Origin of the sequence: Sulfurospirillum arsenophilum NBRC 109478 (assembly GCF_000813345.1) — a bacterium.
In the GTDB taxonomy this organism is placed as follows: Bacteria; Campylobacterota; Campylobacteria; order Campylobacterales; family Sulfurospirillaceae; genus Sulfurospirillum; species Sulfurospirillum arsenophilum.
The window spans coordinates 573809-689151 of sequence record NZ_BBQF01000001.1; the positions used below are offsets into that span (position 1 = coordinate 573809).

A 115343-nucleotide genomic window follows, 5' to 3' on the forward strand; every position below is an offset into this window, starting at 1 on the left:
ACTTTATGGTCAAGGTGAGCATGGTGAGACAGTTCAAGTTATTGTTAAAAGCTTTAACGATGAAACAGTTGAAATTGATTTCAACCATCCTTTAGCAGGAAAAGATCTTTTATTTGCAATTAGCATTTTAGAAGTACGTGAAGCAACAGCCGATGAAATCTTAAACGGTTATGTCGGTGGTGGACATGGTGGTTGTGGATGTGGATCAGGTGGCAGTTGCCACACTACAGATGACGATGAACATGAATGTTGCGGTGGACATGATCACGATCATGAACATGGCGAAGGTGGATGCTGCGGCGGCGAAAGTCACTCTCATGGTGGCGGATGTTGTGGATCACACTAATTATATAGCAAAATCAAGAGCCTCTATGGAGGCTCTTAAATCTGCCAATCTTCTCAAAAGTGTCACCATTAGTGCGCTTATTTTAGGTGAAAGTGGTGTAGGGAAGCAGACACTTGCTAAGCATATTGTTTCTGCCCCCATTGTCGATGCGAGTGCTTTCAATGAACTTTTAGCACTTATTGAAACCAATAGTAGTCTCATCGTCAAAAATTTTCATAAAATCACAAATTATAAAAAACTCAAAATTGCTTTAGATGTTCATAAAACACGCATTATTGCAACATCAAGCTTACCTATAGGTGAGCCTTTAATGGATGAGTTTTTCAGCCTCAAAATTGTGATTCCTCCTTTACGTGAACGTGAAGAAGATGTGGTTCCTTTGATGGAGAAATTCGCTCTTGAGGCATGCATGATGTTTGATGGAGAGTTTGGTGAAGCCCCTTGTTTAGAAGAGATTACTCCTGATCTTAGCAAAAACTGTTATTCATTAAGACGATCCGTTTACAATGCTTATTTAATGAATTCATTTGGGGAAGATGAAATTTTAGCAATGATGGAGCGATTTTTATCCCAACATATTGGCGGAAGAAACGACTATCGCGATCTTTTATACCTTTTTGACGTTCCCATGATTAAAAGTGGTTACGCTAAATTTGGCTCACAACTTGCCATTAGTGAAAAATTTGGACTCAATCGAAATACCCTGCGTAAAAAAATCAACGATTACAAAGATAGATTAAAAATAGACTAAATTTTTGCATGAGCGCATCGTGAAAAATGCTTACATGTAAAATACAAAAGGTTAATCAATGAACAATAGTATTTTTATATTTCCTGGACAAGGTAGCCAAAAAATTGGCATGGGAAAAGATTTTTATGATCACTCTTCTATTGCGAAAGAGATGATCGAAAAAGCAAGCCAAAGAGTAGGATTTGACTTTACAAATCTTTTATTTGAAGAGAATGATCGCCTTGATCAAACAGAATTTTCACAGCCTGCCATTTTATTGGTAAGCCTCATCGCATATCGTCTTTTTACAGAGCAGTGCAAAGTAGCACCTAGAGCGGTACTGGGTCATTCATTAGGCGAATTTTCTGCCCTTAGTGCAGCAGGTGCTATGGATTATTTAGATGCAGTTGAACTTGTACATCAACGTGGTCTTTTAATGAAGCAAGCGTGTGAAGGAATTAATGCAGGTATGATGGCGCTTCTTGGCTTGGATGATACAAGTGTTGAAGCGATTACATGTAAAGAGCGAGAGCTTGGTAAAAAAGTCTGGGCGGCGAATTACAATGGCGATGGACAGATTGTTATTGCTGGAAATAAAGATGATTTAGCATCTTTAGAACCACTTTTTAAAGATGCGGGTGCTAAAAAAGCGGTGCTTCTTCCAATGTCAGTCGCAAGCCACTGTCCACTTTTAAGCTCGGCTCAACCAAAACTTGAAGCCTACTTAGAAAAATGGCTCAAAGAGAGTTTTGCAATGCCTGTGATTTCAAACGTTACAGCAAGTGCGTATCAAAGTAAGGCAGAGGCAACTAAACTCTTGTCTGAGCAGTTGGTTTCACCTGTAAAATACAAACAATCCATTTTACATGTAGAATCTTCCGTAGACTGTTTTATTGAGTTTGGTGGATCTGTTCTCAAAGGTCTTAATAAACGAATTAGCCAAAAGCCAACGCATAGCATTACCGATATGAAAAGTTTAGAAGAAGTGCTTGCACTTCTGTAAAAGGAAAAATATGAAAATAGCAATTATGGGTGCAATGGTTGAAGAGATCACGCCACTTTTAGAGTTTTTCGGAAAATATGAAACAATTGAGCATGCAAAGAATCGTTACTATACAACATCGTATAAGGGAATGGATTTAGTCATTGCTTACAGCAAGATTGGTAAAGTCAATGCAAGCCTTACTGCTTCAACGCTCATTGAAAAATTTGGAGCGCAAAAGCTTCTGTTCTCAGGTGTTGCAGGTGCGCTCAATCCTTCACTTAAAGTAGGCGATCTGCTTGTTGCAACCAAACTCGCTCAACATGATTTAGATATCACAGCGTTTGGTCATCCACATGGTTATGTGCCAGAGGGTTCTGTTTATGTTGAAACAGACAAAGTACTCACGGCATTAGCTAAAAAAGTAGCATCTGCTCAAAAGATTCCATTGCTTGAGGGCATTATTGCCACAGGCGATCAGTTTATCTGCGATGGTGTTAAAAAAGAGTGGATTCACACGACATTTAATGCCGATGCCACTGAGATGGAGGGTGCTTCAGTCGCTGTTGTGTGTGACGCACTCAATGTTCCTTTTTGTGTGCTTCGCGCCATCAGTGATGCTGCTGATATGGACGCAGGATTTAGTTTTGATGAATTCTTAGTCAGTTCTGCAAAAGAGAGTGCTCAGTTTATTATTGCAATGTTGGACGAACTCAGTCATGATCGAAATTAGTAAACGCCTTTTACGCATCGCAGGACGAACCAATGCCCACTACAATCTCATAAACGAAGGCGACAAGATATTGCTAGGTCTTAGCGGGGGCAAAGACTCCCTAAGCCTTGCACATGTTTTAAAACACATGCAACGGGTTGCTCCATTTGATTTTGAATTTAAAGCGGTTACGATTGCGTATGGCATGGGTGAAGATCTTCAAACATTGCATAATCACTGTTTGGAACATGAAATTGATCACGAGATTGTGGATACGAAGATTTTTGATCTCGCGCAAGATAAAATTCGTGAAAATTCCTCTTTTTGTAGTTTCTTTTCGCGTATGAGGCGAGGGGCCCTTTACACCTATGCGCTTGAGCATGGTTATAGTAAACTTGCACTTGCTCATCACCTTGATGATGCTGTGGAGAGCTTTTTTATGAATTTTTCACACAATGGAGCACTTCGCTCAATGCCCCCCATCTACAAAGCACAAAATGGCTTACAGGTGATTCGTCCGCTTATTCATGTACGTGAGCGTCAACTACGCGATTGTGCAATGGATGCCAATATGCCAATTATTGGAGATGAGGCTTGTCCTGCAATGCGTTTTGACGTCAAAATGCCTGTTATGCGTGCTCGTACGAAAGAGATGCTTGTTAACATGGAAAAAGAGAACCCCGATCTTTTTATTTCACTCAAAAAAGCATTTGAGAATATTCAAACATCCAGCTTTAGCGATGCACGTTTTTTAGAGCAATAATATAACGGAATAGATCTGCTTCGAAAGAAGCAAGCTTCAGTGCATAGCGCAGCGTAGGCTGTTAGGTTTTGCCTAGCCATCGCGTAAAGGTTAAAACCCTTCCAATAAAATTTTCCATAGCACATCGATCTGTTCATCATCCAGTGCTATGGTACTTTGTTCTTCAAAAAGTTGTTTTACATGTAAAAGCTCAAACGTTTGATTCCATGCGCATGTTTTATGTGCGGGTAAAAAAGCTCGAATCAGTGTTAAATCCTCTAAAATTTCTTCTTCACAGTTAAAGCAGATAAAATCATCGTGTAATCTTCCCTCATAGGTTAAAAGCTTGATATACGCTTCAATAGCAATACGTTTAGGGTTTTGTTTTTGCCAGATGCTTGAGCACATTTCTAAAAGATCAAAATAGAAGCTATCAAGAGTGGCTATATCTTTAAGATGCGTGTAAAAGAGTCTGATGAATGGTTGCCAGATGAGCATACGCTCTCTATGGTTGTTCCAAGGCGTTCCAAGGTGCATGATGGAGCGAAGCTGTGGTATAGATGATTTAAGAGATGGAATCGCTTCAAAGTCGATTTTATAGCCTAAGTGGATCGTAGAATGGCGAGCACCATAAAATCTATAAACTGTTTTAATACTATTTTGCGTTAAAATGGTGACAATTAAATCTTCGTCTTTAACACGATTCAAATTGATGATGTATCCTTGCATAGGGAATTTTAGCATCTCTGTATTTTTTTATTCTTAAATTTTAAAATTAAGTAAACTAATTTATATTTTAAAATTTATTGACAATTAATTTAAATTACGATAAGAAAAGACTGCAAACCTCGAAAAACAGTGTTTAATTGAAAAATAAGCATTATTTATGTATTATCCCTCGCTTTTAGCTTAAAAATTTGTCAGATTTCGTCAGAATTTTGATGAAAATTCCACAAAAGGCTTGTGAAATGGATCTTATTACTGGATTTAAAGACAATTGCGGTTTTGGATTAATCGCAAACATTAAAAACATTCCAACCCATGAAAATGTTGAAGATGCTATCACGGCATTAGAGAGAATGATGCACAGAGGCGCTATTGCTGCAGATGGCAAAAGTGGCGATGGTAGTGGACTCCTTTTCTCCATGCCAGAAGACTTCATGAAAAAAGAAGCGCACAAATTAGGTGTGGATCTTCCAAAGCAATTTGCTGTTGCTATGATTTTCTTAAATACCGATGAACAAAAAAGAATTTTTGAAGAGACCTGTGAGCAAAACGATCTTAAAGTTCTTTTATACAGAGATGTTCCTGTTAAAACGAAAGCACTTGGGAAATTGGCTCTGGATTCTTTACCTCAAATCGTACAAGCTTTTGTAACGTCATCTTCTTTGGTTGCAACCAAACGTTTTGAAGCACTTTTATATCTTACTCGCAAAATGATTGAAAAAAGACTCTCAACTGAATCTGATTTTTATATTGCGTCTTTTTCAAGCAAGGTGATTTCGTATAAAGGTTTGGTGATGCCAACCTACATCAAAACCTTTTTCCCAGATTTGAGCGACAGTGATTTTAAAGCAACCTTTGCATTGTTTCACCAACGCTTTTCAACCAATACCTTACCAAAATGGAAATTGGCGCAACCGTTCCGTACATTAGCACACAATGGTGAAATTAACTCTATTTCAGCGAATCGTTTCTATACTCAAGTTAAAAGTGAATGTATCAAAAGTGGTATTTTTTCTGATGAAGAGCTTCAAAAACTCTATCCATTGACGACTAATGATGTCAGCGATAGTGCAAGTTTAGACAATATGTTTGAATTTATGCTGATTAATGGATTTGACTTTTTCAAAGCCGTTCGTTCACTTATCCCAGCTCCATGGCAAAATGCACCGCATATGGACTCAGAACTTAGAGCCTTTTATGAATTTTCAAGTATCAATTTTGAGCCATGGGATGGTCCAGCGGCTATCTCTTTAACCGATGGTCGCCATATTGCCTGTGTTTTGGATAGAAATGGGTTACGTCCTGCTAAATACATCATCACCAAAGATGATCGTATTATCATCTCATCTGAGTATGGTGTTTTAGACATTGAAGAAGATAACATCATTGAGCGTGGTCGTTTACAAAGTGGTCAAATGATCGGTCTTGATCTTAAATTTGGCAAGATCATGAAAAATGATGACATCAATGACTACCTTAAAAGCTCAAATACTTATACCGAATGGTTGAACAAAGGACTTGTTTATTTGCAAGAGTTTGTGGACATTCCTTTTTCCAAAACAACAGACTATGTGCGTGAAAACTTAGAACTTGAGCAACGTTACTTTAACATTACTCAAGAAGTGAAAAATATGGTCATTGAGCCGATGATGAAAGATGGTAAAGAGGGTGTTGGCTCTATGGGTGATGACACGCCTATGGCTGCGTTTAGTAAAGTACAACGCAATTTTAGCGACTATTTTAAACAAAAATTTGCACAAGTAACGAATCCTCCGATTGATCCGATTCGTGAAAAAGTGGTTATGAGTTTAAATACGAGCTTTGGCGAAATTCGCAATATTCTTGAAGAAAACCCAGGACATGCTGTACGTATTAAATCTATTTCACCGATTATGATGCAGGAGAAGTATGAAGTACTAGATTCGTTTGGTGATCCTAGTAAACCACGCTATAAAGATGAGTATAAAAATCGCTATTTTTCGACGCTCTTTGAAGATAACCTCAAAGGAAGCCTTGAAGATTTGGCATACGACATTGCTCAAGCGGTTAAAAATGATGGCATACGCATTATTTTCCTCGATGATCGTGGTATTACTGCAAAACTTAAACCAATGCCGATGATTATGGTCATTGGTCGAGTGAATCAAATATTGCTTGATGAGGGTGTTCGCTCACTCACTTCAATTGTTGCCATTTCGGGTGAAGCGATTGATACGCATTCGTGTGCATGTATGGTTGGATTTGGTGCCAGTGCTATTTATCCATACTTACTTTATGCAACCGTTTTAGACGAATGCAAAAAAAGCGAGATGGGCTCTTATGAGATCAAAACAAAACTTAAAAATGTCAATCATGCCCTTGGTCAAGGACTTTTAAAAGTTATGTCAAAAATGGGTATTGCAACGATTGCATCGTATCGCAATTCAGCACTCTTTGATGTTTTAGGTCTTGGTAAAGATGTCGTTCATGAGTGTTTTGATGGTGCTATTTCATTGATTCCAGGACTGGGTTATGAAGATGTTGAAGAGCGTTTAGGTCGTAATCATCATTTAGCCTATGAACTTAATATCACGAAAAAACTTTTTCCTCTTGAGATTGGTGGTTTTTACAAATACATTGATGGACAAGAGTACCATGATTATCATCCACATGCGATTCACGCGATCCATAAAGCAACGGTAACGGGAGATAAAAAAGATTTCCATGAGTTTACAAAGATGGTGAATCATCGTGGACTCAAGATGATCAGAGATTTCTTTGAGCTCAAATCCGATCGTGAGCCAATTGCATTAGAGAAAGTAGAATCTAAAGAAGCTATCTTTAAACGTTTTGCAACCGCAGCAATGAGTCTAGGTTCTATCTCTCCTGAAGCGCATGAGGCACTGGGTGAAGCCATGAATAAGATTGGTGGTATGAGTAACTCAGGTGAGGGTGGTGAATCACCAGAGCGTCTTAAAACCAATAAGAACTCACGCATTAAACAGATTGCATCGGGTCGTTTTGGTGTAACGCCTGAATACCTACGCAGTGCGACTGAGATACAGATCAAAGTAGCGCAAGGTGCAAAACCAGGTGAGGGTGGACAGCTTCCAGGTCATAAAGTTACACCACTGATTGCAAGTTTACGTTATACGATCCCAGGTGTTACACTGATTTCACCACCGCCTCATCACGATATTTACTCTATCGAGGATTTGGCTCAGCTCATTTTTGATATGAAACAGATTAACCCAGAGGCGATTATTACCGTTAAATTGGTTTCAACTGCAGGTGTTGGAACGATTGCAGCGGGTGTGGCTAAAGCGTATGCCGACAAGATCATCATCTCTGGTGGTGACGGTGGTACGGGTGCTGCACCTCTTACATCCATCAAATTTGCGGGAAATCCGTGGGAAATTGGTTTAAGTGAAGCACACAATGCCCTGAAAGCAAACCACTTAAGAGACAGTGTTCATCTTCAAACCGATGGTGGATTAAAAACGGGTCTGGATGTCATCAAAGCAGCCCTTTTGGGTGCCGAGAGTTACGCGTTTGGAACACTCTCTTTAACCATCATTGGGTGTAAAGTGCTTCGCGTTTGTCACTTAAATCGCTGTTCAGTGGGTGTGGCAACACAAGATGAGAAGCTGAGAGAGCATTTTGTAGGAACGGTGGATAAACTCATTAACTTCTTTACTCTCTTAGCGGAAGATGTGAGAGAAATTTTGGCGCACCTTGGTTACACGCATATGGAAGAGATTATTGGGCGAAGTGATCTTCTAAGCGTAATCGATGATGCGTTTGCGAAGAAGTTTGATTTTTCATCCGTCCTTATGCGACTAGAAGGTCCAGATACGCACAATGGTAAGTCAAATGATCCTTTTGATAAAAATGAGTTTGAAAAAGATATTTTAAAAGACATTTACAAAGTTATCGAAAATCCAGATGAAAAAATTGTCTTGCATAAAAATATTTGCAATACAAACCGAAGTTTTGGTACGCTCATTAGTGGTGAGATCGCAAAGTTCTATGGTAACAAGGGACTTAAGGATGATAGCATTGTCTTTAGACTCAATGGTGTTGCCGGACAATCGTTAGGTGCATTTTTAGCCAATGGTATCAACATTAACCTCAAAGGTACTGCGAATGACTATGTGGGTAAAGGAATGAATGGCGGTAAAATTGTCATTGCTCCAAAATACCAAGGCAGAGGTTATGCGTGTGCGGGAAATACATGTCTGTACGGTGCAACAGGTGGTAAGTTGTATGTCGCAGGTATTGTAGGAGAGCGTTTTTGTGTGAGAAACTCAGGTGCAACTTCTGTGGTTGAAGGAACAGGAGATCATGCATGTGAGTATATGACTGGCGGTGTTGTTGCAATTCTTGGAAATACAGGCGTTAACTTTGGCGCTGGTATGACGGGTGGTGTGGCATTTGTTTATGATGAGACACGTGATTTTATCGATAAACTCAACCAAGAGCTTGTCATTGCAGAACGCGTTGATACCGATGATATGGACGAAGCGCGTCACTTTTTGAAGAGACTTTTACGAACCCATATTAATGAGACAGCAAGTTTTAAAGCAACACAAATTTTAGAGAATTTCCGCCACGCGGTAAGAGATTTTTGGATGGTGCGACCTAAAGATATGACGAAGGTGCCACTCAATCCGGAGCAAGGAGACTAAGATGCAAAATTTTGTCAATGAAGAGAGATGTGAGCCTAGAAAACGCTCAACCGGTGATAGAGTTAAAGACTTTAAAGAGATATATGAAGTTTTGAGTAAAGAAGATGCATCTTTGCAAGCCGATCGCTGTATTCAATGTGGCGATCCTTTTTGCCATAGCAAATGTCCTTTGCACAACTACATTCCTTTTTGGTTAAAAGCGACCAGTGCGATGAAACGTGATCTTGCGTTTAATCTCTCGAATGAGACAAACCCCTATCCAGAGATTACAGGGCGGATTTGTCCACAAGATCGTCTTTGTGAGGGTGATTGTACGCTCAATGATGGACATGGTGCGATTACCATCGGTGCCATTGAGACCTTTATTTCCGAAGAGGGCTTTAAAAAAGGGTTGAAACCAAGTTTTCCAGGCATTACCACTAAGAAAAAAGTGGCAGTTATTGGTGCTGGCCCTGCTGGACTTGCCTGTGCGACCTATCTTTTAAGAGCAGGTATAGCGGTCAGTATGTACGACAAACAAAACAGAGCGGGTGGACTTTTAACGTATGGAATTCCTGGCTTTAAACTCGATAAAGACGTGGTTGCTCGTCGTGTTAGATGGCTTCAAGATGCGGGTATGGATTTGCATGCAAATACGCATGTGGGTAAAGAGATCAGTTTTGATGAGATTGCGCACAGCCATGACGCACTTTTCTTAGGCATTGGTGCGGAAAGTCCTCGTAAAGCCAACATTGCGAATGAAAATGCCAATGGCGTCTTTATGGCAATCGATTTTTTACGCTCAATTCAGAAAAAACTTTTCAATGAGAGCTACGATAAAAAATTTGAAGTCAAAGGCAAAAACGTTGTGGTCATCGGTGGTGGTGACACAGCAATGGACTGTTTAAGAACGTCTATTCGCGAAGGTGCTAAGAGTGTAACGTGTTTATACCGACGTGATAAATACAATATGCCAGGCTCCAAAAAAGAGTTTAAAAATGCGATTGAAGAGGGTGCGGAGTTTGTTTATAACGTTACTCCTAAAGAGATTTTGGTGAACTCAGAAGGACAAGCGATTGGGATTGATATGCACAAAACGATTTTGGGTGCTAAAGATGCAAACTGTCGTCAGTGTGTTGAGATCGTTAAAGGTGGCGATTTTAGAGTCGATGCCGATGTCATCATCTTCGCACTTGGCTTTACACCAGCTGTACCTACTTTCTTGGCCGAAAATGGCATAGAGGTTAATAAATCAGGTTGTATCGTCGTCAACCACGAATACCAAACAAGCAAATCAGGTGTTTATGCAGGAGGCGATTGTAAACGAGGTTCAGACCTTGTGGTAACCGCTGCTAAAGAGGGCAAAGAAGCCGCACTTAGCATCATAAAAAAATTGCTTGGATAATGGGCTGACGTGAGTTTTATAGAAGCCGCACTCAGGGCAAATCTTGAAGTATCGGATCTTTTACATGTAAAAGGGTTGAGTGCATCACAGCACCAATCCTTCGACATTGGAGCAGGAGGAGACCTTAGCTCTGGCATTGATCTTGAGGCTGAGCAAATTTTTATGAAACATCTTTTGCCTTTTGGCGAGATTATCTCCGAAGAGAGTGGGGTGATACAAAGCTCCAATACCTCTGCTCGCATTGTCCTTGACCCCATTGATGGCAGTGATAACCTCCTTTCACATCTTCCTTATTTTGGTACCTCCATTGCCTATTTTGAACACGATAAATGCACAAAAGCTATCATCACTAATTTAGCCAATGGTGATGTTTTTATAAAAGATGCAAACGGTTTACGCCAAGGAAAAATAGGAAAAAATACATTTAGTTTGGTTACATGTAATGCTTTTTCCAAGGTAGGAATCTTTGAGCGCTCTTACTGCTCAGTACGTGTTCATGATAAGCTTCAAAGTGCTTCTATTAAGTATCGCTCTCCGGGAGCATTTGCACTCTCCTTAGCCTATGCACACGATGTTTCGTTTGTGCTTTATGAGGGCGTTATGCGTACCTACGATGTTGAAGCAGGACTCTTTATGTGCGAGGATCTTTACACCTTGTATGAGGATGATATTTTCCTCGTAAGCAAAGATAAGGAAATTTTTGATAAAATAAAAAGTTTATTTATAAGCAATTAGCTTTAAAAGAGGATAAAAACCTATGCGATTTGCAGAAATTTTTTCTAAGATCCGAAAAACACAATCTACTCCAAATGAAGCTCCAAGCCACTGGGTTAAGTGCAGTGCGTGTCAATCTTTAATGTATTACAAAGAGATCGAACAACGTTTCAATGTCTGCCCTAAATGTGGTTTCCACATGCGGATTTCCGCAAAACAGCGCATTGAACAGCTCTGTGATGAGGGAAGTTTTGTTGAGTTTGATACCAACTTAATACCGATTGATCCCCTAAAATTTGTGGATAAAAAATCGTATAAAAAACGTATTGAAGAGGCACAAGAAAAAACAGGCAAAAACTCTTCAGTGGTCTGTGGTTCATGCACTATTGAGGGTGTGAATGCACAAATAGTCGTCTTTGACTTTGCCTTTATGGGTGGCAGTTTAGGCTCCGTTGAAGGTGAAAAAATTGTACGCGCAATCAATCGCGCTATGGCCAACAAAGAGGGTCTAATTATCGTAAGTGCTAGTGGTGGCGCTCGTATGCAAGAGAGTACATTCTCTTTACTTCAAATGTCTAAAACATCTGCATCGCTTGCCAAATTGGCTGAGGTTAAATTACCTTACATTTCGATTCTTACCGACCCAACAATGGGAGGGGTAAGTGCATCATTTGCCTTTTTGGGCGATATAATCATGGCAGAGCCTGGCGCACTTGTAGGATTTGCAGGTCAGAGGGTTATTAAGCAGACCATTGGAGCCGATTTACCAGAAGGGTTCCAAAAAGCGGAATTCTTGTTAGACCACGGTTTGATAGATATGATCGTAACACGTACTGACATGAAAAAGGTGGTGGCAGATTTGTTAAAGCTTTTAGGAGAGAATTGTAAAAATGATGCATTTGAGTTAAGACTCAAAGCATGAATATAAAGGTCTTTACGATCGAAAAAAGCAGCGATAAAGCACTGGATGCTATCGCTTCTGAATACACCAAAATGATCTCTCGCTTTGCAAAAGTTGAAGAGATCAAGATCTTTAATAAGCAGATTGCCTCAGCCCAAATGATAGGCGAGAAAGAGGCTAAAGCTTCCTACACGAAAGCATACGAACCTCATTTAAAAGGGTATAATGTAGCGTTAGACGTAGAGGGAGTAGAACTGAGTAGTGAGCAATTTAGCGCACTTTTTGACCAAGATGTGAATGTCAATTTTTTCATCGGTGGTGCTTTTGGGTTTGAAGAGGCTTTTTTAGGTCAAACTCAAAAGATTATAAGTTTAAGTAGATTAACATATGCGCACAAAATCGCGAAAGTGGTTTTATTTGAGCAGATTTATAGGGGATTGTGTATAAAAAACAACCATCCCTATCATAAATAGTTGATTATAATGCGGGTCAATTTCAGGTCAATTTTTTGTAAAGGAAACAAAGGATGAGAGAACACGAGCTAAAGCATTTCGAGGACATTCTTAAAGAGAGAAGAGTCCAAATCAAAAAAAATATCGAAGACTCAATGAGAGAAATCGAAGATCTTAAAGATACAGATGTCGGTGACGAGGCAGATCATGCTTCGGTCAGTACAGATCGTATGATTGAACAAGCCATTAGTGCACAGCAGATGAGAGAACTCAACGAGATAGAGTTTGCAATCAATAAAATCAGAAATGGCAGTTATGGCATTTGTGAAATGTGTGAAGAAGACATTGGTTTTCAACGTCTCAAAGTTAAGCCACATGCACGTTACTGCATTGTGTGCCGTGAGATCATTGAAAAATCAGCAAAAAATAAGTAGGTAGGACGCCATGGGAATCAAACGTTATTTTCTTGTAACACTAATTTATATGTTAGCCATTGGACTGTATGTTTATAGTTTTAATGGCGAGAGTTATACACTTGAATTGTTTGGTCTCTCATTGAGCCTTCCAATAGCATTTTGGATGGTTGTTCCTATATTGTTATTGGTCATTGCTTCTATCGGGCACTTGGTCTTTTATAATTTCAAAGATTTTTTATACAAAAGAGCCTTGAAAAAAGATATTGAACTTTTTCAAGAAGCTGCTAAAAATCGTATTTTAGGTGAAGAAGTCAATACCTCTTATAAAACGGATGGTTTTAAATTTGTGGGTAAAGTATTGCAGTGTATGCGTTTTGATGCTACATTGCCAACATCGTTTATTGAGGAAGAAGTTTCAAAAGCATGTGCCGTTGCGGTAAGTGTTGCGAATGGCAATTATGAAGATCTTAAAAAATATAAACTTGCTAAAACGAATCCTATGGTGATTCAAAACAGTATCAACCGTCTTAAAATCGAACCTCGCTTTGCATTAGAAGTCCTTAAAAACTGTAAAGAAATCGACAGTGAACTTTGCCGCAAAGCATACGATGCATTGATTGATTTTGCAAGTTTTAACGAAATTAAACGTTATGACTTCCCACAAGATAAACGTACTTTCCGTCGTATGATGGAGCGTTACTTGGATGCAGATGATAGTTTTGATATGGATATTAAATCGATTGAAGATATGCTAGAGCAGTTTAATGCTGATCGCGCAGATTATCTTGAATTGGCACGTGAAATTAAAATTAAATTGACTCCAGATGCGCTCATTGCACTGTTTGAAAAACTGTATAACTCAAAAGGTAATGTTGCAGCAGATGCGTACCTTTATGTATTGTATGATTTACAAATGATTGATAAAATTCGTGAGCTTATACTCAACTCTGATCCTGAAGACTTTGTGAAGTTTAAAACCATTATGTTCTTACGAGATCATGGAAAAAATATCGACATCGACAAATTTTTGCGCGTATGAATCACGAGATAGACTTTGAGCGAGGCATTCTAGCCCTCGCTCCCCTTGCAGGCTTTACCGATCTTCCTTTTCGTTCCGTTGTTAAGAAATTTGGTGCGGATGTCACTTTCTCTGAGATGATCAGTGCAAACGCTTTGCGTTACCGCTCTGAGAAAACCTTTAAGATGCTTACCAAATCCCCACTAGAAACGCCTTACATCGTTCAAATTGCAGGATCAGACCTAGACTCCATCAAAGAGGCTGTTTTGGTTCTCAATGACATTGAGGGCATTGATGGGATCGATCTTAACTGTGGTTGTCCTGTGCCAAAAATTATTTCACAAGAAGCTGGCTCATCACTCTTGCTCAACCTTCCTCATATGCAAAAGATCATTGAGACAATTAAAAAGCATTCTAATAAACGCTACACCAGCGCAAAAGTGCGTCTAGGCTTTACGACAAAGATTCCTGAGGAGATCGCCAAAGCGTGTGAAAGTGCAGGGGTTGATTTTATGAGTATGCATGGCCGAACGCGTGCAGGGGCTTATAAAGCGGAAGTCGATTACCATGCGATTGCAAGAGCGCGTGAGGCTGTAAGCATTCCTTTGATCGCTAATGGTGACATCACAAGCTATGAAAAAGCGTTACATGTAAAAGAGGTAACAGGCTGTAATAGCTTGATGATAGGACGAGGAGCTGTGGGTAATCCGTGGATTTTTTATCAGATCAAAAATGAGCTAGTACACGTTGAAAAAACAAAAATTTTAGAAATTGTTTTAGAACACTTCGATGCTATGGTAGATTTTTATGGAGAAAAAGGACACTCCATTTTTCGTAAACATCTACACACGTACTCAAAAGGTTTTCGTGAAGCGTCTGAGTTTCGAGATAAAATAAACCGTATCGAAGATGATGCACTGATGCGTGAAACGATTGCTACTTTTTTTGCTCAATAACCGTCGCTAAAGCCTTGCGCTTTGTGCTTCTCTTTTTTATAACTCCCTCGATACTTCTCTTTTTCTAGCAAATTAGCCTCTTTTAAGAGGCGTTTGTGTGTCTCTTCAATGTCTATTCCTTCTAGGTTCACAATGCTATTAGAAACTAAATTGGCATAATTTTGCAGTCCATTGGTATAGGTCGAATCGAGTCGTATAGGATCAACTTTTTGTAAGGTCTTAAGCCCTTTTTCGGCACGTTTCACAAATAAGCCAAAATCAAAATTTTCATTCTTAAGGGCACTGACACAACTTCCTAAAAAGCGCTCAAGTGCTCTGATGTATTTAACTCTTGCGTCTTTATCGTTTATGTTCATGGTAGACTCACGATATTAAGGTGGTGTAAAAGATTGCTGATAAGAATAAAGAAGGGTATAAAAATAAGGGATGTGAAAAAGACTAAGACAGTAACATCAAGTGGTTTACACTCATAGAGTGCCGCTAAATTCACATTGGTGACAGCAAGTGGGACAATGAGCTCAATGAAGACCAAGGTTGCAACCATAGGTTCCAAATCTAACAAGCCATAAAGGATAACACCTGCAATGAGTGGTGTCATACAAAATTTGATAAGGCTTACATGTAAAAGGAGTTTGTAGTTGATGCTACGAAGTTTGATATTGTAAAGATACATGCCAAATATGACAAGTTGAATAACCATTGTACAGTATGCGCCCATTTCCAAAGGCTTTTGCATTGCAGGATGGAGTTTAATATCAAAGATGTTCATCAAAAGTGCCAATGTTGCAAACCAGATCACAGGTAATTTTACAATGTTAAAGAGGGACTGTTTGATGCTAAAGTTGCCCCTAGAGTAGAAAAATACGCCAAGAGTATAAACGATGAAAACATTGGTAATGTTAATGAGGCTCATGTATAAGATTGATGCATCGCCAAAAAGAGCAATGCCTAAAGGAATACCAAGATTACCTGTATTGCCAATGATAACACAGATGGTGATGATAGATTTTTCTTTGATGTCCTCTTTAAAGAATACAAATGCAATTACTGAGCTTATAAGAACACAAATTAAAGAGATAGTTAAATACCAAAAAGGTGCTTGCAGAAGTGAGAAATCAATGGGTCTGCTAGAAAGGCCCCAAAAAGAGAGCATAGGTTGTAAAAAATAGATGGAGAGAAGGATCATCCCTTTTTCGTTCATCTCCTCTTTGAGCATCCTCTTTGCCATAAATCCAAGCAAAATAAAGGCGTAAATGGACAAGATGGAAATGGCGATGGTCATAAGGTCTTAACGCATCTCATCTATTGGAGTGTAATCAGCAGAAGCCTTGTTTTTATAGGTACTGAGTTTATTGTCTTGCAGTTTGAGATAGTCATCCAAACGTCTGCGATTGTCTTCAAAGACTTTTTCAAAATCGTTGTCATCTTTGACTTCACCGTTTTGAAATTTTTCCAAAAGAACATTGGAATTTCCTGTCATGACGAGGTATTTGATACTACCGTATTCAAAAAGAACGACGCTATTTTGGTTGTCAATCTGTTTTTTATGAAGCACATTGACTTCTTGAGAATTGCCGGTTTTTTGGTTAAAGAGCCATGATTTTCCACCGCCATTGGAAGCTGAAGAGGCTGGTCTGATGGTTTGGATACCTAAACGTTTTTTGATCCATAGCATCAAGGCAATGAGAAAAAGTAAAACAACAATGACAATGATGTAGCGTGTATCGATGAAATCAGCTGAAGATGTGGAAGCTGTTGGTACAGATGCTGTAGCTGCTTCTGAACTTTGTGTTGGTGCTTGCATAATGCTACTTCGTATGCGAAGTCCAAAACCATCGACTGTTTTAGAAGCAACGACACTTACTTTTTTATCGCTTTTGAGTACGACTTTTAGGGTGTTGTTTTTTTCTGGAATGATAGTCAGTTCTTGAATAATATTGGAATTAATACTCTTCTCAATCATCTTGTCGTAGCTAAGATCGTTAATGGTAAGCGTAATGGAATTTGCATCGCTTTTTTGAGAGATACCACCTTCGTGCGGGGCATCAAACGAGAGCATTACATCGACACGATCGCTTCTCTCATAGACATTGTAGGTTAATAGATTAGAAGCATTTACCCATGACCATAACACGAAGAGTGCAAAGAAAATTCTCATACGTTCTCTTTTTTAAAGTATTGGATGACCGTTTTGGAGTCTAAAATCTCGTTGATACGGATAGCAAGGTTTTTTTCATAGACCATGACTTCTCCTTTACCAAAGATTTTATTGTTGATGTAGAGTTCAACGCTCTCACCAGCAGGTTTTTCAAGGTCGATAACAGAGCCTTTCTCAAGCTTGAGAAGTTTTTGTATCGTGATATTGGTCGTGCCAAGTTCTGCCACAAAGTCAACACTAATGTCTAACAGATTTTCAAACCCTGAGAGAAGTTTGCGTGCGACATATTCTTGATCGACTGCGTCCAATGCCATTCCTTTAAAGATGAGTTAACCCATGTAAGCAAAAACTCTTCCAAACCTTGGTATATACGCCTTATTATAGTTTATTTTGTTTAAATTGTTTATTAAGCTAGATTTTAGTGCTATGATGTTTGGCATGACATTTGCATAGACCTAGGAAACGCAAAGGAGTGATGATGTTTAAATCGACACCAAAGCAGGTCATTTTCTACGAAAAAACGGGTTGCAGTGGCAATGCTCGGCAAAAAGAACTTCTGCGAAAACAGAGCATCAGCCTTGATGTCAGAAGTCTTTTAGATACCAAATGGACGAAAGCCACATTAGAAGCTTTTTTTGAAGGATTAACGCCAAAAGAGATGCTCAACCCTTTTGCCCCACAACTTAAAGAGGGCACATTTAAACTTGAAGATTACACCAAAGAGAGTCTCATCGAAAAAATGCTAGAACTACCCATTTTGATTCGTCGCCCACTTTTGCAAATAGGTGAAGTAAAGCTCTGTGGTTTCGACATCGCCAAGCTCAATTCTCTTTTACATGTAAAGATGCCAACCCCTGAAAATATCAACGCCTGTTTAAGTAGTGATGCATGCAACAATGCCTAGAGTATATTTGCAGGGAATTTGAAAAGGTCAAGGACTATCTGCACCATCCAAGTCCTGCCAAAGAGCTCATTATCAACAATCTTTTTGAAAATTTTATGCACTGTTTTTTAGAGTATCCGTTTGAAAAAAAGCGCTATCCGCACGAGTTTTTAGACGTTGCAAACCTTTACAATGCAGGCGATGTTGTCGTTCTTAAACGTTTTTCTGACATTGGTATGCGCTATCTTTTGCTCAGTGATTTTTACGACTACGTGAAACTCACTCATCTGTACCAAAAAGTTTAGTTTATTTTGTATTGACGATTCTATCTATCCACGCGACAATTTCATCGGTTGATGCTGATGGTGCTCCAATATGGTCGGTATTGGGTTCATAAAGTTTCGTATAGGGATGTTTTGGAAGCTCAGAGAACATACTCTGTTTGACTTTCAATAAGCCCGGATAATCATGTTGTGGTACAATAAATAAAACGGGGTTTTTAGGATTTAGTTTTTTGATCGCTTTTTCTTGATTCATCATACCTTCTGGGTCGAACCAACCAAGATAGATGCGAGGAGTTGTGACAATGGGATAGGTTCCTTTTGCATTTTCAAAATCAAACAAAGTTGTTTTTTCATCACCCTTACCTTTTTCAATGAGTGAGCGGGCTTCTTCTACATAATTCCCAAGTTTCTCTCTAAAGGTAGCATTACCAACATTTCCACCCGGTGCAATGGCAATAATGCCATCAGCTACAAGATAACCTCCCACACACAAAGCAAACAAGCCTCCTTGGCTATGCCCTGCGACAAAAAGTTTTTCTGCACCCTTGCTTCGCAGATCCTCAAGTGCTTTTTCGACTTCTTTCAATGCCATCGTAGCATCAACATCATAATCACGCTTTTTTGACCATGGCATTTCAAGATTGGCAATAAGATAGCCTTTTTCTTGAAGTAAACCAGCCATTTGCGCAACAAACTTTGTTGGAGATCCTCCTTTCCCATGCATGACCACGACGCCTATTTTAGATGACGGTATCTCTTGTGCTAGAAGTGAGGACATAGCTATGCTAACAATGAAAACGATGAGGTATTTTTTAAATAGAGAATTCATTGAGGTCTCCTTGAGGATAATATGAATTTAGTGTATATGTCATTATCTTAAAATCTGTTTTAAAAAGTTTAACCCATTTGGGCAATGCCAAAATAGGAAAGCAGGTAACTGATTATCAGTAAAAAAGGGATAAAAAGAATTGATGTAAAGAATATAAGGCTAGCGACATCCACGGGCTTGCAGTCATAAAGTGCGGCGATGTTCACGTTGGTAACGGCAAGTGGAACGATAAGCTCTAAGAAAATCACCGAAGCAACAAATGGCTCTAATGGAAGCACAAAAAAGAGCAACCACACCGTAATGATGGGCATTATGAAAAACTTCATAAAGTTTACATGTAAAAGCAGTTTGAAGTTGAGTTCACCCAGTTTCATGTTGTAAAGGTACATGCCAAAGATGATGAGTTGAAGCACGACGGTACAGTAGGCGCCCATTTCCAACGACTTAAAAAGTATGGGGTGAATCACTATGCCCATAAAATTAAGTGTCATCGCAAGCGCTGCAAACCAAATGACAGGCAGTTTAAAAATGTTCAAAAACGCCTGCTTCATGCTCGACGTGCCTGCGGAGTAGAAGAAAACACCTAGTGTGTAAGTCATAAGGGTGTTGGCAACACTTATCATGCTGGTATAGATGATGGACGCTTCCCCAAAGATAGCGATGCCAAGAGGTATGCCCAAATTTCCGGTGTTGTTAATTGCCGCAGATATGGTCATGATGGAGCGCTCTTTGAGATCTTCAAAAAACATTCTCGCAAAAATAAACCCCACAGCAATAGTCAAAAGTGAAAAAAGCACATAGTAAAAGGGCACTTGCAGTAGTTCTAAACTCATAGGTTTGGTGGAAAGTCCCCAAAAAGAGAAGATGGGGTGCAGAAAATAGACCGAGAGAATGACCATACCGCGTTCTGCTAACTCTTCTTGGAAGATTTTTTTGGCGATGTAGCCTAGTAAAATGAAGACATAAATGGCAAGAATTGAGAGTGCTATGTTCATAGTCAAGCTTTACATGTAAAGATTTTTAAAAGGTATTGTAACGCAAATTGAAGCAAACGGTTTAATTTTTAGGACACTTTTGCCCTTTAGTCGTAGCATGGTAGAATGAACGCAAAAGCGCTAAAAGCACGTGGCTTTCTGCCGAAGAAAACATAGCGTTAGCGTAGTGTTTGAAGCTTTACTTCAAATGCGTATAAAAACATAAAAGAAAGAGTCATGATGAAAGATTTTATAGCAAACATTCAAACCGCCATTATCGGAACACTGGATAAAAATAACCACCCTTTTAGTTCTTACGCACCTTACATTTACGATGCAAACCGTTTTTACGTTTACATCTCCGATATTGCAACACACGCCAAAAATATTCAAGTTAACCCCAAAGCTTCCCTCTTTTTCGTGGAAGATGAAAGTAAAACGGAAAATTTATTTGCGCGAAAACGTGTCAGTTTGCAATGCGATAGCCAAAAAATAGCACGAGTGGATGAGCGTTTTGAATCGGTACTAGCCTTATTTGCAAAAAAGTTTGATGCTAAAATGGTTGCAACGTTGAAAAAGATGACCGACTTTAACCTGTACGAGTTTAAAGTCAATTACGGTGAAGCAACCTTCGGGTTTGGCAAGGCATATTTTATCGGTGGGAAAAATATGGACGAGCTTGTAGATCGAACAGGCGATAATCCGCATCATGGAGTGAAGTGAAACGTTTTACATGTAAAAGAAAAAGTTAAAAATTTAGTCCTTTTCTTCTTTTATTATGGGATATTTTCAAAATTGATATAAAATTTGAGGCTAGACTCTTTAACTGATTGTTCCATTTCAAATAAATCTCTGTTTGTAAAATATCGATAGTAGGAATTTAATGACTCTTTATATTGATTAATTTCATCGTTGCAATATGTAAGAATTTTCCCATACGTTTCTTCTTTAATTACATTATTCAATTGATTAATTTTATCATGAGCTAAAGGAAGCTTTTCTTTAGTGAATGGTGCATAAAAAGAACTTGTAAAGACAAAAATTGAAAAGAGTATGGGAAAAATATTTTCAGTAAAATTTTTATAAAAAATAGTATGGAATAAAAATCCAAATATACCGATTATATTTTGAAATAAAAAAACAAGAGTTAACCATATAGTTATTATTACTGATTTAATTGACACATTTTTTTCAAAATATACTTCGTAAAATCCTCCCCAAGGGTATTTATAAAACCCATAGTCTTTATGGTTTTCATCTAATTCAACATAAAATGGAATATATCGTACAAAAAAGTATATTTGCATTAGCCAAAGAAAAATATATATCATAATAGGGTCAGATATTTTAAATTCTGATCCTAAGAGTGTTATTTTATCTAATTCAATTCCTGCGAAACTAATTAAAAAAACAATTATGCTTGAGATTAATAAATTTCTTCTTTGTCTAACAAATGCTTCATTCATGGTACAAGCCCTTTTGTAATTATTTATAGCTAAAAATAATATTAACAAAAAAGTGCTTTTAAATATTTAATTTTTTGAATGAAAAATAAGTTATGTTTTTTGTCCTTGCTGAAAAGCAAAGACGAAATTTTTTACATGTAAATCTGTCCACCACTCTCTTTAAAGTGTTCTGCTTATTCTTCCAACCCTTTTTCTAACGCAACCGCAACATCTTCCGCACCGATTTTAAAAAGGGGTTAGGGCTTGCCTTTTAACTTTTTGCTTACCAATCTAAAAAATAAAGGCTATTTTTGAAGATAAAACTCTTTACATGTAAAGACTAAACATACCGCACAGGCAGATAGTACGTACACTTAAAAAGTCCATCTTCACTTAAGAAATGGTTCTTTTCAAAGATCGTATACGAGGGAATCGTGATCGCTTCAAATCCGCTCTCTGGAAGCCACTCGTGGTAAACCCATTGGATGAGTTTGAGCATATCGTTGTATTGTCCCTCTACCTCAAACGTTGCACAAAGTCCATCGTACATTTCAAATAGAGGTAAGCTGGTATGTTTCAATTCTTTGCCATCAAAGGGTGCAATGCACGCTACGTAAGAACACTCATGAAGTGGCGTAATGATGGGGTTGTCATGGTAAATGGCGATCTGCTCGTACTGCTCTATCTCATTGGTATAGACCCAAGCCATCATCTTTTGCCATATCTGCACCGCATTATGGTTGTAGCCTTTTTGCCTGATATAGTAAACACTTTTGGGTTTGGTTCTGACTATTTTGGCTTCCAAATGTGAAAAGTCAGTATGGGTGAGCAAGGCATTGCACGTGCCACTTAAAATGGCATTGGAGTATGCTTTATATCCGCCATTGCGCCACAGTTTTGGCGTTTGATGAAAGCGCTCTTTAAACACCCGAATAAATGAAGTTTGAGAGCTGTATCCGCACATATTAGCGATTTGCGTGATGGTTGAGTATTTATTGGTGATGAGTAGATTAGACGCTTTTTGCAACCTAATAGAGCGAATGGTCTCGTAGATGTTGCTACCCGTCTGCTCTTTGAAAATGCGGTGAAAGTGAAATTTGCTCAACCCAAACTCAGTTGCCAACTCGTCAATATTGATCTGCGTTTCAATATGGTTATTGATGTAATTGAGAAGATCATTGGCTAATTTACTGTGCGTTAAATTGGTCTCTTTTCGTCGCATTCGCGCATCCTTATCCGTTACATGTAAGAATTTTAGCATAGTATGGCAATTTTACGAGCACAAATAGATAACTTTTAGAGCAACAATAGTGAAGAATTAATTTTGATTTACAGTTATGATGTCACCAATTCTAAATTATTAGGAGAATTTCATGCCAAAAAAAGACTTCTTGCTGGCTGTTTTCATTACGTTCGTTTGGGGGATTAATTTTTCCATTATCAAGTTAGGGCTCATCTCCTTAAATCCCTTTATGCTCTCAGGGCTTCGCTTTTTACTCTGTGCCATACCATTGATATTTTTTATCAAAAAGCCCAATGTATCAATGGTCTATATCGTAAGTTATGGGCTCATCTTTGGCGTTGGACTGTGGGGGATGGTCTCGTTGGGAATTTACTTTGGTATATCAGCTGGCGTTGCTTCTTTGGTATTGCAGTTAAGTGCCTTTTTTACAGTCATCTTAGGTGCTATTGTTTTGCATGAAAAAATCAAACTCCATAAAAAACTTGGCTTTGTAACTGCGCTTGCGGGGATTGCTTTTATCATCAGCATTACCGATGGTAGCGTTACTTACTTAGGACTTTCTTTGGTCCTTGTGGGTGCGCTCTCTTGGAGTGTTGCCAATATCATTGTCAAAAAAGCAGGAACTAAAGAGGTCTTTGCATTTTTAATTTATTCCAGCATCTTTTCGCCAATACCTCTGTTTTTGTTGGCATACCTCACACAAGGTGATGTTGTGTTTGTAAACTTTTTTGAAAATCTCGATGGCAGAGCCATCTTTTCCATTCTCTTTCAAGTTTATCCTACAACACTCATGGGATACTGGGTTTGGAATTCACTCCTGCACAAATACCCAGCATCAAGCGTAGCACCGCTATCGCTTTTGGTGCCTATATTTGGTTTACTTGGCTCTTACTTTGTGTTTAATGAGCCTATAGGAAGCTTAAAGATCATGGCCTGTATGTTAATTGTCTCAGGACTTGTTATCAATACATTTGGTGGTAATTTTCAGTTCAAAAGAGTGTTTGGAAAAGAAAGAGACATCGGGTGATATCTCTTTACATGTAAAGAAAAAGCTTTTATCGATTCGGTCTTAGTACTGCTTTGACAGTGGTAAAATCATTGTTAAGGTATTTCCCTAGTTGTGCTTCTACTTCCATAAAGGAGAGATTGGTGACCCATTCTGATTTACCGTTTTTTGCAAGGTGTATTGCTTTTTTAAATTGCTCTTTTGAGTAAACAAATGAGCCAAGGAATTGTTTTTGGTGTCGAATGAGTTCTGCAAAATTTACTTCAAACATCGGTGTGGCAAAGCCTAAGAAGACAGCTTTTCCACCTTTTTTGCTTAACTGGATTGCTAAAGCTCTTGTTTCTTGTGTGCCAACGGTATCAAAAACTATATCAAACTGACCATTGAGGTGTTGAGCACTTTTTGTGGCTCCCAAATGCTTTGCAGCATCAAGCCTAGACGCTGATAAATCACTCACTTCAATGACCTGACATTGTTCAGCATAAGCACATGCAACAAGTCCTAAACCTAAACTACCTGCACCAATGATGGCTATTGAATTTTCTCGTGATGCTTGAGAGATTTCCCATGCGTTAATCGAATTGGCGAAAGGCTCAATAAATGCTGACTGCTCCCATGTAAGCTCGTTTGGTAGTTCACATAATAATTCACGTGGAATAGCCACTTTTTGGGCAAATCCGCCATCACAATGAACACCAATAAGCGTCCATTTATCGCATAATTGAACATGATTGTCTCTACAGTAGATACATTTTCCACATCCTTGAAGTGGATAAATAGCAACACGCTTTCCTTCAGGAGTACGCCCTGTAATGCCATGTCCCATGATATGTGGCAAAGGGCGAATACCAGGATTATTAAACCCAAGATATTCGCTTCCTCCAATGCCTGCTACTTCAATGTCTATTAAGACTTCAGCATCAGAAAATGATGGAGTGTCTCTGTCCCTTAAAACCAATTTTCTTTTATCTTCAAGTATAAGAGCTTTCAAAATACAACCTTATAATATTTTGTCTTTACATGTATTATAACGTAGGAATAAGAAAGTTAAAAATTTAGCGCTGACCCCTTTTCCCTTGCTTCAGTTCCTTTATTGATGTTAACAACCCTTGACATTAATTAGATATCTAACTATAATGTCACTTATGAAAAATCAAAGACTAATAGCACTTTCAAGTAGGCTAGCTGAGAAAGCAAATAAATTTATCATTGCTGAACTCAGAAAATGTAAGCTTTCTGATATTGCACCAAGCCATGGCGACATATTCAACCTTTTGTTTGATGGTAATGCTTATGAAATGAGTGAAATAGCAAAAAAGATTCATAGAACAAAACCCACAGTAACCGTTTTAGTCGAAAAGCTTGAAAAAAGTGGCTACGTTCAACGCATCAAATCGGATGCAGATGCAAGGTTTACCCGTGTTTCATTGACTGAAAAAGGGTTCGAACTTAAGCCTATGTTTGAAATGATTTCGAGGGATTTAAATGAGCTTGCCTATAGGGGAGTTCAAGAGGAAGAGGCATTATTATTAGAAAAATTGCTTGAAAAAGCTATTGTTAATTTTGAGAAGCAAGAATAAATATTTGTTTATATAGTTAGATATCGAATTATTTAAAATTACATATATCAGGAGGTCTTTGCAATCGTCACATACTTGTTTTGAATTACCAACAAAAATAAAAAAAAATAAAAAGGAAAATACTATGAATAAATCAGGACAAAATTATAAAGCTATATCATGTGGCAATATCCAATCCCTTGGTCGTGTTGTACTTCACGATGCATTAGAGCTTACTGGCTCTGAAGTTTCTATCAATGAATTACCCGCAGGTGTGAGTGTTCCCTTCGTCCATACACACAAAAATAACGAAGAGGTCTATGTTGTTTTAAGTGGTAAAGGCTGGTTATATATTGATGGCGATGAGTTTGAAATTAAAGAGGGTGATGCATTTCGCATTGATCCTAAAGGAGAACGCTGTATCAAAGCGGACAATGCATCTTCTCTTCGCTTTATCTGTGTTCAAGGAAAAACAAACAGTCTTGAAGGGTTTACCCAAACGGATGGTGTTCCTTCTGAAGCTAAACCATCTTGGTTATAATTATAGATCATTTTGCCCTTGCGAGAACAAGGGCAAATTGTTTTACATGTAAATCTGTCCACCACTCTCTTTAAAGTGTTCGGCTTGCTCTTCCATGCCTTTTTCTAACGCAACGCTCACATCTTCAGCACCGATTTTAGCGGCGTAGTCACGGACATCTTGCGAGATTTTCATCGAGCAAAATTTTGGGCCGCACATAGAACAGAAGTGAGCGACTTTGGCACTCTCTACTGGCAAGGTTTTGTCGTGGTATTCACGGGCTCGATCTGGGTCGAAGCCGATGTTAAATTGGTCGTACCAGCGAAATTCAAAACGCGCTTTGCTCATGGCGTTGTCACGGATTTGCGCTCCCGGAAAACCTTTGGCGAGGTCGGCGGCGTGGGCGGCGATTTTATAGGCGATGATGCCTTCTTTGACATCTTCTCTATTTGGAAGACCCAAGTGTTCTTTTGGTGTAACGTAGCAGAGCATTGCTGTGCCGTACCAGCCGATTTGTGCTGCGCCGATGGCTGAGGTGATATGGTCGTACCCTGGAGCGATGTCGGTAACGAGGGGTCCAAGTGTATAGAAAGGCGCTTCAAAGCAGTCTTCTAACTCTTTGGTCATATTCTCTTTAATCATCTGCATCGGCACATGTCCGGGCCCTTCGATCATCACTTGCACATCGTGTTTCCACGCGATTTTGGTGAGTTCTCCCAAGGTTTCAAGCTCGGCAAATTGCGCTTCATCGTTGGCATCGTAGAGTGAGCCTGGGCGCAAGCCATCGCCCAAAGAAAAGGCAACATCGTAAGCTTTCATGATGTCACAGATCTCTTCAAAATGGGTGTATAAAAAACTCTCTTTATGATGGTGTAGACACCATTTCGCCATGATACTTCCACCACGAGAAACGATGCCAGTCAGTCGTTTTGCCGTCATAGGCACGTAAGCGAGGCGTACGCCTGCATGAATCGTGAAGTAGTCCACCCCTTGTTCGGCTTGCTCGATGAGCGTGTCACGGAACACTTCCCACGTAAGGTCTTCGGCGATGCCATTTACTTTTTCTAGCGCTTGGTAAATCGGCACTGTTCCGATAGGCACAGCAGAGTTACGAAGTATCCACTCTCTGGTTTCGTGGATGTTTTTACCTGTGGATAAATCCATCACGGTGTCGCCACCCCAACGGGTTGACCAAAGCATCTTTTCGACCTCTTCTTCGATAGATGAGGTGGTAGCGGAGTTGCCGATATTGGCATTAATCTTGACCATGAAATTACGCCCGATGATCATCGGCTCGGCTTCGGGGTGATTGACATTGAGTGGAAGGACGGCACGACCCGCTGCGATCTCTTGGCGGACAAATTCCGCGGTGTAAACATCGGGTAAGTTTGCCCCAAAATGCTCGCCTTTGTGTTGAGCGCCTAAAAGTTTGTTTTTGCGTGCCTCTTCAAGGTTACAGTTTTCACGAATAGCGACATACTCCATCTCTGGTGTGACGATACCTTGACGTGCGTAGTGCATTTGAGTGATATTTTTGCCCTTCATCGCGCGACGTGGTTTTTTGAGGTTGGGGAAGCGAAGGGCGTTTAGCTCTTGATCATCGTGGCGCTTGTGAAAATAGACAGAGTTAAAATCCTCTAATTGCTCGGTGTCATTTCGCTCTTCGATCCATTTCGCACGGAGTGGCTCTAAGCCTTTGTGGAGGTCGATCTTGACATTGGGATCGGTGTAAACGCCTGAAGTGTCGTACACATGAAGCGGTGGATTTTCCTCAAAGGTGCCATCGCGAAGCGAAGTAGCGCTTAACGTGATTTCACGCATTGGTACTTGAATGTCAGAACGTGAGCCTTGTATGTAAATTTTCTTGGAGCTTGGGAAGTTTTGAATGTAAGATGCATCTATTTTTTCAAGATTGTCAAGTACTTTACTCATGGGTTTATCTCCTTATTTCCTACGCTGGCATTACCCAGATCAGGTTCGTGAAGCCACATTAATGGACTTCTTGGGGTATTATCTCAGCCATACGATCGGCACCCCCACAGACAATGGTAAACAGTTAAAAGAAGTTGATTATACAGAACTAGGCAAAGAGGCGACTTAAGAAAAAAAGTTGGGTATAAAATGCAGAGAATTTGTTTAAGGGTTGTTTCTTTTGTTTACATGTAAAGCTTAACGTGCTATGACAAAGGTACTATTTTTGATGAGATAATGGTGTGAATCTTGTAGATCAATAGGAAAAGGAGCACACACATTGCCCATAAATTCGGGGACATTTAAATGGTAGGTGTTGTCTGGATATTTCTCTTCTAAAAGGACTTTGGCTGAGCCGATGATTTGATTGGCGATTTCTTTGAGCAGATCATCTAAGTCGTTTTCACAGAGGTTTTCTTCAAAGAGAAGGTTGAATGCAATGTCATCGAGTACTGCTTTTTCAAAGAAGAGATACCATGTGTGTTCCACGTCATTTTCAAGAAGTGAGATGGCGGAACCATAGAAATATTGCCCAAGAGTAGCTGTTTTTTGAGGAAGTTCACACAAAATTGTTTCACAAAAACTGTGTGTGGCTTCAATAACGGATTGTTTCATTCATATTCCCCTTAAATGTGCGCACATAGCACATTATATTTTAAACTATTTAAATTGTATATTAAAGGAAAAACAAAGAAGCGAAGTATTTTTTTAAAGGGAATTTTCTTTACATGTAACATTTTTTCATCACTCCTTGGCAATAATTTTTTTGAAAAACGCTACAATGACGCTTTATTTTTAGTAGAGTAAGGGAATTTTATGCACGCAAAAGGGCTTTCACGAGGTCTTAAAAATAGACACGTCCAACTTATTGCATTGGGCGGGGCTATTGGAACAGGCCTATTTTTAGGGGTTTCTACAACCGTACAGCTTACAGGTCCAGCAGTACTTTTAGGGTATGCGTTGGGTGGATTTATTGCATTTATGATTATGCGACAACTTGGTGAAATGGTTGTTGAAGAGCCAGTAGCAGGTTCATTTAGCCATTTTGCGAACAAATACTGGCACCCGTTTGCGGGCTTTGCCTCAGGCTGGAACTATTGGATTTTGTATGTTTTAGTCGGTATGGCAGAACTGACCGCCATTGGCACATTTGTGCATTTTTGGCTTCCAAATGTCCCAACATGGGCATCGGCGGCATTTTTCTTTGTCCTAGTTAACCTTGTCAATTTAGTAAATGTTCGCATTTACGGTGAATTTGAGTTTTGGTTTTCCATCATCAAAGTAGCGGCGATTGTTGCGATGATTGCTTTTGGTAGTTATTTGCTTGTGAGTGGAAATGGCGGCGAGAGTGCCCATTTTAGTAACCTTTGGGCGTTGGAAGGTGGATTTTTTCCACACGGTATCCAAGGCTTTTTGATGGCGATGGTTTTCATCATGTTCTCTTTTGGTGGACTTGAACTTATCGGTATTGCAGCAGCGGAGACGGACGATCCAAGTCATACGATCCCAAGAGCGACCAATCAAGTTATTTACCGAATTTTGATTTTTTACATTGGCGCACTGGCAGTTCTTCTTTCATTGATGCCGTGGATGAATATGACCAAAGACGTCACACCTTTTGTAATGGTTTTTAGCAGTTTGAATGAAAATTTTATCGCGCATGTGCTCAATGCCATCGTGCTTACAGCGGCACTTTCGGTCTATAATAGCGGTGTTTACTCCAATTCACGTATGCTTTTTGGTTTAGCATCACAAGGTAATGCACCTAAGATGTTGATGAGTTTGAACAGTAAAGGTGTGCCTGTCAATGCGGTGCTTTTCTCAGCACTTATTACGGGGCTTTGTGTTGTTTTAAACTACTTTATGCCCGAAGATGCGTTTAAATTTTTGATGGCGTTGGTTGTTTCTGCACTTGTGGTTAACTGGTTTATGATCAGTTTTGCGCATCTTAAATTTCGTTATGCGAAGATCAAAGAGGGTGTTGAGCCTAAATTTAAAGCATTTTGGTTCCCTGTTGGTAACATCATCTGCCTTCTTTTCTTTGTAATGATTTTGGTCATTATGCTTTTCATCGATGGCATTAACATCTCTGTTTATCTCATCCCAGCATGGATCGCACTCTTAGCCATTGGCTATAAATTTTCTCGATAATTATTTAGAGAACTCTTTACACGTCTTTAGGGCAAAGCTCTAAAGATTACGTTAATACTGGGTTTTCTTCGGCAGAAAGCCCAGCACCTTGGGTGCTCTTAAATCTTTACATGTAAAGACGACCTTTCTACAGTAACCATCTCTTTAAATCGTTTATTAAGAGGGGTTCGAGTAAAATCAAACCATACTTTATATATGAGATGAGTGTCCTATGATAAAAATTTACGGTGCTAGAGAAAATAATCTTAAAAATATCAACCTAGAAATTCCTAAAAACAAGCTCGTGGTCTTTACGGGTTTGAGTGGTAGTGGAAAAAGTACCTTGGCGTTTGATACGCTTTATGCGGAAGGACAACGTCGCTACATCGAGTCGCTCTCTTCGTATGCACGACAGTTTTTAGATCGTGTGGGAAAACCTGATGTCGATAAAATCGAAGGTTTAACACCAGCCATTGCTATCGACCAGAAGACAACGAGTAAAAACCCGCGCTCAACGGTGGGAACGATTACCGAAATTTATGATTATTTGCGTTTGCTTTACGCGCGTGTGGGGAAACAACACTGCCATCTTTGTGGCAAAGAGATCTCACAGATGTCGGTTGCTGACATCATCGAGCAGGTTTTGAAATTGCCTCCTGAAACGAAGCTTTCTATCTTAGCACCACTGGTGCGTGAGAAAAAGGGTAGTTTTGCCGACATGATCGAATCGCTTCGTCATAAAGGCTATGTGCGTGCTTTAGTGGATGGCGTTATGGTACGTTTGGATGAAGAGATAGAGCTTTCTAAAACCAAAAAACATACCATTAAAGTCATCATCGATCGTGTTGTTGTTCGTGAAGAGAACAAAGAACGCATCGCTACGGACATCGAAAAAGCACTTTTAGAGAGTTATGGCGAAGTCGAGCTTGACATCTCCAATGCTGACGAAGTAGGGCTTCCAACTTCTCATATTCACTACAGCGAGCATTTAGCCTGTTTTGATTGTAAGATCAGTTTTGAACCGCTTGAGCCACTCTCATTTTCGTTTAACTCTCCCAAAGGTGCATGTTCAACGTGCGATGGTTTGGGCATTCGCTATACGCTTGATCTTAAGAAAATCATCAATGAACACGTGAGCATCGAAGAGGGTGCCATTAAAATATTTTACGGGTTTAACAAAAGCTTTTATGCTAAATTCTTACAGGCTTTTTGTGAAGCTGCGGGCATTAATACCAAAATACCGTATGAAGAACTCGAAGAGTATCAACAAAAATCTATTCTGCACGGTGGCGTGGAAGAGGCGACTTTCTTTTGGAAAAAACATAAACTGACCCGAAAATGGGAAGGTGTCATCAAAATCGCTTACGATATGCTCAAAGATGAGAAAGAATTAGGCGATTATATGAGCGAGAAGACGTGCGACACGTGTGGTGGGTACCGTCTGAAACAAGAGAGTTTGACTGTACGTTTGGCAAAGAAAAACATCGCGGACATACTTGAACTTCCGATAGATCAGTGTTTGGCTTTTTTCCAAGACGAGAAAAATTTTGCGTCCATGAAATCACAACACAAGATGATCTCTGAGCCTATTTTAAAAGAGATTAAAGAGCGTCTCTTCTTCTTATTTGATGTAGGACTGGGTTACATCAGTCTTGGGCGTGATGCAAGAACCATCAGCGGTGGTGAGGCGCAGCGTATTCGTATCGCTTCGCAGATTGGTAGTGGTTTAACGGGAGTTATGTACGTCCTTGATGAGCCAAGCATCGGTTTGCATGAACGTGACACACTCAAACTCATTCGCACCCTTCGCAGTTTACAGAAAAAAGGCAACTCGGTTATTGTGGTAGAGCATGACAAAGAGACCATTAAAACAGCAGATTTTATTGTGGACATTGGACCTGGGGCTGGAAAATTTGGTGGGGAAGTTGTTTTCAAAGGTACCAATGAAGAGCTTTTAAAAAGCAATACCTTGACGGCGCAATACCTCAATGGCAGTAAAATTATTAATTATCGTGAAAATAGAAAACAAGACCGCTGGATAGAACTGAACAATGTGACCATCAACAATATCCAAAATCTTGATGTGAAAATTCCTCTGGGAAATTTAGTGGCGATTACAGGTGTGAGTGGCAGTGGTAAAAGTTCACTCATCCTTCAGACGTTGCTTCCTGTGGCGAAAGAGTATCTTAACCGTGCAAAAAAAGTGAACAAAGTTGCGGGCGTTGAGTGCATAGGACTCGATCAACTGGATAAAGTGATCTATCTGGATCAAAGTCCGATTGGTAGAACGCCACGTTCAAATCCGGCTACATACACAGGAGTCATGGATGAGATCAGAGCGCTGTTTGCTAAAACCAAAGAGGCTCAGATAAGAGGTTACAGTGTAGGCCGTTTCTCGTTTAACGTTAAAGGTGGACGTTGTGAGAAGTGCCAAGGTGATGGCGAAATTAAGATTGAGATGCATTTCTTGCCAGACATTATGGTCAAATGCGATAGCTGTAAGGGGCATCGCTACAATGCGCAAACTTTGGAGATCAAATACAAAGGCAAATCCATCTCCGATGTACTCAGCATGAGTGTCGATGAGGCTTTTGAGTTTTTCAAAGCTATTCCTAAAATTCATCAAAAAGTGCAAACATTGTCAGATGTCGGTTTAGGCTACATAACCTTGGGTCAAAATGCAGTGACACTGAGTGGTGGTGAAGCTCAACGTATTAAACTTGCCAAAGAGCTCAGCAAAAAAGATACAGGCAATACACTCTATGTTTTAGATGAGCCAACCACAGGTTTACACTTCGCTGATGTGGACAGACTGGTAAAAGTGTTACACCATCTCACAGATATGGGTAACAGTGTTTTGGTCATTGAGCACAACATGGACGTGATAAAGAATGCAGACTATATGATCGATATGGGACCTGAGGGTGGAAGCTATGGTGGTCGCATAATCGCGATGGGAACGCCATTTGAGGTTGCTCGCGACGCTGAAAAATCAGGTAGTTTTACAGGAAAATTTTTAGCAGAAGAATTGGAATCGGAAAAGAAGTAACACGAGGTGTTTCCTTTTGTAACGTTTTCGATACGAATAAATGTCACGGACCCTTTTACATGTAAACCTACATAATATAGACATAATTTTTAACTATAATCGACTCATCTAAAAATGAAAAGGATGTTTCTTGGAACAAGCAGCGAATGTTGTAAAAAAGAAAAACTGGATGAGCTATACGATTAAGAGTTTAGCTTTTTGGGTTATTGTTGGCATTGTCGCAGGTATTGCTCTTGGTATGGTTGATCCAAAATTAGCTATACAAGCAAAACCAGGTATTGACTGGTTTATTCAAATATTAAAATGGCTAGTAGGCCCGATTATCTTTTTAACGATTATCTCAGGTATCGTTGGTCTTGAGAGTTTAAAAGAAGTAGGTTCTATCGGTCTTAAAGCGTTTATTTATTTTGAGATTGTTAGTACCTTTGCCTTAGCAATTGGTGTACTTTTCGGTAACCTTTTGGGTGCTGGAAAGGGTATGAACCTCTCTGTTGAGTCATTGGACGCAAAAAGTGTGGCTAAATTTACAACCAATACAGGTGATGTAGGTTCTATCTGGTCTATCTTAAAAGGTGCCATTCCAAGTGATCCAATTTCACCATTTATCAATGGTCAAACACTTCAAGTACTAACAATGGCATTGGTTTTGGCAATTCTTATTTCTGCATTTGGTGGAAAACATAAAGCGTCTATTCTTAAACCTCTTGAAATTGCACAAAACTTTTTCTTTAAAATCTTAACAATTTTAATGTGGTTAAGCCCAATTGCATCCTTTAGTGCTATGGCATTTTTGATTGGTAAATTTGGTATTGCATCATTGGTCAATATGGCAAGTTTACTCGGCGTTATGTTTATCTCTGTTATAGCATTTGTTTTTGGTGTACTTGGTATCATCATGGCTATCTTTAAAATCAACATCTTTAAGTTTATGCGTTTTATTTACAAAGAGGTATTGATCGTATTTGCAACTTCTTCAAGCGAATCTGCATTGGCTCCTTTGATGCGTCGTCTAGAAGCAGCAGGTGTAAGCAGAGGTACAACAGGTCTTGTTATCCCTACAGGGTATTCATTTAACCTTGATTGTACGAATATCTATCTTTCACTCTCTATCATCTTCCTTTCTCAAGCATTCAATATTCCATTGACACTTGGCGAAGAGTTAAGCATTATTCTTATTTTGATGATTACATCAAAAGGTGCGGTTGGTGTTACAGGTTCAGGCTTTATCGTTCTTGCAGGAACACTTTCCGCTATGGGTGGAGCAATTCCAGTAGCAACTGTTTCTGTTCTTTTGGGTGTTGATAAGTTTATGAGCGAAATGAGAGCGGTTGGTAACTTATGTGGAAACGCAGTTGCGGCAGTTGTTGTTGGTGCATGGGATAAACAGATCGATATGGAAAAATTCAAATATTCATTAGACCATCCAGAAAGCGTTGCAGACGCGATTCCAGGTTAATAGAATTATATATCATGCCAATGAGGTGTTACAATTACCTCATTGGCTCTCCTTTTTTTAATGCTTCATCCCCCTTTTTGTTTAAAAAATCTCATTAAAATCCCCTTGGCTATGTCATAATAAATACATATATCATCAAACACTTTGCAAATACATCTAAGTTTACGTAGAGATTAAATACGCATTTATAGCACTTGGAATGGTTTTGAAGTATCTAAAGGGTCCCCGTTGAACAGAGTGAGTAAGAAAAAGGGAAGTAAGAAAGATTGGAAACATTACACCGTTAAAAGTTTGGCTTTTTGGGTTGTTGTCGCAATTATTTCAGGTGTCGTATTTGGTATGATTGATCCGCAAAATGCGATCAAAGCAAAACCAGGAATCGATTGGTTTATTCAAGTCCTTAAATGGCTTGTTGGTCCGATTATTTTCTTAACCATCATTACAGGTATTGTTGGGCTTGAGAGCCTCAAAGAGGTTGGTTCCATTGGTATAAAAGCGTTTATTTACTTTGAAGTTGTCAGTACCTTTGCTTTAGCCATAGGTGTTTTATTTGGCAATATCCTACGTCCCGGCGAGGGGATGAATCTTTCCGTTGAATCCTTAGATGCTTCGAGTGTTGAAAGCTTCACGCAAGTAAAGCAAGAGGTAGGTTCGGCGTGGACGATTCTTAAAAGTGCTATTCCGACAGATCCTATTTCTCCTTTTATTCACGGCGATACTCTTAAAGTTTTAGTCATGGCACTTGTACTTGCAATTTTGATTTCTGCATTTGGTGGAAAACATAAGTCAGCTATCTTAAAGCCATTAGAGAAAGCTCAAAACTTTTTCTTTAAAATTTTAACCTTGATTATGTGGTCAAGTCCGATTGCTAGCTTTAGTGCTATGGCATTTTTAATTGGTAAATTTGGCATCGCTTCACTCATTGGTATGGCAAATTTATTGGGTGTAATGCTCGTTTCCGTACTTGCCTTTACTTTTGGGGTATTGGGAATTATTTTATGGTTTTATAAAATTAATGTTTTCAAATTTATGCGTTTTATTTCCAAAGAGGTATTGATCGTCTTTGCAACCTCTTCAAGTGAAGCAGCGCTTGCTCCATTGATGAGAAGACTGGAATCTGCGGGTGTAAGTAGAGGGACAACAGGTTTGGTTATTCCTACAGGCTACTCGTTTAATCTTGGTTGTACCAATATCTATTTGGCTCTTTCGATTATCTTTCTTTCCCAAGCGTTCAATGTTCCTTTAACACTGAGTGAACAGATGAGCATTATTCTTATTTTGATGGTCACCTCAAAAGGCGCTGTTGGCGTTACTGGTTCAGGTATTATCATTCTTGCAGGAACTCTGTCTGCTATGGGTGGTGCCATTCCTGTTGCTACGGTTGCTGTACTCTTAGGTGTTGATAAATTTATGAGTGAGATGAGAGCGGTTGGTAACCTTTGTGGTAACGCGGTTGCTACGGTTTTCGTTGGTGTGTGGGATAAACAGATTGATATGAAAAAATTCAAACGCGCATTGGATCATCCAGAGAGCGTTGAAGATACCATTCCAGGTTAATAAAATCTAGGCTAATGAGAGAAGCCTCTCATTAGCTTTTTAACTAATCCGCGCTATAATCTTTATCAAATTGATAAAGAGAGATGAGATGCTAAAAGAGATAGCAGAGCGCATCAGAGCCCTTCTTCCACTTCCTCAAAGTCTTCTTCTGTACATTTTTTCACTCAATCTTTGTGTAAAAGAAAAATTGGATAACACCCTTTTATCAGCGTTGTTGAAAAACTCAAAGACTATAACCCATCCTTACATGTAAAGGCGATTTTGTGAAAACACTTACCATCATTGATACGTTTGGCTTTTTTTTTAGAAACTACTACGCTTTGCCACAACTGCGTAATTCCCAAGGTTTCCCTACAGGGCTTTTAACAGGCTTTGCCAATTTTATCTATGCTATTAAAAATGAGCATGATACCGACTATTTGATGTTCGCACTGGATAGTAAAGGTAAAAACTTTCGCCATACGATAGATCCAAACTACAAAGCCAACCGCCCCGAAGCACCTGAAGATCTTAAACGCCAATTACCTGTGGCCGTTTCGTGGATTGAGAAGATGGGCTTTAAGTTTTACAGTGAAGAGGGGTTTGAAGCGGATGATGTCATCGCATCAGCGGTGCGTTTTGCTAAAAGCCATGACATTAAAGTGCGCATTGTTACGCATGACAAAGATCTCTACCAGCTGATTGATGATGGTAGAGTGGTTATTTATGATCCGATGAAAAAGATGGAAATCGATACCGAAAAGTGTTTTGAAAAATTTGGCGTTTACCCGAATAAAATTAATGAGTATCTCTCCCTTGTAGGAGATGTCGCCGATAATATTCCTGGTGTTAAAGGCATCGGTCCAAAAGGAGCTAAAAAGCTTTTAGATGATTTTGGCACTGTTGAAAATGTCTATGCAAACTTAGAGCGTGTGTCCAATCCTCGTGTCCAAACGATGCTAGAAGAGGGACGCGAAAAAGCGTTTCTCAGTCACCAATTGGTCAAGCTGGATGATTCTTTAAATATTGCGGGCAACTTTGAGTCATTTCATTTTCCTTGCGACAATCCTCTTATCAATATCGCTGATGAATTAGAAAAATACGAGTTACGCCATATGCTCTCCCGTGTACGAAACGAAGCTTTACATGTAAAACCAAAAGAGACGCCAAACAACAGTTTTAAAGCGATTCTTGTGGATGATACCAAGATGCTTTTTAACATCATTGAAGGCATTGAAGAAGATGCCATTGTCGCGTTTGATACTGAGACTAACGCTTTGGATGCGTATAATGCCAAGATCGTAGGTTTCTCCTTTGCCATAAACGCAGAGGAAGCGTACTATGTACCAATCGCTCATCATTATTTGGGTGTGGGTGATCAAATCAGCCTTGTGGACGCAAAGCGTGCGCTTATTGAACTTTTTAAACATAAAATTGTAGGGCAAAATCTTAAATATGATCTTGCTGTGATTGAAAATAATTTTGACATAAAAGACGTAAATATTTATGCCGACACGATGCTCCTTGCATGGCTTCTTAATCCTGAAAACAATGTTGGTCTTGACACACTTGCTTTGCGCTTTTTTAATCACTCAATGGTGAAGTTTAAAGACGTAGTGCAAAAAGGTGAAAACTTCAGTACGGTGCCATTGGAAAAAGCATGTGAATATGCAAGTGAAGATGCATGGATGACGCTCAGGCTCTACTATAAACTGCATGAGATGCTCGATCCTCACTTGCTCGATCTTGCAAAAGAGGTGGAGTTTCCTTTCATTCGAACACTCATGAAAATGGAAAAAGAGGGCATTCAAATTGATGGTGCTTATTTTGAAACACTTTTAAAGCGTACCGATCTTGCTATTGAAGCGCTGAAAGCAGAGATATTTACGCTGTGTGATGCGACCTTTAATCTCAACTCAACACAACAACTAGGCAATGTGCTTTTTGAACAACTAGGACTGCCTACGGTTAAAAAGACGAAAACGGGTTACAGTACCGATGAAAATGTTTTGAATGAACTCTTAGATAAGCACCCAAGCATTGCCAAACTTTTGGAGTACAGAGAACTGTACAAGCTTCGTTCAACCTACATTGAGCCATTGCTTAAACTCTCAAAAGAGTCTCCTTTGGGACGCGTTCATACGTCGTTTATGCAAACGGGAACTTCAACAGGAAGACTGAGCTCAAAAGATCCAAATCTTCAAAATATTCCTGTAAAAACAGAGTTGGGACGCGAAGTGCGTGGTGGATTTGTTGCAAAAGAGGGGTATAAACTCATCGGCATCGACTACTCACAAATTGAGCTAAGACTTTTGGCACATTTTAGTGGTGATGAAGCGATGGTACATGCGTTTCAAGCTGGCAAAGATATCCATAAAGAGACAGCGCTGAAGCTTTTTGGCGAAGAGGAAGCGGCAGCCAAACGTGGTGTGGCTAAAAGCATTAACTTTGGTCTTCTTTATGGTATGGGACCCAAACGTTTGTCAGAAACGATTGGCATCACAACCAAAGAGGCAAAGAGTTATATAGAGAGCTATTTTGCAACGTTTCCAACCATTAAAAATTTTCTCACCTCAGTAGCAGAGAATGCTAAAAAAGAGGGCTTTGTTCAAACGTTACTGGGTAGAAAGCGTTTTTTTGACTTTGAACATGCCAATGGTATGCAATACGCTGGTTATCTTCGTGAAGCGGTCAATACCGTTTTTCAAGGCAGTGCTGCCGATCTTATCAAACTTTCGATGAATAAAATTATGGCAACGCTTGTGGACGATGAAGCAAAACTCTTACTTCAAATTCACGATGAACTTATCTTTGAAGTGAAAGAGGAGCGGGCAGAAACCTTTGCTGTGCAAGCACAAAAAGTAATGGAAGAGATTTATGCACTTAAAGTGCCACTTAAAGTATCGATTGCGATAGGCAATAATTGGGGAGAATTAAAATGATAGAGGTATTGCTATTGGCGTTTGCACTGAGTATGGATGCCTTTGCGGTTTCTATTGGACTTGGCGCTAAACAAAATGGGCATACCACTAAAGCCCTTGCCCTTAAATCTGGGCTCTTTTTTGGTATTTTTCAAGCCATAATGCCACTTATTGGCTACTTGGGTGGAAAAGGTGTTTTGGGGTTCGTCAGCAGTTATGCGTCGTATATTGCTTTTGGGCTTCTGCTTCTTATTGGTGCCAAGATGATCTATGAAGGGGTCAATGAGGGCGTTGAAGAGGAGATTGCGAAGATTACCAATAAGATTATGCTTACCCTTGCCATTGCCACGAGTATTGATGCTATGGCCGCGGGTTTTAGCTTGATGCTTTTGCCCCTTAATCCTTTTCTCGCCTGTGGTATCATCGGTTTGACAACATTTGTCATCAGTTTTATCGGTGTTTATGTTGGAAAATTGACAGGAACGTGGTTGGAGAGTAAAGCTGAGATTTTTGGCGGCGTGGTTTTGGTAGTGATAGGTTTTAGGATTTTATTTTTTTAGGAGAAGTTTGTCTTTAGTCAATCGCTAAAGACAAACGTGTATCGATTTAGAATTTGTAGTTTACGCCAACATAGTACTGAATAATTTTTTCAGCTTCAAGTTTGACATCGGCTCTATCTGTGCCATTATCGATTGAGAATGTATCCTTAACATCACTGATCATATAACGAACACCGATCTCTAACTCTGTATTTTTTGTAACTGAGTAAAGAAAACCAGCTTCTGGACCATAATTAAAGCCTTTTGGTTTATCAAGTTGGAGGTCTTTCGCAACATCAGTATCATATTTTGCTATGCTATAAGAAGCATTGACACCGATAAAAGGTGTCAATCCAGATTTATTTTTAAATAAGTAGTCATATCCTAAACCGAATGTATAGGATGATACGTCTTCTTTTTTGTTTTGATACGATACATTTCCGTAAATTCTACCAAAGTCAAAATATTTACCTACTTTGATACCTTCATAAGTACTATCAATAGTATCTTTATAAACACCTTCATCACTAATTCCTTTACTTGGCATATCAGAGTATCCAGATGTTTTAAGATGCATACTCATACCACCAAACTCTCCACCTACAAACCATTCGTTACCCGCTTCGGCTGCAATAAGCCCTGATAAACTTGCACACAGTAGTGATGCAACGATCAAACTTTTTTTCATAATTTTCCTTCTTGTATTTAAAGTGACCTGCAATTAAAGCATATTGATTAATTAAATACAAACAGTTATTACTAGTTGTATTTAAAAGAGTGCTAAAATAAGAATTTTTTTCTTCTGTGACGCATTCTGTGACGCGGAAGTACTACAATTAGTAGTATGAAATTCAAGCAACTAGCAAGAATAGATCAATCAGCAGGTTTAGCTGAACATAAATTGACATTAGGGAATATTATTTTGAAAACGGTTGAAAGTTTAGACGATGATTTTATTGAGAAGTTTCATCAGACTATTGGAAAAAATGTAAAAAAACTACGTGAACGCAAAGGGTATTCGCAGTTGGTTCTTTCTCAAACATTGGGGTACAAATCGGTTGGACTTATCTCGCAAGCTGAGATTTACCATAAGGGGCAACACTTTAATCTAGAGCATCTTTTGAAGATTGCTCATGTGTTAGAGTGTCACATTGAAGATTTTTTTCAAGAAAGTGTTGGCGAATAATTTTTAAGAATTTTCTCGCATATTTTATACTCAGGCATATGTTCGGCCACGCATTGCCAAAAGGCTTTTTGGTGGTGCTTATGGTCGATGTGTGAGAGTTCATGGATGACGATGTAGGTGATGCACTCTAAAGGCAGTTGTGCGAGGCTAAGGTTAAAGCTTAGCTCATTGGTATGCGAACAACTTCCCCAACGTTTTTTTGCCTTGCGAAAGCTAATTTTTGTAGGTTTCACACCCATTAAAAAACTCCACTCTTCAACAAGTCGTGTCACTAAAGGTATGGTTTTTTCTTTGTAAAAAGCTTCAGGTGATTGTTTTACATGTAATAAAATAGGTTCACCCAAATAAAGCACTTTTCCCTCTTCTTCAAAGAGAGAAGGCAGGGTTGTACGTGCTTTGGCAGCTCTCATTTTAGTGAAAATCCATTCAGCTTTTTGTAGGACTAAAGAGTGGATATACTCTTTGGGATAAGAGGGAGTTTTAACAATGACCCCTTTGATAGGGTCGATCTTAATGTAGAGATGTTTCAGGCGGCGGTTCATAATGATAGAGTAACAAAGCGTTTCGCCTTGATACTCTATAAAAGATGACATGGTTTAATTAAACCAGCTTTTTATTTTGTCAAAGACGCCTTCGTATTTCTCATCTTTGTGTTTTGTCTCTATGCCAAATTCTGCTTGGAGTTTTTCAAGTAACTCTTTTTGTTCTTTGGTGATTTTTTTAGGGTAACGAATCGAAATTTGAGCGATCATTCCACCTAGTTGATGGGTATGAACGTTTTTGACACCCTCTTTTTTGAAGATAAATTGCTGTTTATCTTTTGCACCCAGTGGGAGTTCAAGTTCAGTTTCACCACGAATGGTTGGAATTTTAATGGTTTCACCAAGCGCAACTTGCGTAAAAAATACCGGTACTTCAATGTAGATGTCATCATTATGGCGTACAAAGTGCTCATCTTCTTTGACGTGTACTAAGATATAAAGATCGCCTTTAGCGCCTCTTTCATCAATGTTTCCACGACCTGCAACACGAATGCGGTTGTTGTTGTCGATGCCTTCTGGAATATCGATGGTTACTTTGTCATCAACTTGGCTAAAGCCTTTGGCTTTACAGATTGGGCACGGATTGGTGACAACACTACCTTTACCGTTACACTCAGGGCACGTTTGTGAGAAAGTCATAAAGCCTTGGCGATAGAACACCTGACCTTTGCCTTTACACTCTTTACATGTTGCTTTTGATTTGTCTTTACTGCCTGTTCCATCGCAGATATCGCAAGGTTTTTTATAGGAGTAGCTAACCTCTTTTTTGGTGCCAAAAATGGCTTCGTTAAAGGCTAAGGTTACTTCGGCTTCTAAGTCTAGATTATATTTTCTATTTTGTTTTGAGCCGCCTCCGCCAAAACCACCACTGCTAAAGCCTCCACCAAAGACTGACTCGAAAATAGAGCCAAGATCGCCCATAATGTCTTCATAACGCATGTCGGAGAAGTGACTAAAGCCTTGAGAATCAAGCCCAGATTTACCATAACGATCGTATGTAGAGCGTTTTTGCTCATCACTTAAGACTTGATACGCTTCATTAATTGCTTTGAATTTTTCTTCAGCCTCTTTGTCGCCTTGGTTGCGATCAGGATGGTACTGTAGTGCTAATTTACGGTATGCTTTTTTAATCTCAGTAGCGTCTGCACTTCTGGTAATTTCTAATATTTCATAATATTCTAGATCCACGATTATTCTCTTTACATGTAAGATTTTGAAGATCAAGATTTTATCAAAATCTAGTTTAAAATTTGGTTGTTAAGGTACGTTAACAAACCGTTAAAAGGTCGTTAAGAGCAGAGGAGTAGTATTTCATCATAAAACTTTTAAGGAGTACACAATGAAAAAGACAATCTTAACGCTAGCAACTTTAGTTGCGCTTGGAACGACAAGCGCCTTCGCATTTGGTGGAGGTACCTGTCAAGGTATGCAACCCGATGGTATGGGAATGATGCAAGGTGGAGGAATGGGTGGTCAAGGTATGATGATGCACGGTAACAAAGGTGGCATGATGGGTATGCCTATGCTTCAACAACTCAACCTTACAGATGATCAACGTCATAAATTGGCTGTTTTGCAAAGTGAAATGAAGTTAGAAATGACAAAAATGCAAGATCCAAAGATGATGACAAAAATGCAAGATTTGATGACGGGTGAGAGCTTCAACAAAAAAGAATTTATTAAAATGCACAATGAAATGCATGAGAAGATGTTAGCACTTCAAGCAGATCATATGGAAAAAGTGTTTAATCTTTTAACCAAAGAGCAACGTGCTGAGCTGAAAACGCTTATGGCTCAAAAACCAATGAATAAACCCGCTACTGCAACACCTACAAGTAAATAAAAAGTTCAAATTTTACCCCTAAAGACCTCTTTGGAGGTCTTCTTTTTTTAAAAACAACTCAAATTCAGTATAATTATGAAAAACCTATAAGGTCATGGAATGATTAACGTTTTGATGATAGAAGATGATGCTGAATTTGCTGAAATCTTAAGTGAATATCTCGCGAAATACAATATCAAAATTACCAATTTTGAAGACCCTTATTTGGGACTGAGTGCAGGTGTTAAAAAATACGATCTTTTGATTTTAGATTTGACATTGCCTGGCATGGATGGTCTTGAAGTGTGCAAAGAGGTCGTGGCAAAGTATGATATTCCTATCATCATCTCCTCGGCTCGCAGTGACATTAGCGACAAAGTGATTGGTCTTCAAATCGGCGCAGATGATTACTTGCCAAAACCGTACGATCCTAAGGAAATGTACGCACGCATTCAAAGCTTGATTCGTCGTTATAAAAAAAGCTCATCTCTTGAAGAACAACAAGGTTCGAGTGTCTTTTCAGTAGACGAAAAACGCCATGAAATCTCTTTTAAAAATGAAGTGCTAGGGCTTACGCCTGCGGAGTATGAGATACTCTCTTACATGATTAAACAAAATGGTTTTTCCATCTCTCGTGAGCAACTCGTTTATAACTGCAAATCGCTGAAAGATAAAGGCTCTAAAAGTTTAGATGTCATTATTGGAAGGCTACGTTCTAAAATTAATGATGACTCCAAAAACCCCGAATACATCCACTCTGTTCGAGGGATTGGGTATAAGTTAGTCGGATGATTAAAAACTCGATTCTAAACAAGATCAGCGCGATCTTTTTTCTTTCGCTTTTTTTATTGGCGATGTTTTTTGCTCTTTTACTGGAGCATCAAAGTGATAAAAACTTAGAAAATATGAAACAACGCCAACTCCAATCGGTCAATTATCTTTTAGTCATGTACCGTAATAACGTACAACCGGGAGATATTGAAGAGTACTTTAATAATTTTGGACTCAAAAAAGTTGCAAGTAAACATCTACGTGATTCAGTCCTTGCAAATGGGGTTGTCATCTTTCAAAAACTCTCACCCATCAGCCGTTTCTCATCCATCGTTTACAATGATCGTTACTATCTTTTTATCGATAATTTTGAATCCAGTGTGCTTTTAGAGAGTCAAGACTATAAAAATTTTAACGAGAGTTTATGGGTTGTTTTTGTCATTGCTCTGTTTATTTTACTCTACATGTATGTCTCTATTTTTAAAAGTATTGCTCCCTTAAAGACGCTAAGCTCGCAGATACGAAAGTTTGCCTGTGGGGATTTAAGCATTGAGTGTAAAAGTGAATCCAACGATGAAATTGGCGAAGTGGCAAATGAGTTTGACCGTGCTGTTAAAAAAATAAGCGATTTGGTCAATGCCCGTCAACTCTTTTTGCGTACCATTATGCATGAGCTTAAAACACCTATTGGCAAAGGGCGAATTGTCGCAGAGATGTTAGAGGATGCAATCGCCAAAAAACGTCTCATTAGTGTTTTTGGAAGACTGGATATGCTGATCTCCGAGTTTTCAAAGATTGAGCAGATTACTTCCAAGCGTTATGAACTTACGCTTCATGAGTATTCACTTTTACATGTAATCGATCAAGCGGTTGATCTTCTGATGCTGGATGAGAAAAAATGTGAAGAACAAGTACATATCGAAGGTGATTTTGATTTTAAAGTGAGCGTTGATTTTGAACTTATGGCATTGGCCATCAAAAATCTCATGGACAATGCGATGAAGCATAGCCTGAATCATAATGTTTTTGTAAAAAGTAAAGATCAAACAGTGATTATTGCCAACGCAGGCGATCCTCTTAAAATGTCTATCGATGAGTATTTTCAGCCTTTCGTCTCAGGGTCAAAAGCGTGCGGTAGTGGTCTTGGGCTGGGACTTTATATTGTTAAAAACATCATCGCTCAACATGGCTTAGAAGTCGTGTATAGTTATGAAGAAGGATTCCATCAATTTAGTATCGATTTTTCCAAAGGGTGTGCCGTATGATGCGAGGATTAGAGAAGTTTAATAAACTGGTTGAGGCATTTGAGAAACTTCCTACTGTTGGTCGAAAGTCAGCTGTTCGGTTTGCGTACCATCTTGTGTTAAACGACACGTTTTCTGCTATGAAACTTGCCAATGCTATTGAGAGTGCGATTAAAAGTATTCGAAAGTGTGAACGTTGTGGGGCTTTAAGTGAGCATGAAATTTGCGATATTTGTCTGGATGAAAGACGTGATGTCCAAAAACTCTGTATCGTTGAGAGTGCAAAGGACATTTTTGTGCTTGAAGAGCATAAACTCTTTGATGGGCGTTATTTTGTTCTGGGTGATTTGGAAGAGGAAACGTTGAGCCAGTTAGAAACCATCGTACAAGAGGGTGTCAAAGAGATGATCTTTGCGCTTACTCCTTCTTTAGCCAGTGATGCTCTTATTTTATTTATTGAAGATAAGCTCAAAAACCATACACTTCATTTTACCAAGATCGCACAAGGTGTGCCGACAGGTGTTCATCTTGAAAATGTTGATATGCTCTCTTTATCCAAAGCCCTCGAATCGCGTACGAAGATTTAAAACTATTTTTTAGTCTGATTGAAAAAAAAGTAACAATTTTTACCTAATTCTTTGGCGCTGTACATCGCTTTATCGGCATATAAGATGAGCTCTTCGGCATTGAGGGAGTCATCGGGGTAAAAACTGATGCCAATACTGGCGGAGATGTAAAGATCAATCCCATGAATGACAATCACTTCACTCATCGCTTCTATTATTCTTTTTAAAATAAGTTCACATTCTTGCGGATTTTTAAGATCGGTCAAAAGAGCTACAAACTCATCACCACCTAAACGTGCGACAGTCTCATTTTTACGTAATAACGAAGCAATCCGTTTAGAAACGGCAATAAGCAATTCATCGCCAATGCTGTGCCCATAGGTGTCATTGATCTCTTTAAATCCATCCAGATCAATGTACAAAACAGCTAAATAAGTGTTGTAACGTTGTGCCTCAGCGATGGCTTGGCTCAACCTATCCCAAAGCAACATGCGATTTGGAAGTGAGGTAAGGACATCATGATGGGCAAGGTGTTCGAGCTCTTTTTCATGCTCTTTGATAATGGTAATGTCTGTAAAAAGCGCTACAAAATTTTGAATTTCACCTTCGCTGTCTTTGACTGCACTGATAGTCAGCATCTCAGCGTAAATACTGCCATCTTTGCGACGGTTCCAAATCTCACCTTGCCAATGGCCAAGGGTAAGAATACTCTCCCACATTTGTGCATAAAATACCGTCTCTTGCCTACCGGATTTCATAATGCGTGGATCGTGCCCAATGATCTCATCCAGAGAATACCCAGAGTTACGTACAAAAGCCTCATTGGCTTCTATGATGGTGCCATAAGGATCTGTGATAATAATTCCCTCTTTGGCGTGCGTAAAGACATTGGCTGCGAGTTGTAGTTTAGCGTCGCTTTTACTCTTTTCAATTGCAAGGGCAATAAACTGTACTTCATCTTCGACGAGCTTGATCTCTCTTGGTGTAAGCGGTTGCTCTTGCAAAGAGCAGATCATCAAAAGCCCCAAAGGTTTCCCAAAAGCGGAGACAATAGGGTTTGCAAAGCAATGTTGCCTATCTTTTAAATGGAGATCTTGTGTTTTTTCATGCCACCATGACTCTTCATCAAGCGTACTAAACAGTACAGGCTGAGCTGGTAGGTGAAGAAGATGTGCTAAAAAGTGTTTATCACCTTCGGAAGCATCGATGAGTGTGGTGCTAAGAAGTTGAAGCTCATTTGAAGTAGCTCCCAGTATGAGTTTATGGTTGGTTTCATCAAACAACAGCATGCTGCATCCAATGCGATGGTGATGAATTGACTCGATGTCTCCTGTCATTACATGTAAAATGGTCGAAAGGGGTGAAGTATTTGCAATCATCTGTAAAATTTGTTTATGGTGCTGTTCACATTGTTGAATGTATTTACGTTCATCAATGTCTGCAATAACACCGACAAGTCCTATCTCTTCGCCTTTGGCATCGTAAAATCGTTTCCCCGTTAATTGTCCCCAAAAGCTACTACCATCGGTTCTGCAATAGACACGCTCCAAATCCACCGAAGAAATTTTACTGCCCAAAAGCGATAGCATTTTTTGGCGTCCAATCTCTCTTTCTGAAGTGTGGATGAGCTCTACATATTCTTTGTTGATAAGCTCTTCCAGTGGGTACAAAAACATCTCAGCCATACGTTGATTTGCATGCGTAATATGACCTTCCATATTGACTAAAAAGATAGCAACACTGGACGTATCAAGAATTTGTTTAAAAAGAATCTCTTGTTTGGCAAGATTTTCATTGACCTCTAAGAGTTCGCGTTCTGCATTTTTACGATCGGTAATATCATGAATAATGGAGAAAAGAACTCTCTTCTCTTTAAGATTGATAGGCGTTGAAAAAACTTCAACATCGCGCACTTCACCATTGGCAAGCTGATGTTTAAAGTTAAAGTAATTACGCTCTTCTTTAAGGGCACGTTGGCGTTCTTCTCTCACCAGTTCAGCGGGAAGTGTGTTAATCGTTGAAATAGACATGTGGGTGAGTTGCTCTAAGGTGTACCCATAGTAGTGTGCGGCAGCTTCATTGGCATTGAGAATTTTTCCATTTTCAGGATCAAGCAGCAACATGATGGAACTACTTTTGTCAAAAAAACGGTACAGCGCATTGTAGGCACTATCGTCTGATGAAAATAATGTATGAAATAGCGTTGAAATTAGGTTCATAAAAACTCTCTGCTGGGGAAATGTCACATCTATAATAGTATTAGTTTAACATAAAATTGACAATTATAAAAACGTTTTTTCAAATTTTTAAAATATTATAAATAGGCTAAAAATAAGTATTTCTCTGATGCTTAAAAGAAGGGCATTTATCCCTTGTTTACTTCGGTTACCATTCGATCTAAAAGAGTCAAAAACGCTTTGTATTTGACTTCTATTATTCTAAAATTATCCAAGGAATCTATGTAAATTTAAAATTCATTTATACTTGCAAGCTATAATCTTTAGTAATACTACAATTGAGGAGTTATACGATGAAATGCCCTGTATGTGGAACAGTTGATCTGTTAATGAGTGAAAGATCGGGAATCGAGATAGATTACTGCCCGCAGTGTCGAGGTGTTTGGTTAGATCGTGGTGAGCTTGATAAAATCATTGAGCGCTCAAGTGCTCCCGTTGCGCCAAATCCAACGCAACAGTACTATGGAAAAGCTGAAAAATCACATCAGCAACAAGGTCATTACAAGAAAAAAGAGAGTTTTCTAGGTGAGCTTTTTGATTTTTAGAGAATAGAAAGGACGTTTACATGTAAACGTCCTTTCAAAATGTTAGAGAGCATATTTTTTACGAAGTTCTTTTTTATCAACTTTACCAACACTGGTTTTATCAATACTTTCAACAAATTTTATTTTGAGCAGCATTCCTTCTCTTGCCATAATTCCTTTTTTAATAAACTCTTTGGCATGAAGCAGTAGCTCTTTATCGGTTATCACCTTTTGCGGATCAATGACCACAAGTGCAAGCGGTCGCTCACCCCATCGGTCATCCTCTACACCAATAACTGCAACTTCATTGACATACGGATGTTGGTTGATGATGTCTTCAAGTTCGAGTGAAGAGACCCATTCACCACCTACTTTAATGATGTCTTTGACACGATCGGTAATTTTGATGTAGCCTTTTTCATCTACATTGGCCATATCCCCCGTATGGAGGTATCCACCATGCCAGAGTAGTTCAGAATTTTTCTGGTCTTTAAAATAGCCTTGGGTTAGCCACGGAGAGCGCACGACAATTTCCCCCGTACTGATACCATCTCTTGGAAGAGCTTGCATTTGCTCATCTACGACGAGCATTTCTACTAATCCCATTGGGCGACCGGTTTTAATGCGTATAGTGCTCTGTGCATCATCGTCTAGTTCTAACATCTCAGGAGTGAGTTGTGCCACACTTAAAATCGGGCAGGTTTCGCTCATTCCATATCCTGTGAACATATCGATGCCTCTTGAGAGAGCCTCTTTGCACATGGCTTTCGGAAGCGATGCTCCTCCGATCATCACTTTCCATCTTTTCAGATTGACTTCATTGATTTTAGGAGAGTTAAAGAGCATATGCATGATGGTTGGAACACAGTGTGAGAAGGTGACGTTTTCTTTATCAATGAGCTCTAAAAGAAGGTCTGGCATATAACGCCCTGGGTAAACTTGTTTGACACCTAACATGGTTGCCACATAAGGCAATCCCCACGCATGGACATGAAACATAGGCGTGATGGGCATATAGACATCGCCTTGGTGGAAACATCCTTGCTTTGGAGCACTTCCGAGTGTGGAGAGCGCACCAAGCGTATGAAGAACGAGTTGTCGATGGGTAAAGTAAACACCTTTGGGAAGACCTGTTGTTCCCGTGGTGTAAAAAGTCGTTGCACGCGTATTTTCACTAAAATCAGGAAAGTCAAAAAAGTCACTCTGTTTTGCAAGAAGCTCTTCGTATTCACCTTTTACATGTAAAGAGGTTGGCGGAATTTTTTCATCATCAGACAAAACGATAAAGCTCTCCACATCAAGCCTTCCTTTGATCTGTTCCAGTACGGGTAAAAAATCGGTATGCGCTAAGATGATATCATCTTCGGCATGGTCAATGGTGTAGAGAATCTGCTCAGGAGCAAGTCTTATGTTGATCGTATGAAGAACAGCGCCAATCATAGGAATGGCAAAATAGCACTCCAAGTAGCGATGCGAGTCATAATCCATCACCGCTACTGTATCGCCTTCTTTTACGCCCATGGAGCTTAGCATATTGGCAAGTCTGTGAACGCGCTTCTTAAACGTAGCATAGGTAAAACGCTTCTCGCTACGATAGACAATTTCTTGGTTTGGATCAAAAGAGATGGGGGCGTTTAGGATGTTTTTAATCAGTAGCTGATAGTCATGCGCGTAAGGGTTGTTTAGTGTTTTTTCAAGTTGCACTATCTCTCCTTTAGGAAGATTTAGAGTTCAAAGGCAGGACGCATCAAAGATTCGATGGTTTTAAAGTCGTAATATTTGGAGAAGAAAAGATTGAAGGCAAGTACACCTTGGTACAAAAGCATCTCTTTACCATCTTTACATGTAAGATGACAGCTTCGCGCCAGTTCTAAAAAAGGGGTTGGTTTGTTATAAATGACATCAAAAGCGTATTTTGACTCTTTAAAAATAGTTTTTAAAAGTGCTTTATCACACGGGTACTCTTCATCCTTTAATCCAGCGGAGGTGGTATTGATGATGAGGTCGTAAGGTACTGGCGTGAAAGTTTCCCATGTTTTACATGTAAAGCCTTTAGACTCAAAAAATGCCAATCTGGAGGCGGATCGATTTAAAATCGTTGTTTCGATGTCGTGCTCTTTTAAGATCACAGCAATCGCCTTAGCCGTTCCACCTGCTCCTAAAACAAGGGCATTTCGAATGTATCCAAAACTTTTAATGGCTTCAAAAAATCCCTCAGCATCGGTGTTGTAGCCAATGACACGAGACCCTTCTCGCACTAAAGTATTCACCGCACCAATCTCTTTAGCAATGCCACGTACTTCATCACACTGAGCAAATGCCGTCTCTTTATGAGGTACGGTAACATTGGCACCTGCGAGTCTCATCGCATGAAAAGTAGAAAGAAGTTTTTCAGGCTCTGTGATGGCTTTTCGAATGTAGCAGCCATCAAGTTTGAGTGCTTGCAGTACGGTATTGTGGAGACGAGGGGAAATGGAGTGTGCAACAGGGTAGCCAAAGATACTAAAGAGTAACATACTAAAGGCTACTCTTTCAGATCATCTAAAGAGCTGGTCATGGCTCCTAATTTATTGGTTACTTCGAGGTATTCAAGTTCGGGTTGGCTATCCGCAACAATGCCAGCACCTGCTTGGAAAATAATCTTTTCATCATCCAAGTACGCGGTACGAATCATAATACAACTGTCCATATTCCCATCAAATCCAAAATAACCCGCAGCACCACTGTAAAAGCTACGCTTTAAGCCTTCAAAATCACTGATAAGCTCCATCGCGCGTATCTTTGGGGTTCCTGTCATGGTTCCAGCAGTAAAAGTCGCTGCAAAAAGATCGAACATATCATGCTTGACATCGAGTGTTGCTTCTATGTCGCTGACCATGTGCATGACGTGCGAATAACGTTCAACACGCATCATCTCTTTAACTTTCACACTGCCTACTTTGGCGACACGTCCAAGGTCATTACGTCCAAGATCGATGAGCATCAAATGTTCAGCTCGCTCTTTTTCATCAGACAACATCTCTTTTTCGTACGCTTGGTCTTTCTCATAGGTTGAACCGCGTTTGCGTGTTCCTGCGATTGGACGAAGCAAGATATGCCCATCTTTAAGACCTACCATCACTTCAGGAGAACTGCCGATGATGGCAAACTGCGGATACGAGAGATAAAACATATAAGGTGATGGGTTTTTTTGGCGTAAAATGCGGTAAAAACTGAGGCGATCAATTTTCGTGTATTGGGTGAAACGATTTGACATCAAAATCTGAAAAACATCACCACTGCGAATCATCTCTTTAGACTTACTCACCATTTCAAAAAAGTGTTCTTTCGAAAAAGCAAAGTTTCCTTTAGTTTTATCGACATGAGCCGTTTGAATAGGAATATGAACATGTGGCTCTTTGAGTGTTGCCTCAATTTTATCCATTTGCTCTGCGATGCTTGGCACAAAGGTTGTTAAGATAAGTGTATTGGACTTATGCGAAAACGTACACACCAGTTTTGGTCGCATCAGATCAATGTCGGGGATGTTAATTTCATCTTTGAGTGGATCCATATGGGCGCTCAAGCGTGGCTCAAAAATCTTCACCGCATCATAACCGATGTAACCAATAAATCCGTCCACAAAGCCAACACCTAGCTCTTTTGCATGGTTTTGATAGAGTGATTTATCAAGCTCTGCATAGCGTTTTTTGAGGTAGGTAAAAGGATTTGTACCCAAGTCATGTGAAACGCCTGTTTCATCGATATGGACACTTGCATTGTTTTGGTGAATGACGCGCTCGCGTGCACCAATAAAGAGAAAGCTAAAGTTGCCATCATTGTTGTTGATGGCACTTTCAAACAAAAAGCAGAGCTCACCGTCAAAGTAGCTCTGCAATTTTGCAAAAATCGTAATGGGGGTGAGCTGATCGAAAAGAATTTTACGAGAGGTTAGCACCTTACTTCACCCTATAAATAAATGCATTTTTATTGACACTCGAACGGATAAGGCTAAGCGCATTCTCTGCTTCTGCTGAAGTTGCATAAGGTCCAATAAGCAGTTTGACTACTTTATTGCCATTGACCACAGTAGAGTATTGTTTACAATCAAATCCTTTAGATTTGATGTCACTCAACTGTTTAGCATCAGGAGCAGTTGCGACAGCACCTACTTGAACATAAATGCCAGGCGTTACGTTGCCACTTCCGGAAGAAGAGCTTGCACTTGGAGTCGACACTTCGGTACTACGAAGTAACGGTTGTGTTTTAGGTTCTTCTTTTACTTTGGCAGGAGCGGTCTCTTTCACTTTAGCCGGCGCAGCTTCTTTAATAGGTGCTGTCACGGGAGCTGTTGTCTCTTTCGCTTTTGAATCAGCACCTTTAGCATCTTCTTGTTTTTGTGCTTCTTTTTCTTTAAGGGTTTTGATCATATCTTCAAAACTCTCTTTTTTAGGGTTCTCTTCAATAATCGGCACTTGTTTAAAGAGTTGGTCATCTTTAGGAATTTGTGTCTCTTGCGTCGGTTCTGGCGGTAAAATTAACTTAGAAGTATCTTTTTCGCCTTTGTTTGCTACTTTCATGCTTGCGAGTGCGACTAAAAAGACAAGAATCAAAAAAGCAACTAAAATAAGGATACGCTTCATTTTAAGGGTTTTACCATCCCCTTTTTCTAACACAATATCGCTGAGTTCATTTCTATTTTCCATCGGTTCTCCTTAGAATGATGTTGTAACTACATATGCTTCGACCAAGAAGCGCCTCGCTCTTTTTGGTACAAGTCATAAGGCAATGCCAAAATGTTAAACTCTTTTGGAAGTTCCTGTGTTGGAAACATTCTCCATTCACGTGGAAGCTTCTGAGAAAGCTTAGCTGAGAGCATTTTAGCGATCTGATACCCCTCTTGTAAGGTAGTATGACCTTTATGAACATACAGATGTAGGTGACCTTCCGTTTTACTTTTATAAGCAGTAAAATTGATGAATCCCTCTTCTCTAAGCAAAAGTTGTGCCCTATGCCAAAATCGCTCGGTATTTCTTCCATTATAGTCAAAAACAATGTTTTCAACTTTATCAAAGCGGTTAATAAGCGAATGAGCAACGGTGATTTTCCCATCAAGATGATCTTTGATGATACTGTTGCTCAAAGGCTGATCAATACGCTCATATTTATCAAAAAAGACTCTCCCTCCAAAATCGATCTTTTGGACAATATTGTCACGTTTGATCCAATAGTGGTCGGTAATCATTTTGATGAGAGAGACGTCAATATTGTACATAATTTCCCTTAGTAGGTTGGTCTGTCATAGATAATAAAGTTGCTTGCCAATGCTTTCATCTCTGCTTTAATTTTTACATGTAAAGCTTCGTCGTTAATATTATCAAGAACATCTGCAATTTTGTTTGCGATGATTTCAAACTCTTTCTCTTTCATACCACGCGCTGTTAAGGCAGGTGAACCGATGCGCACACCACTGGTGACAAATGGACTTCTGGTCTCACCTGGAACGGTGTTTTTATTAACTGTAATACCCGCATGGCCAAGGGCTAGGTCAGCCTCTTTACCGCTAAATTCTTTGTTCAGGAAAGAGACAAGGACGAGATGGTTGTCCGTACCACCACTCACGATGTCATAACCTCTTTTAATCAGAACGTCTGCTAAAACTTTCGCATTGGCACGTACTTGTTTTGCGTAAGTTGTCCACTCTGGTTTCAAGTTTTCAGCAAAACCAACCGCTTTGGCTGCAATAACATGAACCAATGGTCCACCTTGAATACCAGGGAAGATAGCGCTATTAACTTTTTTAGCAATCTCTTCATCGTTGGTAAGGATGATACCACCACGAGGTCCTCGAAGTGTTTTATGCGTTGTTGATGTGACAACGTGGCAGTGTGGGAATGGACTTGGATGCTCACCTGCAGCCACAAGACCGGCGATGTGTGCGATGTCTGCAAAAAGGTATGCACCGACTTCATCTGCGATCTCTCTAAATTTAGCAAAATCAATCTCGCGTGGGTACGCACTTGCACCACACACAATCATTTTAGGTTTAACGATATGCGCAATCTCTCTTACTTTGTCATAATTAATGCGACCATCAAGTTCAACACCATAGAAGAAACTTGAATAGGTTTTACCTGAACTGCTCACTTTGGCACCGTGTGTTAAGTGACCACCATGGCTTAGATCCATACCTAAAATTTTGTCAAATGGGTTAAGAAGCGCTTGGTAAACACCTTGATTGGCTTGGCTACCTGAGTTTGGTTGAACATTGGCATACGTACAACCGAAAAGTTTACACACTCTGTCAATCGCAAGTTGTTCAACAGCATCTGCAAATTCACAACCACCGTAGTAGCGTTTTGCAGGATAACCCTCAGCGTATTTGTTGGTGAAAACACTGCCCATTGCTTCCATAACAGCAGGGTATGTGAAGTTTTCACTGGCGATCATCTCAAGATGGTCACATTGGCGGTGTAACTCTTTTTCAATTATGTCGTAAACAACAGGGTCAACGTTTTTTAAAATACTCATTTTTATTCCTCATCTTTTTGTGTTTGTTCATCATTGTCATTCAGCGGCTTCATTGCTGGGAAAAGAATGACATCTTTGATCGATAGCTCATTGGTTAAAAGCATCGTCAAACGATCAATTCCTAAACCTTGTCCTGCGGTTGGTGGTAAACCATACCCTAATGCTTGAACATAGTCTTCGTCCATTTCATGGGCTTCATCATCACCTGCATTTTTAGCCTGCAACTGTTTTGCAAATCTCTCATATTGATCCAAAGGATCATTAAGTTCATTAAATCCATTGGCGATCTCTCGCCCAGCAATGAAGAGTTCAAAACGCTCTGCAATGTTTGGATTGGCTTCACTTCTACGAGCGAGTGGGCTAATTTCAATTGGGTAATCAATAATAAACGTTGGATTAATCAGTTTTTCTTCCACAAAAAGATCAAAAAGTTCTTCGTAGAGTTTACCAAGACCAAGGTTGGCTTCAACGCTAAAACCTTTGTTTGTAATATACTTGATAATTTGAGCGCAATCATCTAAAATCTCATCTGGAACGTCGCCAATTTCACTGAGTGCTGCTCTAAAGGCAATTTTACGAAATGGTTTTGAAAAATCAATCTCTATTTCGCCATAAGGAAGCTTACGAGGAAGTTTAAGTTTTTTAAGCAACACGTCAAACATCTCTTCGGTTAAACGCATTAAATCATGGTAGTTATGGTACGCCCAGTAAAATTCAATCATCGTAAATTCAGGGTTATGAGTTTGATCCATACCTTCGTTTCTAAAGTTACGATTGATTTCAAAAACGGCTTCAAAACCACCTACAACAAGGCGCTTGAGGTAAAGTTCAGGTGCAATTCTAAGGTAACGATCCACACCTAAGGCATTGTGATGCGTGACAAATGGCTTGGCATTTGCACCACCTGCAATGGGATGCATCATCGGTGTTTCAACTTCTAAGAAGTCTCTCTCTTCAAAGAAGTGGCGAATTTCGCTAACGATTTTGCTTCTGATCTTAAATGTTTTGCGAACATCTGCGTTCATAATCATATCAAGGTAGCGTTTGCGGTATCTAAGCTCTTTATCTTGAAGGCCATGAAACTTCTCAGGAAGTGGCACAATCGATTTGGTTGCAACATCCAATTTTTTTACATGTAAAGAAAGCTCACCCGTTTTAGTGACGAAAGGAAACCCTGTTACACTGATGATATCACCGACTTCAACCAGCTTTTTGGCTTCATCAAACCACTCTTCACCAATCGACTCACGGCTAAAATAGATTTGTAATACACCTTGTTCATCTTCAACTTTGGCGAAGGCTGCTTTACCCATATGGCGTAAAAATTTGATACGTCCTACAACGGTATTGGTCTTGTGCTCATCGCGTTTGAGTTCACTCTCAATCACATACTCATAACACTCTAAAAACTCTTTGGTGCTGGTGTCTTTGATAACATTATGTCTGTAAGGGTTGCGACCAAGAGCTTGGAGCGCTTTTCCCTTCTCGATACGTTGTTGTTGGTATTGGTCTTGAAATATCAAATCTTTTCCTCTTTTCTAATGTTTACTTCTCTTTAGCACATTCTTCGCAAAGACCACGTAATTGCATCAAATGGCTGGTAATTTTAAAACGATTCGCTTGTGCGATTTCAAGTTGTAGTTGTTCGATTTTATCATTTTGAAATTCGATGATGAGACCGCAACTTTTACAGATCATATGGTCATGGTGAGGTTTGTTGGCAAGTTCAAATTTTTTACCTGCAACGCCAAACGAGATAGAAGTGACCATATGTGACTCTTCCAAAAGGTTGAGTGTACGATACACCGTAGCGATGCCAATGTTAAGTTCAGGGTAAGTACTTTTCAGAAAAATATAAAGATCTTCGGGTGTAAAATGATCATTTTTTTCGTACAGTGTTTTTAAAACAACTTCACGTTGCTTTGTAAATTTTAGGCTATTGTTTTTCAACAACTCTTTAAAGTTTGTGAGTAAAGAGTTGTATTCAAGATTTTCAAATGTACTCATTCTGACCTCTTTTAAGGGTTTGTTTTATCTTTAGGCTGAAGGCTTTCAAACATAGCGTTTGCATCAAGCTTAACAATGTAGTTGCCCGTTTCCAAAAAGAGTGGGAACATCATGCTATTCGCAACATAAGGTTCGATTTTTGATTTGATAAATGCAATGTTGCTCAGTGTGACTGCCAGCACGGCAAAAACCAAAAATATTTTCATGCTACCAACAACAAAACCAGCAAGTTTATCGATCATACTTAGACCACTTAGACTTAATGCTTGTGCAATCAGATAGCCCAAAAAGATACATGTAATCCAAACAACAATTAAAACCGCAATAAAACCAAAAAGATAAAGTGATGCTTGGTTACTAAATGCAAAAAAATGACCGCTAATCATTTTACCCGCTTCTGAGGCGTAGCGTGAAGCAAAGTAGATACCACCGATGATGCCTAAAAGTCCAAATACTTCTTTGACAAAGCCGTTAATAATGCCTTTAATACCTAAAATAAGAACTAAGGCTAAAGAGATAATATCAAACATGGAAACATTCGCCATTACTGTGCGCTCCTAAAACAATTTTTACCACTTCGCTTTGCTTCATACAACGCTTTGTCCGCTTTGTCTAAAAGATCTTCAGCACTCATCGAGTGTTTATGCGTACAAATGCCAGCACTGAGCGTTAAATGAATGTCATGGTTTTTGTAAAGTAATTTACTATCGCTTGTCTCTTTGATAATACGTGCTACAATTTTAGTCGCCTCATCGAATGAAGTGCGATTTAAAATAACCACGAACTCTTCGCCACCATATCGGTAGATGCGTGTTCCTCTACGAAGTGAGTTTTGAATAAGTTTCGATAAAAAGATAAGCGTTTTATCGCCTGCGATGTGACCAAAAGAGTCGTTGATTTGTTTAAAATCATCGGCATCAAACATGACAAGATGCATATCCATGTCTTTGTCTTTACCAAAACTCAGCACCTCTTCGAGGTCTTTGACCAAAACTCTTCGGTTGTGTGCTTTGGTTAAAGGATCGATATTGGATTCGCGCTCCAATCGTTCAACTTCGAGTTTAAGCTTTACAATCGTTTCATCGGCAGCTTGCAGTTCATGCAAGATTTTACCTTGAAAACTATCGAAGGCTTGCAGAACTTGTTTTGTGTCAACGCTTTCATAATCTTTTTTGATATTGTCAATATTGATTGCTGTTTCATCGGAGATAAATTTGAGGTTATCATTGGTTTTAACAAATGCTTCTAACCCTTTTTTCATCAAACCAAAGCATGTTTCGCTGACCATCTCTTCTTGTGAGGCATTGGAAAAAAGATAACTGTGCTTTTTTGAAATATCAATCATCTCAGCGTCACCGCTTTTTTGCATGGTTTCAACAAAGGTATCATGATAATATTTTGGATAAGGAGGAATGTTTAAATCTTTAAGTTTTGCAAAGGTTTCTTCTGCAATTTGAAAAACCATTTCTGCGATATGATTACCATTGTTCATGACCATAGGTGCCTTTTTACCCATTATTTTAGAGTTTTTTGTGCTTTAGTATAGCTTGAATAAGCTGTAATATTAGTAAAACTTCTTTTAAATTCCCAGATTGTTCAGGAGCTCTTGCGGTTGAGTTGAGTATCGAATGGCATCTTCTTTGGTAATGAGATTGGCTTTTAAGTTTTTCATCATGGCTTGTGTTTGGGTGATCATGCCTGTTTTTTGCTGATTGAGTTGCATTTGAGAGTAGAGTTGATGAATCTTGTTTTCCCGAATCAAGTTTGCAATCGCAGCATTATTAATCATAATTTCATGAATGGCAACCCTGCCTCCACCAATTTTGGGAAGTAAACTTTGCGAAATGACAGCATGCAATGACGTTGCCAACATATTACGCACTTGTACTTGTTCGGCACCTTCAAAGCTATCGACAATTCTGTTAATGGTTTGAACGGCAGAATTGGTATGAAGTGTTCCTAAAACCAAGTGACCCGTTTCAGCAGCCGTAATCGCTGTGCTAATCGTCTCTTGATCGCGCATCTCGCCAACTAAAATAATATCGGGATCTTGTCTCAGTGAAAACTTGAGTGCTCTGGAGAAACTTTTAGTATCTTCACCCACATTTCGATGGGAAAAGAGACATTTTTTATTGGTATGAATAAATTCCACTGGATCTTCAATGGTGATGATATGGCGATGTTCAAAAAGATTGATTTCATTTAAAAGTGCTGCAAGTGTTGTTGATTTACCACTTCCTGTGGGACCAGTGACTAAAATAAGCCCTTTTTCGCGATTGATAAGTTCTTTGAAGACAATAGGCGTATTAAGATCATCCAAAGAGGGAATATTAATAGGGATAATCCTAAAAGCAGCCGCGAGTTCGCTATTGATCGTGTAGTAGTAGTTAGCACGAAAACGACCAATATCGGGGAACATAATGGCAAAGTCGAGCTCTTTTTCCTCTTCAAGTTTCTTTTTTTGTTTATCCGAAATGAGGGTATAGCAGAGCTCTTCAATGACATTGCCACTTAGTTTTTCCATATCAAGAGGAACGAGTTTACCGTCGATTCTAATTTGAGGTTCACTCCGACCTACTAAGTGTAGATCGGACGCTTTATAGGCGACCACATTTTTTAACAATGCTTTAATGTTGAGTGAACTCATAATTTTCTCTCTTTAATGTGGGGCTTATTCGATGATTTTAGGAACGACAAAAAAGCCACTTTCACTTTGTGGCGCATGCTTTAATATAGTTTTAATAATTTCGTTATTCACACTAGGAATATCTTCACGAAAGGGTGTACCACCACTGAGTGTGGAACAGGTCGCCTCTTCGCCATCAAGATTAAGTTCATTAAGGTTTTCAACAAAAGAGACAATTTCACTCAGCTGGTTAATGACACCTTCTCTTTTCTCATCACTAATTTTTAAAGAAGAAAGTTTCTCTAATTTTTGGAGTAGTTCATTATCAATTTTCACTGTTTAAATCCTTAAATCTTTTTAAAAAATAATTATAGCAAATTCTCTTTGGGTGGATACTGAAATGGTATTAGACTTCTATTAGTCCCTTTTTATATTTCTTGTGATAAACTTTGTTACGTTTTTTTAAAATCGCTTATTAAGGATAGTGTTTGGGACTCAAAGAGAATATTAATGCGGTCAAAGAAGAGATTAGCACCGAAGAGCAGTTCCTTGAGGGAATGATCAAAAGTGAGCGTTTCTTTAAGCGTAATAAAAAATATATCATCGCAGCATTGGTGCTTCTCGCTTTTGGTGCTGGTGGATATGCTATCAATGATGTTATGGCTGGAGCGCGTTTGAAAACTTCAAATGCTGCCTATCAAGCACTTCTTAAAGATGCGAACAATACGTCTGCGCTTGAAACTCTCAAAGCGAAAAATCCAAAGTTGTACCAGATGTTTATCTTTGAAACAGCGCTGGCAAAGGGTGATGTTGAAGCACTCAAAAGTGTGTCACTTTCGAAAGAAAATCCTATTTTAGCAGATTTGGCAACGTATCAACTTTCACAACTTGATGCTAATGCAACACCAAAAGGAGAACTTCTCTCCGGTATGGTACTTCTGCAAGAAGGATATGAATTGCTCAAAGAGAAGAAAGTAGAAGAGGCGAGGTTGAAATTTGCTCAGATTGAAGCGAGTTCTCCACTTAAACAGATTGCAAAAAATCTAGAACACTATCAAGGTTTGAAATAATGAGATACACAAAAATTGTTTTTTCACTTTTAACTTTATTATTGGTTGTAAGCGGCTGTGGCACAAAACGTCAATACTTTGAACCAGAATCCGTTTCGGGTAAATTAAGTTATGATGGTTCTCTTCCTGGAACCATTGTTGACGCAGTAAGAGATGGTGCAACACTGTCAAATGGACAAGTCATTACTAAAAAAGGGCTTTCTAATGTTGTCTTGCCAGAAAAGTTTGTTTACCTTACGGAAGATAAAGGCAGATACGTTGCTGCTTCAAAATGCGGTGCTTTACAAATTGTAGATGCGAATAAAAAAGTGCTTTTTAGCAAAGAGTGTAGTGTTTCTGTCGCTTCTGCAGCACTTAAAGGAAATCTCCTTGCACTTGTTCTAGGTTCAAATGAACTTGTTTTGATTGACATTAATAATGATGGTAAAGAGTTGATGCATCTTAAACAAGATAATGTTTATGTTTTAGATTCTCGTATTGCTGCTCCTTATTTTTTAGGTGATTTAATTGTTTTCCCAACATTGGATGGTAAATTGGTAATTGTCGATGAACAAAGTAAACAGCCAATTCGTGACGTTGTCGTTAGTAATGAGAAATTTTTTGGCAACATCATCTTCCTTCAAGTTTTAGGCGATCGTTTGGTGGCTGCAACAAAAAGTAAAGTTGTTTCTATCAGTCCAAAATCTATCAATTTCTTAGAGACAGAAGTTAAAGATGTTATCGTTCTTGAAAATCGTATTTTTGTCTTTACGAAAGATGGTCGTGTGATTCTTGCAAATGCAGATCTTAAAACACTGAAAGAACGTAAATTTCCTTTTGCAACCTTTGCTGGAACCATTTACGGTGATTTTGTTTATATGATTGAAAAAGGTGGTTATGTGATCGCGACCGATTTAGATCTCGTTTCAACCAATGTCTATAAACTCCCTGATGAAATTGAGAGTCACGTCTTTACAACAGGTGATACACTTTACTATAAAAATCACTTCTTCAAGCTCAATCGTAAACAATAGGAATTGGGTTGTGTTGTCATCATGAAAGAGATGTTAGAGCGCATTTGTCGCAAACAGGTCGTTTTTACATCTCTGGACGTGGTGGATCCCAAAGTGCTCCATACTCGCAAAAAGCTCGCTATTTTTAGCGGGGTTGATCGAAAATCCTTTTATCATCTTATTTTTCGTATCGAGCAAAAGAGTCGATTTTTACGTAAACACGTGGATGAGATTTTTGAACTTTGCAAGACATTAGAGTTACATGTAAAACATAATTACAAGCATAAACATCTGCTTTTAAGCGCACCTTTATGCTCTAAAGCTGCACTACTTCTTCAAGAAAATGGTTGGAAGGTTTACGATGATCTTATGTGATATAGGGAATTCCAATGCTGATTTTTACCAAGATGGTAAAGTATGGACTCTTTCGCACAAGCAGTTTAAAGAGTTTTCTACGAAAGAAAAAGTCTATTATATTTGCGTGAATGATACTATTAAGAGCACACTTCAAAACAGACATAATTTTATTGATTTAGAGCCTTATTTTGAATTTGACACCATTTATCAAGGGATGGGCATTGATCGTATTGCTGCATGTTGTACCATTGAAGATGGTATGATCGTTGATGCAGGGAGTGCCATTACCATTGATATTATGTCTGGTGGTATGCATCTAGGAGGGTTTATTTTGCCTGGTTTGATTGCTTATGAGAAGTGTTATGCTTCGATTTCACCACGATTAAACCTACAAATTAATCCTAGCGTTGCACTCGATGCCTTACCTCAAAAAACAAGCGATGCTATTTCGTATGGTGTGGTTAAGTCGATTGTAATGCTTTTGGAAGTTACATGTAAAGATAAACGGATCTTCTTTTTGGGTGGAGATGGAAAATTTTTCTCTAAATTTTTTAGTAATGCGATTTTTGATCGAACGCTTATTTTTAGAGGAATGCTTAAAACGATTAAAGAAGCACAGTTAGAATAGTAGAAATTTCTGCCTCATCAGAGGCAAGCTTTAGCGCCACAGCAGCTAAGCGTAGGTTTTTTGGTTTTGCCTAAAAACCGTGATCAAAAATAGTAAAGGGATGAAAATGTTAACAGTGGCATTGCCAAAAGGCAGAATTGCAGAAGAGACGTTAGAAATTTTTGAAAAAATTTTTGGAACAGCCTTTCGATTTGATGATCGTAAATTAATTTTAGAAGCGGATGGATTTCGCTTTTTATTGGTACGCAACCAAGACGTTCCTGCGTATGTCTTACACCAATCTGCTGATATTGGTGTCGTAGGATTGGATGTTTTAGAAGAGAAAGATGAAGATTTACTTCGCTTGCTTGATTTGGGCATTGGAAAGTGTAAAGTGTGTGTGGGTATCCAAGAGGGCAAAGAGATTGATTACAGTGCACCTGAGCTTAAAGTAGCGACTAAAATGACCAATATTGCTCAGAAGTATTTTTCTAAAAAAGCGATGGCGGTTGATATTATTAAGCTGTATGGCTCTATCGAATTAGCGCCGCTTGTTGGGCTTTCTGACGTGATTGTAGATATTGTTGAAACGGGAAGTACGATGAAACAAAATGGACTCAAAGTGGTTGAGACTATTTTAGATTCATCGGCGTATTTGATTGCGAATAAAAATAGTTTTATTGAGAAAAAAGAGGAAATTACCTCTTTATATCATCAGATTAATGCGGTGATTCACCAAGCCCATTAATGGACTTGGCTCGTGGCGCCATTGCGTGTCATAAATGAGGTCACGAGCATTTCCAGGTCACCTTTGCTGATCGTATTGGCTAAAATTTTGTCAAATGCTGGTTGAAAGAGTGGATCTTGTTCATTAGGATTCACAAACATAATCGTGTGAATATGCCCAAGATGACGCGCTGCTTCTACCTCATGAATGAGCTCTAAAAATGCTTCTGCATCTCCTTCTAGTATCTCACAATCAAAAAGAATCATGCCGTAATGATTCATGATCATTTTGCGATGAAATTCACAGTAAGTGAGAGCGGTATCAACCGATTGACACTGCTTTGAAAGAATGGTTGCAAAGATTTTTGTCTCAATAGGACTCTTTTTGCACACTAAAATCTCCCACACTTCATCAGGCTCTTCGATAGTGATATGATCGTTTTTAATGCTACTTGTAACCTCTTTGTAAAGCGATGTATCGGTAGTAGATTGCTCCTCTTCTTCCTCTTCGAGAGCTTCTTCATCCTCTTGATCGTCACTGTTTTTGGGTGCTCTTTCTTGTGAAAATGTATTGGAAGGGATAAATCCAGCGAACAGTAACAAAACGGCGATTACCCATGTTGCCGCAGCGCTGATAAGTTGTGCAAGTGCTTGATGATACTGGTTTAGCAATGCAGTATTGCGCGCATCGTCGATAAGTTTTGCGTAACGCTCAAAGAGCTCTATTTTTTGATTTAAAAGCATGACCCATGTGTAGGGATCTGTAAGATAATCACCGCTTTGAGAGGTTGTTACAATTTCTGCTTTGGATTGAGTGAGTCTGTTTTCCATTTCAAGTATTTCAGAAGATTGTTGGATTTTTTCAAGTTGTGAACGTACATTTTTATCGCTAATAATGGAGGGTTCAAAAGGCTCTGTTGCCGTAAACATTTTCATCCACAATGTGACCTCTTTTGACTCAAAAGGAAGGTAACGTGTGAGTGTTTTTGCGATAAAATCACGCTCTTGGGCAAGATACTCTTGATGTTGCAGTAGAATAAAATGGGTGTGCATCAAATTTTCCACACCATCAATCATCGGGGATGTACGGGTTAATGTGGTAACTTCTTGGTATAAAAAGCGGTTAATTTGTGCGTAGTAGTCAAAAAACATACGATTAAAATCAATAGTGTTATTTTCAACAACATGTCGCATCTCAGCGAGTTTTGTTAAATAAGCAACGACGGATTGAATATTGGGAGAGAGTGTATGTGTTTGATAAAAGTCGTGAAAAGTTTTCATCGCTTCATTAACAAGGACATGCTGTGTTTGAAGCGCCTCTTTTGAGGCACTATCCGTGCTATTTAGAAGTAGCGTAGCGCTCAATTCTCGCTCTTTAGAGAGCGTTTGGGCTAAGTGTGTTAAAAGCGAGGTATTTTCAAGCGTGCTCTCAACTTTGCGCGTTGCATCAAGATTGATGTAGGATATATAGAGTAAATAGCTTGAAACAACAAACAAAAGAACCAATGGATAGTGACTTATAAGGCGGAGCATTCTGTTGAGTTGTGATTTCATCGACTCGCTCCTTTACTCTGCTTTACATCGTTCACTGAAATTTTATAGATAGCAGCGACTTCTTTACATGTAAAACTCTCTTTAGCCCCTTCTTGAAGTAGCAAAACAGCGCTTTCATGCTTGATACGGCTTTTAAGGTAGGCTTCTGCAAGGTAGCATTGTGCTTTGACATTGCCTTTGATAACGGCTTGTTCTAAGTAGGTAATGGCAGTTGGAAGGTGAACATCAACCCCTTCACCTTTAAGGTACATTTTTCCGAGATAAAAATTTCCTTGAATGCCATGCTCTTCTTGAATGGAGCGTTCAAAAAGCGTCTTAGCTTGTAAAAATTGATTATTTTTGTAGGCATTCATCGCTTCGGAAAAGGCATCAGCAAAGCTAAAGCTGACGAGACAACACAGAGCTAAAAGTAATTTCATGCAAGTTGCTCCTTAAACGTCTTAATGGCAGCTCTTAGGTTAATAAGTGCTTCTACATAAAGAGCATCATTATTATTCCCGATGAGTGCTTCTAGGGTTTGAAGTGGACGATACAGTGTAGCAATGCGAAGTTCTCTCGTACTGTTTTTAAGCATACTGATCTCTTTATGCGCTTGCGAGAAGCCTTCTTGTTGCACGAGTGTGTCAATATGTGCAATACTCTCATCTAATGATGCCATATATGTTTCAATTTTTTGCGACATCGTGTGTAGATCCATACCCAGTTTTTGTGCGTGTAGTGCGAAATCATATAATGGATTTGTCTTTACATCTGGTATCTCAAAATCAAAATCTTCTGAACGAATTTGATCAATGGAGTGATACTCAAACGGATCGATCGGTAGCTCTTTGGGCGTATTGTCACTCTCATCTGATTTGTGGAGAGGCGGTTTGGTGAGCTCTAAAGCATAATAGAAGTTGCTCTCTTCTTCGGAAGACGATTTTAAGTGGATTTCACTGATTTTAACACCCGCTTCGATACGTTTTCCCTCTTCATGCGTTTGAATCAAAATTTTTTTATCAGCAGCCCCGCTGTAACGAAAATAATCAATCCATGAAAAATCAGTGGAAGCGCAGACATACCCCTCTTGTTCAACCAACAACTCTTTAAAGTCTTGATGGAAGCGGTAAAACTCTGCCATATCTTCAAAACCAAAAAGCATCAGCTCATAGGAGCCAAGACCAAGAAACTGACAGTTTTGATCGTACAGTATCAAAGAGCATCCTTGTGTTAAGATGAAAGTTAATTGTATCTTAAAGTGACTTAAATGCGAACTATCTTGGTAACGCCTCAAACAATGCAGTTCCCAATTTTATGCCAACAACATGAGACAACTCCTCTTTGCTAGCGCAATAGATGGCTTCAAATGTTCCAAAATAAAGAAGCAATTTTTTGATGGTTGCTGCACCGATTCCATCTATAGTTTGAAGCTCCAAACTCATATCGCGTCCTCGTTTTTTCTTCTGATGGTAGGTGATGGCAAAGCGGTGAGCCTCATCACGAAGTCTTTGAATAAACTGTAGGCGCTTATCGCTTGGGGGCAGTTCAAAGGATTGATTTTGATTGTATAAAAGATCGTGCGCACTGCCTTTGGCACGGTTCGCTTTTGCATCGCGTTTCTCTTTAGCAATGGCGAGTAAATCGACATGTACCCCTTTTTGAGAAAGCAAACTTTTGGCTAATTTGAGAATCGTCTCACCACCATCCAGTACCCAAAGATCGGGTGCAGATTCTTTGGAAAAATCATTGATACGACGCTCCAACATCTCCCTCATTTGGGCATATTCATCGGCATGGTGTAGTTCATAACGACGGTAACTGGACTTATCAAATCCTTCATCCCACACAACCATTCCACCCACAGGAGACTTGCCTCCAAGATGGGAGTTGTCAAAAATCTCGATACGTTTAGGAAGTGATGTAAAATCAAACAGGGCTTGCATCTGTTCGCTCAGGGAGTTATTGTTTTTCGTGCTGTGTTGGATTAAAATCGTTTTGGCATTTTCCTGCGCGATGGAAGTCAAATGCAGTTTTTCGCCACGTTGGGGAACGCTGATTGAGATCTTTTGTCCAAATTTTTCACTTAAAAATTGGCTTATGTACTCTTGTTCATTAAAAGATTCTGCGATGAGAATTTGCTTGGCAAAGGTTTGATTCATCGGGTTGTAAAACTCAAAAAGAGCTCGTTGATACAGCTCCTCTTTTTCAAAACCGTACGCATTGTGCATGAGTGTGTGCGAGGTAGAGACGATTTTTCCGCCACGAATAAACAGACGCATAATCACCGCAGTTTTTTCCATGATCTCAACGGCAAAGACATCGTAATCTTCCAGTTTTGAAAGCTCCACATGCGTTACATGTAAAGCGTCTTTAATGGAATTGATGATGTCACGAAGCTTCGCGGCTTCTTCAAAATTGAGTTTCATGGACGCCTCTTCCATCTTTACATGTAAAAGATTGACGAGTTTCTTTTGATCGTTTAACGATTCGAGTGCTTCATGAACAATTTTGTCATAGGTTTCGGTATCTATCTTTTGCTCGCAGGGCGCTAAACAGCGATGAATTTGGTGAAATAAACAGGCTTTTTTACCTTTCAAACACCCTTTTTTTTGTACGAGTGGAAATGCCAAATAGAGCGCTTCCAAGAGTGCTTTTGCTGAACCTGAGAGTGGGCCAAAATATTTGATATGTTTGTCATTGACAATCTTACGTGTGATCTCAAAACGAGGGAAAGGTTTGGAGAGATTGATTGCAATGTACGGGTAAGTTTTATCATCGCGTAGAAGAATATTGTACTTGGGTTTGAGCTGTTTAATGAGCGAATTTTCCAAGATAAGCGCGTCATGTTCACTTTGGACGACAATATACTCGACATTCTCCACTTCACTGATCATCTTCGCGATGCGAGGTGAAAGATTGGGCGCAGCGCTTAGCTCTCCTGAGAAGCGAAAATAGCTCTTGACGCGGTTTTTAATGCTTTTGGCTTTGCCAACATACAAAAGCATTCCCTGCGCATTAAAGTACTGGTAGATGCCCGCATTGTGTGGGGCGTTTTTAAGTTTTTGGGCTAGCATGATCGGTTTTTGGCAATGGTCTCTTTAATCGCTTCAAAAAGCGCGCGCAGTTTTTCGTCTTCGCAGAGTGTTTCAAACTCTCCCGTGGCTTGTTCTGGGTAAAAAATATCAGAATTGGCAGAGACAATTAAAGCCTCTTCTTCACTTTTTTGGTTGGTGACAAAGCTTTGGACCTCTTTTACATGTAAACACGAACACTCTGGAAAATGGGTGTAAACCTCTTTTAATAGACTCTTTATCAAATTACGTTTATAATTAAACTCCATTTTGGCGCAAGGGTGATTGAGTACAAAAAAGAGCGTTTCGTTTTTGGTGTACACAAACCGTATCATGCTTGTGAAGCTTTTGGGTAATAAACTGAGCAATCTGTCGTAACAACGCATTTGTTCATATTTCTTCATAGAAGGTTGTTGTACGAGATGAGAAATTATACTTTTAGAATCTTTCATGTTCTCATTATAGCATGTTTAGGCTTTGCTATAGTTGGTTGCGGATACAAAGGTCCACCAGTGTATGATGATGGTAATGTCACTATTAAGTCACACAAGAAACCTCTTTACTAAATGAAAACGTCTTACGATGTTCTGATTATTGGCACTGGCATTGCAGGCTTGAGTGCTGCTTTAGCACTTCCAAAGTCACTGAGTGTTTTAATCGTCTCTAAAGATTACGCGTGGGAGTGCAATACTTTTTACGCGCAAGGCGGCGTTGCTGTCGCTAAAGACGAAGCCGATATACCTTTACATGTAAACGATACACTGAGCGCTGGTGCTGGGCACTGCGACTCAGCGGCAGTTAATGTTCTCTGCTCAGAAGGTCCTAAAGCAATCAAGCACTTGATCGATATGGGCTTTCATTTTGACACAGATGAAGCGGGGAATCTGCTCTACACTAAAGAAGCAGCACACAGTACCAACCGTATTTTACACGCAGGCGGAGATGCAACGGGGCGGTATATTCACCTTTTTCTAATGCAACAGCTTCCTTTCCCCATTCTGTATAATACGCAAGTAACTGACCTATTAATTGATGAGGGTGTCTGTTACGGTGCGCGTGTTTTTCATGCCGATAAAATTTTCAATCTTTACGCTAAAAAAGTCATTATTGCCAGTGGAGGTGTGGGTTCACTTTATGAATACCATACCAACGCAAGAACCATCAGTGCTGATATGCAGGGCATTTGCCTCAGTCACGGCATCGCGCTTACGGATATGGAGATGATGCAGTTTCACCCTACCGCTTTTGTCCTTGGAAACAGTGTTCGCAAACAGCTTTTAAGCGAGTCGCTTAGAGGTGAGGGGGCAATGGTTGTGGATGAAGATGGCAAGCGTTTTGTGTTTGACTATGATCCAAGAGGCGAACTTGCCCCTCGTGATATTGTCAGCCGTGCTATTTTTCGCTATAAACAAAAAACAGGCAAAGAGGTTTACTTAGATATCAGTGCATTTGAGCCTGAGCATTTTAAACAACGTTTTCCGAGTATTTATTTTAATATGACCAATATTGGTTATAACGTTCCACAGCAGAGAATTCCTATCTCGCCTGCATTTCACTACTCAATGGGTGGTATTAAAACAGATTTACACGGAAAAGTCTTACATGTAAAAGACCTTTATGCTGTGGGCGAATGTGCTCATACAGGCGTACATGGTGCGAATAGACTTGCAAGTAACTCACTGCTTGAAGGGTTAGTCTTCTCAGCCCGTGTCGCGGATGAAATCAAACAGACGATTTCCCAACTCAAAGTTCAACACACGTTTTCTGAAGCCGAAGAAGTGCTTGAGAAAGAAAATGATAAAACACTGAAAAATGAACTACGCCATTTGATGTGGTTTTATGCAGGAATCTTGCGTGAAACGAAAAATTTAGAAAAAGCTAAAAAACGCGTGGAGGAGATGTTGAAGTTGTCCATAGGAAAACTTTTAAGACTCAGACTTCTTGTATCATTAGAGATCATCACCAGTGCGCTTAAACGTAAAGAGTCACTGGGCGCGCACTACCTACAGCAAGGAAACGATCAATGCGAATCTTAGTAGCTTTGTTTACCCTCGTCAATACTATTTGGGCATCAAGCGGTCAAGACCTTACCACAACATGGGTTGGCATTGTCTCTTTGGTCATGTTTATTGTAGGATATTATGTTATTGCCGCGGAAGAAAAATTTCATATCAATAAAGCAAAACCAGCTATGTTTGTGGGTACATTTATATTCATTTTAATTGGTTTTTACAATGCAATCAATGGCATTGATTCTAAGCCATTAACCCACGAAGTTGAGATGCTGATTTTAGAGATAGCGCAAATCTTCTTTTTTCTTTTAGTGGCAATGACTTATATCGAAGTGATGATAGAACGACGCGTGTTTGATGCATTGAAGTACAGGCTCGTTTCAAAGGGTTATTCCTTTAAAAAACTTTTTTGGCTCACAGGCGCTTTAGCGTTTTTCATAAGCCCTGTAGCCGATAATTTGACTACTGCACTCATTTTATCAACCGTTTTGATTACAATTGAAAAAAAGAATCCTGCTTTTTTAGTGCCCGGTGCCATTAACATCGTTGTAGGTGCAAATGCGGGAGGTGCATGGAGTCCTTTTGGCGATATTACGACCTTAATGCCTTGGATCGCAGGTAAAGCAGAGTTTTTTGATTTTTTTGGACTCTTTCCTGCCGCATTTTTAGGCTGGTTAGCTACAGGCTGGCTGCTCTCCTTTTCGGTACCAGAGGGAAAACCTCTTTTTGATGTGCATACTGAAGAGCGTGTCAGAGTTCTTAAAGGCGGAACATCTGTTATCTATTTAGGTGTGTTTACCATTGTGTGTGCGGTACTCTGTCAACAAGTCTTTAACATCCCTCCTATGTGGGGAATGATGTTTGGTTTTTCACTCTTAAAGCTTTACAGCTACCAGCTCAAACGAAGAGATAACGAAGAGTTAAAAACGTTTCTTGCCATTAGCAAAATTGAACACGATACATTACTCTTTTTCTTTGGTATACTTGCGGCAGTTGGAGGGTTACACTTTTTAGGGTATTTGGATTTAGCCATTAAACTTTATGAGAGTGCGGGTGCTACAACAGTTAACATTGGAGTAGGCTTTTTATCGGCTTTTATCGACAATGTTCCTGTTATGAGTGCGGTTTTAAAAGCGAATCCAAACATGGGAGTTGATCAGTGGTTACTTGTCACCATGACGGCAGGCATTGGCGGTAGTTTGATTAGTTTTGGCTCAGCCGCAGGTGTGGGTGTTATGGGAAAACTTAGAGGTATCTATACCTTTGGCTCTCATATGAAGTATGCGTGGACAGTGCTTGTGGGTTATTTGCTCTCCCTTGCTATTTGGTACGTACAGTTTGAAATTTTGGGTTTATATTAACAGAAGGAAATAAATGAAAGAAGTCCCTATTTTAGTCTTAGATTTTGGGTCACAATACACTCAGTTGATTGCACGTAAGCTCCGTGAGAGCGGTGTTTACTGTGAGATCGTCCCTTACAATGAGAAGATTGAAGATATTAAAAAACGTAACCCTAAAGGTATTATTTTAAGCGGTGGCCCAGCATCAGTGTATGCTAAAGATTCGTACCATCCTGACCCTGCTGTTTACGCGTTAGGCTTGCCTCTTCTTGGTATCTGTTATGGGATGCAGCTTTTAACGCAGCATTTTGGTGGTAGTGTTATTCCTGCTACGCATCAGGAGTATGGTAAGGCCGAGCTTAAATTTGAGAGTGATCATAAAATTTTCAAAGATACCACGTGCGGCCAAATTGTTTGGATGAGTCATGGTGATAGGGTTGAAACATTACCTGCGGGATTTGAGAAAATTGGCTACAGTGAGAATTCACCTTATGCTGCAATTGCAGATGAAAAACGCAACATGTACGCTTTTCAGTTTCACCCAGAAGTGTTCCATAGTGATGAAGGCTCAAAACTTCTAAAAAACTTTGCGAAATACATTTGTGGCTGTGAAAGTACATGGAATATGGGCTCATTTGCCAAAGAGCAAATCGCTAAAATCAAAGAAAAAGTAGGCTCTAAAAAAGTGCTTTGTGGTGTCAGCGGCGGTGTTGATAGCTCTGTTGTCGCAACCCTTTTAGCCGAAGCGATTGGTGATAAACTCGTTTCTGTTTTTGTCGATAATGGCTTACTTCGTGCGAACGAGCGTGAGCAAGTTGAAGCGATGTTTAAAAGTCGCAATGTTCCCCTCATTACCATTGATGCGAGTGAAAAATTTTTAAGTCGTCTTGCTGGTGTGAGCGATCCTGAGCGAAAGCGTAAAATCATTGGTGAGACATTCATCGAAGTGTTTGATGAAGAGGCGAAAAAACACAATGGTATTGAATTCCTCGCACAAGGTACACTTTACACCGATGTTATTGAGTCTGTCTCCGTGAAAGGTCCTTCAAAAACGATCAAATCACACCATAACGTGGGAGGACTTCCCGATTGGATGACCTTTGAACTTATCGAGCCACTACGCGAAATTTTTAAAGATGAAGTTAGAATTTTAGGAGCAGAACTTGGACTTCCTAAAGATATGCTCTCTCGCCATCCTTTCCCAGGACCGGGTCTTGCGATTCGTATCATGGGTGAAGTGACCAAAGAGGATTTAGTACTTCTAAGAGCTGCGGATGTCATTATGCTCCAAGAGCTTCGCGCAACAGGTTATTATGAAAAAACATGGCAAGCGTTTACGGTACTTCTGAATGTCAAAAGTGTTGGAGTTATGGGCGATAATCGAACCTATGATAACACCATTTGTGTCAGAATCGTTGATGCGACGGACGGTATGACCGCAACGTTTGCACATATCCCTCACAAGATCTTGGAAAATATCAGCAGACGTATTATCAACGAAGTGAATGGTATTAACCGCGTGGTGTATGACATCTCTTCAAAACCACCTGCAACGATTGAATGGGAATAAAAAAATGATCTACCTCTTCAGCGATAAAGCGTATGAGGGGGTAGTCCATCTCCCACTTTTTGAGATCGTATTTGATCCAACTTCCATTGATTTGGAAGGGTTTGATGCGATCATTTTTACCTCCAAAAACAGTGTTAAAGCGCTTGAGCAAAAAAGCGCTTCGTGGAAAGAGAAAGAAGCCTATGCTATCGGCGAAGGTACAGCATCGTTTATACAACGTTGTGGCGGTAATCTTGTCTTTACATGTAAAGATTCGTATGGTGACACTTTTGCAAAAACATTGATTCCCTTGTTACACAATAAGAGGGTTCTTTTCCCCCGTGCCAAGGAGGTTGTCTCCTCGTTGTTTGAAATCTTACAGGTAAACCATATTGACATAGAAAAGCGTATTGTTTATGAGACAAAATGCAAGCATTACCCTCTTTCTGAAGCACCTCCAAAAAATTCAAAACTTATTTTTTCTTCACCTTCCACGGTACGCTGTTTTTTAGAAAATTTTACATGGGATGAGAGCTATCATGCTATTGCCATTGGTGAAAAAACAGCATCAGCACTGCCTTTACATGTAAAGGTTTTGACCTCGAAAACGCAAAGTATTGAGCACTGCATTGCCTTGGCAAAAGCTCTTTAGAAGCTAAAATCCTTTATAATTGAAGAAGTTTAGTAGTTTACTCGCCTGGGTGAAGCGACAACCGTTTTCATGAGGGTCCAACAATTAGTATAAGGGAACGCGTACATTTTTGGTGTGTCTGTGGTCTCGTTTGAGCTTTGTTTTAAAGCGAGAGATTGCAGCCTAAAGAAAAGGTCGACTCCCAGAAGTTGGCTTATTAGGGCCGCTTCAATCTCGGAACGCTCACTTGGGTTTTACATGTAAACAAAATAAGATTTTTTTGGAGAGTTAATCAATGAAGGTAATGGTTGTTGGAAGTGGTGGCAGAGAGTATTCAATAGGTTTAGCACTGAAACGTGATCCTGACGTAACCGAACTTTTTTTCGCACCCGGAAACGGTGCAACCCCCCAACTTGGGCAAAATGTTTCGTTTAAAGATTACGAGACACTTGCTGATTTTGCCAAAGAAAACGCCATTGATCTTACCGTTGTAGGACCTGAAACGGCCTTAGTAGACGGTATCGTTGATATTTTTAAAGCCAAAGGTTTAGTCATTTTTGGGGCTTCCAAGGCAGCTGCTAGACTTGAGGGTTCTAAAATTTTTATGAAAAACTTTCTCTTGCGTTACAACATCCCAACCGCAAAATTTATCGAAACCAGTGATGCAAAAAAAGCCAATGATTTTATCGAAACATTAGAGCTTCCTATTGTTGTCAAAGCGGATGGTTTGTGTGCAGGCAAAGGTGTGATCATTGCGCAAAGCAAAGATGAAGCCAAAGAGGCAGTCAGTGATATGCTCAGCGGTAAAAGCTTTGGTGATGCTGGACTTGGCGTTGTTGTTGAAGAATTTTTAGATGGCTATGAGCTTTCTTTATTTGTAGTGTGCGATGGTGTTGATTATAAAATCCTTCCAGCAGCACAAGATCACAAACGTCTTAAAGATAATGACATTGGACCTAATACAGGTGGTATGGGTGCATATGCGCCAACCCCATTGATTGATGAAGAGCTCTATAAAAAAGTGGAAGAACGTGTTGTTAAGCCTACTTTGGCAGGCATGCAAAAAGAGAATGCTCCATTTGAGGGCGTTTTGTTTATTGGTCTGATGATTGTCAAAAATGAGCCAATCGTTTTAGAGTATAACGTTCGTTTTGGTGATCCAGAGTGTGAAATTTTAATGCCTCTTTTAAAAACACCTGCAAGTGAGCTTTTTTACAAAGCAGCTACGGGGAATCTTAAAAATTTAAAGATTGAATTTTTTAATAAATACGCCATTGCTGTAGTAATGGCAAGTGAAAATTATCCGTATGGTGATTCAAAACCTGCTGAGATTATTATTGATAAAAATGTCCATGAAGGTTTAGAAAACACGCATATTTCCTATGCTGGCGTTAGCCTTGAAGACGGTAAACTTTATGCAACAGGTGGACGTGTTTTACTATGCGTAGGTGTTGGTGAAAGTATCAAAGAGGCACGTGAACTGGCCTATTTATTGTGTGGGCAAGTGCATTTTGCAGGCAAACAATTTAGAAGTGACATTGCGTATCAGGCACTCAAACATGACAAATGAAGAGTTGATTGAAAAGTTTGAGAGTGAGAATATTACGCTTTCTTCGCTACAAAAGCGTGGGCTTGCTTATTTGATCGATGAGATTTTGATTTCTGTTTTATTTGCATTTATTTACTTTGATCAAATCCCAGATAACATGAGTACGGAGGAGATGATTGGTGCGATCAATAGTCTTTTTGGCTACGTTATTGTTTTAAAAGTAATTTATCAAACGTATTTTGTGTGGATGTATGGTGCAACATTGGGTAAAATTGCAATGAAAATTAGAGTCATATCAATCGATGATTTGGAAAAACCTTCATTGATATTATCACTCAGTCGAGCGGCTTTTAGAATTATCAGTGAGTCCATATTTTATTTAGGTTTTATATGGGCAGCTTTAAATCCAAAAAGAGAGACATGGCATGATAAAGTTGCCAGTACGTTGGTGGTCAATGCAAATTAAACTTTTTATTTTACTGATGCTTTCTTTTGGAAGCGTATGGGCGGCACAAACACAAAAAACACCTCAAGATGTTGAAGTTTTAGCGAACATGGTTAATAAAGAGGGAACTTTAGTTCATGCTAAAGGGAATGTTGTCCTTTATAGTCCAAAATATCTTATTACGGCAGATGAAGCTTATTATGATCAAGCCAATGGCGATTTAGAGCTTTTTGGAAATGTCACAATGCTTGAAGGTGTGAGTTATGCAACCAGAAGTGGACATACAAAGCTTAATCTAAATACCGATAAAGGTGTCTCCAACCCGCTTTTCTTTTTTGATGAGAGCACTAATGTGTGGATCAAATGCGAAGATGCAGTTTTAAATCCAGAAACTTACGTTACACAAAAATCGATTGTTTCAAGCTGTAATACGCAGGATCCTGATTGGAAGATCGCTTTTACAACGGGTGAATTTAATAAAGAGAGTAAATGGTTACATCTTTATAATCCTGTTTTTTATGCAAATGATATTCCTGTCTTTTACCTTCCTTATTTTTCGTTCTCAACCGATACTACTCGTCGAACAGGGCTTTTACGACCTCAATTTGGATTGGGAAATTCAGAAGGATTTTATTACATGCAACCTATCTATTTTGCTCCTGCTGTAGATTGGGATGTTGAACTTCGTCCTCAGGTAAGAACAAGTAGGGGAAAAGGAGCTGATGCAACGTATCGTTTTGTAGACTCTCCTTATTCACATGGAGAGATGACGACGGGTTATTTTCAAGAGAACAGTGAATATGCAGAGAAAGAGAAACTTAAAAATAGCTCTCACTATGGATATCATTTGATGTATGATCGAAGTGCACTTTTGAATCCAAAGTACAATAATCTTGAAGATGGTTTGTGGGTTGATATTAATTATTTAAATGATGTTGATTATATCAATACTTTACGAGGAAATTCTTTAAGCTACGATAAACTTGTCACATCAAGACTCAACTATTATGTTAAAAATGAAGATGATTATTTTGGTTTTTATTCAAAGTATTATATTGATACCACTAAAATTTCTAATCAAGACACATTACAAGAATTGCCAACACTCCATTATCACCATTTTGCTTCACCTTTATTGTTAGATAATTTACTTTATTCTGCTGATTATAAAGTAAATAACTATGAACGTAGAGTTGGAACAACTGCTTTACAAAATGAAGCTGATATCCCTTTGACACTTTATTTTTCATTTTTAGAAGATTACTTGCATGCGAGTATTTCTGAAAATATTTATATGTCTCGCATTAATTATGGAAACGATGATAGTAATGAAAACTATGGAAAATATTGGAGAAATTATCATAAGTTTACTTTGTATACAGAAGTAGCAAAACCCTATGACTCTTTTTATCATACGATGTATATTGGCATAGATCACATTCTCCCAAGTAAAGAGAATGAAGATGGATACCTTGCTGATTTTATTACGCTTAATACCTTAGCAAAAAGTACAGCAGTTACACTAAGAGAATTTTTCTATAATAGTGATGGTGAAAAAAAAGTAAGCCACAAGCTTAAACAAATTTATTACAGTGATTATGATTATAAATATGGCGATTTGGAAAATGACCTTAAGTATCATATAACAGATAAAATTTCATTAGGAAATAATATCTATTATTCTCATGAGTTTAGCAAAATTTCGCGGAATCAAATTTCTATCAATTATGCGGATGAAATCTATTCAACATCTTTACGCTATACCTATCAAGATGATACGTACAAAGAAAATACAATTTATAGAATAACCAGAGATACAACATCTAATAAAGATTATAGTTATGTAACTTTCTATGCAGATACAAAATATATTACACACTATAATATTTTTACGAGCATTGATTATGATGTTCGTGATGATGAATTTAAATCTTGGAGTATTGGTTTTAAAAAAAGCATGAAATGTTGGGATTATTCATTACAGTATAGAGATACAACAACACCTAAATTAACGAGTACCAGCATAGATTCTGTGAATAGACAAGGAATTATGTTTATGTTTAATCTCTATCCTATGGGAAGCTTAGGATATGAATTTTCGCATGAAACACAACAAAAATTATAAAAATAATAATGAGATTTAGTTAAAATCGAAGGAGAAGAAGAGTGGAATACAAAATTAAAGTCAATAATCAGGAAGAAATTTACGATCTTGGTAAAGTTGCAAAACAAGCAGCAGGGGCTGCTTTGTTGAAGATTAAAAATACTGTTATTTTAGCAACTGTATCAAGAGATGATTCACAAGTTGCAGAAAATTTTGTACCTTTAACCGTACAGTACATTGAAAAAACCTATGCAGTTGGAAAAATACCTGGTGGCTATTTTAAACGCGAAACAAAGCCTGGTGATTTTGAAACGCTTACTTCACGTGTTATTGACAGAAGTCTTAGACCACTTTTCCCAAAAGGGTATGCGTACCCAACCCAAATCACTGTTTTTGTACTGAGTTGTGATCCTGAAGTTGATCTTCAAGTAGCAGCGCTTAATGCTGCAAGTGCTGCTCTTTATCTCTCCGATATTCCTGTCAATAAAGCTGTTGCAGGTGTGCGCATTGGTTTTATTGATGGAGAGTACGTTGTCAATCCTTCAAATTCAGCCCTTAAAACCAGTACATTAGATCTTTATGTTGCCGGTACAAAAGAAGAGCTTTTAATGATTGAGATGCGCTCAATTGCTTCAATGGAGACAATGAGCTTACCTGTTATGGCAATTGATCCAATGTTAGATCCAACATTGGCAGAGAGTGTTATTACAAAGCAATCAATCAATGAGTTTGATGAAGATGCTATTTTAATCGCTATCGATAAGGCACAAAGTGCTATTACAGAAGCAACAACGGCGTATGAAGCAACATTTAAACCGCTTAAAAAAGAAGATGCTATTCTTGATTATAAACAAGATTTAGCCAATGATTCTATTTTGGCTTATGTTGATGAGTTTTATAAAGAAGAAGTTCATAATGCAATTAATCAAATGGCAAAAAGTGAGCGCGCTAGTGAACTTGGAAGAATTATCAAGAAAATTTTAACAGATGAAGTGGCAGTTTTAGAAGGTTGGAGCAAAGAGCTAGTTGATAGCGTTGTGAATACTTATAAAAAGAAGATTGTTAGAGAGATGATTATTGAAAAACGTGTTCGTGCAGATGGAAGAAAGCTTAATGAAATTAGACCAATTAGCATTGAAACCAATATTTTACCACTTGCACATGGTTCATGTCTGTTTACACGAGGTCAAACACAAGCATTAGCGGTTGTGACACTGGGTAACGATAAAGATGCTCAAATGTATGATCTTTTAACAGAGAAAAATACCATAAACGATACCTTTATGGTGAACTATAACTTTCCAGGTTTCTCCGTTGGCGAGGCTGGTCCCCTTCGTGCACCAGGACGTAGAGAATTAGGACATGGTAATCTTGCACGTCGTGCATTAGAGCCTGTTCTTGATAGAAATCGTTTGCAAACCATTCGTTTGGTATCAGAAATTTTAGAATCAAATGGTTCTTCTTCAATGGCAACCATCTGTGGTGGAGCCTTAGCACTTCGTGCTGCGGGAGTCAATCTTGAAAAACTCGTAGCGGGTATTGCTATGGGACTTGTTTTTGAAGGTGATAAGCACGCAGTACTTAGTGATATTATGGGACTTGAAGATCATGATGGCGATATGGATTTTAAAGTAGCTGGTACACGCGAAGGCATTACAGCGCTTCAGATGGATATTAAACTAGGCGGTATTTCACGTGATGTTCTTAAAGAGGCATTGTACCAAGCCAAAGAGGGTAGAGCACATATTTTAGGGCTAATGGAAACTGCAAATCAAGAGATTGTGATCAACAATGCTATCTTGCCAAAACTTGAGCTTTTTAGTGTTGATCCATCAAAAATCGTTGATATCATTGGGCAAGCAGGTAAAACTATTCGAGAAATTATCGAGCGATTTGAAGTCTCCATTGATCTTGATCGTGAAAAAGGCGAAGTTAAAATTGCAGGAGAGAACAAAGAAAAAGTTGAAGCTGCAAAAGAACACATTATTCAAATTACCAATAAACCTTCTTTTGGTGGACGTGGTGGTGGAAGAGATAGAGGCGGTGATCGACATAGTGCCCCTAGAGAAGAGAAGCCAGTACCAACATTCGTACAAGATGAAGTAGTTGATGGTGTTGTTAAACGTATTGTTGATTTTGGTGCGTTTATTGAACTTCCTGGTGGCATTGATGGATTGTTACATGTCTCCAAAATTGCTGATCATCGTGTGGATAAAGTAAGTGATTATCTAGCGCTTGAGCAAAAAGTGCGTGTTAAAGTTTTGAAGCAAACAGGGAATAAAATCGAACTAGGCCTTGAGCGTTAACTTTAAAGGCTTTTTAACAATTAGGTGGATATAATCTCGCTCACAAAGTGGAAAGTAGGGGTTTTATCCGAACAGACTTTGAAAAACAAATAGGAGCAATCTTTGAAAAAGATTCTTTTTTTAATGGTAGCATTTGCAACATTAGCGTTTGCAGGTGAGGGTGAAACAGTTAAAGCTTACTCAGCACTCGCTGTAGGTATCGTACTTGGTCTTGCTGCACTTGGTGGCGCAATCGGTATGGGAAATACTGCATCTTCAGCAATTTCTGGAACAGCAAGAAATCCTGGTCTTGGTGGTAAACTTGTAACTACAATGTTTATTGCACTTGCGATGATCGAAGCACAAGTTATTTATGCACTTGTTATTTCTTTGATCCTTCTTTACAAAAACCCATTTCTTGGTTAATTAACACAACAAATAAATGAGACCTTTTTTAAAGGTCTCACTCTTCTTTTATGCGGTCGTGGTGAAACGGTAGACACACTACCTTGAGGTGGTAGCGCCCTACGGGTGTGGGGGTTCAAATCCCCCCGACCGCACCATTTTCTTCTTTTAATCCCCTAAAATAGGCACTTTTAGAACAAACCAAAAAAATTACTGTTTCCCCCACATACCTACGAATAAAGCAAAATATCAGTTTTAAACGAAGTGAAGTGACCCTCTATATAACTTACATAAACATCATAAATCATACGAGTATTTGAGTGACCAAGATATTGAGATAATTCAAGCGGTGTACAGAGTTGTTTATAAAGCATATTTGTAGCAAACGTATGGCGCATGTTATAAGGTCGTCTATATTCAATACCTAGTTTTTTAAGTAAAGGCTTCCACCAATAGTTACAAAAGATATGCGTGTCATGGTATGGATTACCGTATTGCGTTGTCATCATGTAGTTATCATTTTCACGTTCAAACATTTTTACGATGTAGGGATAAAGCGTATCAAGGATAGGAATATCTCTTATTGACCCGAATGTTTTAGGCTTAACATCACCAAAACGTGAGATTGTAGATCGAATATGAATTACTCTCTTTTCAAAATCAATATCAGCACGTTTAAGAGCTAATATTTCACCCGTTCTCATTCCCGTAAAGAAACCCATAGCCAAAAGATAAACAAGGTTAAAATTATAGTTTTCTGCTCCCTCTAAGATACGTTTGACATCATCACTCGTAAAAGGTTTAATGCGTGGTGCATGGTATTTAGGAAGTGCTACGTGTATCATAGGGTTTTTATCTATTATTTCATCTTCCAAAGCAACGTCAAGAATACCCTTTAAAACGCTTAAGTAATTTCGTTTAGACTTATTCCCCACACCGTCTATTTTTTTGTACCAAAGCTTTATGTGAGAGGCTTTTATATCTTTGATATTCATGTTATGAAATTCATCAAAGCGCTTATTGATGATACGTCTATTTTTATCAAAGTAAGAAGGCTTCCATTCGTCCTCATTGAGTTCAAGATAAAGGGAAGCGTATTTTTGGAAAGTCATTTATGCTCCGATATTCTCAAAGTTAGTGTTAAAATCATTGAGTGATTGAATTTGACCGTGAATGAGTCCACGCTTAATACACTCGTTTTGAACTAATCCAAAGTGTTGAAGATTGCAGAGTTCAGGATTAAGTTTGTGATAGTATTGAACAAGATCATAGTTTTTGCGATGTGCTATCGGTTTTGGATACAGTTCTATTTTTTGACCTTTGACATTAAATAGTTCAATTTTGATTGTTTTCCTTTTTTCTCTAATCACGAATTTATCTCTATATCGCATAGTGTTCGGCTCTTTTATCTCTTTCATTTCGCCAAACTCATGGACGAGTGAACCATCTTGGAACATTTGATAAAGACCTCTTTCGTATTGAAGTGTTTTACCACTTTTTATATCTTCAAAGATGAAGTAATCATTTTCAGCAGACCACTCGCACATAGAGTTAATTTTAAGATCAGAGAGGTATAACCAATCATTCTCTAAAGGATAGACTTTGTTATAGACCCATTGAGGCACGAGTGTGTGTGAAGTCGTAAAGCGGACAATACGGTTTTTAATGTACCATGCTTGAAGCTCATCTATTTGTGCTTGGTTTTTAATATCCATGAATGATTTAGTGACATATTTGAGTATGTAGCCGACTGGATTAGTTAATGTCCATTGAAAACCGTTAAGCTCACCTTTGGCGATCTGTTCAGGAGATAGACGTTTTTTATCTTGACCGATATTTTGAGAAGCGCCAAAGATTTTTTCAAACTCTTTTTTGAGTTTATCAATCGAGCTAAAAGGTACATAGAGCAGAACATGAGCATGAGGCACACCGCTTTCGTGTGGCTCAACAGCAAAGAGATAACCGATTTTAGTCTCTTTACGGATATTGAGGATTGTACGAGTTTTAAAAAAGCTATCCCATTGCCATCTTAGTACCATGTAAAGATCATGTGCATTAAATGCCTCTTGGAGTAGGGCTTTAGTGCGAAAGTATCCGTAACGATCATTTTCAGGAAGTTTACACAAGAGATCATCATTAAAGCGTGAGTAGTCACCATAGAAAAGATCGTGTAGCCAACCATCAAGCGTGAGTGTCATAAAGATAGGCGTTAAATCAAGATTAGTCATTGCTTGTTGAAGAGTGTTTACTTTGTTAACAAGTTGAGCATAATAGCGTGATGAGATATTCGCACTCATGGAAACATCAAGCAATGATTTACATGTACCGTTTGAAGTAACAAAATTTGATGTCGATAAATACTCTTTTTGACGGTTAATTTTTGTTTGAGCGTTTTCAACGTCAAAAGAGTTAAGACCGTATTTCATATAAGCACCTTTTTTAAAAATGTCGGGAAACTTTTGTTAAGTTGACAAGAGAGCTTCGCTCATGCGGTGCGGTTGCTCCTCTTCGCTCTTGCTCGTTAAGTCAAAAAAACCTAAAATCAGCTGTTTAGGATGGAGTCTCAAAATGAGTTAACCACCTTTATAGCACCTTACGTTCTCATCACCTCGCAGGTTGTAACGGTTGGTACTGTTACGCTGCGCTAGTCCACACGTTCGCTTATAGGCTATGAGCCTCGCTCTCTTTTATCTGCGATGCTTTTTTCCCTTGTCTCTATCGAAGAAAAGTACACCCAAAATGCAAAACCCAATACAACTAAAACTAAAAAAACTACGTCATACCATGTAAACATTTTGCACCCTTTCAATTCTGATTTTTTGTTGTTGATTTAGCTCTGTTTGTGCCGTTTGTCGTGTCAAAATCTCTACTTAGTCCAAAGCTATTAATCGCTGAATTATGGATAAGCAGATTGACGTAAAAGCTCCGTTTTGTGATAGGTTGTGTAGAGATCACGAAAAAGACTTGTTTTTCTACAAAGGCTTTAAACTGGTCGAGTGTAAGAATTTGAGTACCGATGTAATAGACGTTATCCATCACAAAGACACGGTAAAGGCTTTGAGCTTCAATGTTGGTGTAAGGCTCTTTCACATAATCGTCATAGGTAGAAAGCTCATCTTTTTTAAGGTTGCCTCGTGCGCCTTTAACGGAGTTCGGAGGAGGCAAAGAGAGGTCATACTCTTGTTTAGGTTGAGGAATTTCTTTTGTGGTATTCTGCTCGACTGGTTGAGGCGTACTTTTCATGCCACCAAAGAGAGAATAAAAGGTGTAAATAAATAAGCCTATTGCGATAATGATTAATACAAAAAAGATATAAAGGTACTTTTTCCAATAAGACTTTTTAACTTCAACAGTACGTCCACCATCACCACTCACATAGAGCATGAAAGGGTTGAAGTCATTACCGCTTTTGTCTTTGATGGTTTTTTGCTTTTTATATTTGATCTTATCACGACCACCCGTGATGATGTTTTTACCTTCCGAGTCGTACAAATCGAAAACAATATCATTGATAGGATCAGCTTTCATGGAGTATTCAGGAGCAATGTAAAGCTCAAAATCAATACCTAAATACTTATCATGTACTTTATCAAGACTTTGGGTCATTAATAGAAAATCACAAGGACCGTAATGTCGCTGTAATGAGAAGAAATTTGAGATCATTTCGCACGTTTCTAGGTTCGCTTGAGCGGTTGAAAACGTACTTAGTCCAAATTGGCACTCATCATAAATAAAAAGCGTTGGAGTACGTTCTGATTCGGGCTTTTGTTTTTCTTTCATCTGCTCATCAAAGAGTATTAAAAGATCTTCTTTTGTCCAATATTTATCTTCGTGTTTGATCTCTATGTCATTGTTACCGCTTAGCTCTTTAAAAAGGGCGGGTTTAAATCCACCAACGTTCGTAATAAGACGTTTATAGAGGGTATGGCGTGGTACTTTACCATTCGGAGAGTCCACAGGCTCAAAGAGAAAATGTATAGAGGTTAAGCTTTTACCGCTACCTTGTCCACCTATCAGCACCTTAATCATGGTTAATTACCATACGTCCAAAACTGTACCATTTTCATTTTTAACCAGTTTGCAGACATAAACGAAAAGTACGTAGCTAAAAGATCAAATGCTTTCAGTTGTGTGAGAAACCAACAAATTGTAGGAGTCATGAAAGAACTCATATTAATATGAGACATTGCAAAATCTTTAACACCACTCATAACCGTTACAAGAAGAGTAGTATAGAGAGTAAAAAAAACTAATTTTGCACCTTTTTTACCAAAGAGCTTAATTAGAAAATCTGTAAGTGCTGTAAAAAATCCAGTTAAAAACATTGGCATATTAATTCCTTAAAAAATCTCTAAGACCAAGAACATAGATAAAAGCCATCATAATGTTTGCAATCGTTCCAAAAGGGAATTTGTCTAAAAAATCCTTTGGAGGGAATTCATACGTTTTACCACCGATTGTAAACTCCGCAGTTTCGCAGTAACACGCACCGTTATAATTATTGAAATTGAGATTTAACTTATTTGTATCAAACCATGAATTATCAGGTAAAAGATCAGAAAGGGCAAAGTTAGAGTTGTTTAGATCAGGAGCTTTAAAAGAGTCGTTATTGTCAAACATACCTTTAATTTTTGAGAGAAGCGAATTTGTGGAATTTAGATCATTATGTAATGTGTCAAGTTTACCATGCGTACCGTTGTTGTCTTTATGTAATTTTTCCAATTTATCATTAGTCTCGCTCATATCAGTACCGTTTGAGTCTTTAATTGCTTTTAAAATATCTTCTAATACACTTTTAATTTCTTCGCCTTTTTCGTTAATAGCGTTGGTAGTGCCATTAACCGCTCCCGTAGTTGCATTAATAGCATTTTTAATATCAAGAGAAGCATTGAGCTGTTTAGACGCATTTTCAAGATCAGCAGTTACCCACTTACCCATCATATTGCGGTATTGAACTTGACCTTTATACTCATCATCCATAAGTTGATACATTTTATCGGTCTTTGCAGTACCTAATTTCATTTCAGCCAACATATCGTTAAAGGTTGTGCTATTTTTCCCCATCTGCTCTTTAATAACTTTAAAATCAAGACCAATCTCTTTTAATGCCGTGGTTGCATCTTTTTGACCGTTTTGAATAGCGTTAAGAGCATTTACAACATCCGCTTGTGAAGGTGTTGTTGGCGTAGTGGGTGTTGTAGGATTAGTCGGGGTAGTTGGCGTTGGGTCGGTAGGCGTTGTAGGGTTTGTTGGATTAGTGGGCGTTGTTGGAGTCGTAGGCGTAGTAGTACCTCCCGTGCCACCACTTCCTCCACTACCTGAATTTGGGTCAGTTGGTGTGGTAGGATTAGTAGGTGTTGTTGGAGTCGTAGGATTTGTAGGTGTTGTTGGATTAGTTGGAGTATCAACAGGATTGGTATATACAGCGATTTTTGTACCGTTAGCACATATTGGAAAAGACTTATCATAAGTTTTACCACCAGCAGTATCTTTAATAGTTGATAGAACACCTTGATCGCCATATGAACTTCCAATTGCGTCACATGCACATGAAGCTTTTCCACTTACTGTTCCAAAACTTGAACAATCAGTACATTGCCCTGATGATGATGTATATTGACCAGCAATTGGGTCGCATTTATCGGGTTCAGGTTTAGGAGCACAAATGGATTTATCATTTAAAACAGTATTTTTAGGACAACCACTAACTATAGAAATACTCATTGAATAATTTACATAACATGTAAGAGAACCATCTGTATGTGTACCAACAAAAAACTTAATAGTACCTCCATTACGATTCTGTAAAACACTACCAAAAATATTCCAGTCTTGTGGATTGCACTGATATCCGAAATCATAAAGTATAATATCAGCATATTGACCACCAAAACCGCTAACACCTTGAGGAATGTAAATAGTACCATTGGAAAAAGGTTTTGGATAGCCCTGTTCAGTAGGAAAAGAAGGCTCTTCAACAGAAAAAAGTGATAATGAAAATATCATTAGAATTAAAACTATTTTTTTCATTTTGAAATCCAAATAATCTCTATTTCAAGAGCTTGTAAGAAGTGGTAAACGTCAATCACGATAAATGTCATTTGATAACCTTTACTTGAATAAAGATAGTCAAGGTATTGCGTACTGTTTTATTTGTCTCATATGCGAAGATATACTCTAAGATAGGAATATCACCAAGCACGGGGATTTTAGAGACAGATTTAATATCTTGACTTGCTGTTAATCCACCAATAGCAATACTTCCACCGTCCATAAGGTTAAAGTCACTATTGATTGATTTTTTATTGGTTTGAATGAGTCCATCATCGCTCTGTTTTTTCAGTGTTTCATTGATAAAAGAGGTGTTTAAAATGATAAGACCATTCTTTTGAATAAAAGGGGTGACTTTGATCGTTAAACCTAATTCTTTTTGAATGTAGGTATTACGCACAGAGGTTGACGTTGCAGAGTCATAAGAGGACGTTTTAACGCTTACGGTGTCACCCACATTCATGGTTGTTGATTTACCATTTGCAACGATCACCGTAGGTTCACTTACGATCTTTAAATAGTCTTGTGACTCTAAATCCGCTAAGACCGCCTCAAAATCTGCACTAAAGAGCTTATCAAATGTCAATTTTTTAAAGTCCGTTGTGACCGTTGAGAGATTAAGCGTGGAGGTTAGTTTTGGTTGAAAGCCTTTCTCTTTGAACTTCTCATTATTGATTTCAATAACTTTCATAGTCAGTTCAACATTAGAGAGGTTGGCGGGGTCGATAGGTTTATACTCTTTTTCGTCAATAATGTAATAATCGTTGTAGTCATTGAGGAACAGACCTTTTGACTCAATAATCCTTTTAAATGTTGAGAATAAAGTATCAGGGCTAAGATCATCTACAACAAAATAATCAGCACTCATATTTTTAATATCTTGCGAAATAAGAATGTTTTTTTTACATGTATCAGAAACATAAATAGCGAGATCACGAAGTGAATAATTAGTCGGTGCAATAGGTTCAGCGTAGACGCTTATCATCAAAGCGATAGAGAGGATAAAAGCTTTCATCTAAAAAACTTTGTATAAACAAGTCTTACAAGATAAACAGGTAAAAAGCCTTTAATAAAAACCGTAAAGACAATATCAAGCACATAGTTAGCGGGTAAGCTTGCAGTCATTGAAAAATGGATAATGTCTACCATACCAAACTCCAAAGCATAAGGACAGAAACCAAAATGGAAACAAGTGCATTGAGATAATTAAAGTCCTCATTTTTCATGCCGAGTGTGTTGTTAGTAGGTATCTTTTTACATATACTTGAAGTAGCGTTATACTCATAACCATCAATAAAATCATCACCAAGACTTAAAGAAGAACTTTGTTGTTGAACACCCGTGTGACTAAACGTATAGTAAAGATAACCCGTTTTAAAATAAAAGTCTTTAACACAAGCATTTTGAGAAACAAACAAATAATCAGCATATGAAAGGCTTGAAAATAAGCATAAAATAGGTAATAAGTTTTTCATAATCAGCACCTTAGAAATAGAAAGAGGAGACCATCATCTCCTCTTTGCAACTCTCAAAATGAAGAACGCACCAAATACCATGAGTTTCATGCCTAAGATAGCACTTGCAACAAGGTAATAAGCGGTTAAGTCAATTTGAGTAATCATGTTAGATTAGCCTCTGTGAAGAACTTTTCTAACAAAACCCCATGCCAAAGGAGCAAGAGAAATGGCAATGACAGAACCAAGAACAGCCAAAACCATAACTTGGATACCAGTAAGCTGTGTAGTCAAATCAGTAAACCAAGCAGGGTCAGCCGCCATAGCGTTAGAAGCAAGGGTTGTTAACCCAACAAATAAACCAAGTCCGAGTGTTGAAATCTTTTTCATAGATTCCTCCGTGATGTGTAGTAGAGTATTTAAACCCTCTATCAAAGGCACGGATTAAGTGCCTTTTGTAGAAGATTATTAAGAGGCTTTAGGCGGTATAGGCTTTTTAGGCTCTAAGATGGTATTAATTTCTGTTATGAGATCGCCAGCTTTTTTGGTAATGGCTACGGTGTAATAGTCTTTTTGGGATTGAGGAAATTTACCTTTACATGTAAAAGCAATGCCATTATTTTGAAGCTTCACAATTTTTTCGGCAAGAGTCTCGATCTCACTTTGGCTCTCACCGCTAATCTCAAAATTGACGGACTCATCTAGCGAGGTATCTTCGTTCACTTCAAAGAAAGACGTTGTGCAAAGTTTGAGCTTATATGATGGTCTTTCAGCATTTTTATTTAACTCTTTCATCTGCTCTAACGTCATAAAAGAGCCTTGCATTGTGTATTCAGTCAATGAATATGTCAAGTCAAAACCATTTAAAATATAATTACTTTCAACAGGAGAAGCACCAACGACAAATTTCAAATCTTGGTTTTTTTCAAGTTTTGGCAAATCTTCCAAAAGCTCTTTTGCGCTAATGTTTGCAAATGCGTAATGCTTTTGAGCACGTTCACGATCTTTTGTGTATGGCTTTTGAAATACGCCTACACGTAAAGGCAACATCATGCCTTTTGCGAAATACTCTTTAAGTGCGTTATTGAGCTTTATAGCCTCAATACGATTTTCACATTTAACCACTACGTCAATAAGGGAAATAATCGAAAAAAGTGGATTAGATGGACTACGCTCGATGTTTTCGGTTGTAATGACTACATGATCTTTATGAGGGTAACGTGACCCAACAGAGTGGATTTGAGGCTTACGGAGTAGAACTTCAGCTTGGTAAGCTTGTTTGAGATAGTGAGGATAGACTTTGGTTGAATCTTGCATGGTAGCACCTTTTTAAGAGTTGTTTGAGCACCATTTAACAAGACAGAGCAGTAGGTGCTGACAAACTGCTCCGCTAAGACCCCTAAAGACCTTGCTATTTGAAAAGACGTGTTTTCAGATAACGAGATTTTTATAATATAAAAATGCAGTTTTTTTCATAATCATTATTTTTTAAAAAATAATGTATTTTTCTATGAAAAATAAACAAAAACGATATAATTGAAATTTCACATATATATATTTAATTTAAAGCAAAAAGGTAAAAAACAAAATAGGTAATAATTCCATATTCAATTGTAATTTTAAGTAATTAATACTTAGAACAAAATTAAAAATAGGCAATTATTCCACTTATTATAAAATTAATTGGGAATTATTGTATGACAAGAGCAGAACTAGCAAAGTTAATTGGTAAAGATGTTAAAACATTAAATAATTGGGAAAAAACTAATCCTGAATTAGTTAAGCTGATAAATCAAGGGTTAGCATTAGATGAACATATTGAAGAAGTAGAAAAAAGTTTAAAGAAATTAAAAGAAATAAAAGAATCAGCAAATAGTGGAAAGTTCAAATTGAAATAAAAGGAATTATTACAATAATGGTAAACGCAGTGACCCCTGATAAAGAAAATAGATCACCCCTAACAAATGTTCAAGATAGACAGTTAAATAGAATTAATACAAATATAAAATATATTAATGAGAATGAAAAAGAAGTTAAAGTTGTTATTCGTTCAAGCCTTCCAAATAAAAAAATTATGATAATTGATGATGTACTTGAGAAAATATTAAATTCGGAATTTCAATTCATAGCTTTACAAAATATCAATCAATTAGAAAAATATGATAGAGCATTGGAGGATTTTAGAAATTCAATTCATGCTTTTTTAAGAAGTAATAATGAAACAAGTCAAAATGCATTATTTGAATCTGCAGAAAATATTAAAAATGTTATTGATGAGATATTAAATGTCATTCCTACAATATCAGTAAATGAACCCATAGAAGAAGGAAAAATAATAATAGAAAATGATTATGTAGAAAAAACGTTAGAAAATTTGGAATTTAAAATTTCGCTCTTCTTAGAACAAGTTTACCCAAATGATATAAAAACAATTAATACAAAAATAGAAAATAGTGAAAGCGAAAAAAAGCTCAACCAAAAACTTGAAGAAATTGATAAAAGATCATCTGATTCTAAAGAATTATTTGGAGTAGCACAACAGTCTCTTTTAGATCTAGTAAGAACAGAAAATCTAGTAAATAATGAGATACAAGAGCTAAAACGAGCAAAAGAAGGGCATATCGCATATACGCTTTCTGATAAACTTGAAGAAAAATTATCTAATTGTAGAATTGACAAATATTTCAAATTAGCACTTTTATGTATAGTTATTATAGGAATGCTTATAATAAATTATAACCTATTAGATTTTTCAATTAATTCAATTAAAGAAAGTAAGTTTTGGGAATTACTCACAATGAAAATACTATTTAATATTCCATTAGCTTTTTTAGTAATTTTCTTTTTGAATGAATATAACAAAGCAAAGCGATTATTCGAAGAATTTGATTATAAAATCATTATGGCTCAAACACTTATGAATAATTATAATAGGCTAAAAAAAGAATTTTTAGGAGAAAAAGATTTATTAGAAACAAAAGAACAAAAAATAGCAAAAGAAGAAAAACTACTTGAGATATTCAAATCTCCTATTGAAAAAATCTTTGAAAACCCTGTTCATAGCGTTTTTGGAGATAAAAGTGGAGATAAAGGTCTAGGAATAGAGCAACTTGAAAAACTTGTTTCTATTGCGAGCAAATTAAAAGATAAAAAAGATTAATATTACGAAAAAGACTAAGGTGCTGATTTATGAAAAAACTACTTGTCCTTGTTGGACTACTTACAAGTATGTATGCAATCCCACCATGCGAATTACATGATCAGAAAGTATGCACATATTTTTATAAAGGTGCAATGAGCGCAGAAATAATAATAGTAAATTTATCTCCCGATACTGTACTTGTTGAATATGCTGGAGGAATATTAGATTGGAAAACAAAAAGCGTAACCAATTTAAAACTTGAAGCAGGACAAAGATACACAATACTAAAATCAACATATGAAGATCACGAAAAAAAACCAACGTATAACATTTACTCAATGAGCTACAAAGTAATACCAAAGAATAACGAACAACAACAAACAATAAAACAATCTAGCAATGATGAAAGAAAAGCAAATATCAAAATTGAAATGCACTAAAAAATTGTTAAAAAGGAAAGGAAGTATATGAAATTTCTAAGTACGCTACTTATCATAGTAGGTTTGTGTTTTTCACCAGTTTTTGCAAAAGGAAGTAGTGGCTCTTATAAATCTTCATCTTCAAAAAGCTACTCATCAAGTAAAAGCTCTTCAAGTAAATCATCTTCTGATGTTTCAGTCAAAGGTTATACAAAAAAAGACGGAACTCAGGTATCTGCATACAAACGAACAAGTCCAAATAGTAGTAAATCTGATAACTATAGTACCAAGGGTAATGTAAATCCTTATACTGGAAAAAAAGGTACTAAAAACCCATAATAATTCATTTTGAATATATTGAATAAGGAATCGAATGTTTAAAAAATTAATAATTTCTTCTATGCTTATTACATTACCACTTTTTGCAGTAAAAAGTGTGGGGATTGTTACTAAGGTTACTGATGACAATATAATGCATATTATGATAGGAAAAATATGGAAACGATAAATCAAAGCAAAAATATATATGATGTTCTAACGACTGGATTACAAATTGGAATACCTGCGATTGTTGGTTTGTTGGGTACATGGTTTGCTATGAAAAATAATAATAAAAATATAATTACAAATGCAAAATTAAATCATGACCATGAGATTCTCAAATTAGAGAAAAACCATGAAAAAGAGATAAAAAAATTAGAAATAAGCTATGCACAGGAAATAACTAAGCTAGAAAAGAATTATGAAAATGATATTAATAAAGCAAAAATACAAATAAAAATAAAAATTTTAGAAGAAGCTTTTGCACTAAGTGAAGAACATTTAAATTTTGCTTCACAATTCAAAACAAGACTTTTTAACTGTATAAGTTTTAATTTATATCCAAAAGAACTATATAAAAAAGATCAAAATATATATCAAAAATATATAAATGATTCAAATAATTTTAATGACTCATTTATACATTTGAATCAAGCATGTGCAAAATTAAATTTATTGGGTTTTAAAGATACGACATGGACCTTATATCAATGTAGCGACTTAGTAAGGATAGAATATAATAAACTAAACGCAAATGAAAAAAAATTTATGACAGAAGAAGAATTTGACCAATTCAACAAGAATTTTATTGCGCTTCGTGAAAACTATTATGCGTCTATAAACCAACAATTTAACCAATTAACATAAAACAAAATATGAAACTAGTGGAATATCGCCATAATAATTCATTTAGATATTGAATAAGGAATGATATGTTAAAAAAATTGATAATTGTTTCTATGCTTTCTGCATTGCCACTTTTTGCAGTAGAAAGTGTGGGTATTGTTACTAAGGTAACTGATGGCGATACATTGCACGTTATGATAGGCAAAAAAGAAGAAAAGGTAAGAATACTCTATATTGATACTCCCGAAAAATATAGTGGCTCAAAACTTGATAAGGACGCAAAGAAAGCGGGTATATCTGCTAATGATGAACAAGAGCTAGGAAAGTTAGCAAGTGGCTATGCTTCTAAGTTTTTTCAAAATGGCGATAAAGTTGTTATTGAGTCAAATAAGAAAGACCAATATGGTCGTTTACTTGGAACTGTAAATAAAAATGGAGTGGACTATTCAAATCAAATTATTAAAGATGGTTTTGCATGTATTTATAAAAAAGCACCTTATCCGGGTGAGCTTGAAAAAGATTTGAAAAGTGCTAAAGATGAGAAAAAAGGTCTTTGGACAATAAATTATGATGTTATGAATAAGTTGTGTAAGTAAAATTACAAAAATAGAAATATGTCATAGGAATGATACTGAAGAAGTAAAAAAAGTAGGGATCCCGAAGAACCCCTTTACAGCTGCCAATGCTTCGGTGCAGCTACACTACACTTATATGCTTTATACTCCACATTGGTCTTACGTTGAAAGAATTGTATCTTTTCTAAAATTAAAGTTTACTTACCAAAATCATTTATTGGAAATTTAAAAGAGGTGCTTATTTTATTTTTCAATAAATCATATAAATGTTCTTTTCCTCTTTCATATTTCCCATAAATAACATTTGATATAATATCTGCATATTGAATAAGTATATGTTTATGTGAATCAAAATAATGCACTTCGATTACACCATAATAATCATTTTCTAGAGCTTTTAATTTTATGTGTTCAGCGAAACTATTTAATGATTTAACTTTTATAGTATGATTATCTAAATGAAATATAAATTTATCTAAATGTTTATTATCATTAATTACCTTTATAGCTATAAAAGAAAGTAAATAATTATAAATTATATTTTTATCAACATTGTTTTTAAATAAATTAGTATTTTGTTTATCAGCAACCATATAATGTATTGTATAATCAATATCTTTCATATTATTAATTAGTGTTTGTTTTTGTGTAAAATCAAGTTGAGAACCTTTAATCTCAAGTTGATGAGTATAATCTTTTTGAAATTTTTGTAATATTCTTTTAACTTTAATTCTTTCTCTTGTATTAAACATTCCCAAAACAAAATATTTTTCTGCAATACCTAAATTCCCAGACTCATCAACCATATAAAAATTCATATAATAAACCTTTTTTTTATTCATAATAATCATATGCAAATAAAATTTAATTCGTGGTTAACATTATGTTAAAGACTAAAAAAACATACGTTTTATTCAAATCCCCCCCGATTATTCAAATCCCCCCGACCGCACCATTCATTTTTCTTCTTCTCTCTTTTAAACTCCATTTTTTAGTAAACTCAATGTTGAATTATGTTAGTATCACTCCTATTTTTTAAATCTCGAAAGGTTATTGATGAGAGAGTTAGAACTAAAAAATGTTATCAAGCTTGATGGCAGAGAGTTTTTAATTTCAACGATTAGTATGCATGTAAGACACTCTTTTTTTGAGGGTGATTCAAAGAAAATTGTATACGAAACCATGGTTTTTGAGATCATTAATGATGAAGTACAATTTCACCATCCTATTTTTAATGAACGCTATAATATGGCTGATGAGGCTATTGCAGAACATGGTGCTATCATTAAACATCCTGAAAACTTTTTTATTATCTAAGTACTTTTCTTTTCACATATGAAAAAGATTTTTGTACTTCTCTTTTTGAGCTTCGGAGTTCTTTTGGCTCAGAACACCAAGGATATTTTATTAATTCATTCGTATCATAAAGGGTATAAATGGAGTGATGATATATCCAAAGTGATTGAGAATAACTTTTTAGATAAAGAGAATATCTTTTTATCCACAGTATATATGGATACCAAGCGCGTTGATACCAAAGAGTATTTAGAAGAGTTTTACCACTACTATAAAGAACGATTTAAACACTATTCTTTTGATGTCATCATTGTTGCAGATAACAGTGCATTAGAATTTGTTCAAGAGCACTATGAAGAGCTTTTCTCTAAGTCTTCCATCGTTTTTTTAGGTATCAATAACTTTGAGCCCTCCCTCATTAAAAATATTAATCATATTAGCGGCGTTGTTGAAAATGTGGATATTGAAAAAAATATTGATTTGATTCTTTCACTGCATCCTAACTTAGATAAGATCCTCGTTATCAATGAAAAATCAATCACGGGGGATGCTATTCGTAAGGAGATTGATGCTGTAGCGCCTAAGTATCAAAAGCGTATAGAGATCGAACATGTTGACAGTATGGACATGGATGAAATTGCTTCCAAAACGGGGCAACTCAGTAAAAATAGTGCCATATTGTGGGTCTTGCTTTTCAAAGATAAAACAGGGCGCTTTTTCACGTATAAAGAAAATTTGCAGCAAATTCGCAAAATTACCAATACGCCCATTTATGGATTATGGGATTTTTACTTGGACTATGGCATTGTGGGAGGTTTTTTAACCAGTGCTATTTCTCAAGCAGAAGCTGCCTGTAAAATAGTAGATCAAATTTTTGCGGGAAAGGATCCGAGTTATATCCCCGTTGTTGAGAAGAGTCCCAATCGTTATATGTTTGACTACAAAGAATTAGAGAGCCATAGAATTGATGCATCTTCAGTTGTAAAAAATTATGAAGTTATCAACAAACCTTTCTCTTTTTATGATGAGTACAAACATTATGTATGGCTTTTCGTGGCAACTTTAAGTTCAATTATTATGGTTGTTCTCTTTTTGATGCAAAATGTACGTATTCGAAAACAGAGTGAGATGGCGCTTAAAAACCAATTGGAATTTATCAAAGTTTTACTCGATACTATCCCCAACCCTATTTATTATACCAATGTCGCAGGCGAGTATATTGGGAGCAATATGGCATTTGCTAAACTTTATGATCGCACGAAAGAAGAGATGATTGGAAAAACAATTTTTGATTTTTTCCCTAGCGAATGGGCAGAAGAGAGGCGCAAGAGCGACCTTGTCCTTTTAGCGAAAAAAGGCTCTGAAACCTTTGAACTCATGCTTCATCTTCCTAAAAAAAGGGCACGGCTTTTTACACTTAGCAAAGCTGTTTACAGTAATAGTGATGGCAGTCTGGGTGGAATTGTATGTGTGATGGATGATATGACTGAGCGCATGCAGCATCAGCAATTTTTAATTCAGCAATCTAAACTCACAGAAATGGGAGAAATGATCGCAGGTGTCGCACATCAATGGAATGAACCTTTGGTAGAGCTTTCGGCGATTATGCAAGATATGGAGTTTTGTTTCAACAGCGGCGAAATGGATCGTGCGAAAATGAAAGAGTTTGTACGCGATTCCATTATTCAAATACAGTATATGTCTCAAACACTGAAAGATTTTCGTAATTTCCTTAAGCCATCGACTCGTAAAACACTTTTTTGTGCGAAAAAGGCACTCAGCGAAGTCCTCGAGATTATTGGCAGACCGATCTTTTATGCGCATATTGATCTATCGATAACCTACCTCAAAGATGAGGGAACATTTCCTGTTTACGGTTATGAAAATGAGTTTAAGCAGGTATTACTTAACGTTATCAATAATGCCAAAAATAAGATTGTCAAAACGCGCAAGGGTTCAAAAATTATGATTGAAGTGGATCGTGAAATTATCCATACGAAAATTGTGATTAGCGATGATGGTGGACATATTTTAGAAAAAATTATTGGTTTTATCTTTGATCCTTACTTTACGACAAGTAAAAATGGGACAGGGCTTGGGTTATACATGGCAAAAATGATTATTGAAGATAAAATGGGTGGAAGTATTCGTGTGCAAAATTATGGAAATAGTACGGTAGAATTTACCATTCTAGTTCCCAATGCAATGAAAGGTGGCGAATGAAAATTTTACTTTTGGAAGACAATGCCCGTCTTAATGCGACCATTACAAAACGGTTAGAAGCAAAAGGTTATGCGATTGATACTTTTGTAGATGGCAAAGCGGCGTATGATGCGATGGATAATGGCTATGGATGTTATATTTTAGATATCAATGTTCCAAGTCTTGATGGCATTGAAATTCTAAAAAATGTACGTGATTTTTATCCTGAAACGCCTGTTATTATCATCAGCTCCAGTGTCGAGCTTGAAGTGATCAAAGATGCTTACAGTTATGGCTGTAATGATTTTTTGAAAAAGCCTTTTTTTATTGATGAACTTGAGATCAAAATTGAGAAATTGTGCAACATACGCAATGATATTGTTGATCTTGGACATGACTGTCAGTTTGATTTTAAGACAAGTTTATTACGAATAGGAAGTTGTGAAGAACATCTTTCGCGTAAAGAAAAACTTCTGCTTAATGTCTTAATCAGCGAAAAAGGGAAAGTTGTTTCGTTTGATAAAATTCAAGCGATGGTATGGGAAGGTAATTTTGCAAGCCTTGATTCTATTCGCTCTTTGATGCGAAGACTTAGGAAAAAAATTCCTTTTGAATGTATCGAAACGGTTGTAGATGTGGGGTACATCTTACGCTATTAATGTCGCACTAAACTTTACATGTAAGCGTGTCACTTTTCTTCTTTTGATACTTTACATGTAAAGGTTTTTAAGAAAATATCATATGTTTTTTATACCGTATTGCTACACTGAATAAAAACCCATATTTATAAGGATGTCTTGATGCTATTAAGCGGAAATTACCTTGATTTCTACAATGAAATCGTTACGTTTATTCCTGAGAAGAGAATCTTTACAGACCCTCTTCATACCATCGCATATGGTACTGACGCTTCATTTTATAGGCTTATCCCTAAAGTGGTTGTTTGGGTCAATGATGCGGATGAAGTGAGCCAAATCCTTAAAATTACCTCTTCACTCTCCTTACCTGTTGTTTTTCGAGCCGCAGGGACAAGCCTCTCTGGGCAAGCGATTACCGATTCTATTTTACTCGTAACTTCGCGAGATTGGAAAGGGATCAACGTTAACAAAGAGGTGAGTTTAATCACGATGCAACCTTCTGTTGTGGGTGCAGACGCTAACGCCTACTTGCTTCCTTATGGTAAAAAAATAGGACCTGATCCTGCGAGTATTGGCTCTGCAATGATTGGCGGAATTGCTGCTAATAACGCGAGTGGCATGTGTTGTGGCACAACCGATAACTCCTACAAAACGCTGGAATCGATGAAGATTATCTTCCATGACGGAAGTGAGCTTGATACGGCGTCATCTCAGAGTATTCATAACTTTAAACAATACCACCATGCTTTGGTAGAGCGCATTAGCGCACTCTCTTCCGAGATTAAAGCCAACCCAGAGCTTCATGATAAAATTGTACGCAAATTCAAGATCAAAAATACCTGTGGGTATAGCCTCAATGCGCTCGTGGATTATGAAGATCCGATCGATATTATCGCGCATCTGATGATTGGTAGCGAAGGCACACTGGGATTTATTAAAGAGATTACGTTTAAAACCGTTCCTGAGTACAAAGACAAAGCCAGTGCCTTGATGATCTTTAAAAACATCAAAGATGCATGTGACGCGGTTATTGTGCTCAAAACACAGTGTAAAGACAATGTCGCTGCTGCTGAGATGATGGACAGAGCAGGGCTTGCCAGTGTCGAAAATAACGAGGGCATGCCAAGCTTTTTGAAAACGCTCAGTCCTACAGCAACCGCTGTTTTAGTCGAGAGCCGTGCCGAAAATGATGCAAAATTGGATGAAAATATTGCAATTATCTTGGAAAAACTTGCTCACATTGAACCTGAGATGCCACTGCATTTTACCAAAGACGTCTATGAGTACACCAAATACTGGAAAATTCGCAAAGGGCTTTTCCCTGCTGTTGGAGCTGTCAGAGAGAGTGGAACAACTGTTATCATTGAAGATGTTGCGTATCCTATCGAATCTTTGGCGGATGCAACACTAGAGCTTCAAGAGTTATTTAAAAAATATGGCTATAACGAAGCGATTATCTTTGGGCATGCGCTTGATGGTAACCTACACTTTGTCTTTACCCAAGCGTTTGATGATGAAGCCGAAATCAAACGCTATGAAGCCTTTATGCAAGAAGTAGCAGAGCAAGTCGCGACCAAATACCAAGGAAGCCTCAAAGCAGAACACGGGACAGGTCGTAATATGGCGCCATTTGTTGAGTTGGAGTGGGGCAGTGATGCGTATGTGTTGATGAAGGAAATCAAAGCGATTTTCGATCCTAAGGGACTTATCAATCCAGGCGTTATCATCAACGCAGACCCAAAAGCGCATCTCAAAAATTTCAAGTCGATGCCTGCAACGGATGAGTACATTGATAAATGCATCGAATGCGGTTTTTGTGAGCCAACGTGTCCATCGAATTTTATTACATTAACACCTCGTCAGCGTATTGTCGCTAATCGTTATATGACAACGCTTAAAAATGAAGGCGAAGAAGAAGCACTTGAAGCGTTTAGTGCATTGTACCAGTATGATGGCATTGAAACCTGCGCAACCTGCTCACTTTGTTCTCTCACGTGTCCTGTGGGCATTGATACAGGTTCCTTAACGAAGAAACTTAGAGCTAATCAAATAGGCTCTCTAGGACACTCCATCGCTGGATTTATGGCAGATCATTACGGTGGCATTTTAAGTACGGGAAGTGTTGCGCTTAGTGCCGTCAAAGGTGTGAATGCGGTAATCCCTAATAGCATTATGAAAGGCATGAGCGAGGGGCTTAGAGCAATCACTGCGAATAAACTACCACTCTGGTCAGCGAGCCTTCCTGCTGGGCACCGCTTCCATCCAAGCATCAAACGTACGGGTAAAGCGGATAAAGTGGTCTATTTTTCATCCTGTATCAACCGAACCATGGCAAATCCAAATGAAAAATCAAACGAGAAGTCTTTGGATGTAGTCATCATAGGCATTTTGGAAAAAGCGGGATACGATGTGATCATCCCGAGCGCCATTGATGGACTCTGCTGTGGTATGCCGTTTTCCAGTAAAGGGTATAAACAAGAGGGAAAACAAAAATCGGATGAACTGAAAAATGCACTTCTTAGAGCCAGTGAAAATGGCACATATCCTATTTTATGTGATATGAGCCCTTGCAGTAAAACAATGGCACAAAACTTTGGTGATGAACTCAAAGTCCACGATACGGTTGAGTTCATTTTAGAGTATCTTGTTGGCAAAGTCACATTTACACCGATTGATGAGCCTGTTGTTATTCACCCAACGTGTAGTACGCGCAAAATGGGTTTGACTGAGAAATTGGAGAAAGTTGCTCGCCTTTGCAGTACCAAAGTGACTATTCCTGCCGAGATCGGCTGTTGTGGTTTTGCGGGAGATCGTGGATTTACCTTTCCTGAGTTGAATAAATCAGCACTTCGCCACCTCAAAGCCGCCATCCCTGAAGATACAAAACTGGCATTTTCAACCAGTAAAACGTGTGAAATAGGTCTCAGCGAAGAGAGTGGACTCAACTATCGCTCACTTTTCTACCTCGTAGAACGCGCTATTTCGTAAAAAACTTCTTTACATGTAAAAGGGAAATCTATCCAACACGAAGCGATAGATTTCTCCTTTTTTCACCTTTCAAAAAGCACTTTTCCATAGGTTTGATTTAATAAATAAAATGATAAAATACTAAAATTTTGACTATGGTTTTTAGTTAGATTTAAACAAAAAGGGTTACGTCGATGGAAGTTAATCTGTTTGTGGAAAGCCTCATGTTCTTGGTTCTTGGCATCTCCACGCTGTTTGTGTTTTCAGCTTTAATGGTCGTTCTTCTAAACGCTCAGGCTAAAAACGGTATGCACTCTTTTTTACTTAACGCAGTAAGTATGCATATGAGTAATTCTACTTTAGGATTATTGCAAAACGGTAACTTCGCAGTTGTAGCAGCTAGAGCTGCTTCTATCAAGTCTTACAACAAAAAATCAAAACAGTAAAAGGGCAAAACGAAGATGGCGAAAAAATACATCGATGTGATGGATACTACGTTTAGAGATGGATTTCAATCGGTTTTTGGTGGACGTGTACTTATGGATGACTTTTTGCCGGCAGTAGCTGCGGCAAGGGACGCTGGTATTAACCATTTTGAATTTGGAGGAGGGGCTCGTTTTCAAAGTCTTTACTTCTATCTCAATGAAGATGCTTTTGAAATGATGGATAGATTCCGCTCCATCGCAGGACCTGATGCCAACCTTCAAACGTTAGCACGTGGCGTTAACACTGTTATGCTCGATACTGGAAACCGCGAGCTTATTGATTTGCATGCGAAAATGTTTAGAAAACATGGTACATCAACTATTCGTAACTTTGATGCGCTCAATGATATTGAAAACCTCAAATACAGCGGTGAGAGAATTGTACACCATGGTCTTAAACACGAGATTGTTGTTACAATGATGGATTTGCCTCCAGGATGCGTGGGTGCGCATGATGTTGCCTTTTATGAAAAAACACTCAGAGATATTTTAAATTCAGGTATCCCTTATCATAGCGTCTGTTTTAAAGATGCAAGTGGAACATCCAGTCCGCAAAAAGTGTATGAAACCATTAAAATGGCTAAAAGACTTCTTCCTGAGGGCATGCATGTAAGACTTCATACGCATGAAACAGCTGGTGTTAGTGTTGCTTGTTACTTGGCAGCGCTTGAAGCAGGTGTGGATGGTATCGATCTTGCTGCCTCTCCTGTGAGTGGTGGTACGTCTCAGCCAGACATTCTAACGATGCTTCATGCTGTTAAAGGTAAAGATTACGATCTTGGTGGTCTTGAACTTGAAAAAATCCTCACCTATGAAGATGTTTTACAAGATTGTTTAAAAGACTACTTTATGCCACCAGAAGCAGTACAAGTTTCTCCACTGATTCCTTTCTCCCCAATGCCAGGCGGCGCATTAACTGCCAACACTCAAATGCTTCGCGATAACAACATTTTGCATAAATTCCCTGAAATCATTAAAGCAATGCGTGAAGTGGTTGAAAAAGGTGGATATGGTACGAGTGTTACGCCTGTATCACAATTTTATTTCCAACAAGCATTTAACAACGTTATGTTTGGACCATGGACAAAAATTGCAGAAGGCTATGGCAAAATGGTTTTAGGTTACTTTGGAAGAACACCCGTAGCGCCAAATGCTAAAATTGTTGCCCTTGCAAGTAAGCAACTTAAACTTGAACCAACCAAGAAAAATGCACTCGATCTTGCTGATGCTGACGATAGTAAATCTCTTTTACATGTAAAAGAACTTTTGGAAAAAGAGGGTCTTAAAACAACAGAAGAAAACCTCTTTATCGCCGCTTCGTGTAAAGAAAAAGGAATTGCATTCTTAAAAGGTGAAGCAAAAGCCAACGTACGTAAAATTGGTAAAGCCGATAAAGAAAAAGTATTGTGCAATGCTTCTGAAGATTACACCGTGATTGTCAATGGTCAAAAGTATAATGTTAAATCTTCTGATAAACAAGATGCGTTTGTTATTAACGGACAAGAGTATTTTATTGAAATTGAAGAGGGCTGTAGCGAAGATAATAGCAATGCGGCACTTATCCCAGCAAATGGATCAGAAGTGCGAGCAGGTGTTCCTGGCACTATTTTTAAAGTTCTTGTCAATGTCGGTGATAAAGTGACTAAAGGACAACCTGTTATTATTATTGAAGCAATGAAAATGGAAATCGAAGTGGCGGCATCCGTAGATGGTGTGGTCAGCAGTGTGAGAGTTAATGTCGGCGATACGATCGTTAATAATCAACTACTTGTCACTTTATAATTGCTGAGGGATTCTTGGAAAGATAATCACTAAAAGATGAATGCTTCAACTTTGGGCATTGAAGTATTAAGAGTGATCTAAATTCAAAGAAAATGATGAGGTGGTCTCAAAGAGTATGCTTTGAGACCAAAGAGCACGCAAGGTATTGGCTCTGGGAGGTCAACAGGTATTCTGTTGTCTATTTTAAATAAAAATGTTTTTGAGGATATAAACACTATGTCGAAGATTAATGAAATAGAGAAGTTAGGGTTAACCAATATTGAAAAAATTCACTACAATCTGAGTTATGATGAGCTATTAAAACACGAAATTGCTAATAACGAAGGTCGTGTTACAAGCAATGGAACATTTAGCGTTGATACAGGAATTTTTACTGGACGTAGCCCAAAAGATAAATATTTTGTAGATCAAGAGCCTTCCAACAAGTATATTTCATGGGGAAAAATGAACCAAAAGGTGAGTAAAGAAGTCTTTAATGAGTTGTTTGCAAAAGTGAAGAAACAGCTCTCTGGTAAAGATATTTACGTTCAAGATGCATACAGTGGCGGTACTTTAGCAAGTCGAAAAAGTATTCGTGTGGTTACTGAAATTGCATGGCAAGCACATTTTGTAAAAAATATGTTTATCAGACCTTCCGAAGAAGAACTTGTCAATTTTAAACCAGACTTCGTACTCTACAATGCATGTAAAATGGCGAATGATGATTATAAAAAACAGGGTCTTCACTCTGATGTTTTTGTGGTTTTTAACGTCGAAGAGAATATCGCGATTATTGGTGGTACATGGTACGGTGGAGAGATTAAAAAGGGTATCTTCTCTATGATGAACTACTGGTTACCATTAGAAGGCAAACTCTCTATGCATTGTTCTGCCAATGTGGGTGAAAAAGGTGACACCGCTCTTTTTTTTGGTCTTTCAGGTACCGGTAAAACAACCCTTTCAACAGACCCTAAGCGCAAGTTGATTGGTGATGACGAACATGGTTGGGATGACGATGGCATCTTTAACTTTGAAGGTGGCTGTTACGCAAAATGTATCAATCTTGATCCAAGCAGTGAACCTGAAATTTATGGTGCCATTCGCCAAGATGCACTTCTTGAAAACGTTGTGATTAACGACAACCATGTTGTTGATTATGCTGATGCCTCCAAAACTGAAAATACTCGCGTTTCATACCCAATCTATCACATCGATAATCATGAATCAAGCTTACAAGCAGGACATCCTAAAAAGATTATCTTTTTAAGTGCTGATGCATTTGGTGTTTTACCTCCTGTTTCCAAACTCACGAAAGAGCAAGCGATGTACTATTTTCTTAGTGGATATACGGCTAAAGTTGCAGGAACAGAGCGTGGCATTACAGAGCCTGTTGCAACGTTTAGTGCATGTTTTGGTGAGGCTTTCTTACCACTGCATCCAACGGCGTATGCAAAACTTTTAGGTGAAAAAATCGCCAAACATAATGTCGATGTTTATTTGGTAAACACTGGCTGGACAGGCGGAAGCTATGGTGTCGGTAAACGTATGAGTATCAAAGCAACGCGTGCATGCATCAATGCAATCCTAGATGGCAGTATCAACGAGTGTGAGTTCGAAAGTATTCCTGTTTTTAACATTCAAGTACCAAAAGCGCTTGCAGGTGTTCCAACTGAGATTCTTAATCCTAAAAATACATGGGAAAATAAAAGCCTTTATGATGCAACCAGAGATGAGCTTGCTGAGATGTTTATTGAGAACTTCAAAAAGTATATTACTTCGGATTCTGATTTTTCAATTGCTGGTCCAAAACTCTAATTTAACTTTACATGTAAAGGAGTTTACAAACTCCTTTACCTTTTTTACAATCAAGGAGATTTTTTAATGTCAAAGCTATGGTCTGGCAGATTTGCCGCAAGCGGAGCAGCTCTACTCGACGAATTTAACGCTTCATTACCTTTCGATCAAAAACTATACGAAGAGGATATTAAAGGCTCCATTGCCCATGCAACAATGCTTGCAAAGCAGGGTATTCTTACTCAAGAAGAAGCCGATCAAATCGCAACAGGATTGTTGCAAATCAAACAAGAAATCGAAGCAGGAACATTTGTTTTTGATATTGCCCATGAAGATATTCATATGTCTGTGGAGACAAGACTCATTGATCTTATTGGAGAAGCGGGAAAACGCCTTCATACAGCGCGTAGTCGTAACGACCAAGTCGCGGTTGATTTTAGACTTTATGTGCAAAAACAGAATATAGTGATTGTTCGCGTGTTGGAAGAGGTGATTGACGTTTTGATGAATATTGCCAAAGAGCATACCAACACGTTACTTCCCGGTATGACGCATCTGCAACATGCTCAACCGATAAATCTTGCTTTTCATCTTTTAGCCTATGTATCGATGTTTAAACGTGATATTGAACGAATAGAAAGCTCATACCAGCGAAACAATGTCTTACCACTTGGTTGTGCAGCATTGGCTGGAACACCTCATAATATTGACAGAGAGTATGTTGCAAAACTATTAGGTTTTGATAGTGTTAGTGTCAATTGTCTTGATACGGTGAGTGATCGTGATTTTGCGTTAGAAATTCTTTTTAATATTTCAACTATTATGATGCACGTTTCGCGTTTTGCAGAAGAGCTTATTTTATGGTCAAGCTATGAGTTTAAATTTGTTACCTTAAGCGATGAGTATTCTACCGGCAGCTCCATTATGCCACAGAAGAAAAATCCTGATGTACCTGAGCTTTTACGCGGTAAAACAGGACGTGTGAATGGCAATCTTATTTCGCTTTTAACCGTGCTAAAAGGGCTTCCTTTGGCGTACAATAAAGATATGCAAGAGGATAAAGAGGGCGTGTTCGACAGTGTTGAAACCGTTTATATGTCACTCAATATTCTTAAAGAAGCGGTACGTACGATGACGATCAATGTAGGTCGCATGAAACAAGCGTGTGAAATGGGTCACTTAAGTGCAACCGATTTGGCAGACTACTTGGTTCAAAAGTGTAATATTCCTTTCCGCGAAGCCCATTTCATTACAGGACGTGCCGTAGCGCATGCGGAGAGTTTAGGAATAGATCTTAGTGTTATGAGTGTGCCTGAGCTTCAAAAAGTTGATGCACGCATTGGTGAAGACGTGAGTCAATACCTCTCTTTAGTCCATTCTATGAACGCACGAACCTCCCAAGGTGGAACGGCGGTAACTTCTACATGTAAACAGATTGAAATTTTTGAAACATGGATGAAAGCACGTAAATAAAGGCAAGTCGAAGAGGTTTTTACCTCTTCGAGTGTGTTTTAAAGAAATTTATGTGAGTCGCTGTCGCTGAGGTGACTCCACGAAAGTTTTGCCCCACCCAAAAGATGAAAATGTAGATGCATTACTTCTTGCCCACCATCACTTCCGTTATTCGTAATCAAGCGATATCCACTCTCATCCAAACCTAAAAGTTTTGCAATTTTGTGCGTGAATTCTGTGAGTCCCACCATGATTTTTGGATCAACTTCTTGAAAGCATTTATACTCTTTTTTTGGGATAATGAGGATATGCACAGGCGCTTTTGGGTTAATATCGTGAAACGCTAAAAACTCCTCATTTTCAAGTACTTTGTTGCAAGGAATTTCGCCACTTACAATTTTACTAAAGATAGTCATCGCCTTCTCCTCTATTTTTTGGTTTTGTAATACATTGAGAATCTCTAAGCTTGCCAACGGTGTTGGTAGAATTTAGAATAAACGTTAGATTTTAACCTTTTATAATTAAAGTTTGACTAAAATGGGCTTCCTAATAGACTTAAGAGCATCATGCGTGCTCACGAATGAAAGGTATACCTTTGAAAGATATGGAAAATGCGATAGCTGCGTGCACATCGCTTGTTGAATTAGAAAAGATGCGCGTCTCTCTTTTTGGTAAAAAAGGGTATTTTGCGGCACAGTTTGAAGAGCTTAAAAAGCTTGATGGTGATGCAAAAAAAGAGTTCGCTCAAAATCTTAATGTCAACAAAGAAAATTTTTTAGAACGACTTAATGAAAAAAAGAGTGCTTTAGAAGCAGTGATGATTGAAGAGCAGATGCGTAAAAGCAGTGTCGATGTGACACTTTTTAATCAAGAAAGTGCTGCAGGTGCGCTTCATCCTGTCATGGACACGATGGATAAAATCATCGAATATTTTGTGAGCATGAACTTTTCGATTGAAGAAGGTCCTCTGGTTGAAGACGACTTTCATAACTTTGAAGCATTGAATCTTCCTAAATATCACCCTGCACGTGATATGCAAGACACATTTTATTTTAAAGATTCGATGCTCCTTCGTACCCACACTTCACCTGTTCAAATCAGGACGATGCTGAAACAAAAAGCGCCGATTCGTATGATCTGCCCAGGTGCTGTCTTTAGACGTGATTTTGATATAACACATACACCGATGTTTCACCAAGTCGAAGGTTTGGTGGTTGATAAAGCTGGAAAAGTCTCTTTTGCTAATCTAAAATTTATTCTCGAAGACTTTTTAAAGTACATGTTTGGCGATGTCAAAGTACGTTTTCGTCCTAGCTTTTTCCCATTCACGGAACCGAGTGCGGAAGCAGATATTAGCTGTATTTTCTGTAAAGGCGAGGGGTGTCGCGTTTGTTCACACACAGGTTGGCTTGAAGTGCTTGGCTGTGGTGTGGTTGACCCTAATGTCTTTAAAGCCGTAGGGTATAAAGATGTGAGTGGCTATGCCTTTGGACTTGGCGTTGAGCGATTTGCAATGCTCTTACACCAAATTCCTGATTTACGATCGTTATTTGAGGGTGATTTGAGATTATTGGAGCAATTTAGATGATAGTAACAAAACAGTGGTTAAACGAATGGATTGATCTTGGTGCAATCGATACTGATAAAATTTCAATAGCACTGAATGCCATTGGCCTTGAAGTTGATGGGCTCACACAAATCCGAATTCCTCAAAATGTGGTTGTAGGGAAGGTCGTTTCATGCGAGAAGCATCCAAATGCTGATAAACTCAATGTGTGTCAAGTAGATGTGGGCGAAAGCGTTCAACAGATCGTTTGTGGTGCAAAAAATGTAGCGGCTGGTCAAATGGTTGCCGTTGCATTGATTGACTCAGTTCTTCCTGGTGGACTAAAAATTAAAAAAGCAAAGCTTCGTGATGTTGAGTCATGTGGTATGATCTGTTCTTCCACAGAGCTTGGACTTCCTAAAATCAATGATGGCATTATGATCTTAGATGATAGCATCGGCGTACTTACACTTGGTAAACCTTTGTGTGAATATCCTCTGATCAATGATGATATTATCGAGATTGGGCTGACTCCAAATCGTGGTGACTGCCAAAGTGTTTATGGCGTAGCCAGAGATTTGAGTGTCTATTTTGATCTTGAAGTGAAAACACTTAACCAAAAAGAAGAAGAAGAGAATCAACCAGGTGTTGGCCGTGTTCTTCATCTGCATGGTAGTGAAGCATTAGATGGCTCTTACATGTACAAAGTTTTTGACAACAAAGAGATTGAAGTTCCACTTATTATTCAACTGCGTTTAGGGTTTGCAGAAGTAGAAAATAGCTGTTTATTGGGTAAATTAATTGATTATTCAACGTATGTTACAGGTGTCTTGCTTCGTGCGTATAACCAAACGTGTTTTGGCGCGAAAGATGACAAAGCAAAAATTGCTATTGCCAAAGATGAAAATGGGTTAGATACTATTTTTGGTTTGGGTGGTCAAAAAGTAGCGATTACGGGTATTGCTCAGATGAGCGAGTGCAAAGCCACAGCTTTAGATGAGCGAATTATTGTTGAAGCAAACTACACGCATCCTGAAATCATTGCATCGCGCAGTGCCAATAAAAAACTAGGTGGCGATAAACATCTTTACCGCTCTTCAAGAGGGAGTGAACCGCATCTTGCATTTGGTTTGAACTATTTCTTTAAAATGCTTCTTAAACGCTCTAAAATTATGGCCTACGCGGATTCCCAACAAATTACGCAAAGTTTTGAAGCCAAAGTGATCAATATTCACCAAAGTGAATTAACCCAAATGATTGGTGAAGAGATCCCTAAAAATAAAATTATTAAGATTTTAAAACATTTAGGATTTGGTGTTAACTTTGCTTTTGAGCAAGATGTTATCAATGTTAAAATTCCACAATTTAGATCGGATGTTGTGAATACACAAGATATTTGTGAAGAGATTGTGCGTATTGTAGGGATTGATAATATTACGTCTAAGCCTTTTGTCTTTGCAGAACAACTGAAGATCAATCAGCCTTATTTAAATTTTAAAAAGCGACAAATGTATCGTCACCGTGCCGTTTCAGCAGGTTTTTTTGAGACATTGCACTTTGTGTTTGATGATCAAGCAAATGCGAAGAAATTCCACTTACCACTTTTAAATGAAGCGCTTGAAGTAGCAAATCCTATTACCAGTGAGCTTAACACGCTTCGCAGTTCTTTGTTGCCAAATATCTTAAGCGCGGTTTCCAGCAATCTTAAATTTGGTAAAAAGCGTGTGGCACTTTTTGAAGTTGGCAGTGTTTTTGATACCGAGAGAGCTGAATCTAAAAAAATAGCGTTTGTTTTTAGCGGAGAGAATGGCATTGCAGAGATTGCGAACCACGGTAAGCCAAGCGAAATTGACTTTTTTGCCTTTGCCAGTAAAATCCAGAGTATTTTAGGAAACTTTACGCTTCTTCCTTTAAGCAATGTCAATGGTCTTTGCAGCCCTTATGAAGCCGCTCGTGTGATGATTGACGGTGTGGAAGCAGGCTATATGGCACGTGTCAATGTGCAAGTCGAAAAAGAGCTTGATTTGGCGCGTACGTATATTTGTGAGCTTGATTTTGATGCACTTTCGTACCAACGCAAAATTGCAAAAGAGTACTCTAAACTCCCATCTTCTTCACGCGATCTAAGTTTACTTGTAGATGCAAAAATGCAATACTCTGAATTAGAGCGTTTTATTGCTTCTATTGCTCCTGCTGCTTTGGTAAAATTTGCAGTAATCGATCGTTATGTGCATGAGAGTCTTGGCGATAAAGTAAGCCTTACACTCAAACTCCAATTCCAATCTATGGAAAAAACCTTTGAAGAAGAGGAGATCGCCTCTATGGTGGAAGCACTGCTTTCAAAAATTCAAGAGAAATTTGGAATCACCATCCGATGAAAACCTTACATGTAAACCCCAAAGCCTCTTTTGAGTTTACAACCGATCAGATCGCCAGCGATAAGTCAATTTCCCATCGCTGTGCGATTTTTTCACTTCTGAGCGATCAACCCTCCATCGTTAAAAATTATCTCCCAGCTGAAGATACACTCTGTACTTTGAGCATTGTTCAGTCTTTGGGTGCGCATGTTTCCAAAGCAGAAGATGGAACACTTACGATTACGCCACCTCTTAGCATTGTGGAGCCTCCACTGATTCTTGATTGTGGAAATTCTGGTACGGCGATACGCCTTTTAATGGGCTTCTTGTCTTCATGCAAAGGCTTTTTCGTCTTGTATGGCGATAAATACTTATGCTCACGTCCGATGCGTCGTGTTGCAGACCCACTGCGCAGTATTGGTGCCCAAATTGATGGCAGAAACAGTGGTAATTACGCACCTTTAGGCATTCGTGGAGAAACACTCAAAGCGTTTAATTACGAGAGTAAAATAGCCTCAGCACAAGTGAAAAGCGCACTGATTTTAGCGGCTCTTCAAGCAGATGGCATTTCCACTTTTAGTGAGCCAGAACTAAGCCGTGACCACAGTGAACGCATGCTTCGAGGTATGGGAGCCAATGTGCTTTCAGAGGGTTTACATGTAACCATTCATCCTCAGACAAAACCGCTTAATCCCCTTCATATAACCGTGCCAAGTGATCCATCCAGTGGCTTTTTCTTTGCCGTTGCTGCTGCGATTAACGAAGGAAGTAAAGTCACACTGCACAATATGCTCTTAAACCCTACGCGTATTGAAGCCTATAAAGTGCTTGCACGTATGGGTGCTTCTGTAGAGTTTATTGAGAAAGAAAGCTTGTATGAGAGTGTTGGCGATATTGTGATTACGGGACAAGAGTTGCATGGCGTTGAAGTGAGTGAAAACATCTCATGGTTGATTGATGAATTGCCTGCTCTTTCCATCGCTTTTTCATGTGCAAAGGGTAAAAGCCTTGTTAAAAATGCGCAGGAATTGCGTGTCAAAGAGAGTGATCGCATATCCAGCGTTGTCAAAAATCTTCGGTTATGTGGCATTGATGTGGAAGAGTTTGAAGATGGTTATGAAGTAACTGGCGGAGAGCTTAACAGCGCTACCATTAACAGTTTTGGAGACCACAGAATTGCAATGAGTTTTGCCATTGCTGGTACGAAAACAGCGATGAAAATTGAGGATATTGACTGTATCAACACCTCTTTCCCCAATTTTATTGAGTTGCTTTCTCAAATAGGAAATGTGCAATTATGAAGATCAAATTAGCAGCGAGTTATGGTTTCTGTTTTGGCGTAAAACGAGCTATAAAAATTGCTGAAAATACAAAAAATGCCTCAACGATTGGACCACTTATTCACAACAACGAAGAGATCAATCGTTTACGTGAGAATTTTAATGTCAAAACACTCCATAATATCTCTGAAGCAGAGGGAGTGGGTAAAGCGATTATACGAACACATGGCATTCCAAAAAAAGATCTTGAAACATTGTTAAAAAGTGATGTTCAAGTCATCAATGCGACGTGCCCCTATGTGACAAAACCCCAAGAAATTTGCGAAAAAATGAGTACGGAAGGGTATGAAATTGTCATTTTTGGCGATGCAGATCATCCTGAAGTGAAGGGTGTTGAGAGCTATGCCATTCATGGCGCACACGTGGTACAAAGTGTCGGTGAACTGGAAAAAGTGAAATTTAAAGGCAATAAAATTGCTGTCGTTTCACAAACGACACGGAAAATCAATGAATTTTTAGAAATTACCAACTTTTTGGAGACACGTTATAAAGAAGTTCGTGTTTTTAATACTATCTGCAATGCAACCTTTGAAAATCAAGATGCTGCACGTGAGCTTGCAAAAGAAGCGGATATTGTGATTGTGATTGGGGGTAAAAACTCCTCCAATACGAAGCAGTTACACAGCATTTGCAAAGAGTATTGTAATGATAGTTTTTTAGTAGAGAGTGAGAAAGATTTAGATCCGAGTTGGTTCGTCGGGAAAACGCTTTGTGGCGTGACTGCGGGCGCTTCAACACCGGATTGGATTATCGAAAAAATAGTTGGAAAAATCAGCGAAATTAAAGTATAATAGACAACTTTTACATGTTTACATGTAGCTAAATGTGTCAAAAATCAATCAAAAAGGGTATAAAATGGTAAATGAGGCGAACAAAGCTGTTCATACTGACGCCGTAGACGAACATGAGGAGATGGATTTTGCGGCTATGCTGGAAGAGTCTTTCAAAGATTCTGAGAGAGATGCACTCATCAATGGTGTTGTTGTAGCGATCAAAGAAGATGTCATCTTAGTTGATGTGGGCAAGAAGTCCGAAGGACGCTTGAATGCATCTGAGGTTACAGATGAAAATGGCAACATAACATGCAAAGTGGGAGATGTAATCCCTGTAGTTATTACAGGATTCAGAAACGAAAGACCAGCGGTTTCGCACAAAAAGGCCCTTCGTAAAGGTCATATTAAATCATTTATCGCTGAATATAAAGAAGAAGACGATGTTGTTCTTGATGTTAAAATCACTGGTAAAAATAAAGGTGGATTTATCGCTGAAAATGCAGAAGGTATCGAATTTTTCCTTCCACGTTCACAAGCAGCTGTTAAAGACATGAACGCACTTATGGGTAAATCACTCAAAGTCAAAATTATTAAAATTGACACAGATACAGAATCTATCATTATTTCTCGCAAAAAATTCTTGGATGATGAGCGTAAAAAACGCAAAGAGATCGTTCAAGAGTTGATTGACCGTGACGAAGTTGTAGAAGGAACCATCAAAAAAATCACAACATATGGTATGTTTGTTGATGTTGGCGGAATTGACGGTCTTGTTCACTACAGCGAAATTAGCTACAAAGGTCCTGTAAACCCAGGTACACTCTACAAAGAGGGTGAAGTTATTCCTGTTAAAGCGATCAAATATGATAAAGATAAACGTCATCTTTCTCTCTCAGTAAAAGCGGCTATGCCAGATCCATGGGATGAGATTAAAGATGAATTAGAGACAGGTGATTCGATTCAAGTTACCATCAGCAATATCGAGCCATACGGTGCGTTTGTTGATCTTGGTAATGACATCGAAGGATTCCTTCACATCTCTGAAATTTCATGGGATAAAAACATCAAACACCCACGCGATTACATCGAAGAGGGACAAGTGGTTGATGTTGAAGTTATTGAAATTGATGCAAAAGAGAGAAGACTTAGAGTTTCTCTTAAAAATGTACTTCCAAAACCATTTGATGATTTCATGAAAAAATTCAAAGTAGGTGATGTTGTCAAAGGTGAAATCACAACGATTACTAACTTTGGTGCGTTTGTTAAAATTGGTGGAATTGAAGGCTTACTTCATAATGAGGATGCTTCTTGGGATCGTAACAACAAATGCAAAGAGCTTTTTGCTGTAGGCGATGAAGTTGAAGTCAAAATCGTTAAAATTGATGAAGAGACTGAAAAAGTATCTCTCAGCAAAAAAGAGCTTGAAGATAGTCCAATTCAAAAATATGCAAAATCACATGAAAACGGTGACATTGTTCATGGTAAAATCAGAGATATTAAAGATTTTGGTATCTTTGTTGAGCTTGAAGAGAATGTTGACGCATTGATTCGTAAAGAAGATTTAGGTCAAGTGAATGAAGAGGATCTTAAAATTGGTGATGAGATCGAAGCGGCAATCACTTTTATTGATGACAAAAAAAATCGTATCCGTCTTTCTGTAAGACGTCTTTCAAAATTGAAAGAGAGAGAAGCGCTTAAAGAGATCAATAAAGAAGAGAAAATGACGCTCGGAGATATTTTAAAAGATCAATTGAAATAATCGATGCAAAAAAAAGTACTTGGCGCACTCTTTTTACTCCTCTTTTTAGGTGTAGGGTTTTTTCTTTCAAAACTCCTACACCAAGAGGCGGATGTGAATGCGGATGTGACCAAGTACGAATCTCCCAAAAAGCAAGAAATCAAACAAGAAATATCACAAAAAGTTTGGATCAAAGAGATGGCACATCAAGATGCTAGGGAGTTTATTTTCCCTGTCAATGAGCTTTTTATGCAAATTGATGCGTATGGACAAAAAAGTGGTACGGGTAGTAAATTAAAGTCGTTTCGCTTGGTGATTGATCGGGCGGATCGCTATTCACTTTTTTGTATCATACAAACACTTACCTCTTTGCACCTGCCGTATATGGTGATTAAGGAAGATAAAGTTCCTATTATCTATATAGAAGAGAAGAGTGAGAAACAACTGGATAAGGTTGTTTTAGAGCTTGAAAAATACGATATTAAATCAAAAATTGTCGAGGTTTGGTTATGAAACAGAAGAAAATCATTGTATGCGATGCTATTCACGAAAAAGGTTTTGAAATCTTACGTGCAGAGAAAGATATTGAAGTTATTGATGCTGTGCGTTTACCTAAAGATGAGTTATTGAAAATCATTGGTGATAGTGATGTTGCTATTACGCGTAGTTCAACCGATGTTGATGAAAAATTTCTCAATGCTGCTACGAATTTAAAAGCGATTGTAAGAGCTGGCGTGGGTGTTGACAACGTGGACCAAGATGGTTGTAGCAGACGCGGTATTATCGCAATGAATGTTCCTACGGCCAATACTATTGCCGCAGTTGAGCTTACCATGGCGCATCTTTTAGGAACGGCTAGAAGTTTTGTGAATGCCAACAATCATCTCAAAATCGAGCGTGTTTGGAATCGTGAAAAATGGTATGGTGTCGAACTGTGCGAGAAGCGTTTAGGTGTTATCGGTTTTGGTAATATTGGTAGTCGTGTTGCGATTCGTGCTAAAGCATTTGGCATGGAAGTCATCGCGTATGATCCGTATATCTCTGCTTCAAAAGTAACCGATCTTGGCATGACCTATACTGAAGATTTCAATAATATCTTAGCATGTGATTTTATTACGATTCATACACCGAAAAATAAAGAAACGCTCAACATGATCTCTCATGATGAGATCGCAAAGATGAAAGATGGCGTTAGACTTATTAACTGTGCACGTGGTGGACTTTACAATGAAGATGCTCTTTATGAGGGTATTAAAAGTGGAAAGATTGCATTTGCGGGTATCGATGTTTTTTCTAAAGAGCCGGCAACAAGTCATCCCTTATTAGACCTTGAGCATATCTGCGTTACACCTCACCTTGGTGCAAACACCTTAGAATCTCAAGAGAAAATTGCCATCCAAGCTGCAGAAAATGCTATTAGCGCGGCGCGTGGTATCAGTTATCCTAATGCCCTTAATTTGCCAATTAAAGCAGAAGATATTCCACCATTTGTTGAGCCATACTTAGAACTCGTTCAAAAAATGGGCTTCTTGGCAGCGCAACTTAACCGCTCAGCGATTAAGTCTATCAAACTTGAACTTGAAGGTGAGATTGGTGCATACGCTAAATCACTCCTTACGTTTGGTATTGTAGGTTCTCTCAAAGAAGCAAATGAAAACAAAATTAATTATGTTAATGCTGAGTTTGTTGCCAAAGAAAAAGGTATCGATAGTAAGTTTTCAGTTGAAAACAGCACCAGTGGGTATAAAAATATCGTCACATTGACGCTCACGACAGAGAAAAATGTCGTCAGCATTAGTGGTACCGTCTTTGGTGAAGATGAACAACGCATTGTTGGTATCAATGGTTTTAAATTTGACTTTAAACCAAAAGGCAAAATGATTATCTTTAAAAATAATGACGTACCAGGTGTTATTGCCAATATCGCTTCCATTTTGGCGAAAGAGGGCATTAACATTGCAGACTTTAGATTGGGCCGTGGTGCTCATCAATTTGCAATGGCGGTTATCTTGGTCGATACAGACATTGATAAAAAAATCATTGCAGAGCTCAATAAACTTGATTCATGTGTTTGGGTTGAGTACGCTGTTTTATAATTTTTGATATTTTTATTCAGGAGTGGACGTGTAAAAGTCCACTCTTTTCCTCTGTTTCGTTTAAATATAATTAACTTCTATTTCATAAACTCCCAATTTTATTGCTTTTACTAGTCGATTTAAAAGTAAA

113 protein-coding genes and 1 tRNA gene (1 of these 114 cut by a window edge) are annotated in these 115343 nt (G+C 38.3%); 69 read left to right on the forward strand and 45 right to left on the reverse strand.

What is annotated here, in order from left to right; genetic code table 11:
* The 5 genes in view from SAR02S_RS02940 to SAR02S_RS02960 are tightly spaced (at most 58 nt apart) and all read left to right on the forward strand, a layout consistent with a single transcriptional unit that may run on beyond the window.
* Window positions 1-346, forward strand: the 3' portion of a protein-coding gene (locus SAR02S_RS02940; RefSeq protein ID WP_041956719.1) for an FKBP-type peptidyl-prolyl cis-trans isomerase. The gene continues 284 nt to the left of window position 1, outside the view; the window shows 346 of its 630 coding nt (coding positions 285-630); its start codon lies off the left edge, out of view; it ends in the stop codon at window positions 344-346.
* Window positions 318-1097, forward strand: a complete 780-nt coding sequence (locus tag SAR02S_RS02945; protein ID WP_369384976.1) for a sigma 54-interacting transcriptional regulator — start codon at window positions 318-320, stop codon at window positions 1095-1097. The genes SAR02S_RS02940 and SAR02S_RS02945 overlap by 29 nt, the downstream gene beginning before the upstream one ends.
* A 58-nt stretch (window positions 1098-1155) precedes the next feature.
* On the forward strand, window positions 1156-2079 hold the full coding sequence (gene fabD / locus SAR02S_RS02950) for an ACP S-malonyltransferase (RefSeq protein ID WP_041956720.1): 924 nt from the start codon (window positions 1156-1158) through the stop codon (window positions 2077-2079).
* A gap of 10 nt (window positions 2080-2089) precedes the next feature.
* Entirely contained in the window at window positions 2090-2791 is a 702-nt protein-coding gene (locus tag SAR02S_RS02955) for a 5'-methylthioadenosine/adenosylhomocysteine nucleosidase (RefSeq protein ID WP_041956722.1), read from the forward strand.
* Window positions 2778-3533, forward strand: coding sequence for a PP-loop family protein (locus SAR02S_RS02960; protein WP_041956724.1), 756 nt, complete (start codon window positions 2778-2780; stop codon window positions 3531-3533). Before SAR02S_RS02955 ends, SAR02S_RS02960 begins: the two co-directional genes overlap by 14 nt.
* Before the next feature lie 90 nt (window positions 3534-3623).
* On the opposite strand, the gene recO is transcribed toward SAR02S_RS02960, so the two are convergent.
* On the reverse strand, window positions 3624-4241 hold the full coding sequence (gene recO, locus SAR02S_RS02965; protein ID WP_041956726.1) for a recombination protein RecO: 618 nt from the start codon (window positions 4239-4241) through the stop codon (window positions 3624-3626).
* Window positions 4242-4480: 239 nt separating this feature from the next.
* On the opposite strand from recO, the gene gltB reads away from it, so the two are divergent.
* The 8 genes from gltB to SAR02S_RS03005 are packed head-to-tail and all read left to right on the forward strand — an operon-like array spanning window position 4481 to window position 14746.
* Window positions 4481-8905 carry a glutamate synthase large subunit gene (gltB, locus tag SAR02S_RS02970; protein WP_041956728.1) on the forward strand — a complete coding sequence of 1475 codons (4425 nt, stop codon included), beginning with the start codon at window positions 4481-4483 and terminating at the stop codon, window positions 8903-8905.
* Window position 8906: 1 nt separating this feature from the next.
* Entirely contained in the window at window positions 8907-10289 is a 1383-nt protein-coding gene (locus tag SAR02S_RS02975; protein ID WP_041956729.1) for a glutamate synthase subunit beta, read from the forward strand.
* Window positions 10290-10298: 9 nt separating this feature from the next.
* The gene (locus SAR02S_RS02980; protein ID WP_041956731.1) at window positions 10299-11024 is read left to right on the forward strand and encodes an inositol monophosphatase family protein; all 726 of its coding nucleotides are present in this window, start codon (window positions 10299-10301) and stop codon (window positions 11022-11024) included.
* Window positions 11025-11046: 22 nt separating this feature from the next.
* Window positions 11047-11925 carry an acetyl-CoA carboxylase, carboxyltransferase subunit beta gene (accD, locus tag SAR02S_RS02985; RefSeq protein WP_041956733.1) on the forward strand — a complete coding sequence of 293 codons (879 nt, stop codon included), beginning with the start codon at window positions 11047-11049 and terminating at the stop codon, window positions 11923-11925.
* The gene (locus SAR02S_RS02990; RefSeq protein WP_041956735.1) at window positions 11922-12377 is read left to right on the forward strand and encodes a 23S rRNA (pseudouridine(1915)-N(3))-methyltransferase RlmH; all 456 of its coding nucleotides are present in this window, start codon (window positions 11922-11924) and stop codon (window positions 12375-12377) included. Before accD ends, SAR02S_RS02990 begins: the two co-directional genes overlap by 4 nt.
* Window positions 12378-12430: 53 nt before the next feature.
* Window positions 12431-12790, forward strand: coding sequence for an RNA polymerase-binding protein DksA (gene dksA, locus SAR02S_RS02995; RefSeq protein WP_041956737.1), 360 nt, complete (start codon window positions 12431-12433; stop codon window positions 12788-12790).
* Between the two features lie 10 nt (window positions 12791-12800).
* Window positions 12801-13811, forward strand: coding sequence for a hypothetical protein (locus SAR02S_RS03000; protein WP_041956739.1), 1011 nt, complete (start codon window positions 12801-12803; stop codon window positions 13809-13811).
* Complete coding sequence (locus SAR02S_RS03005; protein WP_041956741.1) at window positions 13808-14746, forward strand: tRNA dihydrouridine synthase; 939 nt, start codon at window positions 13808-13810, stop codon at window positions 14744-14746. The genes SAR02S_RS03000 and SAR02S_RS03005 overlap by 4 nt, the downstream gene beginning before the upstream one ends.
* Here SAR02S_RS03005 and SAR02S_RS03010 read toward each other — a convergent pair.
* The 4 genes from SAR02S_RS03010 to fliN are packed head-to-tail and all read right to left on the reverse strand — an operon-like array spanning window position 14740 to window position 17212.
* Window positions 14740-15102 carry a hypothetical protein gene (locus SAR02S_RS03010; RefSeq protein ID WP_041956743.1) on the reverse strand — a complete coding sequence of 121 codons (363 nt, stop codon included), beginning with the start codon at window positions 15100-15102 and terminating at the stop codon, window positions 14740-14742. The two genes, SAR02S_RS03005 and SAR02S_RS03010, sit on opposite strands and share 7 nt — an antisense overlap.
* Window positions 15099-16028 carry an AEC family transporter gene (locus tag SAR02S_RS03015; protein ID WP_084218436.1) on the reverse strand — a complete coding sequence of 310 codons (930 nt, stop codon included), beginning with the start codon at window positions 16026-16028 and terminating at the stop codon, window positions 15099-15101. The genes SAR02S_RS03010 and SAR02S_RS03015 overlap by 4 nt, the downstream gene beginning before the upstream one ends.
* Window positions 16029-16034: 6 nt before the next feature.
* Window positions 16035-16904: a hypothetical protein gene (locus SAR02S_RS03020; protein WP_041956745.1), complete on the reverse strand. Its 870-nt coding sequence runs from the start codon at window positions 16902-16904 to the stop codon at window positions 16035-16037.
* Window positions 16901-17212 carry a flagellar motor switch protein FliN gene (fliN, locus tag SAR02S_RS03025; protein ID WP_333803415.1) on the reverse strand — a complete coding sequence of 104 codons (312 nt, stop codon included), beginning with the start codon at window positions 17210-17212 and terminating at the stop codon, window positions 16901-16903. Before fliN ends, SAR02S_RS03020 begins: the two co-directional genes overlap by 4 nt.
* A 170-nt stretch (window positions 17213-17382) precedes the next feature.
* On the opposite strand from fliN, the gene SAR02S_RS03030 reads away from it, so the two are divergent.
* Window positions 17383-17808, forward strand: coding sequence for an ArsC/Spx/MgsR family protein (locus SAR02S_RS03030; protein WP_198133065.1), 426 nt, complete (start codon window positions 17383-17385; stop codon window positions 17806-17808).
* Complete coding sequence (locus tag SAR02S_RS03035) at window positions 17793-18092, forward strand: hypothetical protein (protein WP_041956751.1); 300 nt, start codon at window positions 17793-17795, stop codon at window positions 18090-18092. Before SAR02S_RS03030 ends, SAR02S_RS03035 begins: the two co-directional genes overlap by 16 nt.
* A 1-nt stretch (window position 18093) precedes the next feature.
* Here the strand turns inward: SAR02S_RS03035 and SAR02S_RS03040 are convergent, their stop codons facing one another.
* Together SAR02S_RS03040 and SAR02S_RS03045 are read right to left on the reverse strand one after the other, a co-directional pair.
* Window positions 18094-18900, reverse strand: a complete 807-nt coding sequence (locus tag SAR02S_RS03040; RefSeq protein WP_041956753.1) for an alpha/beta fold hydrolase — start codon at window positions 18898-18900, stop codon at window positions 18094-18096.
* Window positions 18901-18968: 68 nt separating this feature from the next.
* A complete protein-coding gene (locus SAR02S_RS03045; protein WP_052433507.1) occupies window positions 18969-19895 on the reverse strand; it encodes an AEC family transporter in 927 nt (308 codons plus the stop codon).
* 219 nt (window positions 19896-20114) lie between these two features.
* On the opposite strand from SAR02S_RS03045, the gene SAR02S_RS03050 reads away from it, so the two are divergent.
* The gene (locus SAR02S_RS03050) at window positions 20115-20597 is read left to right on the forward strand and encodes a HugZ family pyridoxamine 5'-phosphate oxidase (protein ID WP_041956755.1); all 483 of its coding nucleotides are present in this window, start codon (window positions 20115-20117) and stop codon (window positions 20595-20597) included.
* Between the two features lie 53 nt (window positions 20598-20650).
* Here the strand turns inward: SAR02S_RS03050 and SAR02S_RS03055 are convergent, their stop codons facing one another.
* Complete coding sequence (locus SAR02S_RS03055) at window positions 20651-21340, reverse strand: hypothetical protein (RefSeq protein ID WP_041956757.1); 690 nt, start codon at window positions 21338-21340, stop codon at window positions 20651-20653.
* Between the two features lie 319 nt (window positions 21341-21659).
* Window positions 21660-22541 carry an AraC family transcriptional regulator gene (locus SAR02S_RS03060; RefSeq protein ID WP_041956759.1) on the reverse strand — a complete coding sequence of 294 codons (882 nt, stop codon included), beginning with the start codon at window positions 22539-22541 and terminating at the stop codon, window positions 21660-21662.
* A gap of 151 nt (window positions 22542-22692) precedes the next feature.
* Between SAR02S_RS03060 and SAR02S_RS03065 the strand changes: the two genes are divergently transcribed.
* Window positions 22693-23589 carry an EamA family transporter gene (locus tag SAR02S_RS03065; protein ID WP_041956762.1) on the forward strand — a complete coding sequence of 299 codons (897 nt, stop codon included), beginning with the start codon at window positions 22693-22695 and terminating at the stop codon, window positions 23587-23589.
* Window positions 23590-23617: 28 nt separating this feature from the next.
* On the opposite strand, the gene SAR02S_RS03070 is transcribed toward SAR02S_RS03065, so the two are convergent.
* The gene (locus SAR02S_RS03070) at window positions 23618-24559 is read right to left on the reverse strand and encodes a zinc-dependent alcohol dehydrogenase (protein WP_041956764.1); all 942 of its coding nucleotides are present in this window, start codon (window positions 24557-24559) and stop codon (window positions 23618-23620) included.
* Between the two features lie 154 nt (window positions 24560-24713).
* Between SAR02S_RS03070 and SAR02S_RS03075 the strand changes: the two genes are divergently transcribed.
* Both SAR02S_RS03075 and SAR02S_RS03080 read left to right on the forward strand, forming a co-directional pair.
* The gene (locus tag SAR02S_RS03075; RefSeq protein WP_041956766.1) at window positions 24714-25148 is read left to right on the forward strand and encodes a MarR family winged helix-turn-helix transcriptional regulator; all 435 of its coding nucleotides are present in this window, start codon (window positions 24714-24716) and stop codon (window positions 25146-25148) included.
* Window positions 25149-25272: 124 nt separating this feature from the next.
* On the forward strand, window positions 25273-25668 hold the full coding sequence (locus SAR02S_RS03080) for a cupin domain-containing protein (RefSeq protein ID WP_041956768.1): 396 nt from the start codon (window positions 25273-25275) through the stop codon (window positions 25666-25668).
* A gap of 42 nt (window positions 25669-25710) precedes the next feature.
* On the opposite strand, the gene thiC is transcribed toward SAR02S_RS03080, so the two are convergent.
* Window positions 25711-27579 (reverse strand): phosphomethylpyrimidine synthase ThiC, encoded by a 1869-nt coding sequence (thiC, locus tag SAR02S_RS03085; protein WP_041956770.1) that lies wholly within the window; start codon window positions 27577-27579, stop codon window positions 25711-25713.
* Window positions 27580-27816: 237 nt separating this feature from the next.
* Window positions 27817-28233, reverse strand: a complete 417-nt coding sequence (locus tag SAR02S_RS03090; protein WP_041956772.1) for a chemotaxis protein CheX — start codon at window positions 28231-28233, stop codon at window positions 27817-27819.
* 201 nt (window positions 28234-28434) lie between these two features.
* On the opposite strand from SAR02S_RS03090, the gene SAR02S_RS03095 reads away from it, so the two are divergent.
* From SAR02S_RS03095 to SAR02S_RS03120, 7 genes are all read left to right on the forward strand, one after another.
* Complete coding sequence (locus SAR02S_RS03095) at window positions 28435-29769, forward strand: amino acid permease (protein WP_041956774.1); 1335 nt, start codon at window positions 28435-28437, stop codon at window positions 29767-29769.
* Between the two features lie 211 nt (window positions 29770-29980).
* Window positions 29981-32797: an excinuclease ABC subunit UvrA gene (gene uvrA, locus SAR02S_RS03100; RefSeq protein ID WP_041956776.1), complete on the forward strand. Its 2817-nt coding sequence runs from the start codon at window positions 29981-29983 to the stop codon at window positions 32795-32797.
* 169 nt (window positions 32798-32966) lie between these two features.
* Window positions 32967-34253, forward strand: coding sequence for a cation:dicarboxylate symporter family transporter (locus tag SAR02S_RS03105; protein WP_041957278.1), 1287 nt, complete (start codon window positions 32967-32969; stop codon window positions 34251-34253).
* 237 nt (window positions 34254-34490) lie between these two features.
* The gene (locus SAR02S_RS03110) at window positions 34491-35810 is read left to right on the forward strand and encodes a cation:dicarboxylate symporter family transporter (RefSeq protein ID WP_041957279.1); all 1320 of its coding nucleotides are present in this window, start codon (window positions 34491-34493) and stop codon (window positions 35808-35810) included.
* An 88-nt stretch (window positions 35811-35898) separates the two neighbouring features.
* Complete coding sequence (locus SAR02S_RS13400; RefSeq protein WP_156961429.1) at window positions 35899-36063, forward strand: hypothetical protein; 165 nt, start codon at window positions 35899-35901, stop codon at window positions 36061-36063.
* A gap of 10 nt (window positions 36064-36073) precedes the next feature.
* The gene (polA, locus tag SAR02S_RS03115; RefSeq protein WP_041956778.1) at window positions 36074-38731 is read left to right on the forward strand and encodes a DNA polymerase I; all 2658 of its coding nucleotides are present in this window, start codon (window positions 36074-36076) and stop codon (window positions 38729-38731) included.
* On the forward strand, window positions 38728-39270 hold the full coding sequence (locus SAR02S_RS03120; RefSeq protein WP_041956780.1) for a manganese efflux pump MntP: 543 nt from the start codon (window positions 38728-38730) through the stop codon (window positions 39268-39270). The genes polA and SAR02S_RS03120 overlap by 4 nt, the downstream gene beginning before the upstream one ends.
* Window positions 39271-39316: 46 nt before the next feature.
* Here the strand turns inward: SAR02S_RS03120 and SAR02S_RS03125 are convergent, their stop codons facing one another.
* Window positions 39317-39937, reverse strand: a complete 621-nt coding sequence (locus tag SAR02S_RS03125; RefSeq protein ID WP_041956782.1) for an OmpW family outer membrane protein — start codon at window positions 39935-39937, stop codon at window positions 39317-39319.
* Between the two features lie 156 nt (window positions 39938-40093).
* Here SAR02S_RS03125 and SAR02S_RS03130 point away from each other — a divergent pair, with 156 nt between their 5' ends.
* A complete protein-coding gene (locus tag SAR02S_RS03130) occupies window positions 40094-40435 on the forward strand; it encodes a helix-turn-helix domain-containing protein (RefSeq protein WP_156961430.1) in 342 nt (113 codons plus the stop codon).
* Here the strand turns inward: SAR02S_RS03130 and SAR02S_RS03135 are convergent.
* Both SAR02S_RS03135 and dnaJ read right to left on the reverse strand, forming a co-directional pair.
* A complete protein-coding gene (locus SAR02S_RS03135) occupies window positions 40414-41028 on the reverse strand; it encodes a M48 family metallopeptidase (protein WP_084218438.1) in 615 nt (204 codons plus the stop codon). The two genes, SAR02S_RS03130 and SAR02S_RS03135, sit on opposite strands and share 22 nt — an antisense overlap.
* Before the next feature lie 3 nt (window positions 41029-41031).
* Entirely contained in the window at window positions 41032-42165 is a 1134-nt protein-coding gene (dnaJ, locus tag SAR02S_RS03140; protein WP_198133066.1) for a molecular chaperone DnaJ, read from the reverse strand.
* Window positions 42166-42316: 151 nt separating this feature from the next.
* On the opposite strand from dnaJ, the gene SAR02S_RS03145 reads away from it, so the two are divergent.
* The 4 genes from SAR02S_RS03145 to recR all read left to right on the forward strand — a co-directional run bounded on the left by SAR02S_RS03145 (window position 42317) and on the right by recR (window position 45401).
* Window positions 42317-42820, forward strand: a complete 504-nt coding sequence (locus SAR02S_RS03145; RefSeq protein WP_041956788.1) for a Spy/CpxP family protein refolding chaperone — start codon at window positions 42317-42319, stop codon at window positions 42818-42820.
* A gap of 99 nt (window positions 42821-42919) precedes the next feature.
* Window positions 42920-43591, forward strand: a complete 672-nt coding sequence (locus SAR02S_RS03150) for a response regulator transcription factor (protein ID WP_041956790.1) — start codon at window positions 42920-42922, stop codon at window positions 43589-43591.
* A complete protein-coding gene (locus SAR02S_RS03155; protein ID WP_084218439.1) occupies window positions 43588-44835 on the forward strand; it encodes an ArsS family sensor histidine kinase in 1248 nt (415 codons plus the stop codon). Before SAR02S_RS03150 ends, SAR02S_RS03155 begins: the two co-directional genes overlap by 4 nt.
* Window positions 44832-45401: a recombination mediator RecR gene (recR, locus tag SAR02S_RS03160; protein WP_041956792.1), complete on the forward strand. Its 570-nt coding sequence runs from the start codon at window positions 44832-44834 to the stop codon at window positions 45399-45401. The genes SAR02S_RS03155 and recR overlap by 4 nt, the downstream gene beginning before the upstream one ends.
* 2 nt (window positions 45402-45403) lie before the next feature.
* Here recR and SAR02S_RS03165 read toward each other — a convergent pair whose 3' ends face one another.
* Window positions 45404-47599: a PAS domain S-box protein gene (locus tag SAR02S_RS03165; RefSeq protein WP_052433508.1), complete on the reverse strand. Its 2196-nt coding sequence runs from the start codon at window positions 47597-47599 to the stop codon at window positions 45404-45406.
* Window positions 47600-47910: 311 nt separating this feature from the next.
* Here SAR02S_RS03165 and SAR02S_RS03170 point away from each other — a divergent pair, with 311 nt between their 5' ends.
* Window positions 47911-48162: a TFIIB-type zinc ribbon-containing protein gene (locus SAR02S_RS03170; protein ID WP_041956794.1), complete on the forward strand. Its 252-nt coding sequence runs from the start codon at window positions 47911-47913 to the stop codon at window positions 48160-48162.
* A 42-nt stretch (window positions 48163-48204) separates the two neighbouring features.
* Here the strand turns inward: SAR02S_RS03170 and SAR02S_RS03175 are convergent, their stop codons facing one another.
* The 12 genes from SAR02S_RS03175 to gatC form a co-directional block, all read right to left on the reverse strand.
* On the reverse strand, window positions 48205-49845 hold the full coding sequence (locus SAR02S_RS03175) for a fatty acid--CoA ligase (protein ID WP_041956796.1): 1641 nt from the start codon (window positions 49843-49845) through the stop codon (window positions 48205-48207).
* A 20-nt stretch (window positions 49846-49865) separates the two neighbouring features.
* Window positions 49866-50657 carry a shikimate dehydrogenase gene (locus SAR02S_RS03180; protein ID WP_041956798.1) on the reverse strand — a complete coding sequence of 264 codons (792 nt, stop codon included), beginning with the start codon at window positions 50655-50657 and terminating at the stop codon, window positions 49866-49868.
* An 8-nt stretch (window positions 50658-50665) separates the two neighbouring features.
* A complete protein-coding gene (locus SAR02S_RS03185; RefSeq protein WP_041956800.1) occupies window positions 50666-52078 on the reverse strand; it encodes an anthranilate synthase component I family protein in 1413 nt (470 codons plus the stop codon).
* Window position 52079: 1 nt separating this feature from the next.
* Window positions 52080-52826, reverse strand: a complete 747-nt coding sequence (locus SAR02S_RS03190) for an SPOR domain-containing protein (RefSeq protein ID WP_041956802.1) — start codon at window positions 52824-52826, stop codon at window positions 52080-52082.
* 26 nt (window positions 52827-52852) lie between these two features.
* Entirely contained in the window at window positions 52853-53395 is a 543-nt protein-coding gene (locus SAR02S_RS03195) for a DUF1882 domain-containing protein (protein WP_041956804.1), read from the reverse strand.
* An 8-nt stretch (window positions 53396-53403) separates the two neighbouring features.
* On the reverse strand, window positions 53404-54651 hold the full coding sequence (locus SAR02S_RS03200) for a serine hydroxymethyltransferase (RefSeq protein WP_041956805.1): 1248 nt from the start codon (window positions 54649-54651) through the stop codon (window positions 53404-53406).
* Between the two features lie 2 nt (window positions 54652-54653).
* Window positions 54654-56171, reverse strand: a complete 1518-nt coding sequence (gene lysS, locus SAR02S_RS03205) for a lysine--tRNA ligase (protein WP_198133076.1) — start codon at window positions 56169-56171, stop codon at window positions 54654-54656.
* A 25-nt stretch (window positions 56172-56196) separates the two neighbouring features.
* Window positions 56197-56658 carry a Fur family transcriptional regulator gene (locus SAR02S_RS03210; RefSeq protein ID WP_041956809.1) on the reverse strand — a complete coding sequence of 154 codons (462 nt, stop codon included), beginning with the start codon at window positions 56656-56658 and terminating at the stop codon, window positions 56197-56199.
* A gap of 11 nt (window positions 56659-56669) precedes the next feature.
* Window positions 56670-57203, reverse strand: a complete 534-nt coding sequence (locus SAR02S_RS03215; protein WP_041956811.1) for a CvpA family protein — start codon at window positions 57201-57203, stop codon at window positions 56670-56672.
* Entirely contained in the window at window positions 57203-58150 is a 948-nt protein-coding gene (locus SAR02S_RS03220; RefSeq protein WP_041957284.1) for a GGDEF domain-containing protein, read from the reverse strand. Before SAR02S_RS03220 ends, SAR02S_RS03215 begins: the two co-directional genes overlap by 1 nt.
* An 87-nt stretch (window positions 58151-58237) precedes the next feature.
* A complete protein-coding gene (locus SAR02S_RS03225; RefSeq protein ID WP_041956813.1) occupies window positions 58238-59305 on the reverse strand; it encodes a type IV pilus twitching motility protein PilT in 1068 nt (355 codons plus the stop codon).
* Window positions 59306-59329: 24 nt separating this feature from the next.
* On the reverse strand, window positions 59330-59620 hold the full coding sequence (gene gatC / locus SAR02S_RS03230) for an Asp-tRNA(Asn)/Glu-tRNA(Gln) amidotransferase subunit GatC (RefSeq protein WP_041956815.1): 291 nt from the start codon (window positions 59618-59620) through the stop codon (window positions 59330-59332).
* A 152-nt stretch (window positions 59621-59772) separates the two neighbouring features.
* On the opposite strand from gatC, the gene SAR02S_RS03235 reads away from it, so the two are divergent.
* From SAR02S_RS03235 to hisG, 5 genes are all read left to right on the forward strand, one after another.
* Window positions 59773-60354: a hypothetical protein gene (locus SAR02S_RS03235; RefSeq protein ID WP_041956818.1), complete on the forward strand. Its 582-nt coding sequence runs from the start codon at window positions 59773-59775 to the stop codon at window positions 60352-60354.
* Window positions 60354-61367 (forward strand): PQQ-binding-like beta-propeller repeat protein, encoded by a 1014-nt coding sequence (locus SAR02S_RS03240; RefSeq protein WP_041956820.1) that lies wholly within the window; start codon window positions 60354-60356, stop codon window positions 61365-61367. Before SAR02S_RS03235 ends, SAR02S_RS03240 begins: the two co-directional genes overlap by 1 nt.
* 3 nt (window positions 61368-61370) lie before the next feature.
* Window positions 61371-61721, forward strand: coding sequence for a hypothetical protein (locus SAR02S_RS03245; RefSeq protein WP_232293975.1), 351 nt, complete (start codon window positions 61371-61373; stop codon window positions 61719-61721).
* Complete coding sequence (locus tag SAR02S_RS03250) at window positions 61708-62331, forward strand: type III pantothenate kinase (protein ID WP_041956824.1); 624 nt, start codon at window positions 61708-61710, stop codon at window positions 62329-62331. Before SAR02S_RS03245 ends, SAR02S_RS03250 begins: the two co-directional genes overlap by 14 nt.
* A gap of 106 nt (window positions 62332-62437) precedes the next feature.
* Entirely contained in the window at window positions 62438-63058 is a 621-nt protein-coding gene (hisG, locus tag SAR02S_RS03255) for an ATP phosphoribosyltransferase (RefSeq protein WP_041956826.1), read from the forward strand.
* Here the strand turns inward: hisG and SAR02S_RS03260 are convergent.
* Genes SAR02S_RS03260 through SAR02S_RS03280 form a run of 5 tightly spaced genes read right to left on the reverse strand, consistent with a single transcriptional unit; the run spans window position 63055 to window position 67975 of the window.
* Entirely contained in the window at window positions 63055-64590 is a 1536-nt protein-coding gene (locus SAR02S_RS03260; protein WP_041956828.1) for a nitrate- and nitrite sensing domain-containing protein, read from the reverse strand. The genes hisG and SAR02S_RS03260 overlap by 4 nt on opposite strands.
* Complete coding sequence (locus tag SAR02S_RS03265) at window positions 64587-65009, reverse strand: SEL1-like repeat protein (protein ID WP_041956830.1); 423 nt, start codon at window positions 65007-65009, stop codon at window positions 64587-64589. The genes SAR02S_RS03260 and SAR02S_RS03265 overlap by 4 nt, the downstream gene beginning before the upstream one ends.
* A complete protein-coding gene (locus SAR02S_RS03270; RefSeq protein WP_041956832.1) occupies window positions 65006-65785 on the reverse strand; it encodes a hypothetical protein in 780 nt (259 codons plus the stop codon). Before SAR02S_RS03270 ends, SAR02S_RS03265 begins: the two co-directional genes overlap by 4 nt.
* A gap of 58 nt (window positions 65786-65843) precedes the next feature.
* Window positions 65844-67643 (reverse strand): excinuclease ABC subunit UvrC, encoded by a 1800-nt coding sequence (gene uvrC, locus SAR02S_RS03275; RefSeq protein ID WP_041956835.1) that lies wholly within the window; start codon window positions 67641-67643, stop codon window positions 65844-65846.
* Complete coding sequence (locus tag SAR02S_RS03280; protein ID WP_232293976.1) at window positions 67637-67975, reverse strand: hypothetical protein; 339 nt, start codon at window positions 67973-67975, stop codon at window positions 67637-67639. The genes uvrC and SAR02S_RS03280 overlap by 7 nt, the downstream gene beginning before the upstream one ends.
* Window positions 67976-68206: 231 nt before the next feature.
* Here SAR02S_RS03280 and nadB point away from each other — a divergent pair, with 231 nt between their 5' ends.
* The 10 genes from nadB (at window position 68207) to SAR02S_RS03330 (ending at window position 80118) form a co-directional block, all read left to right on the forward strand.
* On the forward strand, window positions 68207-69676 hold the full coding sequence (gene nadB / locus SAR02S_RS03285) for an L-aspartate oxidase (RefSeq protein WP_041956838.1): 1470 nt from the start codon (window positions 68207-68209) through the stop codon (window positions 69674-69676).
* Window positions 69664-71013: a sodium:proton antiporter NhaD gene (gene nhaD, locus SAR02S_RS03290; RefSeq protein WP_041956840.1), complete on the forward strand. Its 1350-nt coding sequence runs from the start codon at window positions 69664-69666 to the stop codon at window positions 71011-71013. The genes nadB and nhaD overlap by 13 nt, the downstream gene beginning before the upstream one ends.
* A gap of 13 nt (window positions 71014-71026) precedes the next feature.
* On the forward strand, window positions 71027-72562 hold the full coding sequence (guaA, locus tag SAR02S_RS03295; RefSeq protein ID WP_041956842.1) for a glutamine-hydrolyzing GMP synthase: 1536 nt from the start codon (window positions 71027-71029) through the stop codon (window positions 72560-72562).
* 4 nt (window positions 72563-72566) lie between these two features.
* A complete protein-coding gene (locus SAR02S_RS03300; RefSeq protein ID WP_041956844.1) occupies window positions 72567-73193 on the forward strand; it encodes a uroporphyrinogen-III synthase in 627 nt (208 codons plus the stop codon).
* Window positions 73194-73467: 274 nt separating this feature from the next.
* Window positions 73468-74742: a phosphoribosylamine--glycine ligase gene (purD, locus tag SAR02S_RS03305; RefSeq protein ID WP_041956846.1), complete on the forward strand. Its 1275-nt coding sequence runs from the start codon at window positions 73468-73470 to the stop codon at window positions 74740-74742.
* Window positions 74732-75187, forward strand: a complete 456-nt coding sequence (locus tag SAR02S_RS03310) for an RDD family protein (RefSeq protein ID WP_041956848.1) — start codon at window positions 74732-74734, stop codon at window positions 75185-75187. Before purD ends, SAR02S_RS03310 begins: the two co-directional genes overlap by 11 nt.
* Window positions 75147-77291: an LPS-assembly protein LptD gene (locus tag SAR02S_RS03315; protein WP_052433509.1), complete on the forward strand. Its 2145-nt coding sequence runs from the start codon at window positions 75147-75149 to the stop codon at window positions 77289-77291. Before SAR02S_RS03310 ends, SAR02S_RS03315 begins: the two co-directional genes overlap by 41 nt.
* Window positions 77292-77332: 41 nt before the next feature.
* The gene (locus SAR02S_RS03320; RefSeq protein ID WP_041956850.1) at window positions 77333-79576 is read left to right on the forward strand and encodes a polyribonucleotide nucleotidyltransferase; all 2244 of its coding nucleotides are present in this window, start codon (window positions 77333-77335) and stop codon (window positions 79574-79576) included.
* A gap of 102 nt (window positions 79577-79678) precedes the next feature.
* Window positions 79679-79981 (forward strand): F0F1 ATP synthase subunit C, encoded by a 303-nt coding sequence (locus SAR02S_RS03325; protein WP_041956852.1) that lies wholly within the window; start codon window positions 79679-79681, stop codon window positions 79979-79981.
* A gap of 52 nt (window positions 79982-80033) precedes the next feature.
* Window positions 80034-80118: transfer RNA gene (locus SAR02S_RS03330), tRNA-Leu, on the forward strand.
* Between the two features lie 72 nt (window positions 80119-80190).
* On the opposite strand, the gene SAR02S_RS03335 is transcribed toward SAR02S_RS03330, so the two are convergent.
* The 10 genes from SAR02S_RS03335 to SAR02S_RS03375 all read right to left on the reverse strand — a co-directional run bounded on the left by SAR02S_RS03335 (window position 80191) and on the right by SAR02S_RS03375 (window position 88782).
* The gene (locus tag SAR02S_RS03335) at window positions 80191-81072 is read right to left on the reverse strand and encodes a site-specific integrase (RefSeq protein ID WP_041956855.1); all 882 of its coding nucleotides are present in this window, start codon (window positions 81070-81072) and stop codon (window positions 80191-80193) included.
* A complete protein-coding gene (locus tag SAR02S_RS03340; protein WP_041956857.1) occupies window positions 81073-82386 on the reverse strand; it encodes a rolling circle replication-associated protein in 1314 nt (437 codons plus the stop codon).
* A gap of 379 nt (window positions 82387-82765) precedes the next feature.
* A complete protein-coding gene (locus SAR02S_RS03345) occupies window positions 82766-83989 on the reverse strand; it encodes a zonular occludens toxin domain-containing protein (RefSeq protein ID WP_041956859.1) in 1224 nt (407 codons plus the stop codon).
* 2 nt (window positions 83990-83991) lie between these two features.
* Window positions 83992-84291 carry a hypothetical protein gene (locus SAR02S_RS03350; protein WP_041956861.1) on the reverse strand — a complete coding sequence of 100 codons (300 nt, stop codon included), beginning with the start codon at window positions 84289-84291 and terminating at the stop codon, window positions 83992-83994.
* A 1-nt stretch (window position 84292) separates the two neighbouring features.
* Window positions 84293-85966, reverse strand: a complete 1674-nt coding sequence (locus SAR02S_RS13475; protein WP_198133067.1) for a hypothetical protein — start codon at window positions 85964-85966, stop codon at window positions 84293-84295.
* Between the two features lie 91 nt (window positions 85967-86057).
* Window positions 86058-87026: a type II secretion system protein GspD gene (locus SAR02S_RS03360; protein ID WP_041956863.1), complete on the reverse strand. Its 969-nt coding sequence runs from the start codon at window positions 87024-87026 to the stop codon at window positions 86058-86060.
* Window positions 87023-87160 carry a hypothetical protein gene (locus SAR02S_RS13405; RefSeq protein WP_156961431.1) on the reverse strand — a complete coding sequence of 46 codons (138 nt, stop codon included), beginning with the start codon at window positions 87158-87160 and terminating at the stop codon, window positions 87023-87025. The genes SAR02S_RS03360 and SAR02S_RS13405 overlap by 4 nt, the downstream gene beginning before the upstream one ends.
* Window positions 87154-87486, reverse strand: coding sequence for a hypothetical protein (locus tag SAR02S_RS03365; protein ID WP_041956864.1), 333 nt, complete (start codon window positions 87484-87486; stop codon window positions 87154-87156). The genes SAR02S_RS13405 and SAR02S_RS03365 overlap by 7 nt, the downstream gene beginning before the upstream one ends.
* 153 nt (window positions 87487-87639) lie before the next feature.
* Window positions 87640-87855 carry a hypothetical protein gene (locus tag SAR02S_RS03370; protein WP_041956865.1) on the reverse strand — a complete coding sequence of 72 codons (216 nt, stop codon included), beginning with the start codon at window positions 87853-87855 and terminating at the stop codon, window positions 87640-87642.
* A gap of 78 nt (window positions 87856-87933) precedes the next feature.
* Window positions 87934-88782 (reverse strand): hypothetical protein, encoded by an 849-nt coding sequence (locus SAR02S_RS03375; RefSeq protein WP_041956867.1) that lies wholly within the window; start codon window positions 88780-88782, stop codon window positions 87934-87936.
* 380 nt (window positions 88783-89162) lie between these two features.
* Here SAR02S_RS03375 and SAR02S_RS03380 point away from each other — a divergent pair, with 380 nt between their 5' ends.
* From SAR02S_RS03380 to SAR02S_RS03405, 7 genes are all read left to right on the forward strand, one after another.
* Window positions 89163-89363: a hypothetical protein gene (locus tag SAR02S_RS03380; RefSeq protein ID WP_041956869.1), complete on the forward strand. Its 201-nt coding sequence runs from the start codon at window positions 89163-89165 to the stop codon at window positions 89361-89363.
* 17 nt (window positions 89364-89380) lie between these two features.
* Entirely contained in the window at window positions 89381-90625 is a 1245-nt protein-coding gene (locus SAR02S_RS03385) for a hypothetical protein (protein ID WP_041956870.1), read from the forward strand.
* A 29-nt stretch (window positions 90626-90654) separates the two neighbouring features.
* Window positions 90655-91047: a hypothetical protein gene (locus SAR02S_RS03390; RefSeq protein WP_041956872.1), complete on the forward strand. Its 393-nt coding sequence runs from the start codon at window positions 90655-90657 to the stop codon at window positions 91045-91047.
* Between the two features lie 27 nt (window positions 91048-91074).
* Complete coding sequence (locus tag SAR02S_RS03395) at window positions 91075-91365, forward strand: hypothetical protein (protein WP_041956873.1); 291 nt, start codon at window positions 91075-91077, stop codon at window positions 91363-91365.
* 34 nt (window positions 91366-91399) lie between these two features.
* On the forward strand, window positions 91400-91534 hold the full coding sequence (locus SAR02S_RS13635; RefSeq protein WP_269746283.1) for a hypothetical protein: 135 nt from the start codon (window positions 91400-91402) through the stop codon (window positions 91532-91534).
* Entirely contained in the window at window positions 91522-92214 is a 693-nt protein-coding gene (locus SAR02S_RS03400) for a hypothetical protein (RefSeq protein ID WP_041956875.1), read from the forward strand. The genes SAR02S_RS13635 and SAR02S_RS03400 overlap by 13 nt, the downstream gene beginning before the upstream one ends.
* Window positions 92215-92279: 65 nt before the next feature.
* Entirely contained in the window at window positions 92280-92789 is a 510-nt protein-coding gene (locus tag SAR02S_RS03405) for a thermonuclease family protein (RefSeq protein WP_041956877.1), read from the forward strand.
* Between the two features lie 176 nt (window positions 92790-92965).
* Here the strand turns inward: SAR02S_RS03405 and SAR02S_RS03410 are convergent, their stop codons facing one another.
* Window positions 92966-93586, reverse strand: coding sequence for a DUF3800 domain-containing protein (locus SAR02S_RS03410; protein ID WP_041956878.1), 621 nt, complete (start codon window positions 93584-93586; stop codon window positions 92966-92968).
* 238 nt (window positions 93587-93824) lie between these two features.
* Here SAR02S_RS03410 and SAR02S_RS03415 point away from each other — a divergent pair, with 238 nt between their 5' ends.
* From SAR02S_RS03415 to argH, 8 genes are all read left to right on the forward strand, one after another.
* Window positions 93825-94085 carry a hypothetical protein gene (locus SAR02S_RS03415; protein WP_041956880.1) on the forward strand — a complete coding sequence of 87 codons (261 nt, stop codon included), beginning with the start codon at window positions 93825-93827 and terminating at the stop codon, window positions 94083-94085.
* A 63-nt stretch (window positions 94086-94148) separates the two neighbouring features.
* The gene (locus tag SAR02S_RS03420; RefSeq protein WP_232293977.1) at window positions 94149-96287 is read left to right on the forward strand and encodes a sensor histidine kinase; all 2139 of its coding nucleotides are present in this window, start codon (window positions 94149-94151) and stop codon (window positions 96285-96287) included.
* Window positions 96284-96925, forward strand: a complete 642-nt coding sequence (locus SAR02S_RS03425; RefSeq protein WP_041956884.1) for a response regulator transcription factor — start codon at window positions 96284-96286, stop codon at window positions 96923-96925. The genes SAR02S_RS03420 and SAR02S_RS03425 overlap by 4 nt, the downstream gene beginning before the upstream one ends.
* A 141-nt stretch (window positions 96926-97066) precedes the next feature.
* Window positions 97067-99892: an FAD-binding and (Fe-S)-binding domain-containing protein gene (locus SAR02S_RS03430; RefSeq protein WP_041956886.1), complete on the forward strand. Its 2826-nt coding sequence runs from the start codon at window positions 97067-97069 to the stop codon at window positions 99890-99892.
* A gap of 173 nt (window positions 99893-100065) precedes the next feature.
* The gene (locus SAR02S_RS03435) at window positions 100066-100317 is read left to right on the forward strand and encodes a hypothetical protein (RefSeq protein ID WP_041956887.1); all 252 of its coding nucleotides are present in this window, start codon (window positions 100066-100068) and stop codon (window positions 100315-100317) included.
* Between the two features lie 15 nt (window positions 100318-100332).
* Window positions 100333-102138 carry a biotin/lipoyl-containing protein gene (locus tag SAR02S_RS03440; protein WP_041956889.1) on the forward strand — a complete coding sequence of 602 codons (1806 nt, stop codon included), beginning with the start codon at window positions 100333-100335 and terminating at the stop codon, window positions 102136-102138.
* A gap of 216 nt (window positions 102139-102354) precedes the next feature.
* Entirely contained in the window at window positions 102355-103932 is a 1578-nt protein-coding gene (gene pckA, locus SAR02S_RS03445) for a phosphoenolpyruvate carboxykinase (ATP) (protein WP_041956890.1), read from the forward strand.
* 66 nt (window positions 103933-103998) lie between these two features.
* A complete protein-coding gene (argH, locus tag SAR02S_RS03450) occupies window positions 103999-105384 on the forward strand; it encodes an argininosuccinate lyase (protein ID WP_041956894.1) in 1386 nt (461 codons plus the stop codon).
* Between the two features lie 38 nt (window positions 105385-105422).
* On the opposite strand, the gene SAR02S_RS03455 is transcribed toward argH, so the two are convergent.
* Window positions 105423-105779, reverse strand: a complete 357-nt coding sequence (locus tag SAR02S_RS03455; protein WP_041956896.1) for a histidine triad nucleotide-binding protein — start codon at window positions 105777-105779, stop codon at window positions 105423-105425.
* A gap of 179 nt (window positions 105780-105958) precedes the next feature.
* On the opposite strand from SAR02S_RS03455, the gene pheS reads away from it, so the two are divergent.
* The 7 genes from pheS to serA all read left to right on the forward strand — a co-directional run bounded on the left by pheS (window position 105959) and on the right by serA (window position 115213).
* A complete protein-coding gene (gene pheS / locus SAR02S_RS03460) occupies window positions 105959-106951 on the forward strand; it encodes a phenylalanine--tRNA ligase subunit alpha (RefSeq protein ID WP_041956899.1) in 993 nt (330 codons plus the stop codon).
* Complete coding sequence (gene pheT, locus SAR02S_RS03465; protein ID WP_041956901.1) at window positions 106948-109287, forward strand: phenylalanine--tRNA ligase subunit beta; 2340 nt, start codon at window positions 106948-106950, stop codon at window positions 109285-109287. The genes pheS and pheT overlap by 4 nt, the downstream gene beginning before the upstream one ends.
* A complete protein-coding gene (gene aroA / locus SAR02S_RS03470; RefSeq protein WP_041956903.1) occupies window positions 109284-110567 on the forward strand; it encodes a 3-phosphoshikimate 1-carboxyvinyltransferase in 1284 nt (427 codons plus the stop codon). Before pheT ends, aroA begins: the two co-directional genes overlap by 4 nt.
* Window positions 110564-111397: a 4-hydroxy-3-methylbut-2-enyl diphosphate reductase gene (locus SAR02S_RS03475; protein ID WP_041956905.1), complete on the forward strand. Its 834-nt coding sequence runs from the start codon at window positions 110564-110566 to the stop codon at window positions 111395-111397. Before aroA ends, SAR02S_RS03475 begins: the two co-directional genes overlap by 4 nt.
* A 64-nt stretch (window positions 111398-111461) precedes the next feature.
* Window positions 111462-113138: a 30S ribosomal protein S1 gene (locus SAR02S_RS03480; RefSeq protein ID WP_041956907.1), complete on the forward strand. Its 1677-nt coding sequence runs from the start codon at window positions 111462-111464 to the stop codon at window positions 113136-113138.
* A 3-nt stretch (window positions 113139-113141) separates the two neighbouring features.
* A complete protein-coding gene (locus SAR02S_RS03485; RefSeq protein WP_041956909.1) occupies window positions 113142-113630 on the forward strand; it encodes a hypothetical protein in 489 nt (162 codons plus the stop codon).
* Window positions 113627-115213, forward strand: coding sequence for a phosphoglycerate dehydrogenase (gene serA, locus SAR02S_RS03490; protein WP_041956910.1), 1587 nt, complete (start codon window positions 113627-113629; stop codon window positions 115211-115213). Before SAR02S_RS03485 ends, serA begins: the two co-directional genes overlap by 4 nt.
* Window positions 115214-115343: the final 130 nt, after the last annotated feature.

Excerpts from the sequence above, each read along its gene's own strand:
- SAR02S_RS03045 (WP_052433507.1), bottom strand. The coding sequence starts at position 19,895 with ATGAACATAGCACTCTCAATTCTTGCCATTTATGTCTTCATTTTACTA.
- serA (WP_041956910.1), top strand. The coding sequence starts at position 113,627 with ATGAAACAGAAGAAAATCATTGTATGCGATGCTATTCACGAAAAAGGT.
- SAR02S_RS03405 (WP_041956877.1), top strand. The coding sequence starts at position 92,280 with ATGTTAAAAAAATTGATAATTGTTTCTATGCTTTCTGCATTGCCACTT.
- SAR02S_RS02955 (WP_041956722.1), top strand. The coding sequence starts at position 2,090 with ATGAAAATAGCAATTATGGGTGCAATGGTTGAAGAGATCACGCCACTT.
- guaA (WP_041956842.1), top strand. The coding sequence starts at position 71,027 with ATGAAAGAAGTCCCTATTTTAGTCTTAGATTTTGGGTCACAATACACT.
- SAR02S_RS03200 (WP_041956805.1), bottom strand. The coding sequence starts at position 54,651 with ATGAGTATTTTAAAAAACGTTGACCCTGTTGTTTACGACATAATTGAA.
- SAR02S_RS03340 (WP_041956857.1), bottom strand. The coding sequence starts at position 82,386 with ATGAAATACGGTCTTAACTCTTTTGACGTTGAAAACGCTCAAACAAAA.
- SAR02S_RS03180 (WP_041956798.1), bottom strand. The coding sequence starts at position 50,657 with ATGTTACTCTTTAGTATCTTTGGCTACCCTGTTGCACACTCCATTTCC.
- SAR02S_RS03050 (WP_041956755.1), top strand. The coding sequence starts at position 20,115 with ATGAAAGATTTTATAGCAAACATTCAAACCGCCATTATCGGAACACTG.
- SAR02S_RS03440 (WP_041956889.1), top strand. The coding sequence starts at position 100,333 with ATGGCGAAAAAATACATCGATGTGATGGATACTACGTTTAGAGATGGA.
- SAR02S_RS03120 (WP_041956780.1), top strand. The coding sequence starts at position 38,728 with ATGATAGAGGTATTGCTATTGGCGTTTGCACTGAGTATGGATGCCTTT.
- SAR02S_RS02945 (WP_369384976.1), top strand. The coding sequence starts at position 318 with ATGGTGGCGGATGTTGTGGATCACACTAATTATATAGCAAAATCAAGA.
- SAR02S_RS03135 (WP_084218438.1), bottom strand. The coding sequence starts at position 41,028 with ATGTCATCTTTTATAGAGTATCAAGGCGAAACGCTTTGTTACTCTATC.
- SAR02S_RS03020 (WP_041956745.1), bottom strand. The coding sequence starts at position 16,904 with ATGAGAATTTTCTTTGCACTCTTCGTGTTATGGTCATGGGTAAATGCT.
- SAR02S_RS13405 (WP_156961431.1), bottom strand. The coding sequence starts at position 87,160 with ATGGTAGACATTATCCATTTTTCAATGACTGCAAGCTTACCCGCTAAC.
- SAR02S_RS03035 (WP_041956751.1), top strand. The coding sequence starts at position 17,793 with ATGCAACAATGCCTAGAGTATATTTGCAGGGAATTTGAAAAGGTCAAG.
- SAR02S_RS03000 (WP_041956739.1), top strand. The coding sequence starts at position 12,801 with ATGGGAATCAAACGTTATTTTCTTGTAACACTAATTTATATGTTAGCC.
- SAR02S_RS02975 (WP_041956729.1), top strand. The coding sequence starts at position 8,907 with ATGCAAAATTTTGTCAATGAAGAGAGATGTGAGCCTAGAAAACGCTCA.
- SAR02S_RS03410 (WP_041956878.1), bottom strand. The coding sequence starts at position 93,586 with ATGAATTTTTATATGGTTGATGAGTCTGGGAATTTAGGTATTGCAGAA.
- SAR02S_RS03360 (WP_041956863.1), bottom strand. The coding sequence starts at position 87,026 with ATGAAAGCTTTTATCCTCTCTATCGCTTTGATGATAAGCGTCTACGCT.
- SAR02S_RS03395 (WP_041956873.1), top strand. The coding sequence starts at position 91,075 with ATGAAATTTCTAAGTACGCTACTTATCATAGTAGGTTTGTGTTTTTCA.
- pheT (WP_041956901.1), top strand. The coding sequence starts at position 106,948 with ATGATAGTAACAAAACAGTGGTTAAACGAATGGATTGATCTTGGTGCA.
- SAR02S_RS03350 (WP_041956861.1), bottom strand. The coding sequence starts at position 84,291 with ATGCCAATGTTTTTAACTGGATTTTTTACAGCACTTACAGATTTTCTA.
- SAR02S_RS03150 (WP_041956790.1), top strand. The coding sequence starts at position 42,920 with ATGATTAACGTTTTGATGATAGAAGATGATGCTGAATTTGCTGAAATC.
- SAR02S_RS03125 (WP_041956782.1), bottom strand. The coding sequence starts at position 39,937 with ATGAAAAAAAGTTTGATCGTTGCATCACTACTGTGTGCAAGTTTATCA.
- argH (WP_041956894.1), top strand. The coding sequence starts at position 103,999 with ATGTCAAAGCTATGGTCTGGCAGATTTGCCGCAAGCGGAGCAGCTCTA.
- SAR02S_RS03190 (WP_041956802.1), bottom strand. The coding sequence starts at position 52,826 with ATGGAAAATAGAAATGAACTCAGCGATATTGTGTTAGAAAAAGGGGAT.
- SAR02S_RS03430 (WP_041956886.1), top strand. The coding sequence starts at position 97,067 with ATGCTATTAAGCGGAAATTACCTTGATTTCTACAATGAAATCGTTACG.
- SAR02S_RS03265 (WP_041956830.1), bottom strand. The coding sequence starts at position 65,009 with ATGAAATTACTTTTAGCTCTGTGTTGTCTCGTCAGCTTTAGCTTTGCT.
- dksA (WP_041956737.1), top strand. The coding sequence starts at position 12,431 with ATGAGAGAACACGAGCTAAAGCATTTCGAGGACATTCTTAAAGAGAGA.
- recR (WP_041956792.1), top strand. The coding sequence starts at position 44,832 with ATGATGCGAGGATTAGAGAAGTTTAATAAACTGGTTGAGGCATTTGAG.
- SAR02S_RS13635 (WP_269746283.1), top strand. The coding sequence starts at position 91,400 with ATGTTTAAAAAATTAATAATTTCTTCTATGCTTATTACATTACCACTT.
- SAR02S_RS03080 (WP_041956768.1), top strand. The coding sequence starts at position 25,273 with ATGAATAAATCAGGACAAAATTATAAAGCTATATCATGTGGCAATATC.
- SAR02S_RS03165 (WP_052433508.1), bottom strand. The coding sequence starts at position 47,599 with ATGAACCTAATTTCAACGCTATTTCATACATTATTTTCATCAGACGAT.
- SAR02S_RS03010 (WP_041956743.1), bottom strand. The coding sequence starts at position 15,102 with ATGAACATAAACGATAAAGACGCAAGAGTTAAATACATCAGAGCACTT.
- SAR02S_RS03415 (WP_041956880.1), top strand. The coding sequence starts at position 93,825 with ATGAGAGAGTTAGAACTAAAAAATGTTATCAAGCTTGATGGCAGAGAG.
- purD (WP_041956846.1), top strand. The coding sequence starts at position 73,468 with ATGAAGGTAATGGTTGTTGGAAGTGGTGGCAGAGAGTATTCAATAGGT.
- gltB (WP_041956728.1), top strand. The coding sequence starts at position 4,481 with ATGGATCTTATTACTGGATTTAAAGACAATTGCGGTTTTGGATTAATC.
- SAR02S_RS03195 (WP_041956804.1), bottom strand. The coding sequence starts at position 53,395 with ATGTACAATATTGACGTCTCTCTCATCAAAATGATTACCGACCACTAT.
- SAR02S_RS03345 (WP_041956859.1), bottom strand. The coding sequence starts at position 83,989 with ATGATTAAGGTGCTGATAGGTGGACAAGGTAGCGGTAAAAGCTTAACC.
- SAR02S_RS03400 (WP_041956875.1), top strand. The coding sequence starts at position 91,522 with ATGGAAACGATAAATCAAAGCAAAAATATATATGATGTTCTAACGACT.
- SAR02S_RS03130 (WP_156961430.1), top strand. The coding sequence starts at position 40,094 with ATGAAATTCAAGCAACTAGCAAGAATAGATCAATCAGCAGGTTTAGCT.
- SAR02S_RS03005 (WP_041956741.1), top strand. The coding sequence starts at position 13,808 with ATGAATCACGAGATAGACTTTGAGCGAGGCATTCTAGCCCTCGCTCCC.
- fabD (WP_041956720.1), top strand. The coding sequence starts at position 1,156 with ATGAACAATAGTATTTTTATATTTCCTGGACAAGGTAGCCAAAAAATT.
- SAR02S_RS03435 (WP_041956887.1), top strand. The coding sequence starts at position 100,066 with ATGGAAGTTAATCTGTTTGTGGAAAGCCTCATGTTCTTGGTTCTTGGC.
- SAR02S_RS03390 (WP_041956872.1), top strand. The coding sequence starts at position 90,655 with ATGAAAAAACTACTTGTCCTTGTTGGACTACTTACAAGTATGTATGCA.
- SAR02S_RS03365 (WP_041956864.1), bottom strand. The coding sequence starts at position 87,486 with ATGAAAAACTTATTACCTATTTTATGCTTATTTTCAAGCCTTTCATAT.
- SAR02S_RS03090 (WP_041956772.1), bottom strand. The coding sequence starts at position 28,233 with ATGAAACAATCCGTTATTGAAGCCACACACAGTTTTTGTGAAACAATT.
- SAR02S_RS03055 (WP_041956757.1), bottom strand. The coding sequence starts at position 21,340 with ATGAATGAAGCATTTGTTAGACAAAGAAGAAATTTATTAATCTCAAGC.
- SAR02S_RS03095 (WP_041956774.1), top strand. The coding sequence starts at position 28,435 with ATGCACGCAAAAGGGCTTTCACGAGGTCTTAAAAATAGACACGTCCAA.
- SAR02S_RS02960 (WP_041956724.1), top strand. The coding sequence starts at position 2,778 with ATGATCGAAATTAGTAAACGCCTTTTACGCATCGCAGGACGAACCAAT.
- SAR02S_RS03145 (WP_041956788.1), top strand. The coding sequence starts at position 42,317 with ATGAAAAAGACAATCTTAACGCTAGCAACTTTAGTTGCGCTTGGAACG.
- nadB (WP_041956838.1), top strand. The coding sequence starts at position 68,207 with ATGAAAACGTCTTACGATGTTCTGATTATTGGCACTGGCATTGCAGGC.
- SAR02S_RS03240 (WP_041956820.1), top strand. The coding sequence starts at position 60,354 with ATGAGATACACAAAAATTGTTTTTTCACTTTTAACTTTATTATTGGTT.
- aroA (WP_041956903.1), top strand. The coding sequence starts at position 109,284 with ATGAAAACCTTACATGTAAACCCCAAAGCCTCTTTTGAGTTTACAACC.
- SAR02S_RS03065 (WP_041956762.1), top strand. The coding sequence starts at position 22,693 with ATGCCAAAAAAAGACTTCTTGCTGGCTGTTTTCATTACGTTCGTTTGG.
- SAR02S_RS03040 (WP_041956753.1), bottom strand. The coding sequence starts at position 18,900 with ATGAATTCTCTATTTAAAAAATACCTCATCGTTTTCATTGTTAGCATA.
- SAR02S_RS03455 (WP_041956896.1), bottom strand. The coding sequence starts at position 105,779 with ATGACTATCTTTAGTAAAATTGTAAGTGGCGAAATTCCTTGCAACAAA.
- SAR02S_RS03280 (WP_232293976.1), bottom strand. The coding sequence starts at position 67,975 with ATGATACGGTTTGTGTACACCAAAAACGAAACGCTCTTTTTTGTACTC.
- recO (WP_041956726.1), bottom strand. The coding sequence starts at position 4,241 with ATGCAAGGATACATCATCAATTTGAATCGTGTTAAAGACGAAGATTTA.
- SAR02S_RS03215 (WP_041956811.1), bottom strand. The coding sequence starts at position 57,203 with ATGGCGAATGTTTCCATGTTTGATATTATCTCTTTAGCCTTAGTTCTT.
- SAR02S_RS03375 (WP_041956867.1), bottom strand. The coding sequence starts at position 88,782 with ATGCAAGATTCAACCAAAGTCTATCCTCACTATCTCAAACAAGCTTAC.
- SAR02S_RS03485 (WP_041956909.1), top strand. The coding sequence starts at position 113,142 with ATGCAAAAAAAAGTACTTGGCGCACTCTTTTTACTCCTCTTTTTAGGT.
- SAR02S_RS03335 (WP_041956855.1), bottom strand. The coding sequence starts at position 81,072 with ATGACTTTCCAAAAATACGCTTCCCTTTATCTTGAACTCAATGAGGAC.
- SAR02S_RS03300 (WP_041956844.1), top strand. The coding sequence starts at position 72,567 with ATGATCTACCTCTTCAGCGATAAAGCGTATGAGGGGGTAGTCCATCTC.
- SAR02S_RS03370 (WP_041956865.1), bottom strand. The coding sequence starts at position 87,855 with ATGAAAAAGATTTCAACACTCGGACTTGGTTTATTTGTTGGGTTAACA.
- pckA (WP_041956890.1), top strand. The coding sequence starts at position 102,355 with ATGTCGAAGATTAATGAAATAGAGAAGTTAGGGTTAACCAATATTGAA.
- uvrA (WP_041956776.1), top strand. The coding sequence starts at position 29,981 with ATGATAAAAATTTACGGTGCTAGAGAAAATAATCTTAAAAATATCAAC.
- SAR02S_RS03075 (WP_041956766.1), top strand. The coding sequence starts at position 24,714 with ATGAAAAATCAAAGACTAATAGCACTTTCAAGTAGGCTAGCTGAGAAA.
- SAR02S_RS03315 (WP_052433509.1), top strand. The coding sequence starts at position 75,147 with ATGATAAAGTTGCCAGTACGTTGGTGGTCAATGCAAATTAAACTTTTT.
- SAR02S_RS03380 (WP_041956869.1), top strand. The coding sequence starts at position 89,163 with ATGACAAGAGCAGAACTAGCAAAGTTAATTGGTAAAGATGTTAAAACA.
- SAR02S_RS03385 (WP_041956870.1), top strand. The coding sequence starts at position 89,381 with ATGGTAAACGCAGTGACCCCTGATAAAGAAAATAGATCACCCCTAACA.
- SAR02S_RS03310 (WP_041956848.1), top strand. The coding sequence starts at position 74,732 with ATGACAAATGAAGAGTTGATTGAAAAGTTTGAGAGTGAGAATATTACG.
- SAR02S_RS03060 (WP_041956759.1), bottom strand. The coding sequence starts at position 22,541 with ATGCGACGAAAAGAGACCAATTTAACGCACAGTAAATTAGCCAATGAT.
- SAR02S_RS03015 (WP_084218436.1), bottom strand. The coding sequence starts at position 16,028 with ATGACCATCGCCATTTCCATCTTGTCCATTTACGCCTTTATTTTGCTT.
- hisG (WP_041956826.1), top strand. The coding sequence starts at position 62,438 with ATGTTAACAGTGGCATTGCCAAAAGGCAGAATTGCAGAAGAGACGTTA.
- SAR02S_RS03260 (WP_041956828.1), bottom strand. The coding sequence starts at position 64,590 with ATGAAATCACAACTCAACAGAATGCTCCGCCTTATAAGTCACTATCCA.
- SAR02S_RS03250 (WP_041956824.1), top strand. The coding sequence starts at position 61,708 with ATGATCTTATGTGATATAGGGAATTCCAATGCTGATTTTTACCAAGAT.
- SAR02S_RS03475 (WP_041956905.1), top strand. The coding sequence starts at position 110,564 with ATGAAGATCAAATTAGCAGCGAGTTATGGTTTCTGTTTTGGCGTAAAA.
- SAR02S_RS03210 (WP_041956809.1), bottom strand. The coding sequence starts at position 56,658 with ATGAGTACATTTGAAAATCTTGAATACAACTCTTTACTCACAAACTTT.
- nhaD (WP_041956840.1), top strand. The coding sequence starts at position 69,664 with ATGCGAATCTTAGTAGCTTTGTTTACCCTCGTCAATACTATTTGGGCA.
- SAR02S_RS03030 (WP_198133065.1), top strand. The coding sequence starts at position 17,383 with ATGTTTAAATCGACACCAAAGCAGGTCATTTTCTACGAAAAAACGGGT.
- SAR02S_RS03225 (WP_041956813.1), bottom strand. The coding sequence starts at position 59,305 with ATGAGTTCACTCAACATTAAAGCATTGTTAAAAAATGTGGTCGCCTAT.
- SAR02S_RS03220 (WP_041957284.1), bottom strand. The coding sequence starts at position 58,150 with ATGAACAATGGTAATCATATCGCAGAAATGGTTTTTCAAATTGCAGAA.
- SAR02S_RS13400 (WP_156961429.1), top strand. The coding sequence starts at position 35,899 with ATGCTAAAAGAGATAGCAGAGCGCATCAGAGCCCTTCTTCCACTTCCT.
- thiC (WP_041956770.1), bottom strand. The coding sequence starts at position 27,579 with ATGAGTAAAGTACTTGACAATCTTGAAAAAATAGATGCATCTTACATT.
- SAR02S_RS02990 (WP_041956735.1), top strand. The coding sequence starts at position 11,922 with ATGAATATAAAGGTCTTTACGATCGAAAAAAGCAGCGATAAAGCACTG.
- SAR02S_RS03155 (WP_084218439.1), top strand. The coding sequence starts at position 43,588 with ATGATTAAAAACTCGATTCTAAACAAGATCAGCGCGATCTTTTTTCTT.
- SAR02S_RS03105 (WP_041957278.1), top strand. The coding sequence starts at position 32,967 with ATGAGCTATACGATTAAGAGTTTAGCTTTTTGGGTTATTGTTGGCATT.
- SAR02S_RS03480 (WP_041956907.1), top strand. The coding sequence starts at position 111,462 with ATGGTAAATGAGGCGAACAAAGCTGTTCATACTGACGCCGTAGACGAA.
- accD (WP_041956733.1), top strand. The coding sequence starts at position 11,047 with ATGCGATTTGCAGAAATTTTTTCTAAGATCCGAAAAACACAATCTACT.
- uvrC (WP_041956835.1), bottom strand. The coding sequence starts at position 67,643 with ATGCTAGCCCAAAAACTTAAAAACGCCCCACACAATGCGGGCATCTAC.
- SAR02S_RS03170 (WP_041956794.1), top strand. The coding sequence starts at position 47,911 with ATGAAATGCCCTGTATGTGGAACAGTTGATCTGTTAATGAGTGAAAGA.
- SAR02S_RS03425 (WP_041956884.1), top strand. The coding sequence starts at position 96,284 with ATGAAAATTTTACTTTTGGAAGACAATGCCCGTCTTAATGCGACCATT.
- SAR02S_RS13475 (WP_198133067.1), bottom strand. The coding sequence starts at position 85,966 with ATGATATTTTCATTATCACTTTTTTCTGTTGAAGAGCCTTCTTTTCCT.